This window comes from Mesorhizobium sp. P3_B5 (assembly GCF_056402815.1).
Map to the genome: position 1 here is coordinate 217,282 of NZ_JBFUGR010000003.1, position 114,455 is coordinate 331,736.

The following is a 114,455-nucleotide window of genomic DNA, read 5'->3' on the forward strand; positions in this document are numbered from 1 at the left end:
ATGGCACACGTCATAGACCGCGACACATGGGCTGTTCGCTCCGACCGCTGGAAGGGCGAGTTTGCAATGCGGCGCCTACGGCTCCAACTCCTGCCTGATCTTCAACTATCTGCCTGATGTCGGCGGCGGCCCGCGGCTGCACACCCATCCCTACGCCGAGATCTTCATCATCCGCCAGGGCACCGGCCTGTTCACTGTCGGCGACCAGGAGATCGAGGCCTCCGAGGGCCAGATCCTGATCGTGCCACCCAACACGCCGCACAAATTCACCAATCTCGGCCCAGGTCCGCTGGAAACGACCGACATCCACGAGAGTGGCAGTTTTATCACCGAGTGGCTCGAGTGATCCTCATTTCGCGCCGAGCCTGACCAGCACGGCCTTCGGAATGTTGTATTCGCGGATGACCGCGTCATGCTTGCGCAGCCCGCACAATTCGCGCTGGATGAAATAGCCGTGAACCGCCTCGACGGCGTTCTTCAGGAGCCGCGGGCGCAGTTGCTCGTCGCCATTCTCGCGTAACCTCGCCAGCGTCTCCTCGACGCGTTGGCCGGCGCGGCCGAGTGCTGCCGCCTTCTCGGCGAGGATTTCATGGCCGAGCGCGTCAAACGCAGCTTCGGCTGCCGAAGTGCCGGCAGATGGCGGACGCAAGGACATTTCAGCCCCCTTTTCTGAAAATCATATGGTGCGTGACGAATTCTTCCCCTTCCACGCGATGAAAGCCAAGCCGTTCGTAGAAAACGAAGGCCTCTTGCGGCGCGCGGGTGTTCAGCACCGCAAAATAGCGACGTGCCCTGTCGATGACGGTCTCGACCAGCATTCGGCCAAGCCCGGTGCCGCGGTGACGCGCGCTGACGAACAGGTGCCGGACCCGGCCCTGGTCCCTGCTCTCGAAATAAGGATCGATGTTCAACCCACATACGCCGACGAGTTCCCGGCCATGCCATGCCCCGAACAGCGCCTCGCCTCGCTTGAGGAACTTGTTGCGACCGCTTGCCCAGCCATCCGCCAGGCGCACCAGCATCCAGTAGCCTTCCAACCGGCTCTCTTCCTTCAGTGCATCGAAGGCCGGCATGGTTGGTCGCAAACGCTTGAGCACATAGCCGACTTCCGGGCCGACCCTTGGGCCGACATCTGCCGATCCAACCATGCCCTACTCCGCCGGCCGCGTCTCTTCCAGCACGCTGTCCTCGTGATAGAGGAACCCGCCGGACTGCCGCTTCCACAGCCGGGCATAGAGCCCGTCGAGCGCCACCAACTCGTCATGCGTGCCTTGCTCGACGATGCGGCCGCCGTCGAGCACCACCAGGCGATCGAGCGCCGCGATCGTCGACAGCCGGTGCGCGATGGCGATGACCGTCTTGTTCTCCATCAGCCTGGTCAGGTTTTCCTGGATCGCCGCCTCGATGTCGGAATCGAGCGCCGAGGTCGCCTCGTCCAGCACCAGGATCGGCGCATCCTTGAGGAAGACGCGCGCAATCGCCACGCGCTGGCGCTGGCCGCCTGACAGTTTTACGCCGCGCTCGCCGACAAAGGCCTCATAGCCGGCACGGTCGCGATTGTCGCGCAAACCGAGGATGAAGTCGTGCGCCTCGGCCTTTTTCGCCGCCGCGATCACTTGCGCGTCGGTCGCCTCCGGCATGCCGAGCTTGATGTTGTCGCGCAAGGAACGGTGGAACAGCGCGGTATCCTGGCTGACCACGCCGATATTGGCGCGCAGCGAGTTCTGCGTCACCGCGGAAACATCCTGCCCGTCAATGGTGATCTTGCCACTCTCGAGGTCGTAGAGGCGCAGGATAAGATTGACCAACGTCGTCTTGCCGGCGCCGGACGGCCCGACCAGCCCGACCTTCTCGCCCGGCCGCACGACGAGATCGATGCCATTGAGCACGCCGAATCCCATGCCGTAGTGGAACTCGACGTTTTTCACGTCGATGCGGCCGCCGGCCACCACGAGCTCTTTCGCACCCGGCGCGTCGATCAGCCCGAGCGGCTGCGAGATCAGCGCCTTGGAGTTTTCCAGCACGCCGAGGTTCCGCAATATGCCGTTGAGCTGCATCATCAACCGTCCCAGCAGCATGTTGAGCCTGAGCACCAGCGACAGCGTGAAGGCGACCGCGCCGACGGTGATCGAGCCTTCGACCCAGAGATAGACGGCAAAGCAGGCGATCGCCGTGATCATGATGCCCGACAGCGTCGTCAGCGCCATGCGCACGCCGGTCAGCCGGCGGGTGAACGGCCGCAGCGCATCGAGATAGATGTCGAAGCCGTTCCTGATGTAGCGGTCGTCGCCGTCGGCCGAAAACAATTTCAGCGTCTGCACATTCGAATAGGAATCGACGATGCGGCCGGTGATCATCGAGCCGGCTTCGGCGGTTGCCTCGGCATGCTTGCGAATCGCCGGCAGATAAAGCTTGGCCAGCAAGCCGAAGGCCGTGATCCAGATCACCACCAGCACCGCCAGCCTGAGGTCAAGGCCGGCGACCAGCGCCAGCGTCGTCACCGTATAGACGACCATGAACCAGACGACCTCGATGAAGCTTTCCATCAGGTCGCCGGTCGCCTGCCCCGCCTGCCAGACCTTGGTCGAGATGCGGCCGGCGAAATCGTTCTGGAAAAAGGCATAGGACTGGCGCGAGACATGCCGATGCGCCTGCCAGCGCACCAGATTGTAGAAGCCGGGCGTGATCGTCTGCTCGTCGACCAGTGCCGACAGACCGACGACGATGGTGCGGACGACCAGCACCACGACGATCATGAAAACGAGTTCGGGGCCGGCGGCGGTCCACAAGGCATGCCAGCTACGCTGGCCGGGAAGTTGGTCGAGAATATCGACCAGCCGCCCGACGAAGTAGAACAGTCCGGCTTCGACCAGCGGCGCGATGCCGCCAATGACCAGCATGGCGAAGAAGGCGAACTTCGCCTGGCCGACATAATGCCAGAGGAAACCGCCGACGCCGGCAGGTGGCCGAAGATTCGCGGGCTCCCGGAACGGATAGACCCAGTTCTCGAACCAGCGATAGACGGCTGTCATCATGCGGCGGCCATCATTCTGCGGCTTGCCCCTTGGCAACCGCATCGTTGGCGGCTTCGGACGGCCCGTCGTCGAGCAGGAAACCGCCCGACTGGCGCTGCCAGAGCTGCGCATAGAGCCCGCCGCTGGCGACCAGTTCCTCGTGCGACCCTTCCTCGATGACCCGACCCTTGTCCATGACGACGAGCCTGTCCATCGCGGCGATGGTCGACAGCCGGTGGGCAATGGCGATGACAGTCTTGCCTTGCATGAGCTTGTAGAGGTTCTCCTGGATGGCCGCCTCGGCCTCGGAATCGAGCGCGGACGTCGCCTCGTCGAGAATGAGGATCGGCGCGTCCTTCAGCATGACGCGGGCAATGGCGATGCGTTGCCGCTGGCCGCCGGACAATTTGACGCCGCGGTCGCCGACATGCGCCTCGAACTCCTTGCGGCCGCTGGCGTCCGAAAGCCCGGAGATGAAGTCCAGCGCCTCGGCGCGCCGCGCCGCCTCGACCAGCATCTCTTCGGAAGCGTTCGGCCGGCCATAGAGGATGTTCTCGCGCACCGAACGATGCAGCAGCGAGGTGTCCTGCGTGACCATGCCGATCTGGGCGCGCAGCGAATCCTGCGTCACCGACGCGATCTCCTGGCCGTCGATCAGGATCTTTCCGCTTTCCAGATCGTAGAAGCGCAACAAAAGATTGACCAGCGTCGACTTTCCGGCGCCGGAACGGCCAACGATGCCGACCTTTTCGCCCGGCTTCACCGTCAGCGACAGCCGCTCGATGACCCCCTTCTGCTTGCCGTAATGGAAGCGGATGTCGTCGAAGCGGATCTCGCCCCTGGTGACGGCAATGTCCTTGGCGCCCGGCCTGTCGTCGATAAGGCGCGGCAAAGAGATCGAGCCGATGCCGTCCTGCACCGTGCCGATGTTTTCGAACAGGCCCGACATTTCCCACATGATCCATTGCGACATGCCCCAGAGCCTGAGCACAAGGCCGATGACCACGGCGACGGCGCCGATCGTCACCGCCTGGCCGAGCCATAGCCACAGCGAAATAGCGGTGACCGAAAACAGCAGCAGCGAATTCAGGATGTAGAGCAGGCCGTAGAGCACCGTCACCAGCCGCATCGAGCGGTAGACCGTCTGCAGGAAGCCGGCCATGCCCTCTTTGGCAAAGGATGCCTCGCGGCGCGCATGGCTGAACAGCTTGACCGTCTGGATGTTGGTGTAGCTGTCGACGACGCGTCCGGTCATGGTCGAGCGCGCATTGGCCTGCGCTTCGCCGACCTTGCCCAGCCGCGGAATGAAATAGCGCAACAGTCCGATGTAGCCAATGAGCCAGACGGCAAGCGGTGCCGCCAGCCGCCAGTCGGCCGAGCCGACAATGAACAGCATGCCGAGGAAATAGACGACGACATAGTTGAGCACGTCGATGAGCTTGATGACGCATTCGCGCACGGCGAGCGCCGTCTGCATCAGCTTGGTGGCGATGCGGCCGGCAAACTCATCCTGATAGAAGGTCATCGACTGCTTGAGCAGGTAGCGGTGCACCTGCCAGCGGATGCGCATGGGATAGTTGCCCATCAGCGTCTGCTGGTTGAGCAGCGAGTGGAACCACACCGTGCCCGGCAGCGCAAACAGCACGACGAAAGCCATGCCGGCGAGCTTCAGGCCCTCGGTCTGCAGGAAGGTCTCGCGGTTCTGCCCCGACAGCCAGTCGACGATCCGGCCGAGGAAGCCGAACATCCACACTTCCGCCAGCGCGATGGCCGTCACCAGCACCGCATCGAGCAGGATATAGGGCCAGGCGCCGCGCGTATAATGTACGCAGAACGCAATCAGCGTCTTGGGCGGCTCGACCGGTTCCTCGGCTGGGAACGGGTCGAGCCTTTTTTCAAACCAGGCAAACATCGTCTTGGTACTCGCTTGTGTGCGCTCACGCGGCGCGGGATCGCACGACTTCGACGCCAAACGGCTCGGAATCACCCGAGTCGCTGGCTTCGTTTCGCGCAATATAGGGTGTCGAACGCATTTCGCCGACAGGCTCGTTTGACGATCCTGACGCCGCTGTGTGAACGACGCGGATTTTCGCACCCGGCCGGATCAGCCGGATGATCCGACGCACCAGCGACGGCCGGCTGTAGTCGGGAACGGCGTGCGAGAAATCGACATCCGGCAGCATGCCGCGATGCGGACGCCGGCGGATCTCGGCGTGGACCGCCGACGAATAGGTTTCGCCGATCAGCAGCGCCCAGGTCGCCATCTTGCGCTCGTGCAGGCTTCTTGAACCCGGTATCTTGTAGGGATCGAACATCGGTCCGTCCTCCGTATGAAAATGCAGATGAAAGGGTGAATCAAACCCGGCCGCGGGCATGGCGCCGGCGGCAGAGGGAACATCGGTCGAGGCGTGTTCAGGTGGGGCGTTCAGCCCCTTAGACAGCTTGAAAAACATCGCAGGATTCCTTCGAAGACCGAAAAAGGTTTCGGCTGGGAATCGGTGCGACTAAGTCTAAAAGTTCAGGAGAATTGTCGTACCGAAACCGCCGGCAGGCAGGTAAGCCCACGAGAGGGGCGCTGGACGTGCATGGTCATCATGAGTTTCCCCTCCATCGGTTCGGGTTGACAATGCTGGGCGTATATTCGATTTCGCAGAAAATGACCATCCGCAGGTCCAGGAATTTCCAAAACCTGGCGATGCCTGTGGCCGATCTGCCACTTATTAGAAGGACGCGGAAATGAACGATCGTCTCCGCATCGCGCTCTACCAGCCGGATATCGCCGGCAACACCGGAACAATCCTGCGCTTCGCTGCTTGCCTTTGTTTCGGTGTCGACATCATCGAACCGGCCGGCTTCCCGCTCTCCGACCGGACGCTGAAACGGGCCGGTATGGACTACCTCGAAATGGCTGATCTGACCCGGCATGTCGACTGGCACGCCTTCGAGGACTGGCGCGGAGCCAACGCGCGACGGCTGGTGCTGTTGTCGACCAAAGCCGCGACCGCCTACACCGACTTCGCGTTCAGCAACGGTGATATTCTTCTTTTCGGCCGTGAGTCGGCAGGCGTGCCGGATCCAGTCCACGAAGCCGCCGACGCGCGACTGACCATCCCGATGCAGCCGGGCACGCGCAGCATCAATGTCGCGCTTTCCGTCGCCATGGTAGCGGGCGAGGCGATCCGGCAGTTGCGGTAGCATTTGCAGCCGATCGGCAGCCGCCGGCGCCTCGTTCCCGCCGACGATGGCGCCCTCACCCGTCATTCTCACCCAGGCGCACATTGCCTTCTCCTGCGGTTTGCATGTCCAGGGTTTCATCGCTACAAGCTCAAGTTAAGTTGAGGTCAAGCGGAAAATCTGAAATGGCTCCGGTAACGGAATTGACGGTTGGCCAGGTGGCCATGCGCAGCGGTGTGGCGGTGTCGGCACTGCATTTTTACGAGGCACGCGGACTGATCCGCAGCCACCGCACCTCAGGCAACCAGCGCCGCTACGGCCGCGATGTGCTGCGGCGGGTGGCGATCATCCGGGTCGCGCAAGAGGTCGGCATCTCGCTGGCCGAGATTGCTGCGGCCCTTGAATCACTGCCCGAAGGCCGAACGCCGACGCGCGAAGACTGGAACCTGCTGTCGACCGCCTGGCGCGACAGTCTCGACCAGAAGATCGACCAGTTGAAGAAGCTGCGCGACGGGCTCACCGACTGCATCGGCTGCGGCTGCATGTCGATCGACAAATGCCCGCTGAGGAACAAGGGCGACCGGCTGGCGAAGGAAGGCACTGGGGCGAGAAGGTTGGTGACGCTTCCTTCTCCACGTTTACGGGGAGAAGGTGCCTGAACGAAGTGAAGGCGGATGAGGGGCAGCGCCAGCATCCGAAGGTTTGCGCCGCCCCCCACCTGCCTGCCGGCATCCTCTCCCCGTAAGCGGGGCGAGGAAATCCTAATCCGCCGCCGGCAGCCGCCGGATGGTGAACTCGATGACATCGCCCGGTCTTTCGAACCAGCTTTCGATCTCGGTCCAGTAGGCCTGCTTGGGAAAGCGCTCGAACCACTCCTTGGCCTTCAGTCGCGCATCGGAGCGTGGCAGCACGAAGGTCTCGCGCAGGAAACCGTCGCGCGGCATGCGCTCGCGCTCGGCGCGCGAGCGGTCGAGCCTTTTCTTCAGCCCATCCAGCGATGGTCTTGCCGGGGTGCGCACGAAAGAACCCTTATTCACTTGACCCTTGCACGCAAGAGATTAGGGATCGCGCCCGGAAAAGACGAGTCATTTGTCGGGTCAGCCCGAAACCGGAGACAGATTTGGAAAGACCCGAAATACCGGCGGGGCTGCCGGCCGACATCGAACAGAAGAAGATGAAGGCCAGGCTTTGGTTCGAGACGTTGCGCGAGCGCATCTGCGCCAGCTTCGAGCAGATCGAGCAGGACCTGCAGGGGCCGCTGGCCTCGTGGTCGCCTGGCCGCTTCGAAAAGACGCCGTGGGAACGCGACGAGGGCCGCGGCGGCGGCGGCACCATGTCGATGATGCATGGCCGTGTCTTCGAGAAGGTTGGCGTCCACACCTCGACCGTCTTTGGCGAGTTCTCGCCGGAATTCAGGAAGCAGATGCCTGGTGCCGAGGAGGACCCGAGCTTCTGGGCGAGCGGCATTTCGCTGATCGCCCACCCCTGGAACCCCAACGTGCCGGCCGTGCACATGAACACGCGCATGGTCGTCACCTCGCGCCAGTGGTTCGGCGGTGGCGCCGACCTGACACCGGTGCTCGACCGCCGCCGCGTCCAGGACGACCCCGACACAATTGCCTTTCACCGCGCCATGCAGTTCGCCTGCGAGAAGAATGTGGCGGTTGCCGATTACCCGAAATTCAAGGCCTGGTGCGACGAGTATTTCTATCTGCCGCACCGCAACGAACCGCGCGGCACCGGCGGCATCTTTTTCGACTGGCTGCATTCGGGTGAGGAGAGCGGTGGCTGGAATGCCGATTTCAACTTCGTCCAGGACGTCGGCCGCGCTTTTCTCGTCGTCTACGCCCATCTGGTGCGGGCCAACTTCAACGAAAACTGGACCGACGGCGACCGTGACGAACAGCTCATTCGCCGCGGCCGCTACGTCGAATTCAATCTTCTTCACGATCGCGGCACCATCTTCGGACTGAAGACTGGCGGCAATGTCGCCTCGATCCTATCCAGCCTGCCGCCCGAGGTAAGATGGCCGTAAAAAAACGGTGAGCGGGATGTGAGCCGCAATGATGTCCCATTCGCCGAATTCTGGCAGGGAATGTGGCGCCAGAGATTTCTTTTTCGTCTAATATCCATTTGAAAAAACTGGGTTATTTGTCGTTCCGGGTCGGGAAGCGCCGGCGGTTCGTCCGCGAAACCGCGACTCGACGCAACCGGACGGCCCAGACAATGCGGATCATTCTCCCAACAAGGATGCCCGCTTTTCCCAGGAGTACTTTGCAATGCGCAAAATCATTGTGTCGGCCGCAGCCGCCGCCCTTCTCGCCTCTGGCTCGGTTGCCTTTGCCGCCGTCAAGCACACCACCGTGACGATCAAGGCCTTTGACGCAACGGCCATGAGCCTGGTTCTCGATGATGGATCATCTTTTACGCTGCCTAAGACCTTCAAGGATCCTGGCCTGAAGGCCGGCGAAAAGGTCCGCGTTTCCTGGGACATGAGCGGCAAGAACAAAGTTGCCGAGGCAGTCAAGATCGTGAAGTGATGGACCAGCCGGGACGAGACCTATTGGTCTTGCCCCAAGGTAGCGTAAGAGGGCGGAGCAGCGATGCTCCGCCTTTTTGGTCCTGACCGGCATTCTGCGGCAACCAAAATCTTGCATCCGTGTTATGCTTGTCACCCCGCATATGACCCGAAAACCCGGATACGGTTTTCGAAAAACGATCATGCGCGGAACAAACATGCCGGAGTGTCCGTTGCCTGCCCGACGGGCGCGGCGCTCCAAGGAGGAAAGGAGAAACTCCAATGAAGCAATTTCACTGCGGCTCGCTGGTTCCCGGCTGTGACTGGCATACGCGCGCCGAGGAAGAAGCCGAAGTCATGCGCCGCGCCGCCGAACACATGCGCGAGACGCATGGCGAGACGGTCATCCGCGAGACAATGATCGAGGCGATCCGCTCGCGCATCGAGAAAGTCCGTGACGCGGCGTAGGTGCGTAGCAGAAAAGCCCTCGACCGATAGCGCCCGCCATTGGCATTCCTGACGCCTTGGCGGGCGATTTTGACAAATGCGGCCACACCGGCGTCGAATGGCCTTGGAACATTGCGGCCCGTGAATTTCATCCCGGCGTTCCCGGTCGAAAAAAATCATATTCGCTGCAGCTGAAATAAACCCTGCGGTAACCGAGCCCGTGCGACTGTCGCGCGGATAATCCGGCTACAGGGGGCTGATCGAGAAGCCCGTCGCTACCAGGCACTGGTCCGGAATCGGTGGGGCGAGGTGTTTCGCGCATGCGCGAAAAATCCGGCAATAGAGCCAAATTCCGCACGACGGCGCTCCTGGTGTCCGCGCTCCTTGGGGCGTCTCCGGCGATTGCCCAGGAAATCCCGACCCAGGAATTTACGACATCGCTGGTCGATATACACCAGGGCTCGCCGCTCAGCGACCGCGCCAGAAACCTGGGCGACGGCGGCTATGAGCTGCAGAATGGAAACTGGGTATCGTTCACCCGTTGGTACCGCACAAGATGGGTCGACATGCACGTGGATCTGCTCACCCAGATCACGAACGATACCGGCATCCTGTGGGGGTTTGGGACCGGGGAACAGGGCGAGAAGTATCGGATCGAGCCCAGCTTCAAGCTTGGCTTCCTCACTCAGGTTCATCCGAGCGCGAACAGCATCCTTTCCTTGTCCTTCACAACGACCTTCGGCGGGAGCCTCTCAGAAAAGTCCTGCGAAGCCGATTATGGCGACTTGGGCACCTACAGCGTCAATTGTCGGCTCGCGGCCGGCGAGATGGCGCCTGAGGAAACCTTGAAATATCTGGTTAACGCTAAACCGGAGAGCCAGCATATCTGGCTGAATTACCGTGTTACTTTCTGATCGCGAGGGGGGCGTACGAGACATGTCACGTAGCCGCCAGAACTTCGCGATCGGCCGTCGTAGCTCTTGTTTGATCCGGGGTAAGAACATGTCACGCAATCGTTGGAAGTTCGCTCTCGCCACAGCGCTCGCCCTCCTGCCGGCATCGATGGCGGCGGCGCAGGATACTCTTGGTCCGGATCCGCTGGGGGCGCTTTGCGTCAGCGATCAATCAAACGCTTCCATATGCCTGAGCGCAACGCTGCCGACCGCCACGACGCAGGCCGTGCAAAGCTGGATGAGCCCCGATGTCGGTGCAGCATGGGCTGCAGGCTACAAGGGAAAGGGCGTCACGATTACCATCGTCGACGACTTCTCCAGCACATCGCGCTTCTCCGGCAATTTTGGCACCGGAGTGCAGAACCAGCGGCATGGCGAATGGACGCGCCTGGAAGCCAGCATGATTGCACCCCTGGCGACCATCAGATCGAAGGACTTCTCCACGAGTTCGGCGGTCACGCTGGCGCCGGGCCTGAACGTGCTCAATCTGAGCTATGGCATGTACGCCAAGGCGGGCTATAGCCCGAACCAGATCGGATGGAGCGCCGAGGAAGCCTCCATCATCTCCTACGCCACCAAGGGAACAGCCGTCGTTTCGAAGGCAGCGGGCAACGACGCGGTTGCGGTCGGCGGTGTCGTCGGCGGCCAGCAGGACTATCTCGACCTCGCTCTGGTTGGAAAGGCGTCAGCGATCTTCGTCGGCGCGCTCGACGGGAATGGCACGACGTCAGCCAAGACCAAAATGGCCTGGTATTCCAACACTGCCGGTTCCAACCCGGTTGTGCAGAGCCATTTCCTCGTCGTGGGTGTCGCCGGGAACAAGACGGGCCTTTACGGCACCTCTTTCGCCGCGCCGATCATTTCCGGCTACGCCGCGATCGTGGGCAGCAAGTTCACCAACGCAACGCCGACCCAGATCACCAACCAGTTGCTCAACACGGCCCGTACCGACACGCTGGTCAACTATAGCGCCTCCGTCTATGGCAAGGGCGAGGCAAGCCTTTCACGCGCGCTGGCTCCCTTGGCGATCAAGTGAGCGGCATCAGACTGGACAATGCGGCCACGAGGCCAGGGTTCTAGGCTTCAAGTGCCTTCGCGGCGCGCTCAAGCAGCGCGCCGCGATCGGGCGCAAAACCGGCCTCGATCCACTCTCGTTCTAGGTTTTTCAGGATAGCGCCGAGTTTCGGTCCCGGCGACGCGCCAAGCCTGGTCAAATCGGCGCCCTTGAGCGGAAAGAGCGGCTTTTCCCATTTTGCGGCAAAGGCAAGCAGGCGCGAAAAACCGCCGGCTTCGAGCAGTGCATCATTGTCCTCGACGGCGCGTGCCCGCGCTGAAGCCAGCGAAAGCCGCAGCCGGTCGACAAAGCCTTCCTGATCGCCAAGATAAAGCTTTTTCGCCAGTTCGCCTTCGGACGTCTTCGGCTCGACGGCAGCGGTCAGCGCCCAGTGACGCAGCCGATCGGCTTCACTGGTGGAAAACTTCAGCCGCTCCGCCAGCACCTTCACGCGCGCCACATCAGGCGGCACGATGGCTTCCAGCCGGAGCAGCGGATCCGGCGTCCAGCCCAGATCCTTTCCGGTTTTGACCAAGCCGTGAATGGCATCGATGCCCCATTTCTCACTTTCCGGCAAAACGCTGGTCAGCACGCCGGCCTGGCGCATCCACAACAGGGCGCGCGACGGATCGGGCGCCGACAAAAGCTTCTTCAGTTCGGACCAGACGCGCTCGGCCGAGAGTTGGCCAAGCCCCTCCTTCAGCCGGGCGCAGGCCTTCAGCCCTTCGGCGTCGGGTCGGCCGTCGCCATACCAGGCGAAGAAACGGAAGAAGCGCAGGATGCGCAGAAAGTCCTCGCGGATTCGCGCTTCCGGGTCGCCGATGAAACGCAGCCGGCGCGCTTCGATGTCGGCGACACCGCCGACCAGGTCGATGACCGTTCCGTCGGCTTCGGCATAAAGCGCGTTGATGGTGAAGTCGCGCCGTTCCGCGTCGGCCTTCCAGTCGCGGCCGAACGAAACCTTGGCGCGACGCCCGTCGGTCTCGATGTCGGCGCGCAAAGTGGTGATTTCATAAGGTTTGCCGCCGGCGACGACGGTGATTGTGCCGTGCTCGATGCCGGTCGGCACCGCCTTGAAGCCCGCCGCCTCGGCACGGCGGATGGTTTCCTGCGGCAAACAAGTGGTGGCGATGTCGATGTCGGCAACCGGCTGGCCGATCAGCGCATTGCGCACCGCGCCGCCGGCGACACACGCCGCCTCGCCGCCATCCGTCAGCACGGCGAGCAGGCGCTGCAGGTGCTTTTCGCCGAGCCAGTCGGCTTTGCCCGCGATCGATACGCTCACGTATAGAGCCTTTCATAGAGCGTGCGGATGATGCCGGCGGTAACACCCCAGATGCGCCGATCGCCATAGGGCATATCGTAGAAGAACCATTCGAGGTCGTTCCACATCCGGCTGTCCCTGGTGTGGTTGGCCGGGTCCATCAGGAAACGCAAAGGCACTTCGAAGGCGGCATCGACCTCCTCGGAGTTCAACGTCAAGGAAAAACCCGGCTGAACGATTGCGAGCACCGGCGCAATGCGATAGCCGCTGCCGGCGACATAATCGGGCATGCGGCCGATGATCTCGATGTGATCCTGCCCGAGCCCGATCTCCTCGAAGGTTTCGCGCAGCGCCGCGGCCTCCGGGCTCGGATCGGTCGGGTCGATCGTGCCACCCGGGAAGGCCACCTGCCCCGAATGGCTGCGCAGCTTTTCCGCCCGCTTGGTCAAGAGAACCGTCGCTTCGCGCCCGTGATCGACGACCGGAATCAGCACCGCAGCGTCGCGCAGCGGCTTGGCTTGCGTCAGGCGCGGATGGCCGGGGTTGAAGCGATGGTCGCCAAAATCGTCGCCCTCATGCGCATCCGGCTGGGCCGCGACACGTGTGCGAAAATCCTCGGCGGAAAACGGCGGCGTCATTTGATCCATCACGCGCTCAGCCGCTGCAGTTTTTCGGCCGGCATGATTGGATAGACCTCGCCCTTCGAGCGCACGGCAAACATCTTTCTGCCGCCGACGTCGATCTCCTCGCCATGCGCGACCAGTTCATACATCACCGGCCGCGCCACCAGCGCTTCCAGCCGCCCGCGCACCAGCACATAGGGTTTCAAGCCGCCGGTCTCGTCCTCGTCGACGAAGCGCAGCGGATTGCCCGGCCCGGCCTCGACCACATCGCCGACATTGGTGCGGAAAGTGATGACCTGATCATCGCCGCTGCCGGAAACATCCATCTCGACGGCGATGAACGGCGCATCGACGATTCGGATGCCTACCTTTTCCACCGGCGTCACCAGATAGGTCTTGCCATCGGCGTCCTTGCGCAGCACGGTCGAAAACAGCTGCACCAGCGGCATGCGGCCGATCGGCGTGCCCAGATAAAACCAGGTACCGTCCTGTTTGATCTCCATGTCGAGATCGCCGCAAAAGTCGGGATTCCAGCGCTCTACCGGCGCCGCGCCCTTGCCGGCGCGCGTCGCCCGCGAGATCAGCGCCTCGAGACCCCGCGCTTCGGTGGCGCTCGTAAGGCTTTGTTCGCGATGTTCGGAGCGTTCCGTCATGGTCACGAAATAGTCACTGTTGTTCCGCTTGTCAGCCTAAGTCTGTGATTTAAGTTCAAATGCAGGCGCCAGGCGAGGCCGAATCGCGGCATTCTGCGGCACTGAGGGTGCAAGCCGGTATTTCCAACCACAAGGATCGATACGACATGAGCGTGATGATCAAGGAAAGCCCGATCAGCGAAAAGGACATGATCGCCCAGGCCGAGAAGGCGCTGGCCGATATTTCCAGGGTCCGCGACGGCGTCGGCCGTGTCATTTTCGGTCAGGAAAGCGTCGTCGAGCGCACGCTGGTGGCGCTGCTGGCCGGCGGCCATGCGCTGCTGGTCGGTGTGCCGGGCTTGGCCAAGACCAAGCTGGTCGAGACGCTGGGCATCGTTCTCGGCCTCGATTCCCGCCGCATCCAGTTCACCCCCGACCTGATGCCATCCGACATTCTCGGTTCCGAGGTGATGGAACAGGACGAATTCGGCAAGCGCTCCTTCCGCTTCATCTCGGGGCCTATCTTTGCGCAATTGCTGATGGCCGACGAGATCAACCGCGCCTCGCCGCGCACCCAGTCAGCACTGCTGCAGGCGATGCAGGAGTATCACGTCACAATTGCCGGCGCCCGCCACGACCTGCCGGCGCCCTTCCATGTGCTGGCCACGCAGAACCCGCTGGAGCAGGAAGGCACCTATCCGCTGCCCGAGGCGCAGCTCGACCGCTTCCTGATGCAGGTCGACATCCTCTACCCGGAAATCGAGGCGGAGCGCCGCATCCTTTTGGAAACCACCGGCATCGAGGACGCCAAGGCCGAAAACATACTGCAGCCGGCGCGGCTGAAGGAGATCCAGACCCTGATCCGCCGCATGCCGGTGCCGGAAAGCGTCGTCGAGGCGATCCTCAAGCTGGTGCGCTCAGCGCGCCCCGGCCAGGGCAATGCCGAAACCGACAAGCATGTCGCCTGGGGACCAGGCCCGCGCGCCAGCCAGGCGCTGACGCTCTGCGCCCGCGCCCGTGCGCTTTATGACGGACGGCTGGCGCCGTCTGTCGACGACATCCGTGCGCTGGCCGAGCCGGTGCTGCAGCATCGCATGGCGCTGACCTTCGCCGCCCGCGCCGAGGGCACGAGCGTGCGTGACGTGGTGGCGAAACTGGCAAAAGGCATCTGATGGCGCGTATCGGCGAAGTCCAGACACCGGCAGCGACGCGCGACGCGCTCGCCCGTGGCCGGTTGCGGGCCTCGCTGGTGCCGGATCTGCTGGTCGAGGCACGCCGCCTCGTCAACACTGTGATCGCCGGCTGGCATGGCCGCCGCAAGCGCGGCATCGGCGAGAATTTCTGGCAGTTCCGGCCCTATGTCGAAGGCGATTCCTCGCGCATCGACTGGCGCCGCTCGGCCCGCGACGACCACACCTATGTCCGTGACCGCGAGTGGGAGGCCGCCCATACGGTGTGGCTGTGGGCCGACCCCTCGCCTTCCATGCTCTACAAATCGACCGGCGCCACGGTTTCGAAGGAATCGCGCGCGCTGGTGCTGGCGCTGGCCATGGCCGAGCTTCTGTCGCGCAGCGGCGAGCGCATCGCCTGGCCGGGCCTGACCGATCCGTTCACCGCCCGCAACGGCGCCGAGCGCATCGCGGCCCAACTCACCCACGCTGGCGATCTTCCGGCCAAGCCAGACCTGACCGCCATCCGCCGCTTCTGTGACATCGTCATCGTCAGCGATTTTCTCGACCCGGTCGAAGACACCATGGCCTGGCTCGATGTGCTCGCCCGCCACGGCGTGCGCGCGCATCTGATCGAGGTCGCCGATCCGGCCGAGGAAAGCTTCCCCTATGCCGGCCGCACCGAATTCACCGATCCCGAGACCGGCGACAAGCTGACCGCCGGCCGCGCCGAAATGCTGGGCGATGAGTACCGCCTGCTTTACACTGCCCGCCGCCAGGAACTGGCCGGCTGGTGCAAGCGGCTCGGCTGGAGCTTTACCGTCAATCACACCGACCGCCTCGCCTCCGAGGCGCTGGTGCGCCTGCACATGGCGATGACCGCCGATGGCGGATATGCCGGGGTGACCGCGGGTAGCGGTCATGCCGGCATGGCCGCCGGTAGCGGTCAGCCCGGGCCGACCGCTAGCGATCGTGCCGGAAAGGTCAGCGCATGAGCTGGCTGCCGCTTTCCTTCGGTGCGCCCATGGTGCTTTGGGGCCTGCTGGCGCTGCCGGTGATCTGGTGGCTCTTGCGGTTGACCCCGCCCAAGCCGCAGAGCGAGGTGTTTCCGCCGCTGAAGATCCTCGCCCGCGTTCTGAAGCGCGAGGAGACGCCGCAGCAGAGCCCATGGTGGCTGACGCTGCTCAGGCTGTTGATGGCAGCCCTCATCGTCGCCGCTTTGGCCGAACCTGTCTTCAACCCGCGCGAAAAGCTGCCGGCCGAGGGCGCAGCGCTGGCGCTGGTCGTCGACAATGACTGGGCAAGTGCCGCCGACTGGGGCAAACGCGTCGCCACCGCCCAGCGGCTGATCGCCGATGCCGGCTCGAACGGCGTGCCCGTCATCATCGCCTTCACTGCTGAAAAACCCAATGCCGAGATCGGTCCTTTCGATGCAGCGGCGGCACTTGACCGGCTGCGCGCCGCCAAGCCGCGGCCGATCCCGACCGACCGGCCTGCCGTGTACGCCCGCGTCGCGGCAGCCCTGGAGGCCCTGCCCGGCGCCAGCGTCGCCGTCCTTGCCGACGGACTGGCCGCGCAAGGCGACGAAGCCGCCTTCAACACGTTGCTGTCGAAGAACGCCGCTCGCGTCGTCTGGGCCGTCTCCGACCGGCTTTCGCTGACCGGCCTGACCAGCGCCGACAACCAGGTCGACGGCTTCGCGCTGACCGCCATCCGCGCGCCGGGCGATCCGGCCCCGGCGCAAGTCACCGCCGGCGCCTTCGATGACAAGGGCCGCCGCATCGCCGACGCGACGCTGACCTTCGCCCCAGGCGAAGCCACCGCCACAGGCACGATGGCGGTGCCGTTCGAACTGCGCAACGACTTCGCCTCTATCGCCCTCGATGGCGAGCGGCAGGCAGGTGCCGTGCGTGTCCTCGACGAGAGCTCCAAGCGCCGCCGGGTCGGGCTGTTGTCGCAGTCCGAGGCCGACCAGGCGCAGCCGCTGCTGTCGCCGCTCTACTACATCAGACGCGCGCTGCAGCCCTTCGCCGATCTGGTTGAACCGTCGAGCGCTGACCTCGCCGACGCCATTCCGCAACTGCTCGACCAGAAGCCGGCAATGATCGTCATGGCCGATGTCGGCACCATTCCCGAACAGGTCCGGCAAAGGCTGGTAGACTGGGTCGACAAGGGCGGCACTCTTGTGCGTTTCGCCGGGTCGCGGCTGGCTGCCGCCGGCAATGACGACGATCTGCTGCCGGTCCGCCTGCGCACCGGCGAGCGCTCGCTCGGCGGCGCGCTGTCATGGACGACGCCGCAGCCGGTCACCGAATTTCCCAAGAACGGCCCCTTTGCCGACCTCGCTCCGCCCGCCGAAGTCACCGTCACAAGGCAGGTACTGGCCGAGCCGACGCCCGATATCGTCGAGCGCACCTGGGCCACGCTTGCCGATGGCACGCCGTTGGTGACCGGGCTGAAGAAGGGCAAGGGCACGCTGGTGCTGTTCCATGTCACGCCCGAAGCGACGTGGTCGAACCTGCCGATCTCAGGCAGTTTCGTCGAGATGCTGCGCCGCATCGTGCAGCTGTCACGCAACCAGGGTGCTGCAGTCGCCAACGCCGAAGCCGCCGCCACCTCGCTGGCGCCCTACCGCATGATATCGGCCGACGGCACTTTGGTGCCGCCGACGCCTGATGCGAGGCCGCTAGTGCCCGGTGCCGGCCCGCTGCCGGTAACCTTCGAGAACCCGCCCGGCCTCTACGGCTCCGAGGCCGGCGTCTTCGCCCACAATCTGCTCGATGCCGGCAGCACTTTTGCGCCGCTGGTGCGCCCGCAATTCACGGTGCCGGTCACCACCATCCAGTACGCCTTCGATGAATCGCGCAACCTGAAAGGCCCGCTGGTCACGGCGGCACTCGTGCTGATGGTGCTCGACACTCTGGCCGTGTTCTGGATGGGCGGCCTGTTGTCGCGCCGGCCCCGCCGGGCCCGCGCGGCTGCGACCGCGGCCGCCCTTCTGATTGCGCTCGGCGCACTGTTCGGCCATGCCGACATCGCCCGCGCCGACGATGCCAAGCCCGGCGACGCCGCAGCGATCGAGGACATTTCCAAGACCCGTATCGCCTATGTGCTGACCGGTGAGCCCGGTGTCGATTCGATCAGCCGCGCCGGCCTCGAAGGCCTGACCCGCTTCCTCATCGAGAAGACCGCGCTCGAACCGGGAGCGCCCGCCGGGGTCGATATCGCCAAGGACGAACTGTCCTTCTACCCGCTGATCTACTGGCCGATAGACCCCACCGCCCCGATGCCTACCGAAGCGGCCATCGCCCGCATCGACGCCTATATGCAGCAAGGCGGCACGGTTCTGTTCGATACACGCGACCAGTTCGCCAATGGCATCGGCGCCGATTCGACCAGCCCGGCGACGGAGCGGCTGCGCGACATCCTTGGCAATCTCAACGTGCCACCACTGGAGCCGGTGCCGTCCGACCACGTGCTGACCAAATCCTTCTTCATCCTGCCGGAATTTCCCGGGCGCTTCAGCGGCAGCCCGCTCTGGGTCGAGGCGTCGCTCGAAGCCAGCAACACCGAAAACCGCCCGGTGCGCGTCGGCGACGGCGTCTCGCCGATCATGATCACCGCCAATGATTTCGCCGGCGCCTGGGCGGTCGACGAGAATGGCGACCCGCTGCTGCCGACCGTGCCGTCGGATCCGATGCAGCGCATCTACGCGCTGCGCGCCGGCGTCAACATCATGATGTACATGCTGACCGGCAACTACAAATCCGACCAGGTGCACGTCCCGGTTCTGCTCGAACGGCTGGGGCAGTAGGCCATGAACTGGTCCCTCTCCTTCGAACCGCTCATCTCCTGGCCGCTGCTCGCCATCGTGCTGGTGCCGTTGATATTGCTGGCGCTGGTCGGCCTGTGGTTTCGCCAGCGCGGTGCGATCTTCCGCTTCGCCGCCCTGCTGGCATTGGGCGCCGCTCTGCTCAACCCGGTGTTCCTCAGTGAGGAGCGCGAGGCGCTGAAGAGCGTTGTCGCAGTCATCGTCGACCGCAGCCAGAGCCAGGACATTGGCGAGCGCACCAAGCAGACCGACGATGCCCTTGCCGGACTTGTGCAGCGTCTTGGCCGCTTCAAGCAGTTCGACGTCCGCGTCGTCGAGGCCGGCAAGTCCGAAGCCGCCGAGGAGCGCACCGACACTCGGCTTTTCGGCGCCCTCGAAAATGCTTTCCGCGACGTGCCGCCATCGCGCATCGGCGGCGCCATCATGATCACCGATGGCGAGGTGCATGACGCTCCGGCCGGAGCCCCCGATTTCAATGCCCCGCTGCACGCGCTGATCACCGGCAACGACCACGAAAAGGATCGCCGCATACGTTTCGAGAACGCGCCGCGCTTCGGCCTGGTCGGCAAGCCGCTCGATATGACCTACCGCGTCATTGCCACCGACAACGAAACCGGCCCGGTCGATGTCCGCGTCTCGGTCAATGGCGAGCAGGTCGCGGTCGAAGAGGCGACCATCGGCCAGGCGATGCCGTTGCAGGTGACCATTCCGGGCGCCGGCCGCAACATCGTCGAGCTCTCCATCGACCGCGAGCCAGGTGAACTGACCGATGCCAACAACCGCGCCATCGCGCTGATCGACGGCATCCGCGAGAATTTGCGCGTGCTGCTGGTCTCCGGCGAACCGCATGCCGGCGAGCGCACCTGGCGCAACCTGCTGAAATCCGACGCCTCGGTCGATCTTGTCCATTTCACCATTTTGCGGCCGCCGGAAAAGCAGGACGGCACGCCGATCAACGAATTGTCGCTGATCGCCTTCCCGACGCGCGAACTGTTCGTCGAGAAGATCAAGGATTTCGACCTGATCATCTTCGACCGCTATCAGCACCGCGATGTGCTGCCGATCCTCTACTACGACTACATCTCCGAATATGTCGAAAAGGGCGGCGCACTGCTGATAGCGGCAGGCCCCGAATATGCCGGCGAAAGCTCGATCGCCCGCACGCCGCTGATGTCGGCGCTGCCGGCGATGCCGACCGGTGAAGTCATCGACAAGGCCTTCTACCCGCGCCTCACCGATCTCGGCCAGCGCCATCCGGTGACGCGCGGGCTCGACGGCTCGGCGACCGAACCGCCGCACTGGAGCCGTTGGTTCCGCACCATCGGCGTGCAGAATCCCGAGGGCGAGGTGGTGATGAAGGGCGCCGACAATCGGCCGCTGCTGCTGCTCGACCACAAGGGCGAAGGCCGTGTCGGCATGCTGTTGTCCGACCAGGGTTGGCTGTGGGCGCGCGGTTTCGAGGGTGGCGGCCCGCACGTCCAGCTCTACCGGCGCATCGCCCACTGGCTGATGAAGGAGCCCGAGCTCGAGGAAGAGCGGTTGACCGCCGAAGGCCGCGGCATGGTGTTGGAAGTCCGCCGCCAGACAATGAGCGACGACCCCGGCCCGGCGCAGGTCATCACGCCATCGGGCAAAGCGCTGATCGTCAGGCTCGAAAAATCCGAACCCGGCGTTTTCCTGGGCAGCATCCAGACCAGCGAGATCGGCCTCTACCAGATCGGCAATGGCGACCTGACCGCGCTTGCCCATGTCGGTCCGGTCAACGCGCCGGAGTTCTCCGACGTCATCTCTACGGAAGGCCGGCTGAAAGCGCCGGCCGAGGCCACCGGCGGCAGCGTACGCCGGCTGGCTCAATCCTCCGCGCTTGGCAGCGTTGCCAACGATGTGGCGTTGCCCTCGATCGTGCCGGTCCGCTCCTCGGGAGCGGCCACCGGCAGCGACTGGATCGGACTGCGCACCACCGACGACAGCGTGCTGAAGGCTGTCTCGCGCGTGCCGCTGTTCGGCGGCTTCCTCGGCCTCGGCCTGCTGCTGCTTGCAATGGGCTCGATGTGGTACCGCGAGGGAAGGTAGCTCCCTTCTCCCCGTCACTATACGGGGAGAAGGTGCCGGCAGGCGGATGAGGGGCAGCGCTGAATTGACGTGATTAGCAATGCTCTACGCATACCCATCCGAACTATTATCACCCTCCGGCGCCGCCCTCATTGTCCTGCCGGACATTTCTCCCCGTATAGTGACGGGGAGAAGACGCAGCCCCTGCTCTACTCCTCCGGCTCCGTCGTGAACATCAAGGGATAGCCCTTGGCCTTGCCGGCGTCGGTCGCGCGCGTCGCCTTGGTTTCAGCGACGTCCCTGGTGAAGACCGCGACGACACAGACGCCGCGCCGGTGCGCGGTGATCATCACCCGATGCGCCTGGTCTTCGCTGAGCTTGAATTCGCCCTTCAGCACCGTCACCACGAATTCGCGCGGCGTGAAATCGTCATTGACGAGGATGACCTTGTAGAGCTTCGGCCGCTCAGTTTGCGGCTTGACCTGGACACTGGGTTTTGTGGTGATTTCAGGCATGGGAACCGGCAATTTCAGCGAGTTGTGGCTCTCATTTTGACATGAGCCAAAGCGATCGTCCATTTTGATCCGGTCGCCTACCGGTCTCCGGGCGGCTATTCGCAATCCATAGGTCTATGTGGGAATTGTCGCCAGCCGTTCAACGGCCATGGCGGCCGAACATGCGGCGCGGCGGGATTTGTCGCGGTGGCGTTGCGGACGCATCCATCCGGCGCTCCATCCATGCGACGAATGGCCAGGCGACAAAGCAGATCAACACCGTGCCCGTCAGGACGATGAGCACCCAGGTCTGCCACGGTGTGATGTAGTCCCAGTCGCTGGATATTGCCGGCGCAAACAGCGATGGCTCGGTTCGCCCGCTTGCCGGATCCGGCACAGGGCTCGCGGTGAGCAGGATCAAAACCTTGGCCACCCCGCAGACCACAAGGCCGCCGATGACCATTGAACGCAGAATGGACGAAAGCCGCGTCTTCATGCGGATTGTCTTTACCGGGCCGGCATTGCGATCGGGTTAAAGTTACGGGCAACCAACAGATCGAAAAAACGTGAAAATCGCTTGTCCGATACGGCAAGGCCGCTCCAGCCGAATCTCGACTGAAGCGACCTTGTTACATCTCGAGTTTGCTACGCAGACCTGGATCAGATCTTCTTCGGAGCAACCTTCTTGGGGGCCTTCTTGACCGGGCACTTGTGCTTCTCGGTCACCTTGCAGACCTTGACGGGCTTCTTGGCAGTGACCTTCTTCGGAGCAACCTTGGCAGGCGCAGCGGTGGCCGGAGCAGTCGTCGTGGCAGCAGCCGGAGCAGCGGTCGTGGTGGCGGCGGCGTTGCCGAGAGCCGGCATTGAGAAGGCGAGAGCGACGGCGAGACCGAGAGCGGAGAGGAGGGACTTGTTCATGGCTTCGTTTCCTTTTTTGTGCGGGTCGGTTTTTGAGTGTCACTGAACCGGGTCGATCGGTGTCACTCCAAGCAGCTTCAAAGCGTTGGCGAGCATCCGGATACCCTGTGCCTGTTTCTTGTTGGCGCAGAACCGGTTGCCCTTTCTCTGAAGTGCCTTTGCCGCGGTGACCTGCGTTGCCGTGGCATGGGTTTCGAGGGCTTCATCAAATTGGTGGCTGAGACTGCTGCAACGCTCGCTTCGGGTGATTGCAACCTTTGCGTCCGATTGTTCGACCGCGGCCGTGACGAGCGAAATGCCGAGCAACGCACCCATCAAGCTGATCGAGAACCTTTGCATTGGATTATCCGTAAACCCCGGAGCTAGCGTCGCAGCCGATGACCTGACCGCCACGACACCACTTATGCCCTTGTTTTTTTTCGCGAGTTTTTCCAGACTGTAGAATTTTGTTTCTGGATTGTTTCTGCGAAATCGGCTCTGGAGCCCATGATGGCCGCTGGCCAACATGTGGCCAGAATTCTATCGTGAGGGTGAAGCCGCAACGCAGGCTTGGCCACCAACGATGACAGGATCCCCGTGAAATCCGACGCACACATACTGATCGTCGACGACGATAAGGGTATCCGCGACCTGCTGCAGGAATTCTTCCAGAAGCGGGGACTGCGTACGACGGTCGCCGCCGATGGCGTCGAGATGGAGGCCATCCTGCGGCGGACACAGGTCGACCTCATCGTCCTCGACGTCATGCTGCCCGGCAAGAGCGGTCTGGAATTGTGCCGCGACCTTCGCGCCCAGTATTCGACCCCAATCATCATGCTGACTGCGGTCACCGAGACGACCGACCGCGTGGTTGGCCTGGAGATGGGCGCCGACGACTACGTGCCGAAGCCCTTCGACCCGCGCGAATTGCTGGCCCGTATCCGCGCCGTGCTGAGGCGCAACGGCGCCGCCGAGCCGCGGCGGTCCAGCACCAGGCAGATCTATCATTTCGCCGGCTGGACGATGGACTGCTCGCGCCGCCGGCTGATCGCGCCCGGCGATGTCCGGGTCGAACTGACGATGGCGGAGTTCAACCTGCTGCAGACCTTCGTCAAGAGCGCGCAGCGCGTGCTGACCCGCGACCAGCTGATCGAGCTCTCCGGCGGCGACAGCGACTATTCCTTCGACCGCAGCATCGACATTCTGGTCAGCCGTCTCAGGCGCAAGATGGAAGACGATCCAAAGACGCCGAAACTGATCCTCACCGTGCGCAGCGGCGGCTATCAGTTCCTGCCCGAGACGACGTCCGAATGAGACGCTTCCTGCCGCAAACCCTGCCCGTCTGGGTGCTGCTCATCGTCATCGCCGGCCTGCTGATCAGCCAGGTCGCGACCCTCTACATCGTCTCGCGCGACCGTGCCGCCGCCAATGACGAGGTCGATCTCTACCGGCTCAACGATCGCGCCTTCTCGCTGGTGCAATTGATGCATACCGCGACGCCCGAGCAGCGCAAGATCACGGCGTCCGGTCTGTTCAACGCCACCTACGCGCTCACCGTTTCGGACACGCCCGCGGTCACCTCGTCGATTGCCGGCGACGACGAACTGGCCGAATTGGAAGACATACTGGTCGGCCGACTATCGAAATTCGGCATCACCGATGCACGGGTCCGGCGCGATCCGGCTACCCACGAAGCCGACGTCCCAGGACGGACGGTTGCGGGTCCCGACATCGGCCAGGTCGAGCGCGATCTGCTGGTGCTGGCGGCCGATTTCGCCCAGAGCGACAAGCTGACGGCATCGGTCCGTTTCGCCGACGGCCAATGGTTGAACTTCACCGAGCCGAACACCCCTGTAGGGCCGATACTGAGCTTCGACAGTCTGCCGCTCTATTCGCTGATCGCCGGGCTGGTGGTGATCATGTCGATCTGGTCGCTGCGTCGGCTGACCGCGCCCTACCGGATGATGGAAACCGCGGTGAAGCGGATCGGCAACGATCTGAAGAGCCCGCCGATCGCCGAAACCGGCAGTCGCGAAATCCGAGCCGCGGCGAAGGCGATCAATGGCATGCAGGTCCGGCTGCGCGACTATGTCGAGGATCGCGAACACCTGGCGGCGGCGCTCGCGCACGATTTGCGCACGCCGCTGACCCGGATGCGGCTGCGCCTCGAACTGCTCAGGAAATCGACGGCGCGCGAGGCGCTGGCGCACGACCTCGCCGACATCGAGAGCATTGCCAGCTCCGTCATCGATTTCGCCAAATTCGAGGTGACCGAGGAGAAGACCGAACGCATCGATTTCTGGTCACTGGTGGAATCGGTCGCCGACGGTTTCGACGACGCCTCGTTCGACGATGATGATACAAGATCGCGCGGCCTGATCTGCATCGCGCGGCCGGTCGCGCTCAGGCGCTGCGTCACCAATCTTGTCCAGAATGCCGTGACCTACGGCAAGAAGGCGCATCTCAGCCTGCGGCAGTCGGAGAAGATCATCACGCTGACCATTCGCGACGAGGGGCCGGGCATACCGCAAGCGCAGCTCGACGCGGTGTTCGGCTCCTTCGTGCGGATCGAACAGTCGCGCAACCGCCAGACCGGCGGCCTTGGCCTTGGCTTGACCATCGCCCGCAACATTGCCCGCGGCGCCGGCGGCGAGGTCAACCTGTCCAACCATCCCGGCGGTGGCCTGCAGACGGAATTGCGCCTGCCATTGGCAGCTTGAGTCAGCAGACCTCGGCCCAAAAGGGCCTCGGGGCTGGATCGGCCGATCCTTCCTTACGATAGTGCGATCGGCAATGCAGGAGGAGACCGCCGCATGTTCTATGCAATCCTGGCCTATCACGTCGAACAGACCGTCCAGTCCTGGACGCCGCAGGAGGATGCGGCGCTGATGACCGACCTGCTCAAGGTCAATGACCGGTTGACCCGCGACGGTATCCTCGGGCCGGCCGCCAGGCTTGGCGCCACGGCCGACGCCTTCACCTTGCGCGGCCCCGGAGAAGGCATCGTCATCGACGGCCCGTTTGCCGAGACCAAGGAGCAATTGCTGGGCCTCTACGTCATCGACTGCGCCACGCGCGAGGCGGCGCTAGAAGTCGCGCGTGATCTCAGGCGCGCCAATCCCACCGCCGTCTACGAAATCCGCCCTATCCTGCTTTACCTTCCGGGTGCGTCGCTTCTCGCAGCAGAGGCGCCGGACGACAACGAAGCGCCCGTCAAAGCATCGGTGGCCGGCTGCTGAGGAGCCGCCCGCTGCGGCAAAGGGTCAGTCCACCCCCGCCATGAGCTCCTTGCCAAGGCGGACCGTTTCGCGCACCAAAAGCTCCAGATCCTCAAGCCGGGTGCGGTGGTTGTTGATCGCCACCCTGAGACAATGCTGGCCTTGCACCGTCGTGTCGGAAATCGCGGCGGTCCCCTCTTCCTGCAGCCGCAGCATGATCTCGGTGTTCAGCGCCTTCAACCGATCTTCGGGCATGCCATCGGGCCGATAGCGAAAGCAGACGATGTTGATGCTGGTCGGCGCCGTCAGTTCCAGCGCCGGTTCGGCCTCGATCAACCCGGCGAGATAGTGCCCCTGCGCAATATTCTGGTCGATCAGCCGGCCGAATTTTTCGACGCCATGCTCCCGCAGCGCCATCCACACTTTCAGCGCACGGAACCCGCGCGTGGTCTGCAGACCGTAATCATACAGCCATTGCCCCGATGCGAGGCCGCGCGGCGTCGATTCCAGATATTCCGGCTTCACCGCAAAGGTCTTGCGATGCGCCGAGGCGTCCCTGACCAGGGCGCAGCCGGCCTCGAACGGCGCGTGCAGCCATTTGTGCGGATCGAGCGCGACCGAATCGGCCCATTCGATACCTGCGACGCGGTGAGCATTTTCCGGCGCGATGGCGATCAACGCACCGATGCAGCCGTCGACATGGAACCATGCGTCTTCCTCATGCGCCAGCTTGGCAAGCGCCTGCAGATCGTCAATCGCTCCGGTGTTCACCGTGCCGGCATTACCGATGATGCAGGCCGGCTTGAACCCGGCCGCACGATCTTCTGAAATCGCCGCCCGCAAGGCGGCGATATCGATCCGCAGCCCGGCATCCGTCGGGATACGGCGCAGCGCCCGATTGCCGAGGCCAAGCGCTTCCATCGCCTTGCGATGGCAGGAATGCAGCTGGTCCGAGCCGTAGAAGCGCAGCGGCTTTTCGATGGCGGCAACGCCATGCTCGCGCACGTCGATGCCGGCCTTGGTGTTGCGCGCCACGGTCAGCCCGATAATGTTGGCCATCGAACCGCCGCTGACCAGCGTACCGCTGGCCGAAGCCGGCAAGCCCAGCATCTGCTTGCACCAGTCGACCACCTGGCTGTCCATTAGCGCGGCGGCATGGTTGCCGCCGCCGAGATTGGAGCCCTGGATCGCCGCCAGGAAATCGCCAAGCGCCCCGGTGAAATTGCTCGACCCCATATACCAGGACCAGAACCGCGGATGGATGTTGCCCATCGGATAGGGCATCACCTTGTCCACGACATCGCCATAGACTTCGGCGAGCGGCGTTGGCGATTGCGGCAAGGGTGCTGTGAAGAAGTCTGTCACATCTCCAGGCATCTCCCGCCACACCGGCCGCTCTCTGACGTCGCGCAGGTAAGCGACGGCATCGTCAACGATCCGATGCGACAGGACCTGCACATCGGTCCAGTCGCAGGGGTCAAGCGTTTCCTCGCCGGTCGTGGCGGAGAATCCAGACGTCGTATCCATGCCGGTCGCTCCCGATATGCCGCCGTCACGCCGGGAACTGGCAGCCGGGCGTCGACTGCGAAAGCGCAATCTCCTCGGCGTCCATCTCAGCCTCGATGCCATCGAACAGGGGCGTCGTCATGTAGCGCTCGCCTGTGTCGGGGAGCATGCACAGGATGACCGAACCGGCCGGCGATTTTTCGGCGATCTGGCGCGCCACGGCAAAAGTGGAGCCGCCGGAAATGCCGGTGAAAATGCCCTCTTTCTGCGCCAGCGCCTTGGCCCATTTCATGCCCTCGGGCCCGGCGATCGGCATCACCTCATCATAGAGGCTGGCGTCGATCGCCTCCTGCAGCACGTTGGGGATGAAATCCGGAGTCCAGCCCTGGATCGGGTGCGGCTCGAAGGCCGGGTGGCTGGCGCTCGGCGCGCCACCAACGCCGCGCTCCTGCGCCTTGCCGCTGCCGACAAGCTGGGCGTTGGCCGGTTCGGTCAGCACGATGCGGGTCTCCGGCCGCTCGCGGCGCAGCACGCGCGCCACGCCGACGACGGTGCCGCCGGTTCCATAGCCGGTGACGAAGCAGTCGAGCCGCGATCCGGCGAAATCGTTCATGATCTCGCGCGCCGTCGTCGCTTCATGGATGGCGGCATTGGCCTTGGTTTCGAACTGGCGGGCCAGGAACCAGCCATTGGCCTCGGCCAGCTCGACCGCCTTCTTGTACATGCCAAAACCCTTCTGCGCCCGCGGCGTCAGCACCACCTTGGCGCCCAGCATGCGCATCAGCTTGCGGCGTTCGATGGAAAAGCTGTCAGCCATCGTCACCACCAACGGATAGCCCTTTTGCGCGCAGACCATGGCAAGGCCGATGCCGGTGTTGCCGCTAGTCGCCTCGACGATGGTCTGGCCCGGCTTCAGCGTGCCGCTGCGCTCGCCCTCCTCGATGATGTTGAGCGCCAGCCGGTCCTTGACCGATGCTGCCGGATTGAAGAACTCGGCCTTCACATAGATCGTCGCATGGTCCGGGCCGAGATTGTTGACCCGGATCACCGGCGTATCGCCGACCGTGTCGAGAATGCTGTCGAACAGGCGGCCGCGGCCGGCCGTGGTTCTGATTTTCTGCTGGTGCAACATGGAAGAACTCCTCGTCTGTTATCGTTGTGATCACGGGCCGGTTACAAACCGGCGGGTTGGGCGGCGAGGTTTCGACACCTTGCCGCAGTACAGGTTCTCGCCGTGCCATAATGTGGTAAACTCCACATCCGGCGCGCAAGATTGCAGGCCGAGTGCACTTCGTCGTTCGGTGATAAAGCAAGGGCCGGCGGGTCAACGTGGGAGCAGGCGTGGAAACGGGCGTGGAATCGAACCTGGCCAGCAGTCGTCGAGGCCTTGGCGTGCGCCTGTTTGGGTCGCTGGCGATTGCGCGCGACGGCATCCCGGTGGCTTTGCCGGCATCGCGCAAGCTGCGCGCGCTGCTAGCCTATCTGGCGCTGGCGCCCCACCCGGTCGGACGTGGCAAGCTATGCGAATTGCTGTGGGACGTTCCAAATGACCCCAGAGGCGAGCTTCGCTGGTGCCTCAGCAAGCTACGGGCCGCTCTCGACCAACCGGACCGCCGCAGGATCGAAACCGCGGGCGACACGATCGCGCTTGATCTGAGCGACGTTTTCGTCGATGCCGCCGAGATCGCCTCGGCAACCGCCGAAGGCATTGAAAAGCTCGATCTGGAGCGGCTGCAAGCCCTGTCCGGATTGTTCGCCGGCGATTTCCTCGACGGGCTGGAGATCGACCGCAGCCCGCTTTTCAACAACTGGCTGACCGCGCAGCGTCGCCGCTTTAGCTCCTTTCACGCCGCCATTCTGGAGCATCTCGTCAACAATCTTCCGGGGGACGGCGACGATGTCTCTGCCCATCTCGAAAACTGGCTGGAACTCGCGCCGTTCGACGGTCGCGCCCATATCGCACTTCTGACCAGGCTTGCGCGGCACGGCCAGTTTGGCGCTTGCGAAGACCATCTTGAATCAGCGGCCGAGCTGTTCCGTTCGGAAGAACTGGATTTCGCGCCTGTGCGCGAGGCATGGCGAACCATCCGCGACAGGCAGCCGGGCACGGCGCTGGCAGCGCAGCCGTCCGATCCGGCGTCCGCCCATCAGCCACCGATCCTGCTTGCGGATCCGGACGCCGCCGCATCGCGAAAGGCTTCGCTCGCCGTGATGCCGTTTGTCGAAGACGCCGGCATTGCTGACGCTCGCGGCGGACTGGCCAACGGCCTGACCCATGACATCATCACCCGCCTGGCAAAGCTCAGGGATTTCTTCGTCATCGCCCGCGGATCGGTCTTTGCGCTGGCGGAGGCAAACATCGCGCCGGAAGACGCCGGGCGCAGGCTGAACGTCGACTATGTTGCCACTGGCACCGTGCGCAGCCAGGCCGACCGCATTGTCGTCACGGTCGAACTCGTCGAGGTGCGCACGGCCAGGATCGTCTGGGCCGAGACGTTCGAGCGCAAGCCGGACGATATTTTTGCCGTCCTCGACGATATCGGCAACAGCATCGTCTCGTCGATCTCGGCCGAGGTCGAGACGGTCGAGCGCAACCGCGCCATGCTGAAAGCGCCCAACTCGCTGAATGCCTGGGAGGCCTATCATCGCGGCCTCTGGCACATGTACCGATTCACCCGCACGGAAAACGAGCAGGCCCGGCATTTCTTCGACATCGCCTTGAAGCTGGACCCGACCTTCGCCCGCGCCTATGCCGGCCTGTCCTTCACCCATTGGCAAAATGCCTTTCAGCGCTGGGGCGACCGCGATCATGAGAGCGCCATGGCTTTCGAGGCCGCCGGGCAAAGTCTTCTGGTCGACGATCACAATCCGGCCGCCCACTGGGCCATGGGCCGCGCCCTGTGGCTGCGCGGCGAGCATGACGGCTCTTTGATCGAGCTGGAAAGAGCCGTGGATTTGAGCCCCAACTTCGCGCTCGGCCACTACGCGCTATCCTTCGTGCATTCCCAGTCGGGCGACCCGAAGGCCGCAATCGGCTCATCCGACCATTCCCGGCATCTGAGCCCTTTCGATCCGCTGCTGTTCGGCATGCTGGGCGCACGCGCCATGGCTCATGTCCGCCTCGGCCAGTTCGAGGAGGCCGCAGACTGGGCGCTGAAAGCGGCCGCCCGGCCCAACGCGCATGCCATCATCCTGGCGATCGCCGCTCATTGCCTGGCGCTGGCAGGACGGCTTGACGAGGCGCGCACTTTCGCCACTGCCGTCCGCAAGACGCTTCCGGACTATCTTGCCGACGACTTCATCGGCACCTTCCGCTTCGAGCCGGACGCCACAGCGCTGTTCAAGCTGGCCGCCAAACGCATCGGCCTGAACTGATTGCCCGACACGCCGCTAGTGAACGAGTGGGCCGCTTGCCTTCGTCCAGGCATCGATACCGCCATGAATGTGGCGGGCGCCGGCAATTCCAGCATCCTGAGCAGCCTGAACCGCCATCGCCGAGCGTTCGCCGAAGGCGCAGTAAAACAAGAGTTGCTTGCTGGTTGATCTCGCGAGCTCATGCAGCATGCCGCCCGCCGCAATGTTCTCCTGCAACCTGGTATAGGGCAGATGGATCGCCCCCGGGATGATGCCGTGCCGCTCGCGCTCGGAGTGCTCGCGCAGATCGATCAGCGCGATATCGGGCCTTCCCACCAGCGCGAATGCCTGCTCGGCGCTGACCGCCCAGCCGCGCCGCGCAATCTCTTCCTGATGCAGCCCGACCTTCATGTTGGCCGGCACCGCGACATCCATCATCTTCGGGTTTGCCAGCTTCAGGTTGTTCATGATCTCGACGTATTCTTCCATCGACTTCACCTGCAGGCGCGGGTTGAAGGCTTTTTCCTCGCCGATGGTCGAGACGGTCTCGCCCTTGTAGTCATGTGCCGGATAGATCAGCGTCTCGTTGGGAAGCTTGAGCAGGCGGCCGAAGATCGATTCATATTGCTGGCGCGGATCGCCATTCTGGAAATCGGTGCGGCCGGTTCCACGGATCAGCAGCGTGTCGCCGGTGAACACCCGATCCGGCAAGATGAAACTGTAGGAATCATCGGTGTGGCCAGGCGTATAGATGACGTCGAGCGACAGCCCCTCAATGCCGAGTTTGTCGCCGTCGGACAACCGCATCGAGACCACGTCCGCCTTGGTCTGCTCGCCCATCACTGTCACGCACTGGGTCTTGTCGCGCAACGCGCCGAGGCCGGTAATGTGATCGGCGTGCAGATGCGTATCCACCGCCTTGACCAGCTTGAGGTCGAGTTCGCGCACCAGCTGGAGGTAGCGGTCGACCTTCTCCAGCACCGGATCGATGATCAGCGCTTCGCCACCCAGGCGGCTGGCGAGCAGGTAGGAATAGGTGCCCGAAACGGAATCGAAGAGCTGACGGAAGATCATTCTTGCCACACGCCCCGCTGCATTCTCATGCCCATGGCAGGCGCAACCGCCCACGCGGCTGCGACGCTATCCTAGCGCATCGGCCCGAAAAATCGGAATCGATTTTTGGCAAGCGTGGTCAGCGGTTTACCGCCGCAACACCGCGCTCAGCACGTCCCGGATCCCGATCGCGCCGACGAAGCGCGACTGGTCGTCGAACAGCGCCACCGGCGCTGTCTGCGAACGGTGCATTGCCAGCATCACGGTCTTCAGCGACGTCCCGGGATTGGCCCAGAACACCTGCGCCGTCTCCTCCGGCTGCGCCTCGACATCGGCGCAGGACACCCACACCGCCGGCTTGCCGTCACGCTCGGCCGCCGCCACCAGCCCGTGCTCGTCGATCTTGAAGCGCGTCGTCTTGCGCCGGTCGAGCCACACCCAGCCATCCTTGCCCTCTTCGAGGTCGCGGCGGTCGCGCATCACGTTCCAGGCCGTCAGCACCGACAATGGGTTAACATTGGCGATGAAGTCGCGGACATAGTCGTTGGCGGGGCGCAGCACGATGTCTTCCGGCGCGCCGGTCTGCACGATGCGCCCACCCTCCATGATGGTGATGTGGGTGCCGATCTTCAGCGCTTCCTCGAGATCGTGGCTGACGAAGATGATGGTCTTCTTCAGCTCCGCCTGCAGCTGCAAGAGCTCGTCCTGCAGTTTGGTCCGGATCAGCGGATCGAGCGCCGAGAACGGCTCGTCCATCAACAGGATCGGCGCCTCGGTGGCAAAGGCGCGCGCCAGACCGACGCGCTGCTGCATGCCGCCGGAAAGCTCGTGGGCATATTTCTTCGCCCACTGGTCGAGATGGACCAGCTCCAGCTGCTTTTTGACGCGCTGCTTGCGCTCGGCTTCCGGCATGCCGGCGAGCTCGAGGCCTAGGCCGACGTTTTCCTCGACCGTGCGCCACGGCAACAGGCCGAACTGCTGGAACACCATGGCGACCTGCTTCTGCCGCAGCCGTCTCAACGTCACCTCATCGCAGGTGACGACGTCGACCGTGCCGTCGCCGTCCTTGACCAGAACCTGGCCACGCGAAACGACGTTCAGCCGGTTGACGGCCCTGAGCAGCGTCGACTTGCCCGAACCGGACAGGCCCATCAGGACGGAAATCTCGCCCTCATGCACGGTCAGGCTGGCGCCGGCGCAGCCCAGCACATTGCCGGTCTTTTCGAGGATTTCGGCGCGGGTGGCGCCGCCATCGATCAGCGCCAGCGAACCGGCTTGATCCGAGCCAAAGACGATATCGACATTTCTGAAGTCAACGGCGACGGTCATTTCTTGCCTCCAACGCCAATACGCGTCATTCGGTCGAGTACGATGGCGAGCACGACGATGGCGAGGCCGGCCTCAAGCCCGAGGTCGATCCTGCGCGAACCCAGCGCCCGGTTGATCTCGGTGCCGAGACCGCCGGCGCCGATCAGCGCCGCGAACACCACCATCGACAGCGACAGCATGATCGACTGGGTGAGGCCCGCCATGATGGTCGGCAGCGCCGAGGGCAATTCGACCTTCCACAACAGTTGCTGCTTGGTGGCGCCGAACGCCTGGCCGGCCTCGACGATCGATTTCGGCACCGAGGTGACGCCGAGATGGGTGAGGCGAACCGAGGTCGGGATGACGAAGATGATGGTGACGATGAGGCCGGGCGCGTTGCCGAGCCCGAACAAGGTCAGCACCGGGATCAGGTAGACGAAGGTCGGCAGCGTCTGCATCAGGTCGAGCACCGGCAGCATGATGCGGTAGACCTTCGGCTTGTGCGCAGCCCAGATGCCAAGCGGCACGCCGATCGCCATCGAGGCGGCGGCGGCGGCAACCACCAGAACCAGCGTCTCCACCGTCTGCTTCCACAGGTTCTGGTTGAGGATGAACAGCAGTCCGATGAAGACGGCAACGGCCAGGCCCCTGGAGCGCTGCAGGAAATAGGCGAGCACCGCAATCAGCGCGATGAGGATGACGGGCGGCACCAGCAGAAGTCCGTCGACAATGCCGTCGAGCAGGAAATTGAGGCCGTTGGAGAAGGCCCTGAAAATGGTGTCGAAATTGTCGGTGAGGAAGCCAAAGAAGGCCTTGCCCCAGGCGCCTATGGGGATCTTGTAGCTGACCAGGAATTTCGAAATCGGATCCATCTTACCCCTCTTTGGCAGTCGCCGTCCTTGCCGGACGGTCATCTTGTCACAGGATATGAAAAAGGGCAGCCCTTTCTACAGTGACTGCCCTTCCTGGTTCGGCCTTGCCGAATTCAGTCGGCTCAGCTCCCGAGCGCCGTCTTGACCGCCGCTGCCGCGTCGCCACCGTCGAAGGTGGTCACGCCGGCGATCCACGGAGCGACCGCGTCCGCGTGCTTCTTCAGCCAGTCGGCTGCGACCGTGTTGGCGTCGCCGCCTTTCAGGATCGCGTCCATCATCTCGCCTTCCATGTCGAGATTGAACTTCAGGTTGGCGATGAACTTGCCGGCATTCGGGCACTCGGTGGTGTAGCCCTTGCGCACATTGGTATAGACGGTGGCCGCGCCGAAGCCACTGTCGCCCATGCCGTCGAGATAGGTGATCTTCATGGCGCCCATCACCGGATGCGGCGTCCAGCCGAGGAAGGCGATCCACTCATTGTTCTTCATCGACTGCTCGGCCTGCGTCAGCATGCCGGCTTCCGAGGACTCGACCAGTTCGAAGCCTTCGAGATTGTCCTTCGGGTTCTTGATCATGTCGAGGATAATGCGGTTGCCGTCATTGCCGGCCTCGATGCCGTAGATCTTGCCGTTGAACTTGTCCTTGAACTTGCCGATATCGGTCAGCGTCTTGACGCCGGCGTCAGCGACATAGGTCGGCACGACGATGCCGTAACCGGCGCCCGTCAGGTTTGTGCTGATCGTCTCGACCGAACCGTCGGCGGTGTAGTCCTTGATGTCGTTGGTCATCGACGGCATCCAGTTGCCGAGGAAGACGTCGAGATCCTTGTTCTTCAGCGACGCCATGGTCACCGGCACCGAAAGCTGGATCGTCTGCGGCTCGTAGCCGAGCGCGGTGAGCAGCACCGAAGCGATGCCGGTCGTCGCCTGGATATCGGTCCAGCCGACATCGGAAAGGCGCACCGCCTTGCAGCTCTCCGGATCGCCGGCAAGGGCAGCGCTTGTGGACAGGAAAGTCGCCAGACCGAGGCCGGCGACGAAGGTGTTCATACGCGACATTGGTAGTCTCCCATTGTGATTCTTTGGCGAAGCGTAGTTACGGTTTCTCTGCCCGCCTTGTTTCGTCAGCCAAACACCATTCTGGTGTGGTTTCAAGCGCCATGGCAATCACGATCAACGGCGCAGACTGGCCAATCAGCGACACGGCTGACGCTTTTGTCGCGCAAGGGGGCTTTTTCGGGGGAATGGCACTGGCGTCCCCTCCCCACGCGGCGACAACTCGGCTTAAGGTCTGTTTAGATTCAGGTCAGGCCGAGCCGAAAATGGCTGATACCGAGAGCCGGAGCGGAGCGTACTTGAAGTACGTGCACCGGAAGCGCAGGTATCAGCCATTTGCAGGCCGGCATCACCTGAATCCAAACAGACCTTGAAGGATGGCATGGCCAAGCTTTACTTCCACTACGCGACGATGAACGCCGGCAAGACGACGATGCTGCTGCAGGCGTCCTACAATTACCGCGAGCGCGGCATGACGACGATGCTGTTCGTCGCCGGCCATTACAGAAAGGGCGATAACGGGCTGATCTCGTCGCGCATCGGCCTCGAGACCGAAGCCGAGATGTTTCGCGATGGCGACGACCTGTTCGCCCGCGTCGCGGAGCATCACGATCACACGACAGTTCATTGCGTCTTCGTCGACGAGGCGCAGTTCCTCGAAGAGGAGCAGGTGTGGCAGCTCGCCCGCATTGCCGACCGGCTGAACATCCCGGTCATGTGCTACGGCCTGCGCACCGATTTCCAGGGCAAGCTGTTTTCCGGTTCGCGCGCGCTGCTGGCCATCGCCGACGACCTGCGCGAAGTGCGCACCATCTGCCGCTGCGGCCGCAAAGCGACGATGGTCGTGCGTCTCGGCCCTGACGGCAAGGTGGCCAGACAAGGCGAGCAGGTGGCGATCGGCAAGGACGTCTATGTCTCGCTCTGCCGCCGCCATTGGGAAGAAGAAATGGGCCGCGCCGCGCCCGACGATTTCATCGGCTTCATCAAGGCCTGATGGCGGCGATCGAAATGGCGATCCGGCAGCAGGCGGAAATGCTGGCGCACCGGCCAGATGCAGCGTTTGTTAAGGCCTCGGTCCTATTTTGCGCTCCAGCCAGAACTCGTCGGGGTCAGCCATGTTTCGAGCCGTTTCGTCTGCCGCAGCATTGATGAAAAGCGCCGGTGCCGCCGGCCTTGTCTGGGACGAGGCCAATCTCACCGAATATCTAAGGGCTCCCAAGCTCAAGGTGCCCGGCAACAGGATGGCGTTTGGCGGCCTGAGCAACGATGACGACATCGCCAATGTCATCGCCTATCTGAAGGCCGACTCGAAGCCCTGAACCATAGCGGCGGCAGCGCCTCGCACGGGACATGCAAGGGGTTGCATGCGCCGCCGCGCACGCACAGAGTGCCCACGGTGTCGAACCGGAGGGCATCATTTCATGCACATTTTTGCCGAGCGGGCGGCGCTGATGCTCGGCCTGGACCGGGCAGGAAGGACGCGAACGGCCGTTCGCTCCATCAGGAAGTTCTCTCATGTCGAACTCGCTCGCTGGCGGCGACGGCGTAGCAAGGCCATGGTGATCGGCATTACCGGGAGTTCGGCCAAGACGACGACGGCGGAACTTCTAGCTTTTATCCTCGACTCGCAAGGACGCGTCCATAAGCAGACCCATGGCAACACGTTCAAACCCCTTGTCAAAGGGCTCCGACGTCTGCCACGTGACGCCGACTACGCAGTGGTGGAGGTGGCCGCTGGCGGCAAAAGCCGCGTGGGAGCGATGGCATCGCTGCTCAAGCCGCACGTCGCGGTCGTCACCTTGGTTGCCGACGAACACAGATCCATCTTTCGGGGTGCCGATGCCGTCGCTACCGAAAAGCAGGCGCTGGTCCAGTCGCTTCCGCCCGAGGGTCTGGCCATGCTCAACGCCGATGACGCGCGTGTCATGGCGATGGCAGCAGCAAGCGCGGCGCGCGTCGTAACCTTCGGGCGCGGGGACCAGGCCCGTTACCGCGCCACCGATATCCACGCCGCCTTCCCGCAGCGGCTGTCAATGCGTCTGACTTGGCCCGGCGGCTCCCTTGACTTGCATACGCGCTTCATCGCCGAGCACTTCTGGCTGCCCGTAGCGGCGGCCGTCGCGAGTGCCATCGAACTGGGCCTCGATCCAGAGCGCATCAGCGAACGGGTTGCGCGTTTCGAGCCCCTGTTCAACCGCTGCGGCGTGCTCGAGGTCCCGCACGGGCCGACCTTCCTGATCGACACGGCAAAGGCGCCGCTCCATTCCCTCGGGTTGGCCTTCGCCGCTCTGGATCGAGCCCAGATGCCCCACAAGCGCGTGGTGCTCGGTCATATTGCCGACTATGCCGGCAAGGCCAGCAAAGCCTACCGCAAGGCATACCGGGACGCACAAGCCGTCGCCCAGGAGACCATTTTTGTCGGTGAGCATGCACATCGCGCGGCGCCCTCCGATGAGGACCGCAACAGCGGCCGATTCCACGAAATGCACTCCGTGCGCAAAGCCGCCGATCATATCAAGGCCACGCAACGCCCCGATGAGCTGATCCTGATCAAGAGCTCGCGCAACCTTCATCTGGAGCGCATCGGCCTCGCTCTGACCAGGGACGTTCAATGCTGGGAAGACCTCTGCGGCCATGACTTCAGCTGTTTGCACTGCGGCAAATATGGCATTCCCTTTGAGAAACACGGCGAGGTCCGCGCGGCGCAAAAGCGTTCCCGCCGGTGGTGGCGGCGGCTTTTCTCGCGCCCGTCAGCCTGACGCCCGAAAACGCGGCCGGCTTGAAGTCGGCAATGCAGGCGCAGAGCACGAGCAAGAAATCCGTCGGGGCCGCCAGATCAGCCGCCCACAGGCCAATGGCAGCGCGTCGATCCGCCAGTCATGGCATGATCACGATTCCATTGTGTTTCAAGAGCGGAGCGAATTCTTTTGTTTTCGTGCCCTCTCTTGTCTTGCGTCTTTCATTCCCCGGATGCCCCACATATATTCGCGCCGACACGAAACTGATGCCGAAGCGGGAGGCCCCAATGGCGACATTGCAGAATTTCGATGCCGAAATTGCCAAGACCAAGCAGGTCGTGCAGGACATGCGCACCAAGATCGAGCAGTCCGGCACCGTGCTTGATACGCTGGCCACCGCCGACAAGAAGATCGGCGACGCCAATTTCGACATCGAAAACGCCCGCATCGAGGATGTGCTGAAGCAGCAGAAGGTCATGGAAGGCAACATCGCCGACCTGATTATCGGGCTGGAGGACGCCACCAACGTCTTCGGCGCCGAATTTGAGAGCATGAAGAATTACACCGGCTGGGAAAATCTCGTCGGCATCTTCTCCGACCAGAGCAAGCAGCGCATGCGCACCGATCGCGTGCGCAACATGTCGCTGGCCGGCAATCTGCAGGAACTTCTGGTCAAGTCCGACACCATCGTCGGCATCCTCAAGGCGCAAAAGGAGATCCTCGACCAGCGCTACAAGACCTCCGAAGCCAGCCTGTCGCAGGTCATCGAGCGCCGCAAGGTGACCATGGCCAACCTCGAAGCGGTGCAGAAACGCATCGAAGAGGTCAATCCGCTGCTGCTCGACATCGAGAACAAGATCGCGGCGTCGACCAGCCAGAAGGAGCGCACGCAGCTTGAAGGCGAGCGCTCGAAACTGGCCACCGAATACAACGAAAAGCAGGCCAAGGAGCAGGAATTGCTGGCCGAAAGCCAGACGCTGGAGCGCTACACCTCGATGTTCCAGACCTTCGTCGATTCGCTCAACAACCAGATCGCCGCGCAGTCGACCCTGATCAACAAGCTGACCATCGATACCGAGCAGCGCATCGTGCTCTACAAGGCGCTGGAAGATTCGCTTAAGACCGCCGCCCAGCAGGACGTTGCCCACAAGATCAACACGCTGGGCAGCCAGGTCGACAACGCCGCCGAAGAGACCATGGCCGGCATTGGTGCCGCCTCGCAGAAGCACATCGGCGATCTCTTGGAAATGCACGAGAAGAACATGGTCGGCAGCGCCGACATCCAGCGCCGCAAGAAGCTGGCCGACGATGCCTTCGCCCGCCGCTTCGACGAGGTAATGAAGAAGCACAATTCGGCAAACTACGTGCAGTCGTAAGGGTGCAGCCACCGCTCGCGTCCATGGCCATCCCAAGAGCACAAGCATGACCCCGGAAAACGAAGCGGCGGCCCGCTATTTTTCGGCGATCACGGCTGCACTCAGCGGCCTTGAAGTGTTCATGCGCGACGACCGCTCGCCGCTCTACCGGCACGGCATCGTCGCCAAGATCGTCGCCGAATATATTGCCCGGCTGGACAAGTCCTTTACCTGCTGGCGCAACCGGCTGGGCTTCATGGACACGTTCCGCATTTCGCGCGCCGAAAGCGGTTTTCCGGTGTTCCAGAACCTGCTCGAACTGGAAAACGACCGCCGCCAGGCCGACAGCCGCCTCGCCAACATCCCGCTGGCCGGCGAGTTGCGCGAGGAAATGGCCGACTTCATCCTGCGCCACAAGGAATTCCCCGAGGCGCTGCAGAAGTCGATGGCCGAGCGGCTCTATCTGGAAGACGTCAAGAGCGAGCAGACCTTCGGCCCGTTCTCGCTGGCGCAGACGGCTAAAGTCTCGGTCAACCCGAAGACCGGTCGGCCCTATTATCTGGTGCACTGGGCCACTTTCGACGGCAGCGCCAACCTGCCCCTGGTCTACATGGTGACGGTGGAGGATTCTTCCGAAGACATGATCCGCCAGCTTGTCGACAGCAGCGGCAAGCTCAACGACAAGGTCGACATTCCACTGCCCGTCGACGGCTTGCTCAATCCCGAGCTTGCCCACCGTTTCGACGATTTCACCGAGAAGAATTCGGCGTACACGCTGTCGCCGGCGACCATCGCGGTCAATCTCGACAAGGATTTCGAGCCGCTGCACCCCAAGCAATTGCGCAGGGTCGTGCTCGGCCCCTTCTATTCGGCAGGCATTACCGACAACAACTCGACGGTCACGGAAGTGCTGGCCAAGGTGCGCAAGCCTGAAAACGCCTGGCTGCTGACCTGGACCATCCAGGAAGTCTATTCGAAGGGCGAAAAGCCTGGCCGCAAAGGCCTGTTCTCCAGCGAGAAGACGACGCAGGAATTCTTCATCAACACCGACGATCTGGAGGCGGCGCGCCAGGGCGTGTCGAGCTATGAGAACCATGCGCTGATCCCGCATGAAGCCTATCAGGCGCTCTACGCCGCCGGCGAGGCGCAAAAGATTTTTTCGGGCTACAAGGTCCACATCCTGTCCAACGGACAGGTCATCAGCGACGTCTGACCGTCAAACCGCGGAGCATCCTTCATGGACACCGGCCTGACCACGATTTCGGAAGCCGCGATCGAAAAGCACCGCGCCACCGCGCAGAGCTTCATCACCCGCGTCGTCGTGCTGGAAGATCCTTCACGCGAATCCGGCACCGCACTTGCCGGCACAAACCGCCGCTTTGTCTCGACCGTCTCCGTCGGCTCGGTGCGGCGCACGCGCGAGGTCGAGCTGTCGAAGACAGTCGCCGCCGTTCATCCCGACGATCAATTGATGACCATCCCGCAGCACACGCTGTTGTTTCGTGCTCGGCGTGGTCTGGCGATTGCGCTGGCCATTGCCGATGTCTTCGCCGAAGGCTCGGACCTCGAAAGCCTGCAGGCCAAGAACACCCGCGCCCCGCTCGAAGGCGACGAAGCCACCACCTTCAAGAAGCTTCTGTCAGCCTCGGCTTACATTTCTGCCTTCAGCCTTGCCTCTTATCTGTTCCAGCTGGTCGACAGCGACGGCGAGGCGCCGAACGATATCCCCGAGCCGGACTTCCTGTTCGACACGCCGCAGGATGCGGTGAAGTCGATCGTGGCCGGCCTCGACAAGGCGATTGCTGGCTCAAAGGACGATGCCGATCTGATGACGCGGGCGCGCGCCTTTGCCCGTGTCGCCATCGACGGGCTGCTGGCCAGAAAAGGCCGCTTCGACGGCATCGGCCTGTTCGAGAACGCCCATATCCGCATCGACTCCGATGATTTCACCCTCGACGGTTTTGACGTCGCGCCGGGCAAGCGCTCGAAGCCGCTGGTGATGACCTTCAAGACCCCGGAAGAGGTCGTCGGGAACCACATCGCCAAATACCAGTCGGTGAAGCTTGCCAAGATGCTGATGGCCTATGATTTCGAACGCGAGCTGAACCCGTTCGTCGAGCTCGGCGGCTTCCTGTTCACCTTCATCGGCGACGGCGCGCCCGGCACCGGCAAGACGACGCTGATCCAGATGATCGCCGGTCTCGTCAACAATTACTGCCAGGTTGCCGGCTACCCCTTTGCCTACGAGAATTTCGGTGTCGACCAGATCTCCTCCTATCAGGGCAAGTCCGGCCAGAACTGCCGCCAGTTCATCAACAATGTCTTGAACCCGCGCGTCATCGGCTTCGGCACCATCGACGACATCGACCAGGTGGCCGCCAGACGCTCCGACGACCGCGCCTCGGCCGGCCAGCAGGAAATCACCGGCGTCTTGATGGACGCCTTTGCCGGCGCCGGCACCGTGGTGCGCGGCAATTGCGCGTTCGGCATGTTCTCCAACTACCCCGAAAATGTCGACGACGCGCTGCGCCAACGCGCCGGCGCCCGCTGGCTGGTCGACGGGCCGCAGAGCCGCGACGACTACATCGACATCTTTGTCCTGCTGGCGGGAAAGAACCACAAGATCCCGCTTGGCGACCACAAACTCTATGCCGCCCAGGAAATCCAGCGCGCGGTGACCGAAGCCTATGAGGAGCATGAAAAGCCGCAGGAAGACGGGCTGATCAAGGTCTACGAGCGCTACATGAAGGAAAATGGTGCGCCGAAATCGATGGCCGATATCGGCACCTATCTGCACATGATCAAGGATGCCGAGCCGCGCTTCACCGGCCGCGCCATCAAGAACGTCACCGACGCCATCAAGATGCGCGCCATGGACATCGAACTGCCGGATGAGTGGTTCGAGAAGCCGGAAGCCTTCATGCACAAGGGCTACGACGACAAGAAGGCGATGATCGAGGAACTGCGCGGCCCGTTCTCGATGGACATGGTCATGCAGGAGGTCAACCGCTACGCCGACTCGGAGTTCCGCTATTCCGACAAGTCCGACGACGCCGCGGTCACCAAGATGATCCGCGACACCCGCCTGCGCGACCGCGCCGTGCGCGAGATCGAGGAGATGAAGAAGAAGGGCCTGTGGAATGCGTGAAATGCGCCGCCGTCCCCTTCTCCCCTTGTGGGAGAAGGTGTCGCCGAAGGCGACGGATGAGGGGTGTTCCAGCTTGGCACCGACGGAGCTCCGGCCAACACCCCTCATCCGTCTCGGCGCTGCGCGCCGATCCACCTTCCCCCACAAGGGGAGAATGGAAGTCCGCGCCCCTCATCCGCCCTTCGGGCACCTTCCCCCCGTGAACGGGGAGAAGGGTAGATGACCCACCCCGCCAAGAAACCCGACCTTTTGCGCGACAATGAGCTGATCTACGGCCGGCTGCTGACGGTAGACGAACCGCATCTGATCCAGCGCTACAACAAGGCGATGGTGGCCTTCGGGCTCAAAGCCACCAGGCTGAAGAGCTTCCAGATCGATCGCACCGGCTTTTCGCCCGAGGTAGCCGAGGAATGTGGCGATTACGACTATCTCGATCCCGACGAGGTCAACCGTCGCTTCATCATCCTGACGCCGTCGCAGATCGACCTGCCGGTGGTCCACACCGCCTTTTCGAACACCTCGCAGCTGATGTTCGAGTTCATGTCGAAGAACCAGCGCGCCATCGACGCGCTGACCATCAAGGACGTCATCTACGGCGAGATCGAGGATTCCGTCCCCAAGGTCAACGACATCGAGGACCTTTTGTCGATCAGCCAGGTCGAGTTCAAGGTGCTGTCAGCGGAGGACGTGCTGGGCAAGGCCGCCGAACTCGGCAAGCTGGTCGACCGGCTGAAGCAGGAACCCGACGCCTGGCGCGACAACACCATGCTCACCCGCATGGTGGAACTGGCCAAGGTCTGCGGCGACATCCGCGAGAACGCGCTGGTCCCCGATCAGGTGATCTTTCGCCACAACGCTTACTGGACCAGCCATTTCGGCGGCCTCTACGTCTTCGTCGACCCTGATATGACGACCGTGATCAGCGATCCGGCCGCACCAGGCTTCCGCCGCTCACGGCCATGGCAGGTGAGTTACATCTCGATCAGCGATGCCGACAAGGTGTTCAAGTTCCTCGCCTCGACCGGCCGCATCGAGCTGCCGCGCGCCTCGTGGATCGAAACCTCCGGCTATCTCGAGCACCGCGCCGAAATGGTGGTGCGCGCGCTGATCCGCGACTCCGAGCCCGACCGCAATCTGACCGACGTCGACAAGGTCTGGCTGCAGACCTGGATCCACGGCCATGCCGACCTGATCACCAGGGACGGCAATTTCCCCTTCCTCAACGCGGCCAAGCGCGAGATTTCCCAGCTTGGCCATCTCAAGATCGACGACGTGTTCCCGCAGCAGCGCTTCCTGGTGATCCGGGCCAAGCCAGACCATCCCGATGCCTGGCTGACCAACCAGCTCATCTCGGATTTCGTGCCGCAGGACTTCGTCTCGCGCTACGTCTTCAACAAACCTGGCTTCTACAGGGACTATGACGGCTACAGCGACGCCTGGCGATCGCATGTTGTGGACGTTCTGAAAACCACATATTTGAAAGACAAGGTGGCGTTTCGCACGCGCCTCTATGGCCTGACTGACTGAGGGGTGACACAGCCATGCTTGATCCGATCGTGAATTTCTTCACCCGCATTTTCCAGTGGATTGGTCGCGGCATCGGCCTGCTGATCGGTGCGATCCTGTGGCCGTTCCTATGGGCCGGGCAGTGGTACACACAGCGCGGCTGGATTCTGAAGGCGGTGGTTGGCTTGGCGCTTCTGGTGCTGATCGGTCTCTATGCCAATTTCTTTTACGCCACCCAGTGGTGGAACAAGTTCGACCCCAACTACGTCGACAAATACATCTTCGAGAACCGTAATATTTCCGCTGGCGAGCAGGTTGCAGCAGGCGCCGGCACTGCCACCGCCAAGACCTGCGGAAACTCGGGCATCGCCCAGGTGGCGGCCGACCTCACCGACTTCAACGTGAACCAGAACGCCTGGATCTCGTCGATGATCCTCTACAAGCTCGGCCTGTTCGGCATCGACTGGGATCACACGCCGTGGATGGACAACAAGGCTTCGTTCCAGCGCGGCGTCAACCAGGCGGTGCGGCGCACGGCCACCGAACTGGCCGACAATCTTGGCCGCGTCCGCACCACCTCGCAGATCGACGCCGATCTGCAGGACGCGCGCGGCAATCTGCAGTTCGACGAGGAAACCTGGTATTTCGGCCTGAACCCTTTCGGCCCGAAGACCCCGACGCCGAGCTACTATCGCGATGCGGTGAACAAGCTGCGCTCTTTCAACGCCCGGCTGGCCACCTGCCAGGCGACATTCGACGCCCGCGCCGACAATCTGAAACAGTATATCGACCGCATCTCATCCGATATCGGCTCAACCTCGGCGATCCTCAAGGAACGCGCCGAAAATCACAACAATGGCTGGTTCGACTTCCGTGCCGACGACCGCTTCTGGTTCGCCTATGGCCAACTCTATGCCTATTACGGGCTGATGAAGGGCGCCCAGGCCGACTTCGAGGACGTGATCAAGGAAAAGCATCTCGGCAATCTGTGGGACACCATGGACTCGCAGTTCGTCTCGGCGCTGCGCATCCAGCCCTTTATCATCGCCAATGGCCGCGAGGACGGCTGGATCATGCCGACGCATCTGACGACGATGGGCTTCTACGTGCTTAGGGTCCGCTCCAATATGGTCGAGATCAGCAACGTACTGACCCAGTAGCGCTATCCGCTCGATGCATGTCGCCCAAAAGTGGTCCCGGTTTTGGGATAACGACATGCATAAGAATAAATCCTAAAGCGCATTTCGCTTTAGGCACGGCGATGGCGAATTTGCGCCGTCGCCTCTGTCGCAATCCGTGCATTGTGCGGCTGTTTTGAGACGGCGGAACAGCGCCCGCTCTGGCTTCTATACGGCGCGGCAACCGGCGCAAAAAGGATCCATGACAGGTCCTGCCGGCAGCTGGAGCATTTTTCTTCATAGGAAACATAGTTGCATGCAAGTTGACGCCACGGCAGCGACAGGGTTAGAACATGCCCGCGCGCCCAACGGCCGTTTCGAATTGCCTGCGACGACCATAGCCACCAAACCCGTCCCCTCCATCGTCCAATCCAGAGGAAAGCCGTCATGGCCGAAGTGAAGTCCGACATCGAGATCGCCCGCGGCGCCAAGAAAAAGCAGATTCAGGAGATCGGCGCCAAGATCGGCATCCCAACCGAGCACCTTCTGCCCTACGGCCACGATAAGGCGAAAATATCAGCCGAGTTCATCAAGTCTGTGAAGGGCAACAAGGACGGCAGGCTGATCCTGGTCACCGCCATCAACCCGACGCCGGCCGGCGAAGGCAAGACAACCACCACGGTCGGCCTCGGCGACGGTCTCAACCGCATCGGCAAGAAGGCGATCGTCTGCATCCGCGAGGCCTCGCTCGGTCCGAATTTCGGCGTCAAGGGCGGTGCCGCCGGCGGCGGCTACGCGCAGGTCGTTCCGATGGAGGACATGAACCTCCACTTCACCGGCGATTTCCACGCCATCACCACCGCGCATAATCTGCTTTCGGCGCTGATCGACAACCATATCTACTGGGGCAACGAGCTCGGCATCGACACCCGCCGCGTCGTCTGGCGCCGCGTCATGGACATGAACGACCGCGCGCTGCGCGAGATGATCTGCTCGCTCGGCGGCGTCGCCAACGGCTTTCCGCGCGAAGGCGGCTTCGACATCACCGTCGCCTCGGAAGTCATGGCCATCCTGTGCCTGGCCACCGACCTCAAGGACCTGGAAAAGCGCCTCGGCGACATCATCGTCGCCTATCGCCGCGACAAGTCGGCGGTCTATGCCCGCGACCTCAAGGCCGACGGCGCCATGGCCGTGCTGCTGAAGGACGCCATGCAGCCCAATCTGGTGCAGACGCTGGAAAACAACCCGGCCTTCGTGCATGGCGGCCCGTTCGCCAACATCGCGCATGGCTGCAACTCGGTCGTCGCCACCACCACGGCGCTGAAGCTCGCCGACTACGTCGTCACCGAAGCCGGCTTCGGCGCCGATCTCGGTGCCGAAAAATTCTTCGACATCAAGTGCCGCAAGGCTGGCCTCAAGCCGGCGGCGGCGGTCATCGTCGCCACCGTGCGCGCCATGAAGATGAATGGCGGCGTCAAGAAGGAAGACCTCGGCAAGGAAAACATCGAGGCGGTGAAGAAGGGCTGCGCCAACCTCGGCCGTCACATCGAGAACATCCGCCAGTTCGGCGTGCCGGCGGTGGTTGCCATCAACCACTTCTATTCCGACACCGACGCCGAGATCCAGACGATGAAGGACTACGTCGCCTCGATGGGTGAAGAGGCCATTCTGTGCAAGCACTGGGCCAAGGGCTCGGCCGGCATCGAGGAACTCGCCAACAAGGTGGTTGCGCTGGCCGAATCCGGCGCCTCGCAGTTCGCGCCGCTCTATCCCGATGCAATGCCGCTGTTCGAGAAGATCAACACCATCGTCCAGCGCATCTATCGCGGCTCCGAGGCGATCGCCGACAAGTCGGTGCGCGACCAGTTGCATGCCTGGGAGCAGGCCGGCTACGGCCACCTGCCGGTGTGCATGGCCAAGACGCAATATTCCTTCTCGACCGATCCGAACCTGCGCGGCGCGCCGACCGGCCACACCGTACCGGTGCGCGAGGTCAGGCTTTCGGCAGGTGCCGGCTTCGTCGTCATCATCTGCGGTGAGGTCATGACCATGCCCGGCCTGCCCAAGGTGCCGTCCTCGGAAAAGATCTTCTTGAACGAGATCGGCCAGATCGAGGGGTTGTTCTAAGAGCGCATCCGGACTGCAATGACAAAGGGCGCCGTACTGCCGCGGCGCCCTTTTTGCTTGCCGGGCTTCTCACGCCACTGTTGAGGACCCGACCTTCTTGATCCCGGCGACCGACATGCTGACGAACTGGTCGAGGATGGTGAAGAAGATGTCGAGGCTGAAACCGAACAGGAAGGCGAAGGTGAACAGGCTAAAGCCAATCCCCGAAACCTCGTCTCCAAGCTTGCTGCCCGGCGTCACGAACCAGGCAAGCACCATGCCGGCCAGCGCTCCCAGCGCGATCCTGTGGATCAACCGCGACAGCGGCGGATTGGGCAGCAGCGGATTGAGGATCATCCGCATGTGAAACATGATGGCTCCGAGCGCGCCGTAGAAGGCTGGGAGTATCCACAAGGCATATGGGCTGAGAACCTCGCCCAGCGTCTTTATCTGCGCGGTCAGCGTGTAGATCGAGTTCGGCGCGATGGTGATCACGCCGTCGCACTGCAGGCTGCGCGTTGCCTCGTCGAAATCGGCATTCACGTCCGTCACTTTTTCAGAAGACGCGCCTTCAGTATTGTTCGGGTTTTTCTTGTCGGTGTTTATCTGCGTGCAATAGGTATCCGGCTGGTTGGGGAGCTCCTTGATCTTGTCTGGACGCGTGGCTTTACTCACCCCAAGCGCCTGGTCACAGAACTGGTTAATCGCACCCTGCTGGGAGAATTGTGCCTGGCCCGCCGCTTCGCTATCGGCCGTGGATGTCGAATAGAGCTCGCAGTACATCCATTGCATTCCCCAGATCGGGAATTGCGCGTCCTCAGTCATGAACCCTTGCGCTCTTCTCACCAGGGAGGAAAAGCGCTGGTCGAGAGCGTGAAGGTTATCTTCCGAGTTGTAGTAGGCGTCCTTCAGGAGCGTCAGGTCCGTGATCGAAACCTGCTCGGACGATGCCGAGCTCAGTTGTTTCTTCGTCGCCCAAACCTGCCGAATCGCCTGCCCGAACCGTGCGCTGAAATCATTGTTGTCGATTTCTATGAGTTCGGAGTTTATCGCGGTTCCCTTGTTGTAAATGTACGTCAATCTTCCGGTTACAACCATGAAAAGCACGGAAAGAGCCACGAGAAAGTATGTCGCAAGCGCAGTCCTGCGCGACATGTCCCCGGGCGACCAGCCCGATCGCAGGGCCGCCAGGGTGGCAAATGGCACGGTGCCGGAGCAATCGTTGAACACCGTCTGAAGATTGACGACCTCAGGTTGGCTGGCCGTCGCATCGGGGAGCTTTTCGGCATTGCCAATAGCCGCAAACAGGGAACTGTCCTTGAACACGCCGTAGCGGCCGTAGCTGGCGACCAGCTTGGCATCCGCGATGAGTCCCGAAACGAGAGGGTCGGCCGGTGTCATCGTCATCGTGAAATCCCCCGCCTGACGACTACCCTAGATAGCCCGGCACATAGCCGTATTGCGATGGGCACCCGCACGGATATCCGGGCGGGCCGGGCGGCTGTGCCCAGCACCAAAAATTGGGAGTGAAGCAAATCGTCCCCGGCGCGTGCGGAGGGACCTGGGCGAAAGCGGGCCACGGCAAGAGTGCCGCGGCACCGGCCAACGCCAGAACGACTGCAGTTCTTGCAACTTGCGCTTTCACTTGTTTCTCCCGGGAAAGTCCACCGATCACATTCCCTGATCAAATATGACCGTTCCGCAGAGAGAGGCCCTCGTCTGTGAAAGACTTCACTCCGTTCTCCAGATCTCTCCAGATTCTGAAATAGAGCCCGCTCCGAATTCTAGCGTTGGCCGCCCATCATCCCGAAAGCGGATGAACCCAGCGGAAAAGAGTTCCATACGGGGCCGCGCCCCGGCGAAGGTGTTGGTGACCGGGAAACGTCAAGGGGCGCCACAGCCCTGCGGCGCCCCTTTTCATTCGCGGCAATTTGCCTACGCAGCGTTGCGCGCCAACGCGCGCTGGTTGGACGCATAGGGCGTGTCGCGTTCGGGCAGCGCGCCGGTCTTCAGGCAATCGATCCATTCGGCTGTCTTGAGCACCGCCGCGAAGCGCGACTGCAGGATGATGGTTACCACGCGGTGGATCTCCTCAGCCGAGGCGTAGCCGGCGCTGTTGGCATAGGGCAGCGAGCCGGTGGCGTCGGACAGGAACTCGACCGCAAAGCCCATATGCACGGCGTGGATGATGGTCGACAGATCGCAATTATGCGTCATGTAGCCGATGACGGTGATCGTATCGATGGCGTTGGCGTGCAGCCAGTCTTCGAGATCGGTGCCGGTGAAGGCGCTGGGCAAGGTCTTTTCGACATAGTGGTCTCGACTGCGTCTGGCGATCTCCGGATGCAGTTCGGCGCCATGGCTGCCCTTGGCGAAAACCGGCGATGTCTCGGGCGCCAGCTGCTTGATGACCACCACCTTCACGCCGGCCGCGGCGGCCGCGTCCATGGCCCGGGCTACGTTGACGACGCTGTCGCGGAACGGCGGATGCTTGATGGCGAGATTGCCGCCGTCATAGTCGTTCTGGACGTCGACGACGATGAGAGCGCGGCGCGGCGCGGTTTTGACTGGGTCAGACATGGTGTTTTCCTTCAGGCTTGAATGCGATGGCCGAAAATAGATGCGTCACCAAACAGTCGAAAGTGTCCCAATTGACATTGTTCGAAAGAATTGGGACATTCCAGTCCGACCCTCAATGGTGCTCCCATGGCCGATCCGATTGTTGCCGCCATCGCCTTCGGTGGCATCAGCCCGTTCCACCTCTCCGTGCCCTGCCTGGTATTCGGCGAGGATCGCACCGCGCTCGGCCTGCCGCGCTTCGACTTCCGCATCTGCGCACTCGAGGCGGGACCGGTCAGGACCGAAGCCGGGTTGACCGTGACCGCGCCGCATGGACTGGGCAGCCTCGACGACGCGGACATTGTGATCGTGCCAAGCTGGCGGGATCTGGACGATCCGCCGCCCGCATTTCTGACCGAGGCGCTGCGTCGGGCGCACCAAAACGGCGCGTTGCTTGTCGGGCTGTGCCTCGGCACCTTCGCCATTGCGGCAACCGGACTGCTTTCAGGGCGGCGCGCCGCCACGCACTGGGCCTATACCGAACGATTGCAGGCGCTCTATCCCGACATCGTCGTCAACGCTGACGTGCTCTACATCGACGAGGGCGATGTCATGACCTCCGCCGGTGTCGCCGCCGGGCTCGACTGTTGCCTCCACCTGGTGCGGGCGCGCTACGGAGTGGAGGCGGCACTACGCCTCGCGCGGCAGATCGTCCTGTCTCCGCATCGGCAAGGCGGGCAGGCGCAGTTCATCGAGCGCCCCATCGCCAGGGCCGAAAACGCAGACCGCTTCACACAGACCCTCGATGCGGTGCGCAAGACGCTCGGTGAAACGCACAGCCTGGACGACGTCGCTAATGCCGCAGGCTTGACCCGCCGAACGTTCACACGCCGTTTTCAGAAAACGATCGGCACCAGTTTCGGCGACTGGCTGACCGACCAGCGTGTCGCGCTGGCGCAGCGGCTGCTGGAGGCCACGGAAAAGTCGATGGACACGGTCGCCTTCGAGGCTGGCTTCGGCAGCGCCACATCGCTGCGCCAGCATTTCGCGGCGCGGCTGAGGACCTCGCCAGCGCAGTACCGTCGCGAATTCTCGAAGCGTATCGATCGGGACGAGCACGTCACCTCGCGCTGATCAGGCTGAATGGTCAGTCGCGCTTGAGCGACCGCGCCGGATTGCCGACGACGGTCATGTTCGCGGCCACGTCGCGCGTCACCACGGCACCGGCGCCGACAATGGCGCCCTCGCCTATTCTGACGCCGCCGAGAATGACCGCGCTGCCGCCGATCCAGGCATTGTCACCGATCTCTACCGGTCTGGCGATCTCCAGTCCCGCCTGCCGCCCGGCGGCCTCCTGGTGGTGTTCGGCGCAGTAGATCTGCACATTGGGGCCGAGCAGCGTTCCCTTGCCGATGCGCACGGTCGCCGTATCGAGAATGGTGCAACCGGCATTGAGAAAAGTGGCCTCGCCGAGAAAGATATTGAAGCCGTAAGCGCAGTGGAACGGCGCTTCGATCCGGGCGCCCTCGCCCGCAGCGCCGAGCAGCGATTTCAGGGCCGGTCCGATGTTGCCGCGCTGGCGAGGCGGCAGCGAATTGTGCTCGAACACCGCATCGCGTGCGATCACGCGCAACGCCTCCAATTCCAAATCGAGGCATGTGTACCATCCGCCCGCCGCCATCTTCGTGCGTTCGCTTTCGGTCACGGCTGCGCCTCCCGTCTCTTCCTCGTCCTGGACTGTCTTACCAAAGTACAATGCGCCCTGGCGCAAGAAGCGCCAGCGGCGACTCTGGTCAAGCGCCGGACCTATGCTAGCTTGCCCTCGCGGACCTGTCCCGGGCCTGCCATCGAAGGGATCAAACATGCTTTACCTTCTTGCACTTCTGATCGGCGTCATCGCCGGCCTGCGCGCCGGAACCGCGCTTGCCGTCACTGCCTGGGGCGCCTGGCTTGGCTGGCTTCCGGTCGCCGTCACCTGGGCGAGCTTCATGGGCCACTGGATCACCGTCGGCATCTCCACCATCCTGGGGATCGTCGAACTCATCACCGACCAGCTGCCGTCGACGCCGAGCCGCAAGGTGCCGCAGCAATTCGGCGCCCGCATCGTCGTTGGCGCCTTCACTGGCGCGGTAATCGGCGCCACCGGCGGCGCCACCATCGGCGGCCTGATCGCCGGGGTCATAGGCGCGGTGGTCGGGACGTATGGCGGTGCCGAAATGCGCGGCCGGCTGGCAGCAAGCTTCGGCAAGGACCTGCCCGCTGCCCTCATCGAGGACGCGGTGGCCATCATCGGCGGCTTGCTGATCGTGGCTGCGGTGGCATGACTGCAAAGACATACGACGCCATCATCATCGGCGCCGGACAGGCCGGCCCATCGCTCGCCGCCCGGCTGAATGCCGCCGGCATGAGCGTGGCGCTGATCGAGCGCAAGCTGGTCGGCGGCACCTGCGTCAACACCGGCTGCATGCCGACCAAGACCATGGTGGCCAGCGCCTATGCCGCGCATCTGGCGCGGCGCGCGGCCGACTATGGCGTGACGCTCGGCGGCCCGGTCGGCGTCAATTTCAAGGCGATCAAGGCGCGCAAGGACAAGGTCTCGAACGATGCCCGCATTGGGCTCGAGACCTGGATCGCCGGCATGGACAAATGCACGCTCTATCGCGGCCATGCGCGTTTCGAATCCGCCAACACCGTGCGGGTCGGCGAGGATCTGCTGACCGCCGAGCGCATGTTCCTCAACACCGGAGGCCGCGCCTCGGTGCCCGACCTGCCCGGCATCAATGACATTTCCTATCTGACCAATTCATCGATGATGGATCTCGATGTACTGCCACGCCATCTCGTCGTCGTCGGCGGCAGCTACATCGCGCTCGAATTCGCGCAGATGTTCCGCCGCTTCGGCTCCGATGTGACCGTCATCGAAAAGAGCCCGCGGCTCACCGGCCGCGAGGACGAGGATGTCTCCGCCGCCATCCTGTCGATCCTCGAAAACGAAGGCATTGCGGTCCATCTCGGCGCCGACGACATCGGCTTCGCCAAGCAGGGCAACGATATTGCAGTGACCTTCTCCGCCGGCAAGCCGCCGGCGGTCGGCTCGCATGTACTGCTGGCGCTGGGCCGCACGCCCAACACCGATGATCTCGGCCTGGACAAGGCTGGTGTCGAGGTCGACCGGCGCGGCTTCGTCACCGTCGACGACCAGTTGCGCACCACGGTGCCCGGCATCTGGGCGATGGGCGATTGCAACGGCAAAGGCGCCTTCACCCACACCTCCTACAATGACTACGAGATCGTCGCCGCCAACCTGCTCGACAACGACCCGCGCAAGGTAAGTGACCGCATCGAGGCCTATGCGCTCTACATCGACCCGCCGCTCGGTCGCTGCGGCATGACCGAGGCAGGGGTGAAAAAATCCGGCCGCCGCGCCTTGGTCGGCCAGCGGCCGATGACCCGGGTCGGCCGTGCTGTCGAAAAGGGCGAGACGCAAGGCTTCATGAAGATCCTGGTCGATGCCGACACCAGGGAAATCCTCGGCTGCTCGGTGCTTGGCCCCGGCGGCGACGAGGCGGTGCACTGCGTGCTCGACCTGATGTACGCCAAGGCGCCGATCGACACGCTGGCGCGGGCAACCCACATCCACCCCAATGTTTCGGAGCTTCTGCCCACCATCGCCCAGGACTTGAAGCCGCTCGCATAGAACCGCCTTCGAAGCTCCCTGCCGTTGATGCCGCGCTTTCCGCGAGCCCTCCGCTTTCTGCAATGCTGCATTGCAACAATGGCGATTGCGCGCGGCACACATATCCAGACAGTCTCGGCTTTGAACCGATTCATTCCGGACGCTCCATGCCCTTGCCGATCCTAGCGCTTGCCATTGCGTCCTTCTGCATCGGCACCACCGAATTCGTCATCATGGGGCTTCTGCCCGAGGTCGCCGCCGATCTCGGCGTTTCGATCCCCTCGGCCGGCCTTTTGGTCACCGGTTATGCGCTCGGCGTCGTCTTCGGCGCCCCTATCGTCGCGGTGGCCACCGCGCGCCTGCGGCGCAAGCCGGTGCTGATCGGTCTGACGACGATGTTCATGATCGGCAATCTGTTCTGCGCCATCGCACCGGGCTACTGGACGCTGATGGCGGCGCGCGTCTTCACCGCGCTCGGCCATGGCGCCTTCTTCGGCATCGGTTCGGTTGTCGCCGCCAGCCTGGTGCCGCGCAACAAACGAGCCAGCGCCATGGCGCTGATGTTTGCCGGACTGACGCTTTCCAACATTCTGGGCGTGCCGGCCGGCACCGCGCTTGGCGAAGCCTTCGGCTGGCGTGCCACTTTCCTCGCCGTGGTCGGCATCGGCCTCATTTCGGTCGCGGCAATCGCCTGGCTGGTGCCATCCGATGTCACTGAACCAAGCAGTGGCGGCCTGCTCGGTGAAGTCAGGGTGCTGGGCAAGCTGCAGGTCTGGCTCGCCATGCTGATCTCGGCAACGGCATCGGCCAGCCTGTTCGCCGTCTTCACCTACATAAAGCCCTATCTCATCGACGTATCCGGCCTTTCGACATCTGCCGTAACCTGGGTGCTGCTGCTGTTCGGCGGCGGCATGACCATCGGCAACATCATCGGCGGCAGGCTGGCCGACTGGAAGCTGATGCCGACGGTGATCGGCACGCTCTTGATGCTGGCGCTGCTGTTGCTCGGCTTCGCCCAATTCGGCACAATTGCCGTGGTCGCCATCGCCATTGTCTTCCTGTGGGGCCTGCTCGTCTTCGTCGTCGTGCCGCCGCTGCAGATCCGCGTCGTCGAAGCCGCAGCCGAGGCGCCGAACCTTGCCGCCACGCTGAACCAGGGCGCCTTCAATGTCGGCAATGCCAGCGGCGCCTGGATCGGCGGCATCGCGCTGTCCTGGGGCGTGTCCTATGCCAATCTGCCCTTTGTCGGCTCGGCACTCGCTTTGTTGGCGGTCGCTATCGCCGTGCTGTCGCAGGCGCTCGACCGGGCAGCGCCCGCAGCAGCCCTTCAGGCCCCGGCCGAGTAGCTTGCGCCCATCGCGCCCAACGCTGGACCAATCGACAGCGTAACGACAAAGATGCATGTCTTCGGCTCATTTTCGGAGACATCCCATGCAGAAATCGATCGAGCGCATCTCCGGCGACACCGAAGGTGTTGCCTACGAATTTCCGGTGTTCCGCTTCGCGGGCGCGGATAAGGCTGCCCCTTCGGCCTATCTGCAGGCAGCACTTCATGCCGGCGAACTGCCGGGTGTGGTCGCCATCGACGCGCTGATGCCGATGCTGGCCAAAGCCGAGGCGGAGGGACGCATCAAGGGTTCGATCACCATCGTGCCCTGGGCCAACCCGATCGGCCGCGCCCAGTATCATTTCGGCGAGCATCAGGGCCGTTTTCACCTGGGGACCCGAACCAACTTCAACCGCGGCTTTCCGCTGCTGGCCGCGCCCGACACCTCGCTCTTGCCGGACACCACACATGGCACGGCAGACCAGCAGCTGAAGACGCGGCTGCTGCAGCTTTCGCTCGGCCACGACATCGTGCTCGACCTGCATTGCGACGACGAGGGCCTGGCCTATCTCTACGTCCACACCAGCCTATGGCCGGCGATGGCCGATTGTGCCGCCGCCATGGGCGTCGATGCGGTCATGCTGTGGCACGAAGACACCGACGGCACTTTTGAGGGTGCCTCGATCATGCCCTATCAGAACGTCCCCGCCGATGTGGCGCGCTTCGACCGGCGCGTCACCACCACGGTCGAATATCGCGGCATGCTCGATGTCGATGGCGCCCTGGCCGGCGCCGATGCCGAAGGGCTCTATCGCCTGCTGGTGGCGCGCGGCGTGATCACCGACCCGGCCCTGCCCGCGCCCAGTTCATTCACCGGCATAGCTGCACCACTCGAAAACATCGACATGATGCCTGCGCCGCGCGGCGGCGCCATCCTCTACGACGTGAAGCCCGGCGATCGCGTCGCCAAGGGTGCGCGCCTGGCCACCATCGTCCACACGCCGGGCGAAGCCGGCGGCCGCACCGAGGTTTTCGCCCCGCAAGCCGGCATCATCCTGACCCGGCGCTCGCGACGCATCATCCGCGCCGGCGAAGACCTGCTGAAGCTGGTCGGGGACAAGAAGAGCGCCGACGCAAGGTCGGGCACGCTGGAGGATTAGGGAAGCATTTGCTTGGTAGTTGCCGAAGCGCCGATAGCTTCGTCATTCTAGGGCGGAGCAAGGAGCGAAGCGACGCAGCGCAGACCCTAGAATCCATGCCGTTACATCTGAGCGGCGCAGCGATCGAGAATTGTGCTCCGCTGCACTCCAAGGCGAAGGTCGCGGCATGGATCCCAGGGGCTCCGCGACGGAGCTTCGCTCCTGCTTCGCCCAGGGATGACGAAGTCGGGGGCTTATGCCCTTTCCCAACTGGCTGTCCAATGCAGTAGTACTAACCAGAAATAGCCTGTCGCGCCTTCGCCTCCAGCCATTCGGCCATCTGCCGGTAAGGCACGGGGCCGTGGCTAACGCGGGCAACGCCAAGTTCCGCCAGGCGCTGCCGTGGCGGTACATGCGCCAGCGCAATGATGTTGACCGGCAGATTGATCGACTTGCAGAGCGTCTCGATCAGGCTCGCGTCACCGAGACCCGCCGCAAAGAAACCGTGCGCTCCGGCCTTCTCATAAGCGTGCGCCCGCTCGATGGCCTGCTCGACCAAAGCCTTGTCGTGCGTGTCCGGCTTCGCCTTAAGGAAAAGGTCGGTTCGTGCGTTGATGAACGCCGGTATTCCGGAGGCTTTCACAGCGGCGGCTGCCGCATCGATGCGTTTCACCTGCACCGCGATGTCGTGCAGGCCACTGCCGCCGACGATCTGATCCTCGAAATTGAAGCCGATGGCGCCCGCCTGTAAGGCGAGCGTCACGGTGCGGGCGACGATTTCCGGAGCGACGCCGTAGCCACCCTCGAGATCCATGGTCACCGGCAGGTCGACGGCCGCAACGACGCGCTTGATGTTTTCGAGCGCCAGCTCCAGCGGGATTTTCTCGCCGTCGGCAAATCCGAAGGCGGCCGCGACCGRCCAACTTCCCGTAGCAATGGCCTTGGCCCCTGCTTTCTCGACGATCTTGGCACTGCCCGGATCCCATGCGTTGTAGAGAACGACTGGGTTTCCCTTGACGTGAAGGGCGTGGAACGCCCGCGCGCGGTCGATTTGCTCGGTCATTGGTGTCTCTCACATCTTCCTGCTGTTGGATCTCCAGAGTAGGTGGGACTGCCGGCCTTGGCGATGTGCCATGAGGCGTCGAAGCGGCAGCCACCAACAGACTTTTCAAACCTGTTGCGCATCGGGCCTTTCGCGGCTATGGATTTCGCCATGAACATGCGCTCGATCAAGACCATTTGGTGGTGGGCTCGCTGACAGCGGCCTGTTCGAACGCGTGCGCGTGAAAATAGAGGGTGGCCGCAACGGAATGTCCGGGCGGCCATTTGTTTTTTCAAGCCATTCCCGGGTCCGTTGCCCCAAAGACGCTGATGGAGACGGCAATGACGATGAAAGTTCTGGAAAACGGGGCGGAAAGCTTCGTCACCGCGGGTGGCGTCACCATCACCCGCGAGCGCCACGACCGGCCCTATGAGGGCGCAATCGACACCTATGTCGACGGGTTGAATTCGCGCCGGGGTGCGGTGTTTTCCTCGAATTACGAATATCCCGGCCGCTACACGCGCTGGGACACCGCCATCATCGATCCGCCGCTGGTGATCTCGGCGCGCGGCCGCGCCATGCGCATCGAGGCGCTGAACAGCCGCGGCGAGGTGCTGTTGCCGGTGATCGGCAAGGCGCTGGCCGGCTTGGCCGAGGTGACGATCGCCGAGACGTCGAAAAAACTGATCCGCCTCGACGTCGCCAAGCCCGGCCGTGTCTTCACCGAGGAAGAGCGCAGCCGCGTCCCTTCGGTGTTTACGGTCCTGCGCGCCATCACCGCTCTGTTCAAGACGGCGGAAGACGCCAATCTCGGCCTCTACGGCGCCTTCGGCTACGACCTCGCCTTCCAGTTCGATCCGGTCGACTACAAGCTCGAGCGCAAGCAGAGCCAGCGCGACCTCGTGCTGTTCCTGCCCGACGAGATCCTGGTCGTCGACCATTATTCGACCAAGGCCTGGACCGACCGCTACGACTATTCCGGCGACGGATTTTCGACCGAAAGCCTGCCGCGCGACGAGATCGTCGAGCCGTTCAAAACCCCCGACCGCATCCCGCCGCGCGGCGACCACGAGCCCGGCGAATATGCCAATCTGGTGCGCAAGGCGATGGACAGTTTCAAGCGCGGCGACCTGTTCGAGGTGGTGCCCGGCCAGATGTTCTACGAGCGCTGCGAGACGCAGCCGTCCGAGATTTCGCGCAAGCTGAAGACCATCAACCCCTCGCCCTATTCCTTCTTCATCAATCTCGGCGAAGGCGAGTACCTGATCGGCGCCTCGCCGGAAATGTTCGTGCGCGTCAACGGCCGCCGCGTCGAAACCTGCCCCATATCAGGCACCATCAAGCGCGGGGACGACGCCATTTCCGATAGCGAGCAGATCCTGAAACTGCTCAACTCAAAGAAGGACGAATCCGAACTTACCATGTGTTCGGACGTCGACCGCAACGACAAGTCGCGCGTCTGCGAGCCGGGTTCTGTGCGGGTGATCGGCCGCCGCCAGATCGAGATGTATTCGCGACTGATCCACACCGTGGATCACATCGAGGGCCGGCTGCGCGAAGGCATGGATGCCTTCGACGCCTTCCTGTCGCACGCCTGGGCAGTCACCGTCACCGGGGCGCCGAAATTGTGGGCCATGCGCTTCATCGAACAGAATGAGAAGAGCCCGCGCGCCTGGTATGGCGGGGCAATCGGCATGGTCAACTTCAATGGTGACATGAACACCGGCCTGACCTTGCGCACCATCCGCATCAAAGACGGCATCGCCGAGGTGCGCGCCGGCGCCACGCTGCTCTTCGACAGCATTCCCGAGGAAGAAGAAGCCGAAACCGAATTGAAGGCATCCGCCATGCTCTCCGCCATCCGCGACGCCAAGTCGGGCAATGCAGCCGGTACCGAACGCACCACCGCGCGCGTTGGCGACGGCGTCAACATCCTGCTGGTCGACCACGAGGACTCCTTTGTCCACACGCTGGCCAACTATTTCCGCCAGACCGGCGCCAATGTCTCGACCGTGCGCACGCCAGTGCCGGAGGAGGTGTTCGACAGGCTGAAACCGGACCTTGTCGTGCTATCGCCCGGGCCTGGCACGCCGAAGGACTTCGACTGCGCCGCCACCATCAAGAAGGCGCGTGCCCGCGACCTGCCGATCTTCGGCGTCTGCCTCGGCCTGCAGGCGCTGGCCGAGGCCTATGGTGGCGAACTCAGGCAGCTGCACGTGCCGATGCACGGCAAGCCTTCGCGCATCCGCGTATCGAAGCCCGGCATCATCTTCTCCGGCCTGCCCAAGGAAGTAACCGTCGGCCGCTACCACTCGATCTTCGCCGATCCGGTGCGGCTGCCCGACGATTTCATCGTCACCGCCGAGACCGAGGACGGTGTCATCATGGCCTTCGAGCATCGCAAGGAGCCGATCGCCGCCGTGCAGTTCCACCCCGAGTCGATCATGACGCTCGGCCACAATGCCGGCATGCGCATCATCGAGAACATCGTTGCGCATCTGCCGCGCAAGGCTAAGGAAAAGGCAGCCTAGGGCGAGATGGCCGAAACGGAGAACATGACGGCGATCGCGGCCAAAGCCGCCGCCAAGCGCAAGGTCGCCAGCCTCGCCTTCTGGTCGATCGTCGTCGCCTTTGTCGTGCTCGGGCTCAAGCTCGCCGCCTGGTACGTCACCGGTTCCGTCGCGCTCTATTCCGACGCGCTGGAATCGATCGTCAACGTCATCAGCGCTGCCGCTGCGCTATGGGCGATCCAGATATCCCACAAGCCGGCCGACCAGGATCATCCCTTCGGTCATCACAAGGCCGAATATTTTTCGGCCGTGCTCGAGGGCGTGCTGATCGTGGTGGCAGCGCTGCTGATCATTGCCAAGGTGTGGCAATCATTGCCCCATCCGACAGCGCTCGAGCAGCCGTGGCAGGGCTTGGCGATCAACGGCGGTGCAGCCGCCACCAACGCAATATGGGCATGGATCCTGATCCGCAACGGCCGCGCCGAGAGATCGCCGGCACTGGAGGCCGACGGCCATCACATTATGACCGACGTCGTCACTTCGGTCGGTGTGATCGTCGGTCTTGTCGCAGCTGTTGTGACGGGCTGGCATGTGCTCGATCCACTGCTTGCAGGGTTGGTTGCACTCAACATCCTCTACCAGGGCTGGAAGCTTACCGGCGATTCGCTCAATGGCTTGATGGACCGTGCCGTCGACACCCAGGAGCACATGCACATCCGCGACATCATCTCCGCCAATTCGAAGGGCGCGTTGGAGGTCCATGACCTGAAGACCCGCATCGCCGGCCGCGCCACCTTCATCGAATTCCACATGGTCGTCGATGCCGACATGACGGTTGGCGAAAGTCACGTCATCTGCGACCGCATCGAGGATGCGCTCAAGGTCGAAATCCCGTCGGTGCGCGTCATCATCCATGTCGAGCCGGAGGAAGAGGCAAAGCTGCCCAAGGGCACGACGGCCGTGCCGTTCGCGTGAGGCGGTTGGCACGGCGTTGGAGATTGGCCGAGGCCTCTCAACTTCGTCATTCTAGGGCGAAGCAGGAGCGAAGCTCCATCGCGGAGACCCTAGAATGACGAAGCGTCGGACCTCATGGAGAACAAGCCGACTGCGGCATCGGCTCCAGCCGATAGACCTTGTCGTCGGATACGGTCTTGCCCTCAGCCGCCTTCGAACACAGATCGACAATGGCCAGGCTGCTGTTGGGGTTAGCCAGCATCATCGTGCCGTTGGCGCCGCGCTTGAGGAAGATCTCCTCCTGCGTGATGTCGCAGGAAAAGTTGCTCATCTTAGCGCTCGCTGCGCAGCGCCACTGGTCCGCTTCACCCTGGCAGGAGTAGGTCTGCGTGACCTTGGCTCCGTTCTTCCTGGTGGTGACCGAAACGGCGATGTCGGCGCCATCAGGCCAATTGGCGGCATCGCCGCCGGCCGCGAAGGACGCCAGTTCGACCGGGCCACGGAAAACCCGGATGGATTGCGTCACCTGGTCGGGATGCGAGCTCAGATGCGCGGCATCATAGTCACGCCCGTAGCAAAAAGCCTGGCCCGGCTTCAGCCGCTCGCGCAATGGCGGACCCAACGCCGGATCAATCGGGTCGATGCGCGCGAACTCGGCCTGGCAGGTTGCCGCCGGCATCGGGTCGAGGCGGAAATTGTCGTCCTCCGAGCCAAGCGCCTGCCTGTCGTACTCAGCCTCGCCGAGTTCGTCTTCCGATCCCGCGTCGAGATAGAGATCCTGGGAAACATCAGTAACGATTAGACGGCCTTTGTCGTCGAGCTTCAGCGAGGCCATCGTGCGGTCGCAGTCCATGCCGCAACGGATCGGCCCGGTCTTGCCGTCCTCGGACTCGTGGCTGCACCAGCCGCTGGCCCATTCCGGCGCCTTGGCGCCGCGCACGGTGGTGGCGATAAAACCATTGTAGGACGAGTCGGAATTTGTGGCCGGCTCCTCGTTCGGACGGCTCACCGGGTCATGGCCATAGAGGAAGAATATCCTGGCTACCTTCTGCTTCGGATGCGCCTTGAGGTGTGCGGCATCGTAGACCCGGCCGAAGCAGGCATCCTTGCCGTCCGGGCTCATTTCGGTGAGCTTGAGGGCCTCGTCGGCAAGGGCCGAGCCGGCAAGCGCGCCGAGCAGCGCGGCGCCAAATCCGGCGCCGGCAACGATCTTCCATCTCCCGAACGCCATGTGACCCTCTCCCTCGCATCGACAGGACGTAACGTCGTTTTATGCTAGTATCATGGCCGCAGCCACGCAATTTGCAGTGAGCGTCAAGCCGAGGAGGATGCGATGCGCCGACGCGATATGTTCCGCGTAGTTCTTGCCGGGACTGGAACGTTTTTTGGCTTGCGGGTGGTGCAGGCAGCAAGCGCTGATACCACCGGGGAAAGGCAAAAGGTCGCCTATCACGTCAGCGATATCGACAAGGTCAATTTCGTGCTCGGCAACATCAAGAACCACTATGAAGGCACCGGCGGCAATGTCGACATCGCGCTGGTCGTGCATGGTCCGGCGCTTGCCGCCTTCAAGTCGAAGGCCATATCGGCGGCGATTTCCGGGCGTTTCGCCGGCCTTGTCCAGGACGGCCTCAGCCCGCATGCCTGCGGTAACACCATGAAAGGCATGGAGATCACCCTTGCCGACCTGCTCGACGGCTTCCACGCCGCCGACAAGGGCGGCGTCGTCAAGCTCGCCGAACTGCAGGGTCAAGGCTATGTCTATCTCAGGCCCTGAGGCTTGAACATAAGGGGGGCAAGGGCCTACGAAGGACGGGGGAAAATCCCGGAGGAACAGCAGTGCCAGCCACCCCGACCGCCCTCTCGATACCCGATCTCGCCGGCAAGGCAGTGCTCGTCACCGGTGCCTCGACCGGCATAGGGGCAGCACTTGCGCTGGCCTACGCCGCGCAGAAAAGCCGCGTCGCCCTGCATTACAATTCAAGCCGCGACGCCGCCGAGAAACTGGCCGGAACCATTCGCGATGGCGGTGGCGAGGTGTTCCTCACCCAGGGTGATTTCTCGGTGCCTGCCGATGTCGAGCGCGTCGTCGAGGAGAGCGCTGAAAAATTTGGCCGGCTCGACGGGCTGGTCAACAATGCCGGCGGAATGCTCGGCCGCGTGCCCTATGCCGAGCAGACCGAGGCGCATTACGATGCGGTGATGGATCTCAACGCCCGTTCGGTGCTGACCGCCTCGCGCAAGGCGATCCCATGGCTGAAGAAGCAGGGCGGCTTCATCGTCAACACCTCGTCGATCGCCGCGCGCAACGGCGCCGGCGGCGGCGCCGGCCTCTACGGCTCGGCCAAGGCCTTCGTCTCCAACGTCACGCGCGGCATGGCCAAGGAGCTGATCGGCTTCGGCATCCGCGTCAACGCGGTTGCGCCCGGCACCATCGCCACACCCTTCCACGAGCGCTATTCGACGGACGAGCAGATGAAGGGCATGATCGCCACCATCCCGCAAGGTCGCGCCGGCACGGCGCAAGACTGCGTCGGCGCCTATCTTTTCCTCTCGTCGGATTTGTTGAGCAGCTACATCACCGGCCAGGTGATCGAGGTGAATGGCGGCCAGTTGATGCCGTGACCGGCTAATTGCATACTCTTTGTCGCGCAACCCCAGGGAGGCAAAAGGAATGTACGGACTGATCGGCAAGATGCGGGCGACGCGCGGCCAGCGCGACGCGATCATGGACGTCCTTCTCGCTTCGACCGGCGCCATGCCCGGCTGCCTGAGTTATGTCATCGCTCGGGATCCGGCCGACGCCGATGCGATCTGGGTGACCGAGGTGTGGACCGACCAGGCGAGCCACAAGGCGTCGCTGCAACTGCCCGAAGTGCAGGCGGCGATCGCCAAGGCGCGGCCGATCATTGCCGGCTTCGAATTCCAGGTCGAGACCCATCCCGCCGGCGGCTTCGGCCTGCCCAGCGTCAAATCCGGCTGACGCCTGCCGGCTTCAAAAGACCACGCGCATTTTTCAGCGCCTCGGGGCTCGCATTTTTCGCCTGCGGGTCTAAGACCAAAAACATGGACTCCTCGCCTGGCCAACCGACCATAGAGCGCATGGCGCGCATGCGCCCGGTCTGGCAGTGGCTGGTGCTGCTGTTTTTCTCGATCCTGTTCGCCGGCGCGCTGGAATTCGCCGCCTTGCCCGCGGCACTGCTGATCGGCCCGATGCTGGCCGCCATCCTCGCAGGCACCAACGGCGCGACGGTGCGGGTGTCGCGCCCTCTGTTCGGCGTCGCCCAGGCCGTTGTCGGCTGCCTTGTCGCCAGTTCGATCTCGGCCGACATCTTTTCGGTCTTCTACAGGGAATGGCCGCTTTTCCTGGCCGTGGTGGTGGCAACCGTTGCCGCATCCAGCCTGCTCGGCTGGCTCATCAGCCGCTGGCGCATCCTGCCCGGCACCACCGCGGTCTGGGGCTCGTCGCCCGGTGCGGCGACCGCCATGGTGCTGATGGCCGGCGCTTTTGGCGCCGACCAGCGCCTCGTCGCCTTCATGCAATATCTGCGCGTCATCTTCGTTTCGATGACGGCAGCCCTTGTCGCAAAGATGTGGGTAGACACCTCAGGCATCGAGATCCCCTCAATCGTCTGGTTTCCGCCGATCGAACCGGCCGCCTTTGCAGCGACACTCGGCGTCGCGGTCATAGGCGGCCTGCTCGGCAAGCTGCTCAAACTGCCGTCGCCATTCTTCCTCGGCACGTTCATTTTCGGCGCCATCGTCCATCTCGGTTTTGGGGTGACGATGCAATTGCCGCCATGGCTACTGGCGGTCAGCTACGCCATGGTCGGCTGGTCGATCGGGCTGAACTTCACCCGACCGATCCTGCGCCATGCGACGCGGGCGCTGCCGCAGATCGTCGGTTCGATCATCATCCTCATCGCCTTCTGCGGTGGCCTCGGCTTCATGATCAGCCACCTGCTCGGCATCGACCCGCTGACCGCCTATCTGGCGACCAGCCCCGGCGGCATGGACAGCGTCGCCATCATTGCCGCAGCCGCGCAACACGTCGACATCTCCTTCGTCATGGCGCTGCAGTCGGCCCGCTTCCTCGTCGTGCTGCTGGTCGGACCGAGCGTGGCGCGACTGGTGGCGAGGGCGGTCAAGGAATAGGCGGCGACGGGCGGTCGTTCCGCCGCACTTGCCTCGACGGATCGTCAGCCATTTGCAGCCCGGCATCACCTGAATATCAATGCACCTTAGTCGAGCCGGTGCATCAGATCGTCATCCAGCCAGCGGGCGAAGAAATAGACCAGTTGCTTGTGCCACCACGGCCAGTCATGGGCGACATCGCCACCCCAATAGTCGACCCAGGCGGGTATGGATTTGTCGCGCAATATCTGTTCCAGCGCATGCGTCTCGACCAGCATTCGCTCTTCCCAGGCGCCCTGCCCGCAGCAGAAGATCAGCCGCAGCGCCTTCAGCCGGGCAAGCAGTTTCTGGTCGACGATGCCGGGCAGATAGTCGAGCGGCGAGTTGTAGAAAATGTCGCCGTCCAGCGCCTTGCCGAAAAAGTCGCGAGCCGAATAGACGCCCGACAGCGCGATGACGCCGCTGGCGAGTTCGGGAAAGCGGAAGACGAAGTTCGACGAGTGGTAGCCGCCCATCGAGCAGCCTGAGAACAGCGGCCTCAGCTCGCGCCCGCCATTGGCGCCAGCGGCCGTGGACAAAAGTTCCGGCAGCGCCTCTTCGCGCACATAGCGGAAATAGGCCTCATGACGGGCGATGCGGTGGGCGGCGTCGACATGCTTGTTGAAGAAGGATTCCGAATCGATGCCGTCAAGCGTGAACAGCTGGATGCGGCCGGTGTCGATGAACTCGGCAAGCGCGCCGACCCCCCCGGAATCCTCGAACTGATAGAATCGCCCCTGCGAGGTCGGGAAAACCACAACCGGCCGGCCGGCATGACCGTAGCGCTTGTATTCCATGTCGCGGCCGAGGTTGCGGCTAGGCCCCTTGTGATAGGAGATGTCCATCGCTCACGCCTCTTCCGCGTGGATGTAGTCGACCGCCTGGCGCAGCGCCTTCGGATCCTTCGAGCGCATCTGATAGGCGTAATTTCCCATGGCGCGGCTGAAAACCTCTTCGATTGGCTGATGGTGGACGATCTTGTCGCCGTGCGCGGCTAGCACGTCCGCATGGCTGTGCAAATAGTGGAGGTGGCGCTTGCGGCTGGCATAGGCGGTGAAATATTTGCCTTTGTAGGGGCCGCCGGCGGCGTCCTTGACCACCATCTCGGCCCATGCCGCATAGACGTCGATGTCGAACGTGTAGTTGATGGCGTCGGTCATCCAGGCGCCGGGCGGGCGCATGTTGACCTCGAGCGCGATGATGCGATTGTCCTTGGTCTCGAACAGCTCGATATGGAAGAAGCGCTCGCGTACGTCGAACGCTTTCAGGATTTTGCGGCCCGCTTCCTCGACCCCCGGGCTGATCTCCGGAAAGCAGGTGTAGCTCATGTGCCGGTCGTTGTTGACCGCGTCCATTATGCTCTGATCATAGCGGTGGCTGGCCGCCAGCACCACCTCGCCGTCGCGATTGACCAGCCCGTCGAAGGTCACCACCAGCCCCTCGATGAACTGCTCCATGACGAAGGTTACGCCTTCGGGCTTGTCCCGGAAGAACTGGTCGAGCTCCTTGGCGTTGGAAATCTTGTAGGTGTTCGAGGCGCCGGAGCCGGAATCCGGCTTCACCACCACAGGATAGCCGACGCGGCGGATGAAGGTCATGGCCCCGGTGCGGTCAGAGCATTTGCGCTGCGGGATGGTTTCGACGCCGCTCTTGCGAAAGAAGGCGCGCATGCGGCTCTTGCGCTTCAAATTCTTCACGAAGTCGAGCTTGGTGCCATAGATGTTGAAGTCGGTGCGGATGTTGGCTTCCAGCTCCAGCCAGTGCTCGTTGAGCGATTCAAAACGGTCGATGCGGCCCCATTTGTGGATGAAATGGCCCATTGCCCGAAACACCGGGTCGTAGTCCTCCATGTCGGCGATGCGGTAATATTCCGAAAGCGCTGCCTTGAGCTTGCCGTCGAGCGCGTCAAAGGGCGCATCGCCGATGCCGAGCACAGTCGCGCCGGCTTTTTTCAGCCGGTCGCAGAAATCGGCGCCGTTGGCAGGAAAATGCGGCGAGAAGAACACGAAATTCATAGGCGACGACCCCTCCGGCAATGAGGCAATACGGCCCCGTCGACTGCCAAGTTTGGCGCATTTGCCGCCCATGGGGAAGAGCACTCCGGACAAGCGGCGGTGCAGCCCACTTGCCTCTGCATGGCCGCTCCTGTATGAGAACCGCCATGAACACGCGCCACACCTCCGTCGCTTCCCGTCAGACCGGCATTGCCGGCCAGACCGTGCGCGCGCTTGCTTCGACCCTGCTTCTTCTCGGCCTTATCGGCGATCGCCGGGTTCGCTGAAGGAGCGCCCGGCGGTCGAACCGCCGCTTACGCGCACGCTCCTTGGCAAGTCATAGTCAGCGAATGAAATCTGGTACAAGGCGCAGCTCGGCACCAATCCGCCTGAAGGTGGACCCGCCAGCCGCCGGGAGAAACGACAATGAACGCACGAGAAGATATCCGTCCAAATGCCGGGGATGCGACAAGGAGCATGGCAGAGCCAGCCCGGGGTATGCCTGAGGCAGCCCGAGGCATGCCGGACGCCGCCCGCAAATATCAGCCCTATCCAACCGTCGGCCTCACCGACCGCACCTGGCCCAACAAGATCATCGACAAAGCGCCGATCTGGTGCTCGGTCGACCTGCGCGACGGCAATCAGGCGCTGATCGACCCGATGGGCCATGAGCGCAAGGCGCGCATGTTCGCGCTGCTGCTCGACATGGGCTTCAAGGAGATCGAGATCGGTTTCCCCTCGGCCTCGCAGACCGATTTCGATTTCGCCCGCTGGTGCATCGAGGAAGGCAATGTGCCCGCCGACGTCTCGCTGCAGGTGCTGGTGCAGTGTCGGCCCGAGTTGATCACCCGCACCTTCGAGGCGCTCAAGGGGGCCACCAACCCGATCGTCCATTTCTACAATTCGACCAGCGAATTGCAGCGCCGCGTCGTCTTCGACAAGGACGTCGCCGGCATCAAGCGGATCGCCACCGACGCCGCCAAGATGATCACCGACATGGCGGCCCAGGCCGGCGGCGGCTTTCGCTTCGAATATTCGCCGGAGAGCTTCACAGGCACCGAACTCGAAGTCGCACTCGAAATCTGCAACGCCGTCACCGAGATCGTGAAGCCGACGGCGGACAACAAGCTGATCATCAATCTGCCGTCGACGGTCGAGATGTCGACGCCCAACATCTATGCCGACCGCATCGAATGGATGTGCCGCAACCTCGACAACCGCGACAAGCTGTTGGTTTCATTGCATCCACACAATGATCGCGGCACCGGCATCGCCACCACCGAACTCGGCCTGATGGCGGGTGCTGACCGCGTCGAAGGCACGCTGTTCGGCAATGGCGAGCGCACCGGCAATGTCGACATCGTCACGCTGGCGCTCAACATGTACACGCAAGGCGTCGATCCGGAACTCGATTGCTCCGATATCAACCGGATGAAGGACGTCTACGAATATTCGAACCAGTTGAAGATCCCCGAGCGCCACCCCTATGTCGGCGAGCTCGTCTACACCGCCTTTTCCGGTTCGCACCAGGACGCCATCAACAAGGGCATGAAGGCGCTGCGCAAGGCCAACACGCCGCACTGGGAAGTGCCCTATCTGCCGATCGACCCGGCCGATGTCGGCCGCAATTACGAGGCGATCATCCGCATCAACTCGCAGTCCGGCAAGGGCGGCATCGCCTATGTGCTGCAGGCCGACTACGGCCTCAACCTGCCGCGCAACCTGCAGATCGAATTCAGCCAGCATATCCAGGCGATCACCGACGCCGAAGGCAAGGAAGTTCCGGCCAAGCGCATCTACGAGCACTTTCTCGAAACCTATGTCGACCAGCCCGGCGCGCGGCTGAAGTTCCTCGATCACCACACCTATCCAGACACCGCGGCCAAGGGCCGGCGTGTCGTCGAAGCGGTGATCCTCGACAAGGGCAAGGAGGTGACCATCACCGGCACCGGCACCGGCCCGATCGACGGCTTCGTCGATGCGCTATCGCGCCATGTCGGCGTGGATATGTCCGTACTCGACTATTCCGAGCACTCGATGCAGCGCGGCTCGAATGCGTCCGCCATCTCCTATGTCGAGATGGAATATCCCGGCGGCAAGCTGTTCGGCGCCGGCATCAACACCAACATCGTCGCCGCCTCGCTGGAAGCCGTGGTTTCGGCAGCCAACCGCATCGTCGGCCGCTAATGCATGTCGCGCAAAAGTGCGCAGCGGTTTTGCGATAACGACATGCATGAAGACAAGAACTTAAAGCGCGTCGCATGAATCCGTTCAAACGCGACGCGCTTTTAGGCCGGCTGATCTTTCGCGTCTGGCAACTCCAGTCTGCGCATGGCCCGGACACCTGATCCCGGTTCCGGGTCATGCGTTAACCCATCGGGAAATATCCGGTGGGGTACGCGATCGCATAATACGCGCACGCTTGTGCAGCGGCGCAGGCTCTATATGATCGCGCCCTAACCTGTGCCGACTTCGAGAGGATCGACACTTGCAGCATGCCACGCCTGCCGCCCCCGCAGTGCGCGAGACGTTGGAGCGATTGCTCGCCAGCGAAACGTTCGGGAGATCCGAACGCGCGCGGAAACTGTTGCGTTATCTGGTCGAGCGCGAGCAGGCCGGTGAAGCCGACAGGCTCAAGGGCTTTTCCATTGCCATGGACGTTTTCGGCAAGGACGACGATTTCGATTCGTCGACCGATGCCGTGGTCAGGGTGCAGGCGGGCAGGCTGCGCGAGCTTCTGCAGCAGTACTTCGCCAATGAGGGCGTTGCCGAGCCGGTCCGTATCGCCATTCCCCGCGGCGGCTATGTTCCATCCTATGAGCTCAACGCCATTCGCTTGCCGGCCGGGCGAGAGCCAGTGGAACAGGCAGCGGTAGCAGCCGCTCTGTCCGGATTGCCTGAAGAGCCCGGTAGCAGCGCGCATCCTGCTTCATTGATGTCGTCGGCAGTTGCCGAGCCGGGACCCGCCTTGGCGCGCCATCTCCAGTTCTTCTGGGTGGCGATGGCTCTGGTCATCGCCATGCTGGGTGTGCTGATCCTTCGCCAGGGCAGCGGTGAGCTGCTCGCCAACGGTGACGCAGGCTCGGCGGTCGAGACCGCGGTGGCCACCGGCAGCATCGCATCGCCTCCGGTGGAGACCTTGCCCCTGGTCTATATCGCCGTGAAGGACAACGGCGCCGAAGCTGCCCGTGTGGCTGCATCGCTGCGCGCCGGCCTTGCCGGTTTCGACACCATCGACTTCATCGGGCGCGACGCCGACGGCACGCCAGACCCTGTCACCGACGCCACCAGCTTCGTGTTCGAGATTTCGCCGGGGCCAGCGGCGGGCGATGTCACGCTCGAACTTCAGAGCGTTGCCACCGGTCGCGTATTGCTGTCCCGCAATTTGACAGCCGCCAACAGCGCCCCTGCCGCCGTCGAGGACAGCATCGCCAACATCTTGAGTTCGACCATTCCTGCCTCCGGTACGATCTACGCCTATATCGAGCAGAGCGGCATTGAGACCGGTCTCACCGAATGCCTGGTGCTCAACGACAAATACTATCTCGACCAGAGCGCCAAAACCCATGAGGCTGCCTATCGCTGCCTCGAAAACCTGGCCAACCGGGATGCGAAGTCGTCGCTGGTCTATTCGGAACTCGCATCCCTGCATCTTGAGGCAGTCACCGATCACTACGCCTATCCGTCCGGCGCGACAGTGGAACAGGCGATGTCTTTCGCCCACCGCGCCGTGCAGATGGGACCGATGAGCCCCTATGCGCACCGCGCCTATGGCTACCTCTATTCGCGCCTCGGCAATTCGGAAGAATCGATCCGCTGGATGCACAAGGCCTACGACCTCAACCCCTACGACCTCGGCATGGCCGCGGCTTACGGCTATGGACTGATTTTCGCCGGCAAATACGCCGAGGGAACACCGATCCTTGCCCACGCCGTCGACATCTCCAGCGGCCACCCGACATGGTGGGATTTTGGGCTGTTTGTCGGCGAGTTCATGGTCGGCGATATGAACAAGGCCGCGCTGGCCAGCGAGGCATTGCGGACGACGGCGACGAAATCGCATTATCTAGCAGCGCGCCTGATCGGCGCCAAAGCCGCCGGCCGCGATCAGCTGGCGAGCAAACTGGTGGATGAACTGGTCGCCAAATTTCCCAAATTCGCCGCCAATCCGCGCGCGACTTTCGTCGACAGGAAATATCCCGCCGACCTGACCGACCGGCTGGTCGAGGCGCTGCGCGCCGCCGGGCTCGGCAATGCCAGCTAAGCTTTTCTAACATCGCGAAAATTTTACTGGCCATCGATCTGGACTAGGAGCAATCCAGCCACAATCTGGAATTTCGTGCCTGCCTGGTCCCGCGACAACCCATAAACTTCATGATCTCATCCCTCTACGCTGCCGAACGGGGCGCCGGCCAGAAGACGATCGTCTTCTTGCACGGCTTCGGCGGGTGCCATGATGTCTGGCGCGAGGTGACCTCGGCACTGTCGCCCGGTATTCGGACGCTGGCTTATGATCTTCCCGGCCACGGACTGTCCCTCGATTTTCCCGGCAGCGGTCCTGCCAAGACGGCCGCCCGGGCGGTTCTGGCAGATCTTACCGCGCGCAAAACAGAAAGAGTGCATCTCGTCGGCCATTCGATGGGCGGGGCGGTGGCGACGCTGATGGCGTTGATCGAGCCCGAAAGGATAGCCTCGCTGACGCTCCTTGCGCCGGGTGGATTTGGCACGGAGATCAATGGACCGCTGTTGCGCCGCTACGCCGCGGCTGCCGACAGGCGTGAAATTCGCGCTTGCCTTGCCGCCATGTCCGGGCCGCAAAGCCTGCCGCAGGAACATCTGATTGATGTCTTCGGTGGGATGCGCCGGCGCCCTGGGCAGTTGCAGAAACTTGTCGAGATGGCAGCCGCCATGACCAGGGATGATCGACAGGGCGTCATCCCGCGCGAACAGCTCGACACGCTTGATATGCCGGTGATGCTGGTTTGGGGAACGGATGACCCGGTGCTGCCTTTCACCCAGGCCGATGACTTGCCGGTGCATTTTCACCTGCACCATGTGCTGGAAGCCGGCCATATGCTGGTCGAGGAAGCGCCAGGCCTGATCGCCGAGGCCGTCCGCCGCAACATGAACCGCCGCGGCAGGCGCCCTCGTCCAAGGCTCGATGCAGCTGCGAGTTGAGCCCCGCTGCCAACTCGCCAGTGCATTTTGCCGGCGGCTGTGTTAACTCGCTGTTAACCATACCCGCGAGGCCATGCCCATGAAGGACGCAGGCGAGAACGTGACACCCATCGACCAGTCGCGAAAGCTGTCCGACGCCATTCGCGACGTGAAGAACGCCTTCGCCGACCGCGACGATGTCGTGGTCGACATGCGCGAGGCGCATCGCATGCGCCTCGATTTGCTTGCCGCCGAACTCGCCCCTGTCTTCGCCGATGTGCCGGCCGATATGGACAATTTCGACTTCGCCGTCTCGTCCGGCCTGCAGCCGCGCCTTTGGATCGACGCCGTCAGCCATGTCGCCATGGGGCGCGATCGCCGCACCTATCGCTTCCTCAGGGATACGCGCATCGGCCGTGTCGTGCTTGCCGAATCCACCGATATGAAACCGGTTGCCGATCAGGTGACGCGCTATGTCGCCGAGCGCGTCGTCGAGCGCCAGCGAATGATGGAAGGCGGGGTCGAGCACGCCGGCGTGAGGCGCAATGCCGTGGCGGAAGCCGAGCCGCCGCTGCACTCCGCCAAGCGCGGCAACGGGTGGACGACCTTCCTGTCCGGCCTCGGCTTGATCACCGCCGGCGCGCTTGTCGGGTTGGCCGTCTCGGCCGCGCTGTTCTGGGATCGCCTCATGGCGATGAAAATCAGCTTTTAACCAACGATGCCTCGGCATCCGCGCCGAGTTCCAGCGTCTGCAAATCGGATGGCGGCATTGCCGGCCCGGTCAGGCCGCGTCGCGTCAGCTTGATCCGCCAGCTGCCTTTTTCACCATCGATATCAATCAGATTGTATTGTGCTGCCGGCTGCTTGCCGCCTGGCGCTTGTCCCGCGGCAGCGACGCCGACCGCCGGAATCTTGACGCCGCGACCGCCGATGAAGAACAGCGATGGCAGATGCGAATGGCCGTGCAGCACCAGTTCGGCCCCGTGCCGGTGAACGGTCTTGTTGAAGCGGGCGATGCCGAACAGCCGCTTGTGTTGCGAAACGGCGCCGCGCACAGGCGGATGGTGGATCATGATCACCCGGAAAAGACCTTGCCTGGCCGTTGCGTCGAGCAGCTTGCCGAGCCTCTCCGCCTGTCCCTCCATGAAGAAGCCGTTGGCCATGAACGGCGCCGTGGCGCGTGCTGTCGAGACGCCGATCAGCGCGACATTGCCGCGCACGCGCAGATAGGGAAAAGCGTTGCGGTCGACCGGCGCATTGACACCGTCGCCGCTCATCCACGCCGCCCAGGAACGGCAGGTCTTGTCGAAGGCGCCCGGCACATAAGCGTCGTGGTTGCCCGGAACGACCGACACATCGTGCGGAGAGCCCAACGTCTCCAGCCAGTGCTTGGCCATCTCGATCTCGCCGTCGAGCGCCAGGTTGACCAGATCGCCGGTGATCGCGAGATGGTCGGGTGCGCTCGCCTTAAGGTCGGCGACGATCGTGTCGATGACGGCGTCGTGCATATGGCGGCGGCGGTTGCGCTGCCAGTTGACGTAGCCGACCACGCGCTTGGAGGCGAGATCGCGATAGGTTACATCGGGAAGCGGCCCCAGATGGACATCGGAAATATGCGCGAGCCTGAACATTCCTCCTTCATAAGCGACGCGCCCCCCGCTTTCCACTCCCGGTTTCCTTTCCAGCCACGGTTTGGCTGGTGATGGCGACCGACACGGAAGCCGCCTTCCGCCAGACCGGCTGGCCGGGCTTCAGGGCAAGGCTGTTCCACCTTTATTTCGTGCTGCGGCGACCGATGACGCTCGGCGTGCGCGGCCTGATCCACGACCGCACCTCCAACTCGGTCTTTCTCATTCACCACACCTATGTTCCGGGCTGGCAGCTTCCGGGAGGCGGCGTCGAGGTTGGCGAGACGCTGGTCGAGGCGCTGACACGCGAACTTGCCGAAGAGGGCAACATCGCCTTGACCGCTCCGCCGCTGCTGAAATCGATGCATTTCAACCGTCGCTCCAGCAACCGCGACCATGTCGGCTTCTACCTGATCGAAAACTTCACTCAGACAGCGCCGAAATTGCCGGACCACGAGATCGCCGAAGCTGGTTTCTTTCCCCTAGACCGATTGCCGCAAGACACGACGCCGGCAACGCTGCGGCGGATCGCCGAGGTTTTTGGGGGAAACCCGGTGTCGCCTTACTGGTAGACTTGATTTGCTTGCAATATTTCAGATTACTCCTGCTAGAAATGTGGAGGGCACTGCCATGGATAGCGGGCAAGTAAAATCAGTAAACGTCTGGCCTTATGTCGGATCTTATACCCTGATGATGATAGGCTTGACCGTTGTGTTTATCATCATTGCGCTTCTGTTCCCCTCAGTGGGGGACAGCCTCGGCAAGGCAGTCGGTTTTGGCATATCGTTTGGATCGACATCGTTTGCCTCCTACAAATTCATCCGCAAGAACCTTCGGCTTTTCAATCGGCCAGAGTATTGGAAAATAACACTTTATTCGACTCTGGTCTCGTGCCTGCTGTCCTTTTTACTTATGGGTCTTGCGGTTGCGGGTGGCGCCTTTCCGGGTAGTACCCTTCCACCCTTTGCCTGGATTTTTGTCTTGTTGTTGGCCGGACTTGTCGCCTTCGGCATTAATGCCGCTGGCTACTCAAGCAGCATTGGCAAGGCTTACTTGAAGGCGGAACTTGCCAGGCAGGCTCGTATCAGCAGCGAGACTTTCACCTAGTCTGCGGGTTTCACGCCGCCTTCCTGAACCGCGCGCGATCGTGCGGCGCGGCATAGTCCAGCTCCGGACCGACCGGCACGATCCGCGTCGGGTTGATCGTCTCGTGACTGCCGTAATAATGCGCCTTGATGTGATGCAGGTTCACCGTGCCGGCGACGCCGGGCACCTGGTAGAGATCGCGCAGATAGTTCGACAGGTTCGGATAGTCGGCGATGCGGCGCAGATTGCATTTGAAATGACCGACATAGACCGGATCGAAACGCACCAGCGTGGTGAACAGCCGCCAGTCGGCTTCGGTGATGCGGTCGCCGGTGAGGTAGCGCTGTTCCGACAGCCTGTCCTCCAGCGTGTCGAGCGCCGCGAATAGCTCGCCAAAGGCTTCTTCATAGGCCGCTTGCGTGGTGGCGAAGCCGGCACGATAGACGCCGTTGTTGATGGCGGGATAGATCAGCGCATTGATCTTGTCGATCTCGCCGCGCAACGCCGGCGGGTAAAAGTCGACGTTGGCATCGCCCCAGGCGTCAAAGGCCGAATTCAGCATCCGGATGATCTCGGAGGATTCGTTGGAGACGATGGTCTGCAGCTTCTTGTCCCACAGCACCGGCACCGTCACCCGGCCGGAATAGGCGGGATCGGCCCTGGTGTAGATCTGATGCAGGAAGTCGAGGCCGTAGAGCGTGTCGCCGGTGGCGCCGTCCTCGGCCAGGAACGTCCAGCCATTCGCACCCATGAAGTGATGCACGACCGAGACGGAGATGATGCCCTCGAGCTTTTTCAGGGCGCGAAAGATCAGCGTCCGGTGCGCCCAGGGACAGGCCAGCGAGACATAGAGGTGATAGCGGCCGGGCTCGGCCTTGAAGCCACGGCTGCGTCCCTCGGCCGGCGCACCGTCGCGGGTGATCCAGTCACGCCACTGCGCCTGCGTCCGTACGAACTTGCCGCCGCTGTCCTTGGTGTCGTACCAGCGATCCTGCCATCTGCCTTCGACCAGCAATCCCATGCAAATATCCTTTCGTCTTTGCGCTGATGTAGGCGCAAAGACGCCATGCCGAAGTGGCACGATGTTGAACAGACCGTCACTCTCCAGCGATGGCCGATGAAAAGCGTCGATTGCGAAGGTCAAAAATTGATGCTAGCGGAAAATCCGCATGTTCGACTTTGCCATGATCCGGTTTGACCGACGACGAAAGGGCGCCCGCGCTTGATGCGCTGACTGGCGAACGCTGCCGCTTGCAGCAAACCTTTTCCTCGTAGACCGGAACGCAAAGACCATGAGCCTTGCCGACGTGAAATACCTGCCGGAAACTCCGGCGCACGACCCCGAAATCGAAGCCATCAACGAAGAAGCCTTCGGGCCGGGCCGTTTCGTGCTGGCCGCCTACAAGATCCGCGAGGCCGGCGGCCACGAGCGCTCGCTGTCCTTTGTCGCCGTCGATGGTGACATCGTCGTCGCTTCGGTCCGCATGACTCGTATTGCCGCCGGCGCCGGCCGCGCGCTGATGCTTGGGCCGCTTGCCGTGCGGCCCGCCTTCAAGAATCTCGGCATCGGCCGCCGGCTGGTGGCGATCGCGCTCGAGGCCGCGGCCAAGGCCGGTGTGCCGGCCGTGATGCTCGTCGGCGATGAGCCATACTATGGTCCGCTTGGCTTTAGGAGAATCCCGCGCGGACAGATCTCGATGCCGCGTCCGGTCGATCTCGACCGGCTGCTGGCGCATGAGATCGTGCCTGGCGCCGTGGCGCGGCTTTCGGGCGAGGTCTGCCATGCCGACCTTGCCAGGATTGCCGCGCAGGTCGCGGTCATCGCCTGACCCCCGCGTCAATCGAGTTTCTATTGACCCTGCTTCAATCGAAGATTGATGCTGCCGGTTGCGCCTGCGCACCGGGCTTCGTAGCATGATCCTCACACCTTGGAGGACGCCGGCATGAACCCGAATGGCCAGATTGCGATCGTCACCGGTGGCGGCTCCGGCCTCGGCGAGGCGACGGCCCGAGCGCTGGCCGACAAAGGTGCCCGCGTTGCCATATTCGATATCGGCATCGAGCGGGCTCAGAAGGTGGCGGGCGACATTGGCGGCATCGCCGTCCAATGCGATGTGAGCAGCGCCGACAGCGGCGCTGCGTCTGTCGCGGAGGTGGAAAAACGGCTCGGCGCAGCGCGTATCCTGGTCAATTGTGCCGGCATCGCCATCGGCGTGAAAACCATCGGCAAGGATGGTCCTCACCCGCTCGACCAGTACCGCAAGGTCATCGAGATCAACCTCATCGGCACCTTCAACATGATCCGCCTTGTTGCCGATCGTGCCGCCAAGCTCGATCCCCTGCAGGGCGGTGAGCGCGGCGTCATCGTCAACACGGCGTCGGTTGCCGCCTATGACGGGCAGATCGGCCAGGCCGCTTACGCCGCCTCAAAGGGCGGCGTCGTCGGCATGACTCTGCCGGTGGCCCGCGACCTCGCCCGTTCGGGCATTCGCGTCTGCACCATCGCACCGGGAATCTTCAAGACGCCGATGATGGCCGGCATGCCGCAGGACGTGCAGGATTCGCTGGGCGCTGCGGTGCCCTTCCCGTCCCGCTTGGGCGAACCTTCCGAATATGCCGCGCTCGCGCTGCATATCGTCGAGAACCAGATGCTGAATGGCGAGACCATCCGGCTCGACGGCGCCATCCGCATGGCGCCGAAGTAGCCGGGCGCCCCGGCCGTGAGTGCCGCCCCCTCGGCGAAGACCGGCCCGCTCGCCGGTCTGACCGTGATCGAGATGGCCGGGCTCGGACCAGTGCCATTGGCCGGCCTGATGCTGTCGGAGATGGGAGCCGAAGTGCTGCGCATCGAGCGGACCGGTTCGGACCGGCCGATGCTGCCACTGTCCGATGACTACAACCTCGATTGTCACGGCCGATCCATCCTGCGCATCGACCTGAAGCGCGGGGAAGGCGCCGAACTGGTGCTGCGCCTTGCGCAAAAGACCGACATTCTGGTCGAAGGTTTTCGTCCTGGTGTCATGGAGCGGCTTGGTCTCGGGCCTGATATCGCGCTGGCGCGCAATCCGGCGCTGATCTACGGCCGCATGACCGGCTTCGGCCAGGACGGACCGCTCGCCGGCCGTGCCGGCCATGACATCACCTATCTCGCCTATTCCGGGGCGCTGCACGCCATCGGCCAGGAGGGCGGCCGGCCAGTCCCGCCGCTCAACCTCGTCGCCGACTATGGCGGCGGCGCCATGATGCTGATTGCCGGCGTTCTCGCTGCCCTATTCCAGCGCTCGCGCTCCGGCGAGGGCCAGGTGATCGATGCGGCGATGGTCGAGGGCGCTTCCATGCTGGCAACACCTGTGCACGCCTTGATGGCAGCTGGCCTGTGGAACGACACGCGCGGCGCCAACCTGCTCGATTCCGGGGCGCCGTTCTACGATACCTACACAACGGCGGATGGACGGCACATCGCTGTCGGCTGCCTCGAGCCCCGCTTCTTCGCCGAATTCGCAAGATTGCTGCCGCTCGACGCGGATTTTGTCCGCAACCAATACGACAAATCATCGTGGCCGGACATGCGCACTGCTATCGCCGATCGGGTCAGGCAGAAGGCGCGCGACGACTGGGCTGGCCTGTTTGCCGAGACCGACGCCTGCGTTGCCCCGGTGCTGTCGCTGCGCGAAGCGAGCGATCATCCGCACAATCGGGCGCGCAACGCCTTCGTGAGAACGGGGGCGCTTGAACGCCCTGCCCCGACGCCGCGCTTCTCCGGCTCGCAATCGACGTTGGCCGCTGCGCCGACCGAAGATGATCGTCAGCCGGCGTCCGTGCTGGCGCGCTTCGGCATTTCGAAAAGCGAGACCGAAGCCCTTGTCAAATCCGGCCTGGTGGACCGACAACTGGAGAAGAAGAACAGCTTAAGCGGTGAGCACTTTGGTTGACCGGAACAAGAATGTCATTCGCGAGACCGACGCTGAAGCGATCAGGCTGGCCAGGACGCTGACCCGCAGCGCGCGTTTCGGCGCGCTGGCGGTGATCGAGCCCGGCACCGGTTCGCCACTGGCCTCAAGGGTCGGCATCGCCAGCGATATCGACGGCGCGCCGCTGATCCTGGTGTCGATGCTGTCTGCCCACACTGGAGCGATTCTCGCCGACCCACGCTGCTCCCTGCTTGTCGGCGAGCCTGGCAAGGGCGATCCCTTGGCACACCCGCGCTTGACGCTGGTCTGCCGGGCGCTGCGGCTGGAGCGCGGATCGAGCGAGCATGCCCGCGCCGAACGGCGCTATCTCAACCGCAATCCCAAGGCCAAGCTCTATGCCGGGCTGGGCGACTTCTCGATCTTCCGCCTAGAACCGGAGCGCGCCAGCCTCAATGGCGGTTTCGGCAAGGCCTATCTGCTCGATCGCTCCGATCTGATCACCAGCGGATCGATCGCCGAAGAGCTTGCCGCGAGCGAACAACCCGCCCTCGATCACATGAATGCCGACCATCTCGAGGCAATCGCCGTCTACGCGCACCACTTTGCCAAGGCCAAGGGCAAGGGCTGGATCGTTACCGGTTTCGATGCCGAAGGCATGGATCTGGCGTTGGGAGACACGATTTGCCGGGTCTTTTTCCCTGAACCATTGAAGGCGGCGCGCGACTTGCGGCCGGTTCTGGTCGACATGGCCAAGACTGGACGGCAGCCGGCTATGCACAAAATAGGCAGTTTATCGCCATGAATCAAAAGCAAGTCTTGAGATTTGGAGGAAATGTTCTACGATTCAATATGGCGCTGATTCACCAGCGTGCATCCGCAGTTGAATTTGGCACCAGACGCTATTGCCCCCATAGCGTTCGGATGAGCTGGAAAACATGGGGCATCAATGGTCTCGACTAAGCTAATTGCCAACGCCGAAGCGGCGGCTACGTTTCTCACCCTGATGGGCAACGAGAAACGGCTGCTGATCATGAGCTATCTGTCCGACGGTGAAATGTCGGTCGGCGCCATCGCCGAGAAAGTCATGCTCAGCCAATCCGCCCTGTCGCAGCATCTGGCCAAGCTGCGGGCGCTCGACCTTGTCGAGACCCGCCGCGACCGGCAGATGATCTACTATTCCTGCAAGTCCGCAGCTGTGCGCGACCTCCTCGCCATGCTGGATGGCATTTTTGGCGAAGGTGATCTGTCCCAGATGGCTTATCGCCTGCGCCGCGCCGGGACTTGACCGGCAGGACCGTTCGTCCCTTACCTCGCTGACGAATTGTCGCCCGCGAGGAATGCATGGTTCCCATCCCGATCGACGACCCGCAAGACCCGCGCGTTGCCGCCTATCTCGATATCCGCGAACGTGACCTTACCGGCCGGCACGGCCGCTTCGTTGCCGAAGGCAAGGTTGTGCTGGACGTGCTGCTCTCGGCCCGGCGCTTTGCCACTGAGTCGGTTCTGGTTCTCGAGAACCGCCTGGCCGGCCTCGATGAGGTCTTGCGCAAGGCACCAGTGGACCTTCCGGTTTACGTCGCCGCCAACGAGGTCATGGACAGGATCGCCGGCTTTCACATGCACCGCGGCATCTTGGCGATCGGCAGCAAAGGCACCCCGCAACCTGCCGAGGCCTTGCTGGACAGCTTGCCCGCCAGCGCCCTGGTCGTCGTGCTGGTCGGCATCGCCAATCACGACAATATGGGTTCGATCTTCCGCAACGCCGCGGCCTTTGGCGCCGATGCCGTGCTTCTCGACGCAACCTGCTGCGATCCGCTCTACCGCAAGGCGATCCGCGTCTCCGTCGGCGCGGCGCTGAAAATTCCCTTTGCATCCTTTGACGACACCGCCGGCTTCACCGCCAGGCTCGACCGGCTGGGCTTCAGCCAGTTGGCCCTGTCGCCACGCGGGCTGACCGACATTCGCGATGCGAGAAGAACGGAACGATTGGCGCTCTATCTCGGCACGGAGGGCGAAGGCCTGCCGGAAAGCCTGCTCGCCCGCCTGCAAACGGCGCGGATCGACATGGCGCAAGGTTTCGACAGCCTGAACGTCGCCGCTGCCTCAGCCATCGCGCTGCATCATTTTTCAGCCAGGAAGGCGTAGGTCAGCTGGTTTTCTGATCTCAATTCGCCGAAGCGGCTTTTTGCAGCGCTCGCACGCGGTCGGCGAGACTGGTGGCCCCGGACCGCACGTCCTGAGGTGCTGAAAGTGCCTTGGCTATCGGCGAATCCGGTCCCTCGAGTTTCGCCGTCAGATTGACGACCTCCGCCGCCAGATCGTTCATCTGTTCACGCAATGCAGCACTGGCGCCACGCACATCGCCGCCATCGCCGGATTTCGATGTTTCCAGTGCGCCGAGATCCGCCTTCAATCTCTTGTTCTCGCGCGCCAGCACCGTCAGCCTGGCCTCGAGCCGCTCCCGGTCGCTATCGAGCTTGGCGATCGCCTTGTCGACATCGGTACTTTTGGCGCCGACGTCCTCTCCTGCGACGAGGCGCACCGCTGGGGCATTCCCCACAGCCTCGCCCTTCGATCTTTCGCGAAGCCGCGCGAGCTCCTTTTCGCGGCGGTCGAGCTTGTCCTCGCGATCCGCGAGCGTGGCCAGCAGACGCTCGAGCTTCTTGTCGAGTTCAGCGGTTCTCTTCTTCTCGGCTTTCAAGGCATCGCGAGTGACCTTGCCTTCGGCAGCGATCTCCTGATTGCGCCTGTCCGCCTCCTTTCGCTGCCCCCGCAGCACCGAGATATCATTGGCCAGCTTTTCCAGTTCGGATTCGCGCGCCACCAGTTCGATCTGGCGGTTGCTGGAGGAGAAGCTGGCGTCGTCATACATTTGCTCCAGCTTTTCGAGTTCGAGCGCGCGCTTTTCCAACATGCGCTCGGTTTGCACGAGGCGGTCCGACAGGCGCTGCGACTGCTCCTCGCGCTGCCGAAGCTCTTCGCCCTTGGCCTGCAGTTCGGAAAGCGCCTGCGTCTTGTCCTTCCGCTCGACCGCCAGACCCTTGAGCGCCTCGTGCCCGCGACTGATCTCGACCAGCTGTTCGGCCGCTTTCTCCCGCAACGTCTTGACGTTTATTTCGAGCCGGCGCGTCGACATCGCGTATTCGGCCCGGACGCGATCCTTATCGGCCTGGATCTCGGCCAGCGTCATCGGCACCGATGCCTCGACGCGTTTGCGCGTCAGCGCCACGGCACGCCGCCATATGGCCGGGGCAACCATCAGCGCCAGAAAGCCGGCGCAGAGAAAGCCGAGAGCGAAGAACAGGATCGACTGAACCAAGGTGACTATCCGTTATGGATGGCAGAGAACCGCCAAAGCTGGACTTTGCCATCTTCGCATGACGCAAATCCAGTGCTGCGGCAAGGGTATGCCGCAGCAACATTGGGGTGAGGATCTATCGATCCGGTCGAAATGACGCAGTCACACCCCGGTCAGAAGGGATTCCAGGTCGGCTTCTGGGTAAGCTTGAGATAGCCGAGATTGACGCCGAGCCGCGCACCGACGCCTGTACGGATCGGCACCAGCAGAACCCGGTTGTTCTGCAGCACGTTGAAACCGACGCCCGCCACGACATAGGCGGAGCCGGCAACGCCGCCGAAACGATTGTAGAGACTGTTCACATCGTCGAGATTATAGACCAGCATCATGACGCGCGATCCCTCGCCGCCGAAATCCCAGCCCAGCGACGGACCTTGCCAGAACACTTTGTGGTCGCCGGCATTCTTGGTGTAGAGCGTGCCTTCGCCGTAGGTCAGGCCGCCGATCAGCGCGCCGGAGCCCTCTTCGCCCAGCAGATAGCCATTGGGCAGACCGTAGGAGGCAAAAATCTTCTCGACGACGGTGGCGAGCCCGCCCGACGTCGCACCGAAGAACTTGTGACCGGAATCGACGATCTCCTGAGCGGTGTATTCCTGGGCCCGCAAAGCCGAGGTTGAAAAGACGAGGAGCCCCATCAAGGCAATCGTCATTGAGAGGACACGGACAAAGGTCCGGTCGTAGAATCGGGAAAACATGCTTCCAATCTCCGTCATGGAGCACTTTCGCCGACGCCTCTCATCCGTGCGGCTCTTTGGCGGCCGTTAAGGATGACTGTTACGGGCAAACTATGCCGTAATTCTTTTTCAACCATTAACCTCTCACATGAAGATGGCGGTTCGAAGGCTGGTTTCGAGCCGTCCGCGCAGGTTCCCAGCCTGCGTGAACACGTCATTTCGCTAACGACAATTTTGGGTTTGTTGCTGCACGCACAGGCGCTGTGTATTCAGAAAGCTTGGGAGCGAGCGTGATTCGTGTAGACAGGCGCGACGGTTGACCGCCCGACCGTAGGGACGCAGATTTTTAGCAGGGATTTTCGCCGATGGCCGAGCTTTTCACCCTTTCCGCCCCCGATCTCGCAGCCTTGTTGTGCAGCAGGGTCTGCCACGACATCATTTCGCCGGTCGGCGCCATAAACAATGGTCTTGAACTGCTCGACGAAGGCGGCGCTGACGAAGACGCCATGAAGCTGATCCGCCAGAGCGCCAGAAACGCTTCGGCCCGCCTGCAATTTGCCCGCATCGCTTTCGGCGCCGCAGGTTCAGCCGGGATGATGATCGACACCGGCGACGCCGAGGCTGTCGCCATTGCTTTCCTGAAGAACGAAAAGCCGGAACTGACCTGGAACGGGCCTCGCGCGCTGCTGCCCAAAAACAAGGTGAAGCTGCTGCTCAACCTCATTCTCGTTGCCAACGCCGCCATTCCGCGCGGCGGCAAGCTTGTGGTCACGCTCGAAAATCTCGACACCGAGCCGCGCTTTGCGCTTGCGGCAAGTGGCCCGATGCTGCGCGTGCCGCCGAAATTCCTCGAACTGCATTCCGGCAACAAGCCCGAGGAGCCGATCGACGCCCATTCGGTCCAGCCCTACTACACGCTGCTTCTGGCGCGTGAGGCCAACATGACGATATCGATCCACGCGACCGCGGAAGAAATCGTGCTCTCAGCGGCCTGAAAATCTCGATCTGACCGGCAAGAACAGATCAAGTATTTGCGTCCGCCAATATTTGCGACGTAGTTTGCAATTCACGGCAAGGCAATTCAGGGCAAACAAGCGCCGCCAGCCTGGCCGCGTCGAATTCGCGGCGAAAACGGTGCGCAAAGGCCATGTTTGCAAAAACTTTACCTAACGGCTTTTCAGCTTCTTTACCAGATTGATCTATGGTGTCTCACAGATGCCCGGATGCCGCCGGTTCGCCACATGGCAAAGAGGACCCGGAAATGAAACGCTGCATGTTCGTCGACGATTCAAGCGTCATCAGGAAGGTTGCAAAACGCATCCTTGGTGGTTCCGACATGGTGGTGATCGAAGCAGCCACCGGGCTTGATGCCGTCGAGATGTGCGCTGCCGACATGCCGGATGTTATCGTCGTCGACGGCGCCTTGCCGGATATGCAGGCAGTGGATCTCATCCGCCGGGTGCGCGCCATGGAGAGCTCGATAAAGCCGCAGATCCTGATTTCACTGGTCGAGGTCGACGTCGCCTCGATCATGCGGGCAAAGCGTGCCGGCGCCCAGGGCTATCTGCTGAAGCCATTCAACCGGCCGCAACTGCTCGAGCGTTTCCGCACCTTGAAAATCGCCGCCTGATTCGCTCGATAATCGCTGTCATCCAGCCATAAATGCAAAAAACCCGACCTAGGTCGGGTTTTTTGTGGGAAAATCAATCGGACGGGCGTTTTCGCTCAGGCGCTGACGCGAATGTCTTCCGGTTCGCGCAGCACATAGCCGCGGCCCCAGACCGTCTCGATGTAGTTCTGGCCGCCGGAAGCGGCATCGAGCTTCTTGCGCAGTTTGCAGATGAAGACGTCGATGATCTTCAATTCCGGTTCGTCCATACCGCCATAGAGGTGGTTGAGGAACATCTCTTTCGTCAGGGTGGTGCCCTTGCGCAGCGAGAGCAGCTCCAGCATCTGGTATTCCTTGCCGGTCAGATGCACGCGCTGGCCGCCGACTTCGACGGTCTTGGCGTCGAGATTGACCACCAGGTCGCCAGTGGTGATGACCGACTGGGCATGGCCCTTGGAACGCCGCACGATGGCGTGGATACGCGCCACCAGCTCGTCCTTGTGGAATGGCTTGGTCATGTAATCGTCGGCGCCGAAGCCGAGACCGCGCACCTTGTCCTCGATACCGGCCATGCCGGAGAGGATGAGAATCGGTGTCTTCACCTTGGAAAGGCGAAGTGTTCTCAAAACTTCATAACCCGACATGTCGGGGAGATTGAGATCGAGAAGGATGATGTCGTAGTCGTAGAGTTTTCCGAGATCGACACCCTCTTCGCCGAGATCGGTCGTATAGACGTTGAAGCTTTCCGATTTCAGCATCAACTCGATGCTTTGTGCGGTTGCACTGTCATCTTCTATCAGCAGAACGCGCATTTCATTCCCCTTTTCTGCTGCCGGACCATTTCACGACCCGTCCGGGACCGGAGCAGTGATTGCCTGACCAGAAGGTGCCATCGAATGGTTAACAAAACCTAATTCCGCATCGAGGACGGTACCAGATTTTTTAACCCCTTTCTACACCCTGTTGAATCCAATAACGAATCACAAAACCAAACCGCTAATGCAACACATTAATAAGCCGGACTAAGTGACTCCAGGGACTCGCTGGCCAGCTTCCGTACAGAGAGCCGGAATTTTTACCCGGCCTTAAGTCCTGAGCCGTATGATTAACAATGCCCGTAAACGAATGGTTACCGCCGGCAAAAAACTTTAGGAGTTTGTTTCCCATAACTCCGGGAATGCCGGTGGAAACGGGTGGCACCAGGCCCTTGCCGGGTGGGTTGGACGATATGTGCAGGTGTGCGTTTCTGGGAGTACCGAATCATGAAGTCACGTGAAAACCTCGTTCGGCTGAAGCAGTTTCAGGTGAACGAGAAGCGGCGGCAGCTGCTGCAGCTCGACATGATGATCGCCGAGTTCGAGCGCATGGCTGTGGAACTGGAGCTCCAGATCACCGCCGAAGAAAAGAAGGCCGGCATCACCGACATCAATCATTTTGCCTATCCGACCTTCGCCAAGGCAGCGCGCTTGCGCCGCGACAACCTCAGAAATTCACAAAGCGACCTCGCCCAACAGCGAAGCGCTGCCGAATCACTACTCGGCGAAGCTGAAGCGGAGCTTTCCAAGGCGGAGATGCTGGAATCGCGCGACACCAAGATACGCGACGCCGAATTGGGCGGCCGCAGCGCCATGATCGGTTGAAAACAGAGCCCCAGACCCAATCCACCCGGGCAATCGGGGCGTGGCGCCGCCGCTCGTCCAGCGCAACGCGCAAGCCAGACGGCGTGAATCCGGCACTTTGAGCACGATCCGATAGGCCGCCGGCCTCAGGCCCGGGTCAACAAATCCTCTTCGTGACCCACTGTCGCCCGCGCACGGGCCTCCTTGATGTCGGGCACATGCTGCTCCGACCAGGATCTTATCTGATTGAGCAGCCCCGCCAGGTTCTGGCCGAGTTCGGTCAATTCATATTCGACCCGCGGCGGGATCACCGGAAAGATTTCGCGCCGCACCAGACCGTCGCGTTCGAGGATGCGCAGTGTCTGCGTCAGCATCTTTGGCGTAATGCCTTCTAGCTTGCGCGCCAGTTCGCCATTGCGCATCCGGCCACGACGCAGCGCGCAAACCGTCAGATAGACCCACTTGCTGGCCAACATCTCGAGCACGGCGTGCGAAGGACACGTCCGCTGGAAGGCGTCATAGCCGAAGCCGCAATCATCATCACTATCCATGAGGTGCCTATATATAGAAAAGGTACATACTAGACAAGGGAATATTACTATCCAAATGATAGCGGCATCAACCAAGCAGGAGAGACTCCCATGCGTGCCGTTATCCAGAACTCCGTCGGCGGACCCGACGTCCTCGTCATTGCCGATCGACCCAACCCGACGCCAAAACACGGCGAAGTGCTTGTCCGCGTCAAGGGCGCCGGCATCAATCCGGTCGATGGTGCGGTACGCGGCGGCTATTATCCGCTGCTCGGCGAACCGCCCTTCATCCTCGGCTGGGATATTTCGGGAACCGTCGAGGCGCTCGGCGCGGAGGTGACGGGCCTCAAGGTCGGCGACGCCGTGTTCGGCATGCCGCATTTTCCCAGACAGGCAGCAGCCTATGCTGAACTCGCCGTCACGCCCGCCGATGAAATCGCGCTGAAGCCCGCAGGCATCGATCACATCCATGCCGCCGCATTGCCGCTGGCCGGGCTGACAGCCTGGCAAGGCCTTGTCCGCCATGGTGGGTTGAAGCACGGCCAGCGTGTGCTGATCCATGCCGCCGCCGGTGGCGTTGGACACCTGGCGGTACAGATCGCCAAGGCGCACGGCGCTTACGTCATCGCCACCGCCAGCCCGGAAAAGCTCGATTTCGTTCGCGCGCTCGGCGCCGACGAGGTGATCGACTACACCGAGGGCGATTTCACCGATAGCGCCCGCGACATTGATTTGGTCCTGGAGCCAATTGGCGGCGACCATGCGCAGCGCTCACTGAAAGTGCTCAGGGACGGTGGCGTACTGGTATCGCTGCTCAATGTCAGCGACGCCACCAAGGCAGAGGCCAGCGCACGCAACATCCGCGTCGAGCGGATGTCCGTCGTGCCCGATCGTGAGGGCCTTGTGGAGCTTGGCAAACTGATCGATGCGAAAAAGCTTGCCATTCACGTGGCCAGGAGCTTTCCGCTTGAAGAGGCCGGCGACGCCCATGCTTTTCTTGCCACCAGACCGATCGGCAAGGTGGTGCTGGCGGTCTAAAATCGTTGTGGCAAAACAAAAAGGGCGCGGATCGCCGCGCCCTTTTTCGTGTTCAAGCCGGCCCTAATGCCGGTATTGCTGGATGCGCGTCGTGCGCAGCCCGGCAAGGCCGTATTCGTCGATCGACGCCTGCCAGGACAGGAATTCCTCGGTGGTAAGCTTGTAGCGCTGGCATGCCTCATCGAGGCTCAAAAGCCCGCCACGAACAGCCGCCACCACCTCCGCCTTGCGCCGAATAACCCAGCGCCGAGTGTTCGTCGGCGGCAGATCGGCAATCGTAAGGGGGCTGCCGTCAGGCCCGATAACATATTTGACTCGCGGTCTAACCAGATCGGTCATCGTACTCTCTACAAAAAACTCAAAGACCCAATCCCCACCACATTACCGCCACAGCTTTAAAAATTGCCTAAGCAGACCCTAATGACTAGGTAAGGATCATGAACGCCGCGTTAGTCTTTTCGTCGGCATTTGAAACACTCGCCGGCAAGCGCGGAATTTGATCGCAAAATCGGCTGGCGCTCAAAGCTGGCGCACCCGGGGAGCTTGACCTATATTCGCGCCATTGGCATGCAAGCGCCGTGCAGAACGAAAGAACCATGAACAGCCTCGATCTCCCCGCAAGCCCGCAAAACACCCGCATCGTCGTCGCCATGTCGGGCGGCGTCGATTCATCGGTCGTCGCCGGCCTGCTGAAGCGCGAAGGTTATGATGTCGTCGGCGTCACGCTGCAGCTCTATGACCATGGCGCGGCGACGCACCGGGCCGGTTCGTGCTGCGCCGGCCAGGACATCGACGACGCCCGCCGTGTCTCTGAGACGCTGGGCATCCCGCACTATGTGCTCGATTACGAGGAGCGCTTCCGCAAGGCGGTCATCGATCCCTTCGCCGAGAGCTATGTCGCCGGCGAAACGCCGATCCCTTGCGTTTCGTGCAACCAGACCGTCAAGTTCGCCGATCTTCTGGCGACCGCCAAGGAGCTTGGCGCCGATGCGCTGGCCACCGGCCACTACATCCGCTCCGGCGCCAACGGCGCGCATCGCGCGCTGTATCGGCCGGTCGATGCCGATCGCGACCAGAGCTATTTCCTGTTCGCCACCACCCAGGCGCAGATCGACTATCTGCGCTTTCCGCTCGGCGGCCTGTCGAAGCCACAGGTTCGCGCCATTGCCGAGGAGATGGGGTTGACCGTCGCCGCCAAGCAGGACAGCCAGGACATCTGTTTCGTGCCACAGGGCAAATATTCCGACATCATCGCCAAGCTGAGGCCGTCCGCCGCCAATCCGGGCGACATCGTCCACATTGACGGTCGCGTGCTGGGCCGCCATGAGGGCATCTTGCGCTATACGATCGGCCAGCGGCGCGGCATCGGCATCGCCTCAGGCGAGCCGCTCTATGTCGTCCATCTCGACGCCGACCGGGCCCGCGTCATCGTTGGTCCGCGCGAAGCGCTGGAGACGCACAAGATCTATCTGCGCAACATGAACTGGCTGGGCGACACTTCGCTGTCGGACATACCGGCAGCCGGGCTTGAGTTGTTCGCCAAGGTCCGCTCGACGCGCCCGCCGCGCCCGGCCGTGCTGCATCACCGAGCCGGCAGCACCTTTGTCGAGTTGGCCGATGGCGAGTCCGGCATCGCGCCCGGCCAGGCCTGCGTGCTCTATTCCGACGACGGCAACGAAGCCCGCGTCTTTGGTGGCGGCTTCATCGAACGTTCGGAGCGTGGCGCCGAGGCCGAGGCCATGCTGACGCGGCTGGCCGCCCGCCCGGCGCAGATCCCCGCAGAGTAAACGGCAGCACTTTTCTTCAGGTACCGGATTTGGTGTGGGTGACCGTGCCCGCGGTCAGGATGCGCAGCACCCTGATGGCTTCTTCACCGCTGGTGCGCGGTTCGGCCCGCGTCTCGATGCACTGGATGAAATGCTCCAGCTCGCGCGTCAGCGGCATGCCTTGCGCAACCGCCACATAGGATGGTTCGTTGGCGGTAAACGCCCACTGGCCGCTGTCCTGCCACACGGCGTGACGGTAGACGGCGAGCTTGCGCTCCCATGGCTCGACATCGTCGAACACCGCCATCGCCTTGGTGCCGACCACCGTCAGCCGCCGCTCGCGATAGGGATTGAGCCGCGAGGTGAAGAGATGGCTGCGCAGGCCGTTGGGAAAGCGCATGTGCAGATGCGCGAAGTCGCTGAGATTGTCGAGCAGCGCTGCACCCTCGCCGCGCACCTCGATCGGCTCCGTGCCGGTGATGGCCAGGATCATCGACAGATCGTGCGGCGCCAGATCCCACAGCGCGTCGTTCTCGGTGTGGAACTTGCCGAGCCCGAGCCGGTGCGAGTGGATGTAGCGCACCTCGCCGAGCTCGCCATTGTCGATCAGCGCCTTCAGCGTCTCGAAGGCGGGATGAAAGCGCAGCACATGGCCGACCATGAAGACGCGGCCATTGTCTTTCGCCGCTTGCACCGCGCGCTCGGCATCGGCCACCGTCAGCGCGATCGGCTTTTCCACCAGCACGTCCTTGCCGCCTTCGACGGCGCGCACCGCCATGTCGGCATGGAACTGCGGCGGCAGCGCCATGATGATGGCGTCGATGTCGTCGCGGACAAACAGCTGCTCGGGCTCGATCGCCAGGCAATCCTGCTCGCTGGCAAAACCTTCCGCGCGGGCGCTGTTGAGGTCCGAGACCGCATGCAGCGCGCCAAGCGCCTTGAGGGTGCGGATGTGGTTGCTGCCCCAGTATCCGCAACCGAGGACTGCGATGCGCGGTTTCATTTGTTTCAAACTCTAGAATTTCCAGGCCGAGACATAGCGACGTGCCCCGCCGAACTCAACCCCGGTGGCCAGAGCATGATCCCGAAAAGTGGGAACCGGTTTTCGGAAAAAGATCATGCTCAAACAAAAGACTAGAGCCCCATCCCGACCTAGTCGGGATGGAACAGGCTCCGGACTCAAATGTCTGCCCGGCAAAGCTTTTCGGCGACACGCGAATATGCCGCCATGCCAGTCGCCTGGAAGCTTGACAGGCTTGCCCTCCCAACCTTATATCCGCGCGACCTTGGCGAACGCCTCGACATGCCTTTCGATTTAAGGCGGATTTCGGGCCTTTCGCCGCCCTGGCGGGGTAGCTCAGTTGGTTAGAGCACGGGAATCATAATCCTGGGGTCGGGGGTTCAAGTCCCTCTCCCGCTACCACCTTCCCCCCCGATAGGATGTCTGTCTGACTTGCTCGCGTTGAGCGCACTATTTTGCTCGTCTCTGACGAGAGAAAGTCAGGAGCATCAGATGTCAGAAGGGCGTTGAGGTGCCCTTCGACTTCGACCCGGACACCACCCTTTTTTCCTATGTCTCGTAAGACTGTGATCGTCCTGATGATGCTCCGCAGGGCTGAAGCGCCTCTGACATCGTAGCTGGTGAAATCGCCCCCGAGAGCCTCACGAAGCTCCAGCATCTGCTCCTGGAAACGCTTCAAGGCCGTAGGATGGAGGATCACGACGTTATTGGTGGGGGCGACGTTTTCGAGTTCTTCGTTCAGCTGGTTACGCTTGGCCTTGGCGATCTTAATCCGATCACCGATCTCCTCGGCCTCCATATGCCCCTTCGCGACGGCGTCCACGATCCGCTCGATCTCGCGCTGCTGGACTGCGATCAGCCGCTGGATTGCTGATGTCCGATTGATTGTCTCGGCAGCAAGGCGCTTCCGTTCGGCCTGATACTCCTCGACATAGGCGGCCACGACTTCCGGATCGCGCAGATTGCGAAGAAGGCTGTTGACGACGATATCTTCCACGACATCGAGGTAGAAGCTCTTGGGATCGGGGCAACTACCGCTTTCTCGGTGTGCGGAACAGCGAATACGAACTCGGCCTGATCTGTCTTTTCCAAACACGCTCATGCCTGAACCACAAGCTCCACAGCGCAACAAGCCAGAGAGCAGCCGCTTCGGCTTCTGCTGCCTGCCGGGAGCTTCGCCAGCCTTGTCCTTCTTCGTGCGCTGGACACGCTGAAACAAGTCTTCTTGGACGATGCGATATTCGGGAACCGCCGTGACCGCCCATTGGTCGGGCGGGTTAGTGCGCGACACTCGGTTACCTGTCTCCGGGTCTTTAATCATGCGGACCCGGTTCCAGACGATCATTCCATTGTATAGGGGGTTGCGCAGGATGCCGTAGCCTCGCATTGCGCTGCCATTGATCGTAGACGCGTTCCACTTGCTCCCACGTGGAGGCGGTATCCCTCCAGCATTCAGCCCATGGGCGATGGCGCGTGGCGACTGACCGGCATCATAACTCTCAAAGATACGACAAATGATCTCAGCCTCTTCCGGGACGATAGTCAGCCTGCCCTTGTTCAGCGGATCTGGCTCATAGCCGTACGATTGACCCCCGCCTGACAGTCCCGCTTTGACGCGACCGGCAAGGCCCCTACGAACCTTGTGAGCATTATCCTCGCGGTATAGTTGGCCTATCAAGCCTCGAAGGCCAACGAGGACAGTGTTTACCTGACCTTCGTTGACGGCTTTGATTTCGACGCCGATAAACGACAGGCGCTTATGGATGCCTGCAAGGTTTTCCATGTCGCGACTAATACGGTCCAGCGCCTCCACAACAACCGCCTCGAACCTACCCTGTTTGGCATCCGCCAAGAGGTTCAATAGACCGTCACGTCCGTGCATCGATGCTCCGGAGCGGGCAGCATCAGAATATACCCTTACGATATTAAGGTTCTCGCGCGCCGCATAGCCTCTGCAAAGCTCGATCTGATCGTCTATGGATCGCTCATTCTGGAGGTCAGTTGAGAAGCGTGCATAGATGGCGGCACGACGCATGAACAGTCCTAACTCCGCGTGAGATTGGTATGGTCCTCTCGCGCGGCCTTGCGCGCAAGAGCGCGTGCCAAGTCGACGATCCCGGCCTCAGCTATTGTACGCGATTGCTCGCGCAAGAACCCTTCCACATACCGAGCGGCCCTTATGATACGAAGCCGTATCGGCTTTTTGCCGGTCGGTTGTTCGGCCCACAATGAGGCACCCTTGTTGTGCTGAATAAGCTGCATTGTCTCAGTGCTCGAACGCAACGTAAACCTGACGCTCCTTCTGTCGCTGAAGGCATCAACGAGGAGTAGTCAACTGTCCACGACCGGCCGCCTTGACAGGCGATTCGCGCCGCCAATCGAAAGGTCGCGTCCCATCCGCTCGCGAATGGCTCGAACGATTTCGCTGGTCTGCGAACTCAGGTTTTGGTGCGCCTGTTCCTCCAACCACCCCTTCACGTCGTGCGGCAGTCGGACGCAAATTCGCGCAACGTTGTGATGATTCATAGTTGACACCTCCGATATTTATCGATGAAGATATCGAAACAATATCAAAAAGACAAGATCGATGTATCAATATGATATCAAATGATGATCCATCGGGCGGTTTTCCGAGCGATGGCCTGCACAAATTCTTACTGCGACTACCGGACGGGATGCGGGACGCGATCGCAAGCCTTGCGCGGTCAAATGGCAGAAGCATGAACGCCGAGATTGTTTCTCGCCTGGGGAAGAGCCTACGAGAAGATGATGAGCGTTCCGCAATAAAAGCAGAGGAGCGCGTCGAACTCGATATTCTTCTCGAGCTCCATCAATCGTCTGCTGCAGACGCGCGCCGTCTAGATGCGACTGAGCAGCGGCTGAGCAACATTGAGCGACTACTCATCGGGGTGCTGGCAAAGATCAAAGGCCAGGGTTGAACCAGTGCAATTGATTGCACCAAGCGAACGCCGGAGTGATTGTGAAACAGAGGATCGAACACGTTGTAAGCGATGCGTCCGCAGCGATCGCGCATCGCAGATCAATCAACGGCAACTGGGCTAAATCGCACCCCGGCGGCATTCTTACGGATCAACATCTGAAGCATTTCGAAAAGGCGCTCGACGGGTATCGCACCAAGCTCCGCATTCTGGGTAATGCCGTCTCATCGAAGCCATTCAAGCAAATTCACTGCGCACGCGAACGAGTGATGACCAGCTATTCCGCCAGGCTCGTTTCTGTTGTGCGTGCCACTCAAAAGATCAATAACCCGATTTCGTTCGAGACACTGGTAAAACTGGCCGAAGAACTGACGCTCGATACCGCTTTTCACGAACCTCTTGTGATCAAGCCGCATCCGTCCAAGCCCGGCTCGTGGAGACCGCTTGGTATGTCCGGCACGCGACGCAAGGCCCAGCAACTCATTCTCCGTGACATCCTGCTCGTTGAAATCGGCGACAGCCCCCATGACAGCACTGTTCGAGGGCTTGGCGGCGAAGTCCGGTTCTTCGAAGATCTAAAAAATGCGGTCGGACAAGGTTTCTCCTTTTGGGTTAGCCTCGACATCCGCGACTTCTTTCCGTCCCTGAGACCGGGTCATCTGGCGGGATTTCCATTTTCACAGTGGACAATCGAGAACCTTGTGTTCGTGCCGCCGGCGACCCCAATCAGGTTCATTGACAAACAATATGGCGTCACGCTTTCCGAGGTGACCATAGAGCATGCCAATGATCATGATCTGCCTGATGGATATCCATGGCCTATGGAATCTATAAGGTCGATGCTCAAAAAGGTCCGGCAGGGTCTTATACAGGGCGACGTATGCGCTCCACAAATAGCGCGCACGGTCTTGGGGCGGGAACTCCAGCAGGTGCTGGGGAAACGGGAAGTGGCATTTGGTAGTCATCTTGACGACGTGCTGCTAGGTGCGCGCTCCCAGTCGGAGCTTGAAGCAGGTCTTGAGGCCCTGACCCATCGGCTGAAAAGCCATCCTGCCGGACCACTTGAGCTCCATCAGCATTCAACTAGGCATATCAAGGATGGCGTTGAGCATCTGGGCTATCGGGTTAGCGCCGACGCAAAAGGAAGAACCCACGTTAGGCCAGCTGGAAAGAGGTTCGACCGCTTCCGGGAGAGACTTCTTGGAAAACTTGAAAACAGCCTTGCCTTCAACAAAACGGAACTGGAAGCTGTTGCACGAGATTATGAAAACCAATGGTACGCAAGCCAGCAAGCTTGGACCAAGGTGAAAGGATCGAGCGGGGTGGATCACAGTCGAGCATTTGTCAGGGGCGAAACGGTCGCGGTGTTAAATAGGTTCATCTTCAACGAGTTTATGGATGACATCGGAAACTGGCACGAGAGCGACATTGACTTCTCCGTACTCGAAGAGCTTGGCTGACTTGGCCGGTTCATGCCTATAGCAAGTTGAAACATCAGAGATTAACTTTCCTCACAGCTGCCCCCTAGTCGCAATAAGGCACCCTACCCCGGGGGGGCATCGTGTCATCGCAACTGTCGAGTTAGCCCTTCGGATTTTTGCCAAGGAAGTCAGCTCCTTCCGCTTGACTATCGGGCCTGTTGGCCGTCCCTTTCTGTCCGAAAGGGAGGGGCAGGAAGTGGCTATTTGCCGACACGGGCTGCCGTCACTAGCTCCCGTTCAAAGGTTCGCAGGTGATGGTCATGCCTCCTTGCTGCCCGGTCTTCGCGAGTTCGTTTTTGGCGACGGCGATACCATCACCGAAATGGTCTAACCACGCCTCCTTGCGGAGGTCGCATTCAATACGTCCCATCCCTTTCTCAGTGCCTTTGAGCGGGAACCGGTGATAACTTCCATCTACAGCGAGTACATGGACCACTGGGACGTAAAGGGTTTCGGATGAGACTGCGACGCCTGTCAGGATCGCCAAAGCCGGCGCTACCAAACCGGCGGCGAGAATGACGAGGCGGCGCTTTTGGCCTTTAGGTCCGGCCGGCAACGGTCCGGTCCTCCATAAGCGTCGGGTGAGGCTTGCCACTGTCGCGGAGAGCCTTTGCCAATTTATTGAATAGGTGCGGATTGCCTCTGTCACTGGCGGCGTTGGCATTCACGGTCGAAAGACCATAGCCATCGATGCTAAGATGGATGTCACCCTTTTCAGCGTCGTACCAAACCCCAATCTTCGGATACGCCGTCTTCCCACTACGCTCCACCAAGACTGCCTCCATGCGCTGAGCTAAAGCATATAGGAGTTCGGAGTTGGGTGCGACACCGGCCGGTGGCATCCAGCCGAAGCAGGTGTCGAGCCTCGCTCTGGGCTAGTGCTTGATAAGTGAACGAGCGCCGCGCTAGCGCAGGTAGACGGCGAACGGCGCTACCAACCGGCCCATCGCCAGGACATGGCGATGGCGATCGACCATGCCGCCAATTGCTCCGCCTGGTGGCACCGCGCAAGCTGTAGAAGCGCCCTGCATGAACCTTAACGGCTGCCTGGCCGGATGTTCGGAGAACTGCCATAGATCGATCGACGTGCCGGAGCACGGGGCAAGCCGGTCCAGAACAAGCCCGGTCGCGCCGTTCAACCTGCCCGTCACCTTGCCGATGCCGCGAGGCAATGGGATCCATGTCCGCTTATCTTCGGACATCTCGACGGCGGTTTGGGCGGTCCCTGTCGGAATGGCTCCGCCTGCAATGAAGTAGACCACCGGGCCGGGATGGCTGCGGCCGAACGCCTGCACCGCGTCGGTCTTCGCCTTCCATGACTGAATGACCCAGAGCGTCATTCCCGCCCTAGCAATATCCTCCGACTTCCGGGCAACGATGTCTTCCGGCGACTCGTCGCCATGCCAGCCGAGGATGCTCACGACTGCCGGCTCGGCGGGAACCACTTGGTCGCCGTCCACCCGCGTTGCTCGCCTAACAGAAGGCCGTGGCGCGGCTTCAGGCGATCTTTGCTGCCTTAGCCTCGCGGGGTCGGGTCCCGCAGTACTTACGCTAACCGTGGCAGCAACGAGCCAATAGCGGTCGCCGTTGAAAACAACACGATGCCCGCGCCGCTCGGCATCTTTCAGCATGTTGTATTGCGTCGTACCTGTCGCGGCGACCATCTCGACTTGCGTCGCACCCCGCTCATACAGGCTGGCTGCAATCGAGCGTTTCGAGCCGATGCGGAAGCCAAACTTGTCAACGCCAGCCATCGCGTTCTCATAGACCTTGGACACTGCTGGGATCTATGCTCGGCGGCACGATCCGGACCAGCGTGACCGTCAGCACAATGACAAGATTTCTCATGAGGGTAACATCGCGCGCAAGCTTCGCTTCCGCAAGCGCGTGCTTGGCGATGCTACACGGCGCTAGCGCACTGTCTGGCGCATAGAGCCTCAGTAGCGCTTGCAACCGGCCACGCGGCTGGGGCAAATACCACATGGACATCGTACCGCCGAACGTTCGCTCGCGAATGATGAGTAAAATCCGCACCAGAGGAACTGCACCTGAGCTTGCGGTCAGGAAGGCATGTTGGCAACTGGGTTATCGTTACAGACTGAACCGCCGAGATCTTCCAGGAGTCCCCGACCTCGTATTTTCGTCGCGCAAGATAGCTGTCTTTGTTCATGGTTGCTTCTGGCACCGGCATAAAGACTGCCGTCTTTCATATGTTCCGAAATCAAATGTCAATTTCTGGCAGAGCAAATTTGAACGCAACTTAACTCGAGATAAGCGAGTGGCGGAGGAGCTTGAGCGCCTTGGTTGGCGTGTAGTCGTAATATGGGAATGCCAAGCCTCAGATTTCGATAGCCTGAGCCGGACGCTTAAAGCATATTTGGACAATGAATTTGGAGAACAAGCGACTGATTCGGCAGCGAAAGCTGGCCCGTCTGGGGGGTGGAGCGCGCCCCCGTCTGCTTGAAATCTGTTCGGGCGCAGGCGGGCTTTCTCTCGGCATGAAGGCCGCCGGGTTCGAGCTATCCGCCCACATTGAAGTCGATCCCGAAGCGGCCAAGACCTACGCGGTCAATTTCGGCCAGGGCCGCCCTAGCGATGACGCATGGGCGAGACCCCGCGATATGGAGGGGTGTTCAGCCAGCAGACTGGTCAATGACCTCGCCATGTCTACTAGTCCCGACGAGTCGTTCGATGTCCTGGCCGCTGGACTTCCTTGTCAGGCTTTTGCGCGTATCGGGCGCTCAAAGCTGCGATCCGTCGCCGGCATGGAGGACGCTTTTCAGAAGGACCCACGCGCTTCGCTCTATAGGTGCTTTCTGAACTTCGTGCACGACACCCAGCCGCTGGCGATTATCATTGAGAACGTTCCAGACATCCTAAACTTCGGCGGTCACAACGTACCCGAGGAAATCTGCGAAACACTCGAAGAAGCCGGATATCGAACAGGCTACACGATCCTCAACGCTGCCTACTTCGGTGTTCCTCAGGTACGCGAACGCCTCTTCATCATTGCGCTGGCCGATGTGATAAACGAAAAGCCCGCTTTCCCGGAGCCGACGCATTTCCTTGACCTGCCTCGCGGTTACGAAGGATCGAGGCGGGTTGCACTGAAACATGTCGATCGGAATAGCGGGCGGTTTCGCGAGATTGTCACGCCATCGGACGAGCTGCCGCCGGCGATTAGCGTGGGCAGAGCATTGCACGACCTGCCGCTGATAAAAGAACATCAGACAGATCCTCGCACCATGCGGCGACGCAAGATATCAGATGCGTTGCCCTATCATACGCCGAAGAGCGGGCTTTCTGCCTACGCGAAGCTGATGCGCGGCTGGCCGGGGTTCAGAACCGACAATGGAACCGGCGGGCATCTGGTCAGGCTGACACCGCGCGACTTCCCAATCTTTGCCGCAATGAAGCCCGGAGCAGATTATCCGCAGGCAAGAAGGCTAGCTGAAGAGATGTTCCTCGATGCTCTCGCCGAACACGGTCTTTCGCAACGCTCAAGCGGATCAGCGGCCTATGAGGACCTTCGTGGCCGCATGGTGCCACCGTATGACCCTGAGAAGTTTCCCAACAAGTGGTGGAAGCTGGACCCCGACAAACCGTCTCGCACGCTTACTGCCCATATGGGCAAAGACACTTATTCCCATATCCATTTCGACGGCAGGCAGGCCAGGACGATTTCGGTCCGCGAGGCGGCTCGGCTTCAATCCTTTCCTGACGGGTTCGCTTTTGCGGGCGCGATGAATGCAGCGTTCCGCCAGATAGGAAATGCCGTACCTCCGCTTCTTGGACTCGCAGTGGCGCGCATCCTGCGAAAACAACTCAGAAGAGCGGCGAGCGGTGCAACAGGGATCGACAGACGACGGGCAGCTTGACGCCATGGCGCCCTTGACTGTCGAGATCACGCCGTCCGCATCCGCGCTAGTCGAAGCCCTGAGAGGGCTGGGCTATGCGCCTGAAACCGCCCTCGCTGATCTCGTCGATAACAGCATTTCAGCTGAGGCAAGCCGGATCGAACTTGATCTGCAATGGAATGCTGGCAATCCCATTGCTACCGTGCTGGATGACGGCCACGGCATGGATTACGAAACACTTGTAGCCGCTATGCGGCTGGGTGGCATCGGACCATCGGCAGAGCGCGATAAATCCGACCTCGGACGCTTCGGTCTCGGGCTGAAAACAGCTTCCCTCTCTCAAGGTCGGCGAGTGACGGTTGTCACGAGACGCGAAGGCGTGACGTCGTCTCTCTCCCTGGACGTCGATGTTGTCTCGAGATCGGGCTGGATTGCTGAGATACCGGACCCGCTGCCTGATCATCCTTTCGTTCAGCGCGCGCTGACGGTCGAGCAGGGTACGGTCGTCATGATCGACCGAATGGATGCCCTGAGCGGTCTCGTGGGTCTGCAAAAAGAGGCCTTCTTCCTCCGGCTTGAGGAAATCCGCGCTCACCTCGGCATGGTTTTTCACCGCTTCATAGGCGGCGATGCGACACGGCTTTCGATTGCACTCAATGGGCGGCCGGTCAGAGGCTGGGACCCTTTTCAGACTACCCATCCCGCAACACGCGAAATGCCCTATGAGCGTATCCGGCATGCAGGCGCGGCTCTTACTATCAAACCTTATGTTCTCCCGCACCGTGACCGCTTCGCTAACGATGCCGAATATGAAGCAGCAGGCGGCCCGGGCGGCTGGGGAGCGCGGCAGGGGTTTTACGTCTACAGGGGAAAGCGCCTTCTCGTCGCCGGCAGCTGGCTCGGACTCGGTGGCGTTCGCACATGGACGCGTGATGAGGCGAGCCGTCTGGCGCGCATTGAAGTTGATCTTCCGACCGAGCTGGATCGCGACTGGCGCATAGACGTGCGCAAATCTCAGGCACGCCCCCCAGGCGCACTCCGGCCGCGCCTGACCGCCATTGCCGGACGATGTCGGGCCGAAGCACGTGAGGTGTTCGCTTTTCGTGGTCAGGGTCCGCGCATGCATGGCGCCCCGCATACTGCGCCAGCTGTATGGCTGGCGACGGAAGGTCCTAAAGGGATTCGGTACCGGATCAATCGAGACCATCCGGTCATCCTCGCCTGCCGTGAGGCAGAAACAGGCGGCCACCGCCCCCTGAATGCCGTCCTCTCAATTATCGAGCGAAGTGTCCCAGTGGAGCGCATATGGCTCGACGTATCCGAGTCTGAAGGCGCCGAAGTGCCTACGCTCGACGCCAATGACATCGCTCAGCTGAGCGATCAGCTGTCCGAACTCGGGAAGGCGCTTCCAGAGAACCTGACACTCGATCAGCGCCTCGACACGCTTCTTTTCAATCTTCCAGGAGATCTGACGAAACTGAGATCGGAACTTGTGCGGAAGCTGGGGGGATAACAATGACGGATGTGGTTGAAGCGCTAGCTCTTAGAGCAAGAAAAATCCTGCAGATACAGAAGGATGCCGGTGATCAGATCGACCGTGCGGCCATCGCGAGAATCGTCGAACTCGATGCACCGATTTTCAGCCTTGCAACTAGGCAGACCATCGGTTCAGAGCAGATAGAAGATGCTACACGCTTGCTCTGGACCATCTTGGTTACTGAGCAAGGGCCGGCGCTTGCCCTTCAGGACAAGGAGCGCCCGGCAGCTTGGTATGTCGGCGAGCGGCGACAGCCTGGACCGTTCATGCAACGATACCTCTACAAGCTGGAGGAGGATGGATGGCCAGAAATGTCCATCCAGCAGCTCCAGGATAGCACCGCCAGAATCCTCGAGGTCATGGACGACCCTCAGCGTCCGGGAAGCTGGGACTGGCGCGGCCTCGTCGTCGGCGATGTCCAGTCAGGAAAGACGGCCAGCTATGCAGGTGTCGTCAACCGCGCTGCTGACGCTGGCTACCGCATCATCATCGTGCTGGCGGGCATGCACAAAATTCTCCGCCTGCAGACACAGAAGCGTTTCGATCAGGACTTTCTCGGCTACGATACGAACCCCAAGACCCGCCAGCCCAATCAGCCTCTGCGTATCATTGGTGTGGGTAACTTCAACGCACAGCTTACTGTGGACAGCCTGACGATGGCTGACGTGAATGGGGACTTCAATCAAAGGGTTGCGGACCAGCTCAGCTTCTCGCCCGTCAATCAACCTTGCGTCTTCGTAGTCAAGAAAAACGCCACCGTTCTCAAACACCTGAACAACTGGATCGCCCGCCTGCCCGCACCGGCAAAGGCGGCGCCTGTTCTTGTGATTGACGATGAGGCGGACCAGGCTTCAGTTGACACAGGTGACCAGCCGCTTCTTGAGGACGGAACGTTTGAGGAAGACTACGATCCAAAGCGAGTGAACGGGGAAATCAGACGACTGCTGATGAAGTTCGATCGGCGCGTCTATGTCGGCTACACGGCAACTCCGTTTGCAAACATTTTCATTCACGATGAACGGAAAGCCAAGGACTATGGCCCTGACCTTTTCCCATCCACCTTTGTTGTCTCGTTGACGCCCCCAGACGACTACTTTGGTCCTGCCGCAGTATTTGGCACAAATGATGACGCGGACAACCCCGGCCTGCCACTTGTTCGCCCTCTCGACCAGACCGGCGAACGCTGGATACCGGAGAAGCACGACAAGTATCTGAAGCCGCGCTTCAACGGTCAGGACATCATTCCGCCAAGCCTCGAGAAGGCCATCGACACCTTTCTACTGACATGTGCGGCCCGCGCCGCAAGAGGTCAGGAGCGCGAACACAATTCGATGCTTGTTCACGTCTCGCGCTTTGTCGACGTTCACACAGAGGTACATCGTCAGGTTGAGAAATATTTGCACGAAACGCGTGCAATGATCTCAAATGGCGACCGCGCGACCCTTGAACGCCTCCGAACTGTATGGGAGTCCGAATATCTCCCAACGACAGAGGCCGTCAAGCCGACAGTCTATGGTCGGAATACAATCTCAGTGACGTGGGATCAGGTTCGCGCGCTCCTCCCCGATAGTTCCGACAAGATCCAGGTCATCACGGCCAACGGGAAGACCAAGGCGGACATCGACTACGACGCGTATAGGGACAGGGGCTATTCCGTCGTTGCGGTCGGCGGCGACAAGCTCTCCCGCGGACTTACACTGGAGGGACTATCTGTCAGCTACTTCCTACGCATATCGCGTCAGTATGACAGCCTGCTGCAAATGGGGCGCTGGTTCGGGTATCGCCGTGGCTTTGCCGATCTTTGCCGACTGTTCACCACCCCGGACATGGAAGACTGGTTCCGCTATGTCGCCACCGCCCAAAAGGAGCTGCGCGCCCAGTTCTTTGAAATGGCTCAGATGGATGCCACGCCGAAGGACTTTGGCCTGAAGGTCGCGGTTCACGACATCCTTGAGGTGACCGCGAAAAACAAGCAGCGTCACGCCGAGCTGCATCAGAGCAGCTATGCCGGCGAAGGCAAGGTGCAGACGGTCATGTTCCGCGAGCAGYAGATCATAGAACGCAACGCCGCAGTAACCGACGATTTCATCCGCAGCCTGGGCAGTGGAACGGATCGTCCACGCCGCCCGGGACCTGATACCAAGGCGGCCGATGGCACCCTCTGGACCGGTGTGGCTGGGCGAGACATTTCTGAATACCTGAAGAATCTGACGTTCCCGCCGGAAAGCCAGCAAGTCGATGGCAAGAAGCTCTCGGCTTTTATCACCGCTCAGCTTGCCATGAACCCACCTGAGCTTACGACCTGGACCGTCTTCCTTGCCACAGGCAGCGAGAAGGAAGTTGAGATCGCTGGGCGACGTCTCAAGTGCATTCTCCGCACACCAAGAAAGCCTAGAAACGGAAAGTCGTTGCCGGACGACCGATTCATCATCGGCACGACGCTCAGTCCGCTGGACCAGTCGATTGATCTTACCGACGCTGAATTCGACGACGCACTGACCTGGACAAACAGGGAGAGACAGTCACGCAGCAAGCTACCGACTGATGTTCCGTCCGGTGAGTTCATACGCAAGGTCCGGGGCGCACGCCCACAGAACGGCCTTCTGATTGTCTACCCGATCGATCCTGATCGGGCAGGGGTAGAACCGACGGAGCGTCCTGTCATCAGCGTTGTCGTCAGTTTCCCGGACAGTGATGCCGCCGATAAGCGTGTATATCTAATCAATAGCGTTCAGCAGCGTGAGGAGTCATGACCGCCTGGCTGAATGCGCTCAATGACGCCTGGGACGAGCTGGCGCAGACTGCCCCCGTGGCCCGTCAGTTTCGAACGAAGCTGATTTCCACCGAGGTTTCTCTCGACATCCTGGCAGGGATGCGGGCAGTCGACAGCGCACCATGCCTAATGCTCGAAACCTCGGCCGAACCGGACGCCTTGTTCGAGCTGGGAGGAATGAGGCTCAGCTCGGTACCCCATGACGGGCAACCCTTTCTCGTCCTCTCCTTAGAGGACGGCAACAGGCGCGACCTCTTTGCAACAATCTGCTCAGATGTCGTCGCTGCGGCGGCCCAGGCAGGCAGATCGCAGGCCCTCGCTCAATTTGTTGCGCGTCTGGATGCCTGGAGGCACTTTCTGCGAGATCGACGTGACGGCCTTTCCCGCGAGGAGACGATCGGACTCGTCGGCGAACTCATGATCATGGAACAGCTTGTCGCCATCGAGAATGGTCTCCAGACCTGCTGGGAAGCCCCTGCGGATGGTCTCCACGATTTCCTCAGGGAAGGCCGCGCGCTGGAGGTCAAGACGAGCGTCGGGCCGACTACCAGGTTGCGTATTTCCTCTCTCGACCAGCTTGAGCCTGCCGGGCTCAATAGTCTTGATCTGGTCCATGTTCGCCTAATTGAAGCTGCTGATGGCAGGACGCTCGATAGCCTTCTCGGAGATATAGAAGATCGTCTGCCGGATGAAGCGTCCCGCCGCGACTTCGCCAATGCACTGCTCAGGCGCGGGCTCATGCCCGACGACGCATCTGCCAGGACGTCGTTGCGCTTTAAGCTGCGCGGAATGGATACCTACAGAGTGCAGGAAGACTTCCCTCGACTATCACGGGCCATTGCCCCGGCCGCGGTTGTGGAAGCGGTCTATCAGCTTGATCGTCGTGCCATTGAACCCTTCGCGACCGACACGCGGACGGCGATTGAATTCTTCGCTGGGAGGGCCGCATGACCGACGAGACCCTCCAAAAGTTCGCAGAAGAGCTCCTGCGCGAAGTGGACAATGGATTGTCCGATGATGTTCCGTTCTCCGAAGAGGTCTTCACCCGGATGGTCCTGGAGCGCCTTGAAGAAGCAGGACATCTGGAGGCTACTTTCGACCTTTACCAAGAGGGTCGCCTTCGCAATGGCGCGGCCTATCGCATCGATGGCTACGCTTTCGATGAAGAGCGCATGCACCTCGATCTCTTTGCGACCATCTTCCATGCCGATCTGCCGCCGGAAAAGCTGCCGGCGGCGGACGTATCGAAGGCTTTTGAGCGGGCTTTGCGTTTTGCCGGAGCCTGTATGGACGGCCTTGCGTCGCAGCTAGAGCCTTCCAACACCGATGCAAGTGACTTGGCGAGGTTAATCGAAGCAAAAGCCTCCGAGATCGGTACCGTCAGGATTGTACTCCTCACCAATGCGGTGGTCGGGAAGTTTGCTGCCAGCAGCGACTGGCGCGGACGGAAGATCGAGCAGGAGACTTACGATGTCGTGCGGCTGCAAAGGATCCTCGGAGAAGGTCAGACACGCGCCGACATATCTGTCGATCTCGTCGCTCTGACCGGAGGACCGGTTCCTTCGTTGCATGCGCCCACCCAAGAGGGCGAGTACGATGCCTATCTTACCGTCCTGCCAGGAGAAGTTCTTTCGAAAGTGTACGAACGCTATGGCGCGCAGCTCCTGGAATTGAATGTTCGCGCCTTCCTGGGATTGCAGGGCCGCAAGAGCGTAAACGCGGAACTCAGGCGGACCATCGCTGAACAGCCGTCCATGTTCCTCGCCTTCAACAACGGAATAGTTGCCACCGTCGATGACCTGGATGTCTCGGAAGCCAAGCATGGCGCCTGCGAAATCCGCTCTCTTCGAGGACTTCAGATCGTCAATGGCGGGCAGACAACTGCCTCTCTGCATCGCGCCAGGCGGAAGGAAAGCCTCAGCCTCGCGAATGTCGCCGTCCCAGTTAAGATCATCAAGGTCGGCGGCGCAGATCTCGCCGAGATGGTCGCATCCATCTCAAAGGCCGCAAACCGCCAGAACACCGTCCAGCTTGCCGATTTCTCCGCGAACGACCCGTTCCATCAGCAGGTCGAGACGCTAGCCAACAATACTTGGCTCGACGACGGTCGTGGACGCTGGTTCTTTGAGCGGGCGCGCGGCTCCTATCTGGCGGCGGAACAGAAGGCCGCCTATCGAAAGGCAGAACAACAGACCTTCAAGGCGCAGACGCCGAAAAATCGCCGGCTTAGCAAGCTAGATGTTGCTCGTTACCTGACGGCTTGGTCCGGTCTGCCGCAGCGGGTATGCCTGGGTGGTCAGAAAAACTTTCAGCATTTCATGCAGAGACTGAAAGACGAGCCTCCGCCTCCGCCTGATATGGCTTGGTTCAAGAAGCTTGTCGCCATTGCGATCCTCTACCGCGCTGTTGAAAAGAAAATACGCAGCATGAGATTTCCGGCCTATGGAGCCCAGATCACCGCCTACGTAGTCGCCGGTCTCAGCCATCGCACTGCCGGTCGGATCGATTTTGGTCGATTGTGGTCGCGTCAGCAGGTCAGCGCGGAGCTTGAGAGTCTGGTCGAGGCGTGGGCACCGCAGATTGATGCGGCCATGCGCCTCTCCGCCGGGCAGCGAAACCCCAGCGAATGGTACAAGAAGGAAGAATGCTGGAGGGAAATTCAGATGGCTCTACCATCACTATCCGACCCGCTGCCGCCGGAACTGTCCTATTCGGAAACGGACGGAGGCACCATTCTCGCGCCGATCGGAACCCATTCTGTTGCGGATTACGAGCGCATTGAACGCTGCATGAAAATCGGCAGCGCGCAGTGGCTTGAAGTGGCTGAGAAGGGGCAGAAGAATGGCGTGATCCACTACAAAGTGGCAGGCATCTGCCGAACCCTTGCCACCTATGCAGCCGGCGGATGGGAGAGAAAGCCCTCTGTCAAGCAGGCTAAGCCGGCTCTAGAAGCCCTGCTTGCGGTGGAGCGCGCAGGTCTCCTTCAGTCAACGGTGACAGACGAAGCCGCTTCCTGATGATCAGTCAGGCGGTCGCGGCCGTGAGGAAACTCTTCAGCAAGCCATGTTCTCACCGCATCGATCGCCCCGCGTCCATTGCGCCTCAGAAGCTCAATAATGTCAGTCGCGGCAATGATGACGATCGGATGGCCGTCTTCCTTGATCTCTTTGTAAGCCTGGAGATCGACGCAGGAAGTCGTGACAAGGATGCCGAACTGGCGGTGGCGGAGCCGTGAAATCAGGCGAGATACGTCCCTGACATTTACCGCATTGGGCGGCGTGTAGCACTTCGCTTCCAGGGCAAAGTCAACGAGGATGGCACTGGGGCCCGATCCGATGCGCATCTGACCTACAGCATCGCGCCCACCATCACGAGAGGGGCGTGTCACATCAAGCGTCGCGATGTCAGGCATCATGAATCGTGCAATAGCTGCGGCGCAATATTCAAACGAGTGAGGATGATCCACGAAATGCTCGCGGACGACCGCAATCAGCGCCTCACCTTCGTTGTCCTTCGGTAGCTGCTCGGCCCGAGTTCGATATTCCAATGATCGGCTCGCAATAAGCGGCACGCGCCGTCCTGTGCGAATCCAGTTTCTCCATACCTTTGGTGCAAGACTCTGATCAGGTTTTCCTGAGACAATCGTATCGATCCACGCGCGAGAAATTACAGCTGCGTCGAGCACGGTGAACCGCGCTCTGTAGTTCTGGAAGCGGCTGCCGCCTGCCGTGCGCCAGATAGCAACCAGCTCCTCCGAGGCGTCGAGATCCGAAGCCCCCGGCACAGCGAGTCCGAGAAAAATTTGGTCGCGATTAGTTCCGGCACGCGCAAACAGGAAGATGGGCGGCACTGCAGCCCGTCCCTCTGCTCCCTGGCGGGAAGCCGTGAAAATGCGTTGGAGGATGAGATTGCCATCGCGACCGGTGTCATGAAGCTCGCGCCCCGGTTTCTTGTTGTCACCGTAGTAGGTGAATACGCCTGTCTCCCTGTCGAGATGGTCCGGCCAGTCCGGATCACTCATGCTGGACGTCAGCACGAGCATCTCCAAACGCCCGGCTACTTTGCCGCGATACCGAAACCCACCTTGGCTATCGACCCTAAGCAGAGGCGGCAGTGGATCATCCGCTGCGTTGCCGAAACGACCTCCCTCGTAGACCGCGTCCACATATAAGTCAGAAGTGACGAGTTCGCTTGCCGAAACAATTCTCATCACGACGGCTGATCCTTGTTGGGAGGGTAGGATTACCTAGCTATCATATCCGGCGCCAACTCTCCGTCATATGTCGTGATAAGTGGGTGTTATCGCGAGTTACAGATGACAACTTCAATCGTTGTGCTCTTCCAAAACCTTTTGAGGAACCGCCAAATTCGCTTCTATGGCCCTTTGCACGGCCAGACGGTGAACCCTCTTGAGCAGTCCATAGCCGCTACCCGTTAGCGCAGTTGTTACAGGCAGGGCGTTCCGATGTTCTGCGCAACGCAACACCAATTCCTCGGCAAGCCCCTTTCCTCGCACACGCTGGTCGATGAGAATTGTGTCGTCAACGTAGCTGCCGACGCACTGCCATTCGCCTTCGGTCCATTCCAGGAGAGCTTGGTTTGCAAACGAACTTCCTCCCTGAATAAGGGCCGTTGCGAACCCGGGAATTTGAGTGATCGGCACAACGCTCGCTAGAATGAATGGCTGAGGAACATTTGGTCCGTCTGGACCGCCATCATCAGGCACCACGTCGCCAACCAATTCACTCAATGTGTGTTCCCAAATTCGCATTCGTAATTCTCCAGCGACACAATTTTCTTACCAACCTCGGATGCCTTGCGCATACGGGGTCGTGTGATCAGGGGGTCGCCTCCAGCGATCCCAGCGGGCTCAGTGCGAAGTTAGCGCGGAAGCGTCGAAAAATTCCATCGACCTGATCAACGCAGAAATAGCGCTCCGCAGCTGTTTTGCTGGTCGGCTTATCGCGGCGTGCGAGCGTATCGGCAACATCTCTTGGGATCATGTAAATCGCCCTACCGTTCGGTTGGTCCGGCAGAAGAATGACTATTGCAAGCCACTCAAACCGATGAAAATCATAATACGTGACGTAAGCCGGTCCTCTCTTAAAGGTCCGGGATTTTACAGAGACCCTCTGGGGCGTTTGGCCGACCGGCTGGGCGATGACGTCATAGCCGGGCCAGTTGTCGGGAACCTTCAACGCAGGAACTCCGGCAAGCGTCAATTCGGCTGCAACGACCATCTCACATGCGTCTCCCATCTGCTTTGAGGTGTACCGTCTTGGTTCCAAACGGACGACCTTCATTGGGAAAGATGCTCTGGATTTCCACTCGCCCATCCGAGCCGGAGGCGCTGTCCACTATTCAAAACGAAGGCGACTGATTGATCTGGTCGCGCCGCGACACCGAAAAGCCCCGCAAACCGTTCGAAGTCAGCGAACCACATTCGCGCGGGAGAGAAAGAATGAACGATCATCGCCGCTTCGTCCGTCTTGAACCGCTTGGCCTCCAGCAGCGCTGACGCCGTCCGATGCAGCAGCTGATAGCGAACGTCTAGCGGAGGAACGCCATCTAGACCCAACAGATCGCAGATTTGACGCATGCGAAGGCGCTTGCCATCGGATGGGTTTGCAAACCATTCGCCGACCGTTGGACCGAAGGGTTCGTTGACTTTCCCTTCAACGGCAACGGCGGATGTATCTTCCCCAAAGCGTATCAAAGCGAAGATATCGCTCTGACTGTCGCGCTGGCCACCGACAAGCGGCACCTTGTGCTCAGGAAGAGCAAGTAGGAGTTCGCTCGGTTGGTCGAACATCCGGGCGATCTCCGGTGGAAGACCATTCGCCTGTTCCCAGCAGTATGCCAGTGTTCGAGCGGAATAGCCGGTCCGCCAATGCTTGGTCGGATCGGCCAACATCGCTTGCCAGCTAGCAGGACCCAAGCTCGGGAGATAAATACGTGACATGCGGAGAAGTCCCACGATAGTCGGCTTCAACTAGACAGGTTTTCTAGAGCCTGGGCGATAACAGACCATCCCCTAGTTGGTGACCGCAAAGTTGCCTGGTGGATCGACCACGATGATTTTGCCGGTGTCTCTTTGGCACCTGGAGCAAGTCCCCATCTCGCCTAGCGTCGGAAAGTATCATGAGACTTTGGAGCCTGCCACTGCCCTTACGCTCGCCCAGAAGGGGGAGCCCTGTCCTAGCGCTACTTGCCAACGTACCAAGATCGGAGAAAGCGTGAGGGCAATGGCGCATGGTTCGTTACTATCCCACGTCTACGAAGCAGGCCGTCTCGCCGGTAAAAGTCGGCACGCAAAAGGCCACCTAGGCCATTGGCCCTGTTGATGACAAACGTGGCTCTCTCGACGGCATTGCCCACCGTCCCAAGTGCAAAGTGACATTGTTCTGCGTCGCTCTTGCCACCCTGTTCGGCGACGGCTTCGCTGACAGGTCGAAGTTCTTTGTCTGCGAGCGTTCGGAGAGCAATGGCCACGACTGCTGCGGATGCCATCCACGCAGTCTGAAACACTGTTTGGCCTGACAGCCCGAGCCCGCTGACTTGATCCCCAAAGGAATGAGGAGCGTCTGGCCGAAATACCGATATGTGAGCACTTTTGCTCAATAGTAGCGGGACGACGCATGGATCATCCAGCGGTCGAGTAAAAGGCGTGGACAGCGCAATCGGGCGACCACCGGCCCCAATCACCGAAACTTTTGGCGCGACTGCAATGCATGGCAATACTCCGCCGGTATTCCCTGGCAGCAGCTGAAGCGCTACTTCGCGCCAGAAGGTGATTTGAACTCTAATCCCAGATTTTGGATGGCTGGGGTCGGAACACAACCTGCCAGGGGCACGCAATTGCGCGAAGCTGTAAAGCGGCACAGAGAGGGCCAGTGCCTCATCATGCGGATGCCTGAAGAAATTGTAGTCTTCTTCGTCCGCGTCTTCAGGCGAGGAAAGCCGGCTAGTAGCGACGCAATCTTTGACCGCCATACCAAGGCGGGCATCGTCGGGAATGCAAGCTGCCGTTTCAACGCCAAGGAGGTCCGCGATCAGGTCTGCTGCGTCGTCGATCACCTCGGAGCGATGAGCAAACCACCCCGACAAATCGAGCTCGTCGTCCAACGCCCGAGCGATCTGCCGCCAGGCATCCGAAATCGCCTTGCCACTATCAAGCAAGGCTTCCGTCTCCATATTGAACTTGACGTAAGACACCGAGGATGCGCCGAGGATGGTCAGCATCGCGACACTTTCATTGAACCCGGGATCGAAAGCCTGAATGATGGCACACGCGGCCTTTGCCAGCTTCAACCTGGTGCCCAACTCAAGCGGACCAATCATTTTCTGGTTCGCATAGCGATGCTTGTCTTGCTTGTATACCTCCTTTGGATCGCGCTCAGAAATTGAAGCGTACTCCAAGGCAACCGCACTTCGACCACCGAGCCTTTCGGCGTGGTCAAGCAAGCTCCGTAGGTTCCTTTGAACTCCCAAGACATCTGCTCTCGCGACCGAAAGGCGCTTCGTAGGTTCTCCTCCCCTAAGAAGGATTTCGACTTCCGCTCGTAGGTCGGCAGCGGAAAGCTCTTTGGGTGTCAAAATCTCCCTGCTATCACGCAAAAGCAGGGCTGTTTGGTATTCATCCAGTTCACGCAACAGCTGGACCATTTTGGGTTCCTCAGACGGTTCGATAGGGGCGTGCTGCTTTGGACGAGGTGGCTCGCAAGACTGTCACAGCGCTGCCAGCATCCGAAACGACAAGGATTACATTCATAGCTCGCTCGACGTCCCCGTCCTCTGAAGCACGTATTTCGCGTATTTTCTGTCGGCTAATCTCCAAAGCCAGACAACCATGGCCGCATGGAGTACACCGATCAGCTTCCGAGAAAATGGTGTGCAGAAGTTTTTCCGGTATGCCGCGCTGTCGGCTGCGGGCTTTCGCATGTTCAGTTACCAGCATGATGCCCTCCGAAACGATGCTCCCAAAAAGCATTTCGGTAGGCGATCTGCAGTCGCAACTTCTCGAAGCTGATCGACAGAAAATGCGACGTACATGTCCACGCCGCTTGGCTTAGATAGTTTAGCTCCAATCACTCTCCGCAGGATTGGTGCAATTGATTGCACGGGATTGCAGCTCCATCATTTCCCACAAAATTTGCCAAAAGATGCGCCAAAATCTCCCAATCTTCTGGTGCTTTTCCCACAAAATCTGAGCGACTTTCTAGCCACGACAGGTCATCATTCTCACTCGACCAGTGGAGGTTGCCTTGTTAGCTCTCAGCTTGCACGCGGAAAAACGGTGCCGCCAACGCGGCGTTACAGGTGACAGGATTAAGGAGCTGATTGAACACGCAGACATGGAGGCTCCCATTGGCAATGGGTGCTTTGTCATTGGCGTGAGCAGGGCAGCAGCAACTAAAATGCGTGACGGAGATCGTTTCAAAAACATAGCTGCTATCGTCGATGCTGCCTCGGGAAGCGTCCTAACAGTTCTTCACCTCGAGCAGCATAGGAGAGCGCGCCGGTACCGATTTGCCCTCAAGGGGACACTGTAGATGTCAGCACAGATTATTTCGTTTCCGAGCGTTCCTAGCTCCGAGGGCAGGGCTGCTTTGATACCTGTACGACAAGAGCTTGTGAGATTGGTTCGCAGCGCCGCTTTGGAACCTAAATACCGGTTCCCTGCCAACCACGATCCTTTTTATCCGGCACAGATGGTGGATCGTCTTTTTGCTGAAGCGAAGCGGGCGAAAATCACGCACGGAGATATTCGCCGCGCACTCCCTGCCACCTCAGTATCGTGGCGGCATATCGAAAGATTGAGGGTCGATCATACGCTGACCTCACTTGAGGCAATCAAGAGACATCGGGGCTACATTACGCGTAAAGTCCAGCCCTATGTGTTGGTGATAGACACGCTAGCAAAATTAGTAGGTCGCGCAGCGGACGAAACGCTGTACGAAGCATTTAGAGATACTAGTTTCCTTCAGAGTGCCAGCCAAGAGTTGGACAGCCCGTCGGCTACCTTTGCTTCCCTGCTTCACGAGATGGGAGCGTATCTCGCATCATCCGATATGTTCTCAACCTACTTCAATTCGGGTGCCGGCTGCCCTGCCTTGTTTGATCAAACATTGGGGAGGTTTGTTGCGGGGCCCTTCCCCGTGGTGGGAAATTTGTTCGAGGGAAATTTTGACATGTGGCACGTCGGCTCTCCATTGCCTGCCGTGAACCTCTTCAAAATGGAGCGCGGTCAGTGGCAAGGCCCTCTCGTCATTGAGAGGTCAGCCATCGCTGGCCCGAGCACGAAAGCAACCGACGTCGCAGAAGCCATCACTTGGTCGAAGCGGCAAGAGGCTATCACCGATACTTCCTTGTTGAACGCAGAAGTATCTCTCTATACCGAGATCGGATTGGCGATAGGGCCGCTCAGCCGACCAGGCGAGTTCGGGCCGCTCTGGCAAACTCGATCACGGATTGAGATTTGCGTTGATGGCAGACGATGCCCTCTTACCTGCGATAGCTCGCTTACGCCTTTCGCCGCATCGCCGGAACTCGATGAAGAAGAGGGCCGGCATGTTGGCGACCTGTACGACTATGTAGCTACGGTCGCAATATTGCTGGGCGATGGGTGGCACAGAGCGACCGGCCTTGGAATGCCAGGCTGGTCGGGAAATCCACCGCTAAATCCATCTATCGGCCTCTATTACGACTACGGTCTCTATCTGCCGACGCTCGTGGGGATCGACGGAGAAGTACCGTCGTCTCGGATGAGGCCGGAATTCTGCATTCATTGGGATCGGGTGAACGCAGAGAGCATGTCTCAGTTCGTTGACCTTCTGCAAAGAGGCCCTGGCATAACCGTCAACCCCATCGGGCCTTTAAGAGACCAGGTCCCCAGCGAGTTTCTTTTCACAGGGAAAGGCCAAGCTCTCGAAGTTGCCCTAGCGACAGGTGCGTTGGAAGACGCATTGACCCGTTCCTGCAGCGAACTTTCCAAAGCGCTTAGTCAGTATGCCAAAGCGCGAAAAGACACTTTGAAACGACAGACAGCAGCTCTCATGGCCCGCTGGCAAAGGAATGATCTTGGGACGACCAGCAACGACTGAAGGAAGCACTTTTATGGAAACGGAACAGCTCAACGCCCATCCGACGAGGATTTTCGAGAGCCAGGTAGACCAGATATTGGCCAGAAATCTTCGAACCAGCCGCAAGTTTGCTTCCGCGTTTGCTAGGGCTGCGCTGCTGAAGGGCAGCAGCTCCGTCCTCAAAGTCACGTCACAAGCGAACCATCGAAGCTCTGTCGGTACCATCGACTTGGATATTGTCCTCTCTGGAAACCGACGGCTCCTCATCGAAAACAAGATCAATGCCAAGTACAGTGTTACTGATGACGGGGATCAACCAAGCCGTTATCGAAGAACTGCCCAATCCTTTCGGGATCACGGAATTGATTGCCATACCGTGCTCGTGGCACCGCATGCTTATCTCCGAGCGCGCGGCGAGGCATGCGGGTTTGATCGACGGATCAGCTATGAAGACTTGTGCGATTGGCTATCGGGCGATGACCGTTCCACTCTGCTTGCGGCGATAGAGCAGGCCCGTGCGCCTTATATCGGCCAAGCCGTCGAAGCGAACACCATCTTTTTTGCAGAGTACGGTGAGCTTGTAGCAAGCGATTATCCTTCGCTCATATTGAAGAAGTCACCAAACGCGGATGGCGGTCGTCCTGCTACATCCCGCTCGATCTACTTCGACGTGCCCAAAACACTAACGATCTACCCCTGTATCCCTCGCCCAACTATGTCCATACAGTGCTGGGAACAGGCCCAACCAACCCCATCGGTTAAGATCATGCTGGGCAAGTGGGCCGCCTCTCACCAAAGATTTCCCGCACCTGAAAGCTTGTCCAAAATCGGCGGGTACTTACGTCCCGCGGGTCAATCGCTAGGCATCGCCATTGATACACCGCTAATGATCGTCGAGCGCCCGTTCGCCGAACAAATAGACGCTATTCGCCGGGGATTGGACGCGACAGTTCGATTGCAAAACTGGTGGGAAGCAAACGAAGAAACCCTTCGACGGTGGGCCCAAATTGCGTCAGTCACTCACAGCTGAGTTGGCGCGCGCCGTGTGGGCTACACGCCAGTGCAATTGATTGCACTTTCAGCCTGACTTCGTTCAAACCGTCTAAATTTGTAGGCTCTGAGAATAGGGTATTCCCGAGAGTTAGGAACCTCGTTTGTTAGCTTGGCGGGTTCACTTTTCATCCCGCCAGATTACCCGCTTCTCCCAGCGGATTTCCACGAGGCGCCTGTAACGGATTGCCTGTGCTTGCTCCCCGGTGGGATGAAACAGCTGTGCGCTCATCCACTCCCGGCTCTTGCACTTCTGGCAGCGTACCTTGTCTCGCACTCTATCGATGGTGACGTTCCCGACTATTTCTCGCAGTTCTGCCGGCTTGTAGTACCGCGTGATGTTGCAATAACCGCACCGGATGCCCGCCACCTGCCCCGCGTCATGGGCATGCGTCAGGGTCCATGCGGCCCCTCTCGGCCATTTCTCGGGTTGCTCGGGCATGACCTGAAATGAGGAACGGGTGCAGCTCCGGTCAAGAGGTGCTTGACAGATTTGTTCTCATTTTGTTCACTGTTGTATATGAGCGACGAAATCCGAATATGACACCCCGCCCGGTATCGAACGCGTCGCGGCAACATACAGACTTGATCATTGCTTGGCGTTGATGAGAACTTTCAAAGCTGCCTCCGCGTCGTCTGCGGACGTCGCATCGCAGAACCTTATGTTTAGGCTGTCGTACTTCTCAAACATAGATTCGGTCTTGTCGTCGCACTTTGACGGTTCGCCTTCGCAAGGATTGTAATGGTCTCTCAATTCCCGAAAATGTAAACACATCTCGGCATCCTTACAACGAAGTTTCAGTATTTCTGGGTCTTTCCTCATCGGCAATATCATTTCGGAATAATTTCCGTAGACCTCCGAAAAAATCAATCGTCGTATGGATTGCGCCTTGCCAGACTCGTCTACGTAATTTTTTCTTGAAACTATTGAAAATTCATCGCCAGTTCCGGTATACCTATTTACTCTCGATTGAAGCCACTTTTCTCCTCGGTCTCTCTCATCGCTGGTAGTGCTGTCGTATGGAGGAACCGGGCATTTGAGCGCGATTTCCAACAATGCGATGGCGTCATCCCCTTCGTCAGCCCAGGATGGCGCCGCAACAAAAGCCAGCAAGAAAGCAGCGGCGAAAGGCGACCAAGCCCAGAGTTGACACTTGAGCTTCATAACCACGCTTACCCTCCAACTCAAAAACAACGGCGACGAGGCATCGGGGCAGCCAACCACTATTTTAGCAATCGCGCAAGAACGCGAATCGAGCCGCATCCCCAAGCCACTCGAAAGGTTAAGGGGAGCCCATTTCTTGCCCTTCAGTTACCGGCTTGCCGGCATTTGCAGACCCCGGATCAACGCAGACCCAATCCGTTACTATGCATGCGATGCTAGGCGCTGAGCACTGTCCTGCGTCATCTTCTATACGACAGATGCTGCATCCATCGTTGAACTGCCGGCAGGCGGGATCGTCGCGAATGTGCTCGGCCAGCGTCTGCCCGGCATAGGCGGATGA

104 protein-coding genes, 1 tRNA gene and 3 pseudogenes are annotated in these 114,455 nt (G+C 61.5%); 65 read left to right on the forward strand and 43 right to left on the reverse strand.

The features are described 5' to 3' along the window. Positions 1–346: pseudogene (locus AC1DVW_RS10795) on the forward strand (cupin domain-containing protein). Between the two features lie 3 nt (positions 347–349). Here AC1DVW_RS10795 and AC1DVW_RS10800 read toward each other — a convergent pair. From AC1DVW_RS10800 to AC1DVW_RS10820, 5 genes are all read right to left on the reverse strand, one after another. Next, a complete protein-coding gene (locus AC1DVW_RS10800) occupies positions 350–655 on the reverse strand; it encodes a DUF6665 family protein (RefSeq protein ID WP_477322987.1) in 306 nt (101 codons plus the stop codon). A gap of 1 nt (position 656) precedes the next feature. Next, the gene (locus tag AC1DVW_RS10805) at positions 657–1,073 is read right to left on the reverse strand and encodes a GNAT family N-acetyltransferase (RefSeq protein ID WP_477322989.1); all 417 of its coding nucleotides are present in this window, start codon (positions 1,071–1,073) and stop codon (positions 657–659) included. A gap of 78 nt (positions 1,074–1,151) precedes the next feature. After that, the gene (locus AC1DVW_RS10810) at positions 1,152–3,035 is read right to left on the reverse strand and encodes an ABC transporter ATP-binding protein (protein WP_477322991.1); all 1,884 of its coding nucleotides are present in this window, start codon (positions 3,033–3,035) and stop codon (positions 1,152–1,154) included. A 10-nt stretch (positions 3,036–3,045) separates the two neighbouring features. Further along, on the reverse strand, positions 3,046–4,926 hold the full coding sequence (locus tag AC1DVW_RS10815) for an ABC transporter ATP-binding protein (RefSeq protein WP_477322993.1): 1,881 nt from the start codon (positions 4,924–4,926) through the stop codon (positions 3,046–3,048). Between the two features lie 25 nt (positions 4,927–4,951). Continuing rightward, positions 4,952–5,467 (reverse strand): hypothetical protein, encoded by a 516-nt coding sequence (locus AC1DVW_RS10820; RefSeq protein WP_477322995.1) that lies wholly within the window; start codon positions 5,465–5,467, stop codon positions 4,952–4,954. A 283-nt stretch (positions 5,468–5,750) separates the two neighbouring features. Between AC1DVW_RS10820 and AC1DVW_RS10825 the strand changes: the two genes are divergently transcribed. Continuing rightward, positions 5,751–6,209, forward strand: coding sequence for a tRNA (cytidine(34)-2'-O)-methyltransferase (locus tag AC1DVW_RS10825; protein WP_477322997.1), 459 nt, complete (start codon positions 5,751–5,753; stop codon positions 6,207–6,209). A 164-nt stretch (positions 6,210–6,373) separates the two neighbouring features. Then, positions 6,374–6,847: a redox-sensitive transcriptional activator SoxR gene (gene soxR / locus AC1DVW_RS10830; protein WP_477322999.1), complete on the forward strand. Its 474-nt coding sequence runs from the start codon at positions 6,374–6,376 to the stop codon at positions 6,845–6,847. A gap of 102 nt (positions 6,848–6,949) precedes the next feature. On the opposite strand, the gene AC1DVW_RS10835 is transcribed toward soxR, so the two are convergent. Beyond that, complete coding sequence (locus tag AC1DVW_RS10835; RefSeq protein WP_292311022.1) at positions 6,950–7,207, reverse strand: hypothetical protein; 258 nt, start codon at positions 7,205–7,207, stop codon at positions 6,950–6,952. A gap of 101 nt (positions 7,208–7,308) precedes the next feature. On the opposite strand from AC1DVW_RS10835, the gene hemF reads away from it, so the two are divergent. From hemF to AC1DVW_RS10860, 5 genes are all read left to right on the forward strand, one after another. Then, entirely contained in the window at positions 7,309–8,223 is a 915-nt protein-coding gene (hemF, locus tag AC1DVW_RS10840; RefSeq protein ID WP_477323001.1) for an oxygen-dependent coproporphyrinogen oxidase, read from the forward strand. Between the two features lie 244 nt (positions 8,224–8,467). After that, on the forward strand, positions 8,468–8,728 hold the full coding sequence (locus tag AC1DVW_RS10845; protein ID WP_477323003.1) for a DUF1344 domain-containing protein: 261 nt from the start codon (positions 8,468–8,470) through the stop codon (positions 8,726–8,728). Positions 8,729–8,988: 260 nt separating this feature from the next. After that, positions 8,989–9,174 (forward strand): DUF1059 domain-containing protein, encoded by a 186-nt coding sequence (locus AC1DVW_RS10850; protein WP_477245519.1) that lies wholly within the window; start codon positions 8,989–8,991, stop codon positions 9,172–9,174. Positions 9,175–9,473: 299 nt separating this feature from the next. Further along, positions 9,474–10,067, forward strand: coding sequence for a hypothetical protein (locus AC1DVW_RS10855; RefSeq protein ID WP_477323005.1), 594 nt, complete (start codon positions 9,474–9,476; stop codon positions 10,065–10,067). A gap of 88 nt (positions 10,068–10,155) precedes the next feature. Continuing rightward, positions 10,156–11,142, forward strand: a complete 987-nt coding sequence (locus AC1DVW_RS10860; RefSeq protein WP_477245521.1) for a S8 family serine peptidase — start codon at positions 10,156–10,158, stop codon at positions 11,140–11,142. Positions 11,143–11,182: 40 nt separating this feature from the next. Here AC1DVW_RS10860 and AC1DVW_RS10865 read toward each other — a convergent pair whose 3' ends face one another. Genes AC1DVW_RS10865 through AC1DVW_RS10875 form a run of 3 tightly spaced genes read right to left on the reverse strand, consistent with a single transcriptional unit; the run spans position 11,183 to position 13,700 of the window. After that, the gene (locus AC1DVW_RS10865) at positions 11,183–12,445 is read right to left on the reverse strand and encodes a CCA tRNA nucleotidyltransferase (protein WP_477323007.1); all 1,263 of its coding nucleotides are present in this window, start codon (positions 12,443–12,445) and stop codon (positions 11,183–11,185) included. Further along, complete coding sequence (locus AC1DVW_RS10870; protein ID WP_477323009.1) at positions 12,442–13,071, reverse strand: CoA pyrophosphatase; 630 nt, start codon at positions 13,069–13,071, stop codon at positions 12,442–12,444. The genes AC1DVW_RS10865 and AC1DVW_RS10870 overlap by 4 nt, the downstream gene beginning before the upstream one ends. Continuing rightward, the gene (locus AC1DVW_RS10875; RefSeq protein WP_477273394.1) at positions 13,071–13,700 is read right to left on the reverse strand and encodes a DUF1285 domain-containing protein; all 630 of its coding nucleotides are present in this window, start codon (positions 13,698–13,700) and stop codon (positions 13,071–13,073) included. The genes AC1DVW_RS10870 and AC1DVW_RS10875 overlap by 1 nt, the downstream gene beginning before the upstream one ends. 146 nt (positions 13,701–13,846) lie before the next feature. On the opposite strand from AC1DVW_RS10875, the gene AC1DVW_RS10880 reads away from it, so the two are divergent. The 4 genes from AC1DVW_RS10880 to AC1DVW_RS10895 are packed head-to-tail and all read left to right on the forward strand — an operon-like array spanning position 13,847 to position 20,753. Continuing rightward, positions 13,847–14,851 carry an AAA family ATPase gene (locus tag AC1DVW_RS10880; RefSeq protein ID WP_477245527.1) on the forward strand — a complete coding sequence of 335 codons (1,005 nt, stop codon included), beginning with the start codon at positions 13,847–13,849 and terminating at the stop codon, positions 14,849–14,851. Beyond that, the gene (locus AC1DVW_RS10885) at positions 14,851–15,843 is read left to right on the forward strand and encodes a DUF58 domain-containing protein (protein ID WP_477323011.1); all 993 of its coding nucleotides are present in this window, start codon (positions 14,851–14,853) and stop codon (positions 15,841–15,843) included. Before AC1DVW_RS10880 ends, AC1DVW_RS10885 begins: the two co-directional genes overlap by 1 nt. Then, the gene (locus AC1DVW_RS10890) at positions 15,840–18,662 is read left to right on the forward strand and encodes a DUF4159 domain-containing protein (RefSeq protein ID WP_477323013.1); all 2,823 of its coding nucleotides are present in this window, start codon (positions 15,840–15,842) and stop codon (positions 18,660–18,662) included. Before AC1DVW_RS10885 ends, AC1DVW_RS10890 begins: the two co-directional genes overlap by 4 nt. Positions 18,663–18,665: 3 nt before the next feature. Continuing rightward, positions 18,666–20,753, forward strand: coding sequence for a hypothetical protein (locus AC1DVW_RS10895; RefSeq protein ID WP_477323015.1), 2,088 nt, complete (start codon positions 18,666–18,668; stop codon positions 20,751–20,753). Between the two features lie 188 nt (positions 20,754–20,941). On the opposite strand, the gene clpS is transcribed toward AC1DVW_RS10895, so the two are convergent. The 4 genes from clpS to AC1DVW_RS10915 all read right to left on the reverse strand — a co-directional run bounded on the left by clpS (position 20,942) and on the right by AC1DVW_RS10915 (position 22,483). Further along, a complete protein-coding gene (gene clpS / locus AC1DVW_RS10900) occupies positions 20,942–21,247 on the reverse strand; it encodes an ATP-dependent Clp protease adapter ClpS (RefSeq protein WP_477245534.1) in 306 nt (101 codons plus the stop codon). Positions 21,248–21,386: 139 nt separating this feature from the next. Next, positions 21,387–21,722, reverse strand: coding sequence for a hypothetical protein (locus tag AC1DVW_RS10905; RefSeq protein WP_477323017.1), 336 nt, complete (start codon positions 21,720–21,722; stop codon positions 21,387–21,389). A 164-nt stretch (positions 21,723–21,886) separates the two neighbouring features. After that, a complete protein-coding gene (locus AC1DVW_RS10910) occupies positions 21,887–22,144 on the reverse strand; it encodes a hypothetical protein (RefSeq protein WP_477272838.1) in 258 nt (85 codons plus the stop codon). A 39-nt stretch (positions 22,145–22,183) separates the two neighbouring features. Continuing rightward, positions 22,184–22,483 (reverse strand): hypothetical protein, encoded by a 300-nt coding sequence (locus tag AC1DVW_RS10915; RefSeq protein WP_477245907.1) that lies wholly within the window; start codon positions 22,481–22,483, stop codon positions 22,184–22,186. 237 nt (positions 22,484–22,720) lie between these two features. On the opposite strand from AC1DVW_RS10915, the gene AC1DVW_RS10920 reads away from it, so the two are divergent. The 3 genes from AC1DVW_RS10920 to AC1DVW_RS10930 all read left to right on the forward strand — a co-directional run bounded on the left by AC1DVW_RS10920 (position 22,721) and on the right by AC1DVW_RS10930 (position 25,362). After that, complete coding sequence (locus tag AC1DVW_RS10920; RefSeq protein WP_477245540.1) at positions 22,721–23,437, forward strand: response regulator; 717 nt, start codon at positions 22,721–22,723, stop codon at positions 23,435–23,437. Then, the gene (locus AC1DVW_RS10925) at positions 23,434–24,843 is read left to right on the forward strand and encodes an ATP-binding protein (protein ID WP_477323019.1); all 1,410 of its coding nucleotides are present in this window, start codon (positions 23,434–23,436) and stop codon (positions 24,841–24,843) included. The genes AC1DVW_RS10920 and AC1DVW_RS10925 overlap by 4 nt, the downstream gene beginning before the upstream one ends. Positions 24,844–24,936: 93 nt before the next feature. Next, a complete protein-coding gene (locus AC1DVW_RS10930; RefSeq protein WP_477323021.1) occupies positions 24,937–25,362 on the forward strand; it encodes a YciI family protein in 426 nt (141 codons plus the stop codon). Positions 25,363–25,386: 24 nt separating this feature from the next. Here AC1DVW_RS10930 and AC1DVW_RS10935 read toward each other — a convergent pair whose 3' ends face one another. Together AC1DVW_RS10935 and AC1DVW_RS10940 are read right to left on the reverse strand one after the other, a co-directional pair. After that, a complete protein-coding gene (locus AC1DVW_RS10935) occupies positions 25,387–26,868 on the reverse strand; it encodes a pyridoxal phosphate-dependent decarboxylase family protein (protein WP_477323023.1) in 1,482 nt (493 codons plus the stop codon). A gap of 25 nt (positions 26,869–26,893) precedes the next feature. Further along, positions 26,894–27,979 (reverse strand): PLP-dependent cysteine synthase family protein, encoded by a 1,086-nt coding sequence (locus AC1DVW_RS10940; protein WP_477323025.1) that lies wholly within the window; start codon positions 27,977–27,979, stop codon positions 26,894–26,896. A gap of 221 nt (positions 27,980–28,200) precedes the next feature. On the opposite strand from AC1DVW_RS10940, the gene AC1DVW_RS10945 reads away from it, so the two are divergent. Continuing rightward, positions 28,201–30,222: a transcriptional regulator gene (locus tag AC1DVW_RS10945; RefSeq protein WP_477323027.1), complete on the forward strand. Its 2,022-nt coding sequence runs from the start codon at positions 28,201–28,203 to the stop codon at positions 30,220–30,222. Between the two features lie 15 nt (positions 30,223–30,237). On the opposite strand, the gene AC1DVW_RS10950 is transcribed toward AC1DVW_RS10945, so the two are convergent. From AC1DVW_RS10950 to choX, 4 genes are all read right to left on the reverse strand, one after another. After that, positions 30,238–31,275, reverse strand: a complete 1,038-nt coding sequence (locus AC1DVW_RS10950; protein WP_477323029.1) for an MBL fold metallo-hydrolase — start codon at positions 31,273–31,275, stop codon at positions 30,238–30,240. A 126-nt stretch (positions 31,276–31,401) separates the two neighbouring features. Further along, positions 31,402–32,583, reverse strand: coding sequence for a choline ABC transporter ATP-binding protein (gene choV / locus AC1DVW_RS10955; RefSeq protein ID WP_477245549.1), 1,182 nt, complete (start codon positions 32,581–32,583; stop codon positions 31,402–31,404). Then, entirely contained in the window at positions 32,580–33,434 is an 855-nt protein-coding gene (gene choW, locus AC1DVW_RS10960; protein ID WP_477245551.1) for a choline ABC transporter permease subunit, read from the reverse strand. Before choW ends, choV begins: the two co-directional genes overlap by 4 nt. Before the next feature lie 122 nt (positions 33,435–33,556). Continuing rightward, positions 33,557–34,492: a choline ABC transporter substrate-binding protein gene (gene choX, locus AC1DVW_RS10965; RefSeq protein WP_477245553.1), complete on the reverse strand. Its 936-nt coding sequence runs from the start codon at positions 34,490–34,492 to the stop codon at positions 33,557–33,559. Between the two features lie 379 nt (positions 34,493–34,871). Between choX and AC1DVW_RS10970 the strand changes: the two genes are divergently transcribed. The 9 genes and pseudogenes from AC1DVW_RS10970 (at position 34,872) to AC1DVW_RS11010 (ending at position 46,481) form a co-directional block, all read left to right on the forward strand. Beyond that, positions 34,872–35,483: a thymidine kinase gene (locus AC1DVW_RS10970; RefSeq protein WP_477245554.1), complete on the forward strand. Its 612-nt coding sequence runs from the start codon at positions 34,872–34,874 to the stop codon at positions 35,481–35,483. A 154-nt stretch (positions 35,484–35,637) separates the two neighbouring features. Beyond that, positions 35,638–35,808 (forward strand): annotated as a pseudogene (locus AC1DVW_RS10975) (c-type cytochrome); the annotation flags it as partial. 102 nt (positions 35,809–35,910) lie between these two features. Next, a complete protein-coding gene (locus AC1DVW_RS10980) occupies positions 35,911–37,248 on the forward strand; it encodes a Mur ligase family protein (protein ID WP_477323031.1) in 1,338 nt (445 codons plus the stop codon). A gap of 266 nt (positions 37,249–37,514) precedes the next feature. Beyond that, positions 37,515–38,603, forward strand: a complete 1,089-nt coding sequence (locus AC1DVW_RS10985; RefSeq protein WP_477272854.1) for a hypothetical protein — start codon at positions 37,515–37,517, stop codon at positions 38,601–38,603. A gap of 46 nt (positions 38,604–38,649) precedes the next feature. Further along, positions 38,650–39,795 (forward strand): hypothetical protein, encoded by a 1,146-nt coding sequence (locus AC1DVW_RS10990; protein WP_477323033.1) that lies wholly within the window; start codon positions 38,650–38,652, stop codon positions 39,793–39,795. A gap of 24 nt (positions 39,796–39,819) precedes the next feature. Next, entirely contained in the window at positions 39,820–41,730 is a 1,911-nt protein-coding gene (locus AC1DVW_RS10995; RefSeq protein WP_477323035.1) for an AAA family ATPase, read from the forward strand. Between the two features lie 219 nt (positions 41,731–41,949). Then, positions 41,950–43,257 carry a DUF6638 family protein gene (locus AC1DVW_RS11000; RefSeq protein ID WP_477323037.1) on the forward strand — a complete coding sequence of 436 codons (1,308 nt, stop codon included), beginning with the start codon at positions 41,950–41,952 and terminating at the stop codon, positions 43,255–43,257. 14 nt (positions 43,258–43,271) lie between these two features. Beyond that, positions 43,272–44,396 carry a DUF2333 family protein gene (locus AC1DVW_RS11005; RefSeq protein WP_477323039.1) on the forward strand — a complete coding sequence of 375 codons (1,125 nt, stop codon included), beginning with the start codon at positions 43,272–43,274 and terminating at the stop codon, positions 44,394–44,396. A 405-nt stretch (positions 44,397–44,801) separates the two neighbouring features. Next, on the forward strand, positions 44,802–46,481 hold the full coding sequence (locus AC1DVW_RS11010) for a formate--tetrahydrofolate ligase (RefSeq protein ID WP_477272864.1): 1,680 nt from the start codon (positions 44,802–44,804) through the stop codon (positions 46,479–46,481). A gap of 69 nt (positions 46,482–46,550) precedes the next feature. Here AC1DVW_RS11010 and AC1DVW_RS11015 read toward each other — a convergent pair whose 3' ends face one another. Together AC1DVW_RS11015 and AC1DVW_RS11020 are read right to left on the reverse strand one after the other, a co-directional pair. Next, positions 46,551–47,867, reverse strand: coding sequence for a hypothetical protein (locus AC1DVW_RS11015; protein WP_477323041.1), 1,317 nt, complete (start codon positions 47,865–47,867; stop codon positions 46,551–46,553). A 528-nt stretch (positions 47,868–48,395) separates the two neighbouring features. Next, positions 48,396–49,040, reverse strand: a complete 645-nt coding sequence (locus tag AC1DVW_RS11020; protein WP_477245572.1) for a cysteine hydrolase family protein — start codon at positions 49,038–49,040, stop codon at positions 48,396–48,398. Between the two features lie 126 nt (positions 49,041–49,166). On the opposite strand from AC1DVW_RS11020, the gene AC1DVW_RS11025 reads away from it, so the two are divergent. Further along, a complete protein-coding gene (locus AC1DVW_RS11025) occupies positions 49,167–50,153 on the forward strand; it encodes a helix-turn-helix domain-containing protein (RefSeq protein ID WP_477323043.1) in 987 nt (328 codons plus the stop codon). A gap of 13 nt (positions 50,154–50,166) precedes the next feature. On the opposite strand, the gene AC1DVW_RS11030 is transcribed toward AC1DVW_RS11025, so the two are convergent. Then, the gene (locus AC1DVW_RS11030; protein WP_477323325.1) at positions 50,167–50,724 is read right to left on the reverse strand and encodes a sugar O-acetyltransferase; all 558 of its coding nucleotides are present in this window, start codon (positions 50,722–50,724) and stop codon (positions 50,167–50,169) included. Positions 50,725–50,881: 157 nt separating this feature from the next. On the opposite strand from AC1DVW_RS11030, the gene AC1DVW_RS11035 reads away from it, so the two are divergent. The 4 genes from AC1DVW_RS11035 (at position 50,882) to AC1DVW_RS11050 (ending at position 55,182) form a co-directional block, all read left to right on the forward strand. Further along, positions 50,882–51,343 (forward strand): DUF4126 domain-containing protein, encoded by a 462-nt coding sequence (locus AC1DVW_RS11035; RefSeq protein ID WP_477323045.1) that lies wholly within the window; start codon positions 50,882–50,884, stop codon positions 51,341–51,343. Further along, positions 51,340–52,716 carry an FAD-containing oxidoreductase gene (locus AC1DVW_RS11040; RefSeq protein WP_477323047.1) on the forward strand — a complete coding sequence of 459 codons (1,377 nt, stop codon included), beginning with the start codon at positions 51,340–51,342 and terminating at the stop codon, positions 52,714–52,716. The genes AC1DVW_RS11035 and AC1DVW_RS11040 overlap by 4 nt, the downstream gene beginning before the upstream one ends. A gap of 146 nt (positions 52,717–52,862) precedes the next feature. Next, complete coding sequence (locus tag AC1DVW_RS11045; protein ID WP_477323049.1) at positions 52,863–54,041, forward strand: MFS transporter; 1,179 nt, start codon at positions 52,863–52,865, stop codon at positions 54,039–54,041. A gap of 85 nt (positions 54,042–54,126) precedes the next feature. Then, positions 54,127–55,182 carry a M14 family metallopeptidase gene (locus tag AC1DVW_RS11050; RefSeq protein ID WP_477323051.1) on the forward strand — a complete coding sequence of 352 codons (1,056 nt, stop codon included), beginning with the start codon at positions 54,127–54,129 and terminating at the stop codon, positions 55,180–55,182. Positions 55,183–55,453: 271 nt separating this feature from the next. On the opposite strand, the gene AC1DVW_RS11055 is transcribed toward AC1DVW_RS11050, so the two are convergent. Beyond that, positions 55,454–56,224, reverse strand: a complete 771-nt coding sequence (locus tag AC1DVW_RS11055; RefSeq protein ID WP_477323052.1) for an isocitrate lyase/PEP mutase family protein — start codon at positions 56,222–56,224, stop codon at positions 55,454–55,456. A gap of 320 nt (positions 56,225–56,544) precedes the next feature. Here AC1DVW_RS11055 and AC1DVW_RS11060 point away from each other — a divergent pair, with 320 nt between their 5' ends. Beyond that, positions 56,545–58,734: an anthranilate synthase gene (locus tag AC1DVW_RS11060; RefSeq protein ID WP_477323054.1), complete on the forward strand. Its 2,190-nt coding sequence runs from the start codon at positions 56,545–56,547 to the stop codon at positions 58,732–58,734. 6 nt (positions 58,735–58,740) lie between these two features. Next, positions 58,741–59,688 carry a cation diffusion facilitator family transporter gene (locus AC1DVW_RS11065; RefSeq protein ID WP_477323055.1) on the forward strand — a complete coding sequence of 316 codons (948 nt, stop codon included), beginning with the start codon at positions 58,741–58,743 and terminating at the stop codon, positions 59,686–59,688. A 112-nt stretch (positions 59,689–59,800) separates the two neighbouring features. Here AC1DVW_RS11065 and AC1DVW_RS11070 read toward each other — a convergent pair whose 3' ends face one another. Further along, entirely contained in the window at positions 59,801–60,898 is a 1,098-nt protein-coding gene (locus AC1DVW_RS11070; RefSeq protein WP_477323056.1) for a hypothetical protein, read from the reverse strand. A 102-nt stretch (positions 60,899–61,000) separates the two neighbouring features. On the opposite strand from AC1DVW_RS11070, the gene AC1DVW_RS11075 reads away from it, so the two are divergent. The 4 genes from AC1DVW_RS11075 to AC1DVW_RS11090 all read left to right on the forward strand — a co-directional run bounded on the left by AC1DVW_RS11075 (position 61,001) and on the right by AC1DVW_RS11090 (position 63,822). Then, complete coding sequence (locus AC1DVW_RS11075) at positions 61,001–61,444, forward strand: DsrE family protein (RefSeq protein WP_477323058.1); 444 nt, start codon at positions 61,001–61,003, stop codon at positions 61,442–61,444. Positions 61,445–61,506: 62 nt separating this feature from the next. After that, positions 61,507–62,292, forward strand: coding sequence for an SDR family NAD(P)-dependent oxidoreductase (locus AC1DVW_RS11080; RefSeq protein WP_477323059.1), 786 nt, complete (start codon positions 61,507–61,509; stop codon positions 62,290–62,292). Between the two features lie 49 nt (positions 62,293–62,341). Then, positions 62,342–62,650, forward strand: a complete 309-nt coding sequence (locus AC1DVW_RS11085; protein WP_477245598.1) for a putative quinol monooxygenase — start codon at positions 62,342–62,344, stop codon at positions 62,648–62,650. An 83-nt stretch (positions 62,651–62,733) separates the two neighbouring features. Next, the gene (locus AC1DVW_RS11090) at positions 62,734–63,822 is read left to right on the forward strand and encodes an AbrB family transcriptional regulator (protein ID WP_477245600.1); all 1,089 of its coding nucleotides are present in this window, start codon (positions 62,734–62,736) and stop codon (positions 63,820–63,822) included. A gap of 86 nt (positions 63,823–63,908) precedes the next feature. Here the strand turns inward: AC1DVW_RS11090 and AC1DVW_RS11095 are convergent, their stop codons facing one another. Both AC1DVW_RS11095 and AC1DVW_RS11100 read right to left on the reverse strand, forming a co-directional pair. Continuing rightward, the gene (locus AC1DVW_RS11095) at positions 63,909–64,685 is read right to left on the reverse strand and encodes an esterase family protein (RefSeq protein WP_477245602.1); all 777 of its coding nucleotides are present in this window, start codon (positions 64,683–64,685) and stop codon (positions 63,909–63,911) included. Between the two features lie 3 nt (positions 64,686–64,688). Further along, a complete protein-coding gene (locus AC1DVW_RS11100; protein WP_477245604.1) occupies positions 64,689–65,855 on the reverse strand; it encodes an ATP-grasp domain-containing protein in 1,167 nt (388 codons plus the stop codon). A 498-nt stretch (positions 65,856–66,353) separates the two neighbouring features. On the opposite strand from AC1DVW_RS11100, the gene leuA reads away from it, so the two are divergent. From leuA to AC1DVW_RS11120, 4 genes are all read left to right on the forward strand, one after another. Further along, positions 66,354–68,021 (forward strand): 2-isopropylmalate synthase, encoded by a 1,668-nt coding sequence (gene leuA, locus AC1DVW_RS11105; protein ID WP_477323060.1) that lies wholly within the window; start codon positions 66,354–66,356, stop codon positions 68,019–68,021. A gap of 301 nt (positions 68,022–68,322) precedes the next feature. Further along, on the forward strand, positions 68,323–70,098 hold the full coding sequence (locus tag AC1DVW_RS11110; protein WP_477323062.1) for a tetratricopeptide repeat protein: 1,776 nt from the start codon (positions 68,323–68,325) through the stop codon (positions 70,096–70,098). A gap of 110 nt (positions 70,099–70,208) precedes the next feature. Then, positions 70,209–71,012, forward strand: a complete 804-nt coding sequence (locus tag AC1DVW_RS11115) for an alpha/beta fold hydrolase (protein WP_477323063.1) — start codon at positions 70,209–70,211, stop codon at positions 71,010–71,012. Between the two features lie 79 nt (positions 71,013–71,091). After that, complete coding sequence (locus AC1DVW_RS11120) at positions 71,092–71,703, forward strand: hypothetical protein (RefSeq protein ID WP_477245612.1); 612 nt, start codon at positions 71,092–71,094, stop codon at positions 71,701–71,703. On the opposite strand, the gene AC1DVW_RS11125 is transcribed toward AC1DVW_RS11120, so the two are convergent. Then, positions 71,693–72,622: a metallophosphoesterase family protein gene (locus AC1DVW_RS11125; protein ID WP_477323064.1), complete on the reverse strand. Its 930-nt coding sequence runs from the start codon at positions 72,620–72,622 to the stop codon at positions 71,693–71,695. The two genes, AC1DVW_RS11120 and AC1DVW_RS11125, sit on opposite strands and share 11 nt — an antisense overlap. A gap of 71 nt (positions 72,623–72,693) precedes the next feature. Here AC1DVW_RS11125 and AC1DVW_RS11130 point away from each other — a divergent pair, with 71 nt between their 5' ends. Together AC1DVW_RS11130 and AC1DVW_RS11135 are read left to right on the forward strand one after the other, a co-directional pair. Further along, on the forward strand, positions 72,694–73,191 hold the full coding sequence (locus AC1DVW_RS11130; RefSeq protein ID WP_477323066.1) for an NUDIX domain-containing protein: 498 nt from the start codon (positions 72,694–72,696) through the stop codon (positions 73,189–73,191). Positions 73,192–73,249: 58 nt separating this feature from the next. Next, the gene (locus tag AC1DVW_RS11135) at positions 73,250–73,726 is read left to right on the forward strand and encodes an ABZJ_00895 family protein (protein ID WP_477323067.1); all 477 of its coding nucleotides are present in this window, start codon (positions 73,250–73,252) and stop codon (positions 73,724–73,726) included. 10 nt (positions 73,727–73,736) lie between these two features. Here AC1DVW_RS11135 and AC1DVW_RS11140 read toward each other — a convergent pair whose 3' ends face one another. After that, entirely contained in the window at positions 73,737–74,726 is a 990-nt protein-coding gene (locus AC1DVW_RS11140) for a glutathione S-transferase family protein (RefSeq protein ID WP_477323068.1), read from the reverse strand. Between the two features lie 271 nt (positions 74,727–74,997). Between AC1DVW_RS11140 and AC1DVW_RS11145 the strand changes: the two genes are divergently transcribed. The 6 genes from AC1DVW_RS11145 to AC1DVW_RS11170 all read left to right on the forward strand — a co-directional run bounded on the left by AC1DVW_RS11145 (position 74,998) and on the right by AC1DVW_RS11170 (position 79,761). Further along, entirely contained in the window at positions 74,998–75,534 is a 537-nt protein-coding gene (locus tag AC1DVW_RS11145) for a GNAT family N-acetyltransferase (RefSeq protein WP_477245622.1), read from the forward strand. Between the two features lie 114 nt (positions 75,535–75,648). Continuing rightward, complete coding sequence (locus AC1DVW_RS11150; RefSeq protein WP_477323069.1) at positions 75,649–76,410, forward strand: 3-hydroxyacyl-CoA dehydrogenase; 762 nt, start codon at positions 75,649–75,651, stop codon at positions 76,408–76,410. A 72-nt stretch (positions 76,411–76,482) separates the two neighbouring features. Further along, the gene (locus AC1DVW_RS11155; RefSeq protein WP_477323327.1) at positions 76,483–77,637 is read left to right on the forward strand and encodes a CaiB/BaiF CoA transferase family protein; all 1,155 of its coding nucleotides are present in this window, start codon (positions 76,483–76,485) and stop codon (positions 77,635–77,637) included. Beyond that, a complete protein-coding gene (locus AC1DVW_RS11160) occupies positions 77,630–78,418 on the forward strand; it encodes a HugZ family pyridoxamine 5'-phosphate oxidase (RefSeq protein ID WP_477323071.1) in 789 nt (262 codons plus the stop codon). The genes AC1DVW_RS11155 and AC1DVW_RS11160 overlap by 8 nt, the downstream gene beginning before the upstream one ends. Positions 78,419–78,562: 144 nt before the next feature. After that, a complete protein-coding gene (locus tag AC1DVW_RS11165) occupies positions 78,563–78,901 on the forward strand; it encodes an ArsR/SmtB family transcription factor (RefSeq protein WP_477245629.1) in 339 nt (112 codons plus the stop codon). A gap of 56 nt (positions 78,902–78,957) precedes the next feature. Further along, a complete protein-coding gene (locus AC1DVW_RS11170; RefSeq protein ID WP_477323072.1) occupies positions 78,958–79,761 on the forward strand; it encodes a TrmH family RNA methyltransferase in 804 nt (267 codons plus the stop codon). 19 nt (positions 79,762–79,780) lie between these two features. Here the strand turns inward: AC1DVW_RS11170 and AC1DVW_RS11175 are convergent, their stop codons facing one another. Further along, on the reverse strand, positions 79,781–80,935 hold the full coding sequence (locus tag AC1DVW_RS11175; RefSeq protein WP_477323073.1) for a coiled-coil domain-containing protein: 1,155 nt from the start codon (positions 80,933–80,935) through the stop codon (positions 79,781–79,783). A 152-nt stretch (positions 80,936–81,087) separates the two neighbouring features. Continuing rightward, on the reverse strand, positions 81,088–81,624 hold the full coding sequence (locus tag AC1DVW_RS11180; protein ID WP_477245908.1) for a DUF1134 domain-containing protein: 537 nt from the start codon (positions 81,622–81,624) through the stop codon (positions 81,088–81,090). 389 nt (positions 81,625–82,013) lie between these two features. Between AC1DVW_RS11180 and chpT the strand changes: the two genes are divergently transcribed. After that, positions 82,014–82,643: a histidine phosphotransferase ChpT gene (chpT, locus tag AC1DVW_RS11185; protein WP_477245635.1), complete on the forward strand. Its 630-nt coding sequence runs from the start codon at positions 82,014–82,016 to the stop codon at positions 82,641–82,643. A 266-nt stretch (positions 82,644–82,909) separates the two neighbouring features. Next, positions 82,910–83,278: a response regulator gene (locus AC1DVW_RS11190; protein ID WP_477245637.1), complete on the forward strand. Its 369-nt coding sequence runs from the start codon at positions 82,910–82,912 to the stop codon at positions 83,276–83,278. A 95-nt stretch (positions 83,279–83,373) separates the two neighbouring features. On the opposite strand, the gene ctrA is transcribed toward AC1DVW_RS11190, so the two are convergent. Next, positions 83,374–84,069, reverse strand: coding sequence for a response regulator transcription factor CtrA (gene ctrA, locus AC1DVW_RS11195; protein ID WP_006203583.1), 696 nt, complete (start codon positions 84,067–84,069; stop codon positions 83,374–83,376). A gap of 450 nt (positions 84,070–84,519) precedes the next feature. On the opposite strand from ctrA, the gene AC1DVW_RS11200 reads away from it, so the two are divergent. After that, positions 84,520–84,897: a flagellar export protein FliJ gene (locus tag AC1DVW_RS11200; RefSeq protein ID WP_023669945.1), complete on the forward strand. Its 378-nt coding sequence runs from the start codon at positions 84,520–84,522 to the stop codon at positions 84,895–84,897. A 125-nt stretch (positions 84,898–85,022) separates the two neighbouring features. Here AC1DVW_RS11200 and AC1DVW_RS11205 read toward each other — a convergent pair whose 3' ends face one another. Then, positions 85,023–85,427 carry a winged helix-turn-helix transcriptional regulator gene (locus tag AC1DVW_RS11205; protein WP_477245638.1) on the reverse strand — a complete coding sequence of 135 codons (405 nt, stop codon included), beginning with the start codon at positions 85,425–85,427 and terminating at the stop codon, positions 85,023–85,025. 90 nt (positions 85,428–85,517) lie between these two features. Between AC1DVW_RS11205 and AC1DVW_RS11210 the strand changes: the two genes are divergently transcribed. Continuing rightward, positions 85,518–86,444, forward strand: a complete 927-nt coding sequence (locus AC1DVW_RS11210) for an NADP-dependent oxidoreductase (RefSeq protein WP_477323075.1) — start codon at positions 85,518–85,520, stop codon at positions 86,442–86,444. 63 nt (positions 86,445–86,507) lie between these two features. Here AC1DVW_RS11210 and sciP read toward each other — a convergent pair whose 3' ends face one another. Further along, entirely contained in the window at positions 86,508–86,783 is a 276-nt protein-coding gene (gene sciP, locus AC1DVW_RS11215) for a CtrA inhibitor SciP (RefSeq protein WP_013529904.1), read from the reverse strand. A gap of 257 nt (positions 86,784–87,040) precedes the next feature. On the opposite strand from sciP, the gene mnmA reads away from it, so the two are divergent. Beyond that, complete coding sequence (gene mnmA, locus AC1DVW_RS11220) at positions 87,041–88,231, forward strand: tRNA 2-thiouridine(34) synthase MnmA (RefSeq protein ID WP_477272912.1); 1,191 nt, start codon at positions 87,041–87,043, stop codon at positions 88,229–88,231. A 16-nt stretch (positions 88,232–88,247) separates the two neighbouring features. On the opposite strand, the gene AC1DVW_RS11225 is transcribed toward mnmA, so the two are convergent. Continuing rightward, on the reverse strand, positions 88,248–89,213 hold the full coding sequence (locus AC1DVW_RS11225) for a Gfo/Idh/MocA family protein (protein WP_477323076.1): 966 nt from the start codon (positions 89,211–89,213) through the stop codon (positions 88,248–88,250). A 343-nt stretch (positions 89,214–89,556) separates the two neighbouring features. Between AC1DVW_RS11225 and AC1DVW_RS11230 the strand changes: the two genes are divergently transcribed. Both AC1DVW_RS11230 and AC1DVW_RS11235 read left to right on the forward strand, forming a co-directional pair. Further along, positions 89,557–89,633: transfer RNA gene (locus AC1DVW_RS11230), tRNA-Met, on the forward strand. 286 nt (positions 89,634–89,919) lie between these two features. After that, on the forward strand, positions 89,920–90,105 hold the full coding sequence (locus tag AC1DVW_RS11235) for a hypothetical protein (protein ID WP_477323077.1): 186 nt from the start codon (positions 89,920–89,922) through the stop codon (positions 90,103–90,105). 108 nt (positions 90,106–90,213) lie between these two features. Here AC1DVW_RS11235 and AC1DVW_RS11240 read toward each other — a convergent pair. Then, a pseudogene (locus tag AC1DVW_RS11240) lies at positions 90,214–91,266 on the reverse strand (recombinase family protein); the annotation flags it as partial. Between the two features lie 562 nt (positions 91,267–91,828). On the opposite strand from AC1DVW_RS11240, the gene AC1DVW_RS11245 reads away from it, so the two are divergent. Continuing rightward, a complete protein-coding gene (locus tag AC1DVW_RS11245) occupies positions 91,829–92,170 on the forward strand; it encodes an Arc family DNA-binding protein (protein WP_477323329.1) in 342 nt (113 codons plus the stop codon). 41 nt (positions 92,171–92,211) lie between these two features. After that, positions 92,212–93,630: an RNA-dependent RNA polymerase family protein gene (locus tag AC1DVW_RS11250; protein ID WP_477323078.1), complete on the forward strand. Its 1,419-nt coding sequence runs from the start codon at positions 92,212–92,214 to the stop codon at positions 93,628–93,630. A 247-nt stretch (positions 93,631–93,877) separates the two neighbouring features. Here the strand turns inward: AC1DVW_RS11250 and AC1DVW_RS11255 are convergent, their stop codons facing one another. Further along, positions 93,878–94,207 carry a hypothetical protein gene (locus tag AC1DVW_RS11255; protein WP_477323079.1) on the reverse strand — a complete coding sequence of 110 codons (330 nt, stop codon included), beginning with the start codon at positions 94,205–94,207 and terminating at the stop codon, positions 93,878–93,880. A gap of 349 nt (positions 94,208–94,556) precedes the next feature. Then, the gene (locus AC1DVW_RS11260) at positions 94,557–95,429 is read right to left on the reverse strand and encodes a hypothetical protein (protein WP_477323081.1); all 873 of its coding nucleotides are present in this window, start codon (positions 95,427–95,429) and stop codon (positions 94,557–94,559) included. Positions 95,430–95,632: 203 nt separating this feature from the next. Here AC1DVW_RS11260 and AC1DVW_RS11265 point away from each other — a divergent pair, with 203 nt between their 5' ends. From AC1DVW_RS11265 to AC1DVW_RS11290, 6 genes are read left to right on the forward strand one after another with little or no spacing between them, the layout of a single operon-like run. Beyond that, positions 95,633–96,115: a very short patch repair endonuclease gene (locus AC1DVW_RS11265; RefSeq protein WP_477323082.1), complete on the forward strand. Its 483-nt coding sequence runs from the start codon at positions 95,633–95,635 to the stop codon at positions 96,113–96,115. Beyond that, a complete protein-coding gene (locus AC1DVW_RS11270) occupies positions 96,036–97,529 on the forward strand; it encodes a DNA cytosine methyltransferase (protein WP_477323084.1) in 1,494 nt (497 codons plus the stop codon). Before AC1DVW_RS11265 ends, AC1DVW_RS11270 begins: the two co-directional genes overlap by 80 nt. A 13-nt stretch (positions 97,530–97,542) precedes the next feature. After that, positions 97,543–99,021: an ATP-binding protein gene (locus AC1DVW_RS11275; protein ID WP_477323085.1), complete on the forward strand. Its 1,479-nt coding sequence runs from the start codon at positions 97,543–97,545 to the stop codon at positions 99,019–99,021. A 2-nt stretch (positions 99,022–99,023) separates the two neighbouring features. Then, a complete protein-coding gene (locus tag AC1DVW_RS11280) occupies positions 99,024–101,798 on the forward strand; it encodes a Z1 domain-containing protein (RefSeq protein ID WP_477323086.1) in 2,775 nt (924 codons plus the stop codon). Next, complete coding sequence (locus tag AC1DVW_RS11285; RefSeq protein WP_477323088.1) at positions 101,795–102,769, forward strand: PD-(D/E)XK motif protein; 975 nt, start codon at positions 101,795–101,797, stop codon at positions 102,767–102,769. The genes AC1DVW_RS11280 and AC1DVW_RS11285 overlap by 4 nt, the downstream gene beginning before the upstream one ends. Then, positions 102,766–104,835: an AIPR family protein gene (locus tag AC1DVW_RS11290; RefSeq protein WP_477323089.1), complete on the forward strand. Its 2,070-nt coding sequence runs from the start codon at positions 102,766–102,768 to the stop codon at positions 104,833–104,835. The genes AC1DVW_RS11285 and AC1DVW_RS11290 overlap by 4 nt, the downstream gene beginning before the upstream one ends. Here the strand turns inward: AC1DVW_RS11290 and AC1DVW_RS11295 are convergent. The 5 genes from AC1DVW_RS11295 to AC1DVW_RS11315 all read right to left on the reverse strand — a co-directional run bounded on the left by AC1DVW_RS11295 (position 104,802) and on the right by AC1DVW_RS11315 (position 109,483). After that, complete coding sequence (locus tag AC1DVW_RS11295) at positions 104,802–106,028, reverse strand: restriction endonuclease (RefSeq protein ID WP_477323331.1); 1,227 nt, start codon at positions 106,026–106,028, stop codon at positions 104,802–104,804. The two genes, AC1DVW_RS11290 and AC1DVW_RS11295, sit on opposite strands and share 34 nt — an antisense overlap. Before the next feature lie 114 nt (positions 106,029–106,142). Further along, on the reverse strand, positions 106,143–106,589 hold the full coding sequence (locus AC1DVW_RS11300; RefSeq protein ID WP_477323090.1) for a hypothetical protein: 447 nt from the start codon (positions 106,587–106,589) through the stop codon (positions 106,143–106,145). Between the two features lie 67 nt (positions 106,590–106,656). Further along, positions 106,657–107,058: a hypothetical protein gene (locus AC1DVW_RS11305; protein WP_477323092.1), complete on the reverse strand. Its 402-nt coding sequence runs from the start codon at positions 107,056–107,058 to the stop codon at positions 106,657–106,659. A gap of 59 nt (positions 107,059–107,117) precedes the next feature. After that, positions 107,118–107,780, reverse strand: a complete 663-nt coding sequence (locus AC1DVW_RS11310) for a DUF6946 family protein (protein ID WP_477323094.1) — start codon at positions 107,778–107,780, stop codon at positions 107,118–107,120. 242 nt (positions 107,781–108,022) lie between these two features. After that, positions 108,023–109,483, reverse strand: coding sequence for a hypothetical protein (locus AC1DVW_RS11315; protein WP_477323096.1), 1,461 nt, complete (start codon positions 109,481–109,483; stop codon positions 108,023–108,025). Between the two features lie 887 nt (positions 109,484–110,370). On the opposite strand from AC1DVW_RS11315, the gene AC1DVW_RS11320 reads away from it, so the two are divergent. Together AC1DVW_RS11320 and AC1DVW_RS11325 are read left to right on the forward strand one after the other, a co-directional pair. After that, complete coding sequence (locus AC1DVW_RS11320) at positions 110,371–111,921, forward strand: hypothetical protein (RefSeq protein WP_477323098.1); 1,551 nt, start codon at positions 110,371–110,373, stop codon at positions 111,919–111,921. A gap of 13 nt (positions 111,922–111,934) precedes the next feature. Beyond that, the gene (locus tag AC1DVW_RS11325; protein WP_477323100.1) at positions 111,935–112,930 is read left to right on the forward strand and encodes a PDDEXK-like family protein; all 996 of its coding nucleotides are present in this window, start codon (positions 111,935–111,937) and stop codon (positions 112,928–112,930) included. 609 nt (positions 112,931–113,539) lie between these two features. Here the strand turns inward: AC1DVW_RS11325 and AC1DVW_RS11330 are convergent. After that, positions 113,540–114,121, reverse strand: a complete 582-nt coding sequence (locus AC1DVW_RS11330; protein ID WP_477323102.1) for a hypothetical protein — start codon at positions 114,119–114,121, stop codon at positions 113,540–113,542. Positions 114,122–114,455 lie beyond the last annotated feature (334 nt).

Coding starts and splice junctions, on each gene's coding strand:
- AC1DVW_RS10800 (WP_477322987.1), bottom strand. CDS start 655: ATGTCCTTGCGTCCGCCATCTGCCGGCACTTCGGCAGCCGAAGCTGCG.
- AC1DVW_RS10805 (WP_477322989.1), bottom strand. CDS start 1,073: ATGCCGGCCTTCGATGCACTGAAGGAAGAGAGCCGGTTGGAAGGCTAC.
- AC1DVW_RS10810 (WP_477322991.1), bottom strand. CDS start 3,035: ATGATGACAGCCGTCTATCGCTGGTTCGAGAACTGGGTCTATCCGTTC.
- AC1DVW_RS10815 (WP_477322993.1), bottom strand. CDS start 4,926: ATGTTTGCCTGGTTTGAAAAAAGGCTCGACCCGTTCCCAGCCGAGGAA.
- AC1DVW_RS10820 (WP_477322995.1), bottom strand. CDS start 5,467: ATGTTTTTCAAGCTGTCTAAGGGGCTGAACGCCCCACCTGAACACGCC.
- AC1DVW_RS10825 (WP_477322997.1), top strand. CDS start 5,751: ATGAACGATCGTCTCCGCATCGCGCTCTACCAGCCGGATATCGCCGGC.
- soxR (WP_477322999.1), top strand. CDS start 6,374: ATGGCTCCGGTAACGGAATTGACGGTTGGCCAGGTGGCCATGCGCAGC.
- AC1DVW_RS10845 (WP_477323003.1), top strand. CDS start 8,468: ATGCGCAAAATCATTGTGTCGGCCGCAGCCGCCGCCCTTCTCGCCTCT.
- AC1DVW_RS10850 (WP_477245519.1), top strand. CDS start 8,989: ATGAAGCAATTTCACTGCGGCTCGCTGGTTCCCGGCTGTGACTGGCAT.
- AC1DVW_RS10855 (WP_477323005.1), top strand. CDS start 9,474: ATGCGCGAAAAATCCGGCAATAGAGCCAAATTCCGCACGACGGCGCTC.
- AC1DVW_RS10860 (WP_477245521.1), top strand. CDS start 10,156: ATGTCACGCAATCGTTGGAAGTTCGCTCTCGCCACAGCGCTCGCCCTC.
- AC1DVW_RS10870 (WP_477323009.1), bottom strand. CDS start 13,071: ATGGATCAAATGACGCCGCCGTTTTCCGCCGAGGATTTTCGCACACGT.
- AC1DVW_RS10875 (WP_477273394.1), bottom strand. CDS start 13,700: ATGACGGAACGCTCCGAACATCGCGAACAAAGCCTTACGAGCGCCACC.
- AC1DVW_RS10880 (WP_477245527.1), top strand. CDS start 13,847: ATGAGCGTGATGATCAAGGAAAGCCCGATCAGCGAAAAGGACATGATC.
- AC1DVW_RS10885 (WP_477323011.1), top strand. CDS start 14,851: ATGGCGCGTATCGGCGAAGTCCAGACACCGGCAGCGACGCGCGACGCG.
- AC1DVW_RS10890 (WP_477323013.1), top strand. CDS start 15,840: ATGAGCTGGCTGCCGCTTTCCTTCGGTGCGCCCATGGTGCTTTGGGGC.
- AC1DVW_RS10895 (WP_477323015.1), top strand. CDS start 18,666: ATGAACTGGTCCCTCTCCTTCGAACCGCTCATCTCCTGGCCGCTGCTC.
- clpS (WP_477245534.1), bottom strand. CDS start 21,247: ATGCCTGAAATCACCACAAAACCCAGTGTCCAGGTCAAGCCGCAAACT.
- AC1DVW_RS10905 (WP_477323017.1), bottom strand. CDS start 21,722: ATGAAGACGCGGCTTTCGTCCATTCTGCGTTCAATGGTCATCGGCGGC.
- AC1DVW_RS10910 (WP_477272838.1), bottom strand. CDS start 22,144: ATGAACAAGTCCCTCCTCTCCGCTCTCGGTCTCGCCGTCGCTCTCGCC.
- AC1DVW_RS10915 (WP_477245907.1), bottom strand. CDS start 22,483: ATGCAAAGGTTCTCGATCAGCTTGATGGGTGCGTTGCTCGGCATTTCG.
- AC1DVW_RS10925 (WP_477323019.1), top strand. CDS start 23,434: ATGAGACGCTTCCTGCCGCAAACCCTGCCCGTCTGGGTGCTGCTCATC.
- AC1DVW_RS10930 (WP_477323021.1), top strand. CDS start 24,937: ATGTTCTATGCAATCCTGGCCTATCACGTCGAACAGACCGTCCAGTCC.
- AC1DVW_RS10935 (WP_477323023.1), bottom strand. CDS start 26,868: ATGGATACGACGTCTGGATTCTCCGCCACGACCGGCGAGGAAACGCTT.
- AC1DVW_RS10940 (WP_477323025.1), bottom strand. CDS start 27,979: ATGTTGCACCAGCAGAAAATCAGAACCACGGCCGGCCGCGGCCGCCTG.
- AC1DVW_RS10950 (WP_477323029.1), bottom strand. CDS start 31,275: ATGATCTTCCGTCAGCTCTTCGATTCCGTTTCGGGCACCTATTCCTAC.
- choV (WP_477245549.1), bottom strand. CDS start 32,583: ATGACCGTCGCCGTTGACTTCAGAAATGTCGATATCGTCTTTGGCTCG.
- choW (WP_477245551.1), bottom strand. CDS start 33,434: ATGGATCCGATTTCGAAATTCCTGGTCAGCTACAAGATCCCCATAGGC.
- choX (WP_477245553.1), bottom strand. CDS start 34,492: ATGTCGCGTATGAACACCTTCGTCGCCGGCCTCGGTCTGGCGACTTTC.
- AC1DVW_RS10970 (WP_477245554.1), top strand. CDS start 34,872: ATGGCCAAGCTTTACTTCCACTACGCGACGATGAACGCCGGCAAGACG.
- AC1DVW_RS10980 (WP_477323031.1), top strand. CDS start 35,911: ATGCACATTTTTGCCGAGCGGGCGGCGCTGATGCTCGGCCTGGACCGG.
- AC1DVW_RS10985 (WP_477272854.1), top strand. CDS start 37,515: ATGGCGACATTGCAGAATTTCGATGCCGAAATTGCCAAGACCAAGCAG.
- AC1DVW_RS10990 (WP_477323033.1), top strand. CDS start 38,650: ATGACCCCGGAAAACGAAGCGGCGGCCCGCTATTTTTCGGCGATCACG.
- AC1DVW_RS10995 (WP_477323035.1), top strand. CDS start 39,820: ATGGACACCGGCCTGACCACGATTTCGGAAGCCGCGATCGAAAAGCAC.
- AC1DVW_RS11000 (WP_477323037.1), top strand. CDS start 41,950: ATGACCCACCCCGCCAAGAAACCCGACCTTTTGCGCGACAATGAGCTG.
- AC1DVW_RS11005 (WP_477323039.1), top strand. CDS start 43,272: ATGCTTGATCCGATCGTGAATTTCTTCACCCGCATTTTCCAGTGGATT.
- AC1DVW_RS11010 (WP_477272864.1), top strand. CDS start 44,802: ATGGCCGAAGTGAAGTCCGACATCGAGATCGCCCGCGGCGCCAAGAAA.
- AC1DVW_RS11015 (WP_477323041.1), bottom strand. CDS start 47,867: ATGACGATGACACCGGCCGACCCTCTCGTTTCGGGACTCATCGCGGAT.
- AC1DVW_RS11020 (WP_477245572.1), bottom strand. CDS start 49,040: ATGTCTGACCCAGTCAAAACCGCGCCGCGCCGCGCTCTCATCGTCGTC.
- AC1DVW_RS11025 (WP_477323043.1), top strand. CDS start 49,167: ATGGCCGATCCGATTGTTGCCGCCATCGCCTTCGGTGGCATCAGCCCG.
- AC1DVW_RS11035 (WP_477323045.1), top strand. CDS start 50,882: ATGCTTTACCTTCTTGCACTTCTGATCGGCGTCATCGCCGGCCTGCGC.
- AC1DVW_RS11040 (WP_477323047.1), top strand. CDS start 51,340: ATGACTGCAAAGACATACGACGCCATCATCATCGGCGCCGGACAGGCC.
- AC1DVW_RS11045 (WP_477323049.1), top strand. CDS start 52,863: ATGCCCTTGCCGATCCTAGCGCTTGCCATTGCGTCCTTCTGCATCGGC.
- AC1DVW_RS11050 (WP_477323051.1), top strand. CDS start 54,127: ATGCAGAAATCGATCGAGCGCATCTCCGGCGACACCGAAGGTGTTGCC.
- AC1DVW_RS11060 (WP_477323054.1), top strand. CDS start 56,545: ATGACGATGAAAGTTCTGGAAAACGGGGCGGAAAGCTTCGTCACCGCG.
- AC1DVW_RS11065 (WP_477323055.1), top strand. CDS start 58,741: ATGGCCGAAACGGAGAACATGACGGCGATCGCGGCCAAAGCCGCCGCC.
- AC1DVW_RS11070 (WP_477323056.1), bottom strand. CDS start 60,898: ATGGCGTTCGGGAGATGGAAGATCGTTGCCGGCGCCGGATTTGGCGCC.
- AC1DVW_RS11075 (WP_477323058.1), top strand. CDS start 61,001: ATGCGCCGACGCGATATGTTCCGCGTAGTTCTTGCCGGGACTGGAACG.
- AC1DVW_RS11085 (WP_477245598.1), top strand. CDS start 62,342: ATGTACGGACTGATCGGCAAGATGCGGGCGACGCGCGGCCAGCGCGAC.
- AC1DVW_RS11090 (WP_477245600.1), top strand. CDS start 62,734: ATGGACTCCTCGCCTGGCCAACCGACCATAGAGCGCATGGCGCGCATG.
- AC1DVW_RS11095 (WP_477245602.1), bottom strand. CDS start 64,685: ATGGACATCTCCTATCACAAGGGGCCTAGCCGCAACCTCGGCCGCGAC.
- AC1DVW_RS11100 (WP_477245604.1), bottom strand. CDS start 65,855: ATGAATTTCGTGTTCTTCTCGCCGCATTTTCCTGCCAACGGCGCCGAT.
- leuA (WP_477323060.1), top strand. CDS start 66,354: ATGCCGGACGCCGCCCGCAAATATCAGCCCTATCCAACCGTCGGCCTC.
- AC1DVW_RS11115 (WP_477323063.1), top strand. CDS start 70,209: ATGATCTCATCCCTCTACGCTGCCGAACGGGGCGCCGGCCAGAAGACG.
- AC1DVW_RS11120 (WP_477245612.1), top strand. CDS start 71,092: ATGAAGGACGCAGGCGAGAACGTGACACCCATCGACCAGTCGCGAAAG.
- AC1DVW_RS11125 (WP_477323064.1), bottom strand. CDS start 72,622: ATGTTCAGGCTCGCGCATATTTCCGATGTCCATCTGGGGCCGCTTCCC.
- AC1DVW_RS11130 (WP_477323066.1), top strand. CDS start 72,694: ATGGCGACCGACACGGAAGCCGCCTTCCGCCAGACCGGCTGGCCGGGC.
- AC1DVW_RS11135 (WP_477323067.1), top strand. CDS start 73,250: ATGGATAGCGGGCAAGTAAAATCAGTAAACGTCTGGCCTTATGTCGGA.
- AC1DVW_RS11140 (WP_477323068.1), bottom strand. CDS start 74,726: ATGGGATTGCTGGTCGAAGGCAGATGGCAGGATCGCTGGTACGACACC.
- AC1DVW_RS11145 (WP_477245622.1), top strand. CDS start 74,998: ATGAGCCTTGCCGACGTGAAATACCTGCCGGAAACTCCGGCGCACGAC.
- AC1DVW_RS11150 (WP_477323069.1), top strand. CDS start 75,649: ATGAACCCGAATGGCCAGATTGCGATCGTCACCGGTGGCGGCTCCGGC.
- AC1DVW_RS11155 (WP_477323327.1), top strand. CDS start 76,483: ATGGCCGGGCTCGGACCAGTGCCATTGGCCGGCCTGATGCTGTCGGAG.
- AC1DVW_RS11165 (WP_477245629.1), top strand. CDS start 78,563: ATGGTCTCGACTAAGCTAATTGCCAACGCCGAAGCGGCGGCTACGTTT.
- AC1DVW_RS11170 (WP_477323072.1), top strand. CDS start 78,958: ATGGTTCCCATCCCGATCGACGACCCGCAAGACCCGCGCGTTGCCGCC.
- AC1DVW_RS11180 (WP_477245908.1), bottom strand. CDS start 81,624: ATGACGATTGCCTTGATGGGGCTCCTCGTCTTTTCAACCTCGGCTTTG.
- chpT (WP_477245635.1), top strand. CDS start 82,014: ATGGCCGAGCTTTTCACCCTTTCCGCCCCCGATCTCGCAGCCTTGTTG.
- AC1DVW_RS11190 (WP_477245637.1), top strand. CDS start 82,910: ATGAAACGCTGCATGTTCGTCGACGATTCAAGCGTCATCAGGAAGGTT.
- ctrA (WP_006203583.1), bottom strand. CDS start 84,069: ATGCGCGTTCTGCTGATAGAAGATGACAGTGCAACCGCACAAAGCATC.
- AC1DVW_RS11200 (WP_023669945.1), top strand. CDS start 84,520: ATGAAGTCACGTGAAAACCTCGTTCGGCTGAAGCAGTTTCAGGTGAAC.
- AC1DVW_RS11205 (WP_477245638.1), bottom strand. CDS start 85,427: ATGGATAGTGATGATGATTGCGGCTTCGGCTATGACGCCTTCCAGCGG.
- AC1DVW_RS11210 (WP_477323075.1), top strand. CDS start 85,518: ATGCGTGCCGTTATCCAGAACTCCGTCGGCGGACCCGACGTCCTCGTC.
- sciP (WP_013529904.1), bottom strand. CDS start 86,783: ATGACCGATCTGGTTAGACCGCGAGTCAAATATGTTATCGGGCCTGAC.
- mnmA (WP_477272912.1), top strand. CDS start 87,041: ATGAACAGCCTCGATCTCCCCGCAAGCCCGCAAAACACCCGCATCGTC.
- AC1DVW_RS11225 (WP_477323076.1), bottom strand. CDS start 89,213: ATGAAACCGCGCATCGCAGTCCTCGGTTGCGGATACTGGGGCAGCAAC.
- AC1DVW_RS11235 (WP_477323077.1), top strand. CDS start 89,920: ATGGAGGATCACGACGTTATTGGTGGGGGCGACGTTTTCGAGTTCTTC.
- AC1DVW_RS11245 (WP_477323329.1), top strand. CDS start 91,829: ATGATATCAAATGATGATCCATCGGGCGGTTTTCCGAGCGATGGCCTG.
- AC1DVW_RS11265 (WP_477323082.1), top strand. CDS start 95,633: ATGGACATCGTACCGCCGAACGTTCGCTCGCGAATGATGAGTAAAATC.
- AC1DVW_RS11270 (WP_477323084.1), top strand. CDS start 96,036: ATGAATTTGGAGAACAAGCGACTGATTCGGCAGCGAAAGCTGGCCCGT.
- AC1DVW_RS11285 (WP_477323088.1), top strand. CDS start 101,795: ATGACCGCCTGGCTGAATGCGCTCAATGACGCCTGGGACGAGCTGGCG.
- AC1DVW_RS11290 (WP_477323089.1), top strand. CDS start 102,766: ATGACCGACGAGACCCTCCAAAAGTTCGCAGAAGAGCTCCTGCGCGAA.
- AC1DVW_RS11295 (WP_477323331.1), bottom strand. CDS start 106,028: ATGAGAATTGTTTCGGCAAGCGAACTCGTCACTTCTGACTTATATGTG.
- AC1DVW_RS11300 (WP_477323090.1), bottom strand. CDS start 106,589: ATGCGAATTTGGGAACACACATTGAGTGAATTGGTTGGCGACGTGGTG.
- AC1DVW_RS11305 (WP_477323092.1), bottom strand. CDS start 107,058: ATGGTCGTTGCAGCCGAATTGACGCTTGCCGGAGTTCCTGCGTTGAAG.
- AC1DVW_RS11310 (WP_477323094.1), bottom strand. CDS start 107,780: ATGTCACGTATTTATCTCCCGAGCTTGGGTCCTGCTAGCTGGCAAGCG.
- AC1DVW_RS11315 (WP_477323096.1), bottom strand. CDS start 109,483: ATGGTCCAGCTGTTGCGTGAACTGGATGAATACCAAACAGCCCTGCTT.
- AC1DVW_RS11320 (WP_477323098.1), top strand. CDS start 110,371: ATGTCAGCACAGATTATTTCGTTTCCGAGCGTTCCTAGCTCCGAGGGC.
- AC1DVW_RS11325 (WP_477323100.1), top strand. CDS start 111,935: ATGGAAACGGAACAGCTCAACGCCCATCCGACGAGGATTTTCGAGAGC.